The organism is Methylocella silvestris BL2, assembly GCF_000021745.1.
GTDB lineage: Bacteria > Pseudomonadota > Alphaproteobacteria > Rhizobiales > Beijerinckiaceae > Methylocapsa > Methylocapsa silvestris.
The window spans coordinates 3,130,211-3,245,553 of sequence record NC_011666.1 but is presented as its reverse complement, the minus strand read 5'-3'; the positions used below and the strand labels follow the sequence as shown (position 1 = coordinate 3,245,553).

95 protein-coding genes, 5 tRNA genes and 1 pseudogene are annotated in these 115,343 nt (G+C 64.7%); 40 read left to right on the top strand and 61 right to left on the bottom strand.

Annotated elements, in window-relative coordinates:
* The first annotated feature begins 300 nt into the window (after window positions 1-300).
* A complete protein-coding gene (locus MSIL_RS21730) occupies window positions 301-489 on the top strand; it encodes a hypothetical protein (RefSeq protein WP_041368089.1) in 189 nt (62 codons plus the stop codon).
* 143 nt (window positions 490-632) lie between these two features.
* Here MSIL_RS21730 and MSIL_RS22040 read toward each other — a convergent pair whose 3' ends face one another.
* The 3 genes from MSIL_RS22040 to mdlC form a co-directional block, all read right to left on the bottom strand.
* Window positions 633-1,469 carry a CocE/NonD family hydrolase C-terminal non-catalytic domain-containing protein gene (locus MSIL_RS22040; RefSeq protein ID WP_244406143.1) on the bottom strand — a complete coding sequence of 279 codons (837 nt, stop codon included), beginning with the start codon at window positions 1,467-1,469 and terminating at the stop codon, window positions 633-635.
* A complete protein-coding gene (locus MSIL_RS22035; RefSeq protein ID WP_244406142.1) occupies window positions 1,466-2,455 on the bottom strand; it encodes a CocE/NonD family hydrolase in 990 nt (329 codons plus the stop codon). Before MSIL_RS22035 ends, MSIL_RS22040 begins: the two co-directional genes overlap by 4 nt.
* Window positions 2,456-2,666: 211 nt before the next feature.
* Window positions 2,667-4,256, bottom strand: a complete 1,590-nt coding sequence (mdlC, locus tag MSIL_RS14965) for a benzoylformate decarboxylase (RefSeq protein WP_244406141.1) — start codon at window positions 4,254-4,256, stop codon at window positions 2,667-2,669.
* Window positions 4,257-4,499: 243 nt separating this feature from the next.
* Here mdlC and MSIL_RS14960 point away from each other — a divergent pair, with 243 nt between their 5' ends.
* From MSIL_RS14960 to MSIL_RS14950, 4 genes are all read left to right on the top strand, one after another.
* Window positions 4,500-5,081 (top strand): hypothetical protein, encoded by a 582-nt coding sequence (locus MSIL_RS14960; protein ID WP_012591925.1) that lies wholly within the window; start codon window positions 4,500-4,502, stop codon window positions 5,079-5,081.
* Window positions 5,082-5,282: 201 nt separating this feature from the next.
* The gene (locus MSIL_RS14955; protein WP_012591924.1) at window positions 5,283-5,669 is read left to right on the top strand and encodes a helix-turn-helix transcriptional regulator; all 387 of its coding nucleotides are present in this window, start codon (window positions 5,283-5,285) and stop codon (window positions 5,667-5,669) included.
* Window positions 5,670-6,022: 353 nt separating this feature from the next.
* Window positions 6,023-6,172 carry a flavoprotein gene (locus tag MSIL_RS20855; protein WP_012591923.1) on the top strand — a complete coding sequence of 50 codons (150 nt, stop codon included), beginning with the start codon at window positions 6,023-6,025 and terminating at the stop codon, window positions 6,170-6,172.
* Window positions 6,156-6,689 (top strand): phenolic acid decarboxylase, encoded by a 534-nt coding sequence (locus MSIL_RS14950; RefSeq protein ID WP_012591922.1) that lies wholly within the window; start codon window positions 6,156-6,158, stop codon window positions 6,687-6,689. The genes MSIL_RS20855 and MSIL_RS14950 overlap by 17 nt, the downstream gene beginning before the upstream one ends.
* Window positions 6,690-7,071: 382 nt before the next feature.
* Here the strand turns inward: MSIL_RS14950 and MSIL_RS14945 are convergent.
* The 29 genes from MSIL_RS14945 to MSIL_RS14805 all read right to left on the bottom strand — a co-directional run bounded on the left by MSIL_RS14945 (window position 7,072) and on the right by MSIL_RS14805 (window position 39,004).
* A tRNA-Val gene (locus tag MSIL_RS14945) sits at window positions 7,072-7,146 on the bottom strand.
* Window positions 7,147-7,222: 76 nt separating this feature from the next.
* The gene (locus tag MSIL_RS14940; protein ID WP_012591921.1) at window positions 7,223-10,291 is read right to left on the bottom strand and encodes a hypothetical protein; all 3,069 of its coding nucleotides are present in this window, start codon (window positions 10,289-10,291) and stop codon (window positions 7,223-7,225) included.
* A 292-nt stretch (window positions 10,292-10,583) separates the two neighbouring features.
* On the bottom strand, window positions 10,584-10,832 hold the full coding sequence (locus tag MSIL_RS14935; RefSeq protein ID WP_041368086.1) for a hypothetical protein: 249 nt from the start codon (window positions 10,830-10,832) through the stop codon (window positions 10,584-10,586).
* 132 nt (window positions 10,833-10,964) lie between these two features.
* The gene (gene mce, locus MSIL_RS14930; protein ID WP_012591919.1) at window positions 10,965-11,369 is read right to left on the bottom strand and encodes a methylmalonyl-CoA epimerase; all 405 of its coding nucleotides are present in this window, start codon (window positions 11,367-11,369) and stop codon (window positions 10,965-10,967) included.
* Between the two features lie 77 nt (window positions 11,370-11,446).
* Entirely contained in the window at window positions 11,447-13,117 is a 1,671-nt protein-coding gene (locus MSIL_RS14925; protein ID WP_012591918.1) for a ribonuclease J, read from the bottom strand.
* A gap of 37 nt (window positions 13,118-13,154) precedes the next feature.
* Window positions 13,155-13,847 (bottom strand): biotin--[acetyl-CoA-carboxylase] ligase, encoded by a 693-nt coding sequence (locus MSIL_RS14920; RefSeq protein WP_244406289.1) that lies wholly within the window; start codon window positions 13,845-13,847, stop codon window positions 13,155-13,157.
* A gap of 190 nt (window positions 13,848-14,037) precedes the next feature.
* A complete protein-coding gene (nuoN, locus tag MSIL_RS14915; protein WP_012591916.1) occupies window positions 14,038-15,471 on the bottom strand; it encodes an NADH-quinone oxidoreductase subunit NuoN in 1,434 nt (477 codons plus the stop codon).
* A gap of 75 nt (window positions 15,472-15,546) precedes the next feature.
* Window positions 15,547-17,058: an NADH-quinone oxidoreductase subunit M gene (locus MSIL_RS14910; protein WP_012591915.1), complete on the bottom strand. Its 1,512-nt coding sequence runs from the start codon at window positions 17,056-17,058 to the stop codon at window positions 15,547-15,549.
* Window positions 17,058-19,103: an NADH-quinone oxidoreductase subunit L gene (gene nuoL / locus MSIL_RS14905; RefSeq protein ID WP_012591914.1), complete on the bottom strand. Its 2,046-nt coding sequence runs from the start codon at window positions 19,101-19,103 to the stop codon at window positions 17,058-17,060. The genes MSIL_RS14910 and nuoL overlap by 1 nt, the downstream gene beginning before the upstream one ends.
* Before the next feature lie 4 nt (window positions 19,104-19,107).
* Window positions 19,108-19,416 (bottom strand): NADH-quinone oxidoreductase subunit NuoK, encoded by a 309-nt coding sequence (nuoK, locus tag MSIL_RS14900; protein ID WP_012591913.1) that lies wholly within the window; start codon window positions 19,414-19,416, stop codon window positions 19,108-19,110.
* 64 nt (window positions 19,417-19,480) lie between these two features.
* Window positions 19,481-20,086, bottom strand: coding sequence for an NADH-quinone oxidoreductase subunit J (locus tag MSIL_RS14895; protein ID WP_012591912.1), 606 nt, complete (start codon window positions 20,084-20,086; stop codon window positions 19,481-19,483).
* 100 nt (window positions 20,087-20,186) lie between these two features.
* Window positions 20,187-20,675, bottom strand: coding sequence for an NADH-quinone oxidoreductase subunit NuoI (nuoI, locus tag MSIL_RS14890; RefSeq protein WP_012591911.1), 489 nt, complete (start codon window positions 20,673-20,675; stop codon window positions 20,187-20,189).
* A gap of 34 nt (window positions 20,676-20,709) precedes the next feature.
* On the bottom strand, window positions 20,710-21,738 hold the full coding sequence (gene nuoH / locus MSIL_RS14885; RefSeq protein ID WP_012591910.1) for an NADH-quinone oxidoreductase subunit NuoH: 1,029 nt from the start codon (window positions 21,736-21,738) through the stop codon (window positions 20,710-20,712).
* 4 nt (window positions 21,739-21,742) lie between these two features.
* Complete coding sequence (gene nuoG, locus MSIL_RS14880) at window positions 21,743-23,806, bottom strand: NADH-quinone oxidoreductase subunit NuoG (protein WP_012591909.1); 2,064 nt, start codon at window positions 23,804-23,806, stop codon at window positions 21,743-21,745.
* Between the two features lie 63 nt (window positions 23,807-23,869).
* Window positions 23,870-25,180 (bottom strand): NADH-quinone oxidoreductase subunit NuoF, encoded by a 1,311-nt coding sequence (nuoF, locus tag MSIL_RS14875; protein WP_012591908.1) that lies wholly within the window; start codon window positions 25,178-25,180, stop codon window positions 23,870-23,872.
* An 11-nt stretch (window positions 25,181-25,191) separates the two neighbouring features.
* Window positions 25,192-25,986, bottom strand: coding sequence for an NADH-quinone oxidoreductase subunit NuoE (nuoE, locus tag MSIL_RS14870; RefSeq protein ID WP_012591907.1), 795 nt, complete (start codon window positions 25,984-25,986; stop codon window positions 25,192-25,194).
* Window positions 25,987-26,049: 63 nt separating this feature from the next.
* Window positions 26,050-27,234: an NADH-quinone oxidoreductase subunit D gene (locus MSIL_RS14865; RefSeq protein ID WP_012591906.1), complete on the bottom strand. Its 1,185-nt coding sequence runs from the start codon at window positions 27,232-27,234 to the stop codon at window positions 26,050-26,052.
* A 46-nt stretch (window positions 27,235-27,280) separates the two neighbouring features.
* Entirely contained in the window at window positions 27,281-27,895 is a 615-nt protein-coding gene (locus tag MSIL_RS14860; RefSeq protein WP_012591905.1) for an NADH-quinone oxidoreductase subunit C, read from the bottom strand.
* 202 nt (window positions 27,896-28,097) lie between these two features.
* A complete protein-coding gene (locus tag MSIL_RS14855) occupies window positions 28,098-28,661 on the bottom strand; it encodes a NuoB/complex I 20 kDa subunit family protein (protein ID WP_012591904.1) in 564 nt (187 codons plus the stop codon).
* A complete protein-coding gene (locus MSIL_RS14850; protein ID WP_012591903.1) occupies window positions 28,652-29,017 on the bottom strand; it encodes an NADH-quinone oxidoreductase subunit A in 366 nt (121 codons plus the stop codon). The genes MSIL_RS14855 and MSIL_RS14850 overlap by 10 nt, the downstream gene beginning before the upstream one ends.
* Window positions 29,018-29,301: 284 nt before the next feature.
* Window positions 29,302-29,378, bottom strand: a tRNA-Asp gene (locus MSIL_RS14845).
* Between the two features lie 126 nt (window positions 29,379-29,504).
* Window positions 29,505-30,854 (bottom strand): nucleobase:cation symporter-2 family protein, encoded by a 1,350-nt coding sequence (locus tag MSIL_RS14840; RefSeq protein ID WP_012591902.1) that lies wholly within the window; start codon window positions 30,852-30,854, stop codon window positions 29,505-29,507.
* A gap of 200 nt (window positions 30,855-31,054) precedes the next feature.
* Window positions 31,055-31,492, bottom strand: coding sequence for a DUF29 domain-containing protein (locus MSIL_RS14835; RefSeq protein WP_012591901.1), 438 nt, complete (start codon window positions 31,490-31,492; stop codon window positions 31,055-31,057).
* Window positions 31,493-31,846: 354 nt separating this feature from the next.
* A tRNA-Val gene (locus MSIL_RS14830) sits at window positions 31,847-31,922 on the bottom strand.
* Between the two features lie 130 nt (window positions 31,923-32,052).
* Window positions 32,053-34,470, bottom strand: a complete 2,418-nt coding sequence (gene lon, locus MSIL_RS14825; RefSeq protein WP_012591900.1) for an endopeptidase La — start codon at window positions 34,468-34,470, stop codon at window positions 32,053-32,055.
* Window positions 34,471-34,780: 310 nt separating this feature from the next.
* Entirely contained in the window at window positions 34,781-36,046 is a 1,266-nt protein-coding gene (gene clpX / locus MSIL_RS14820; protein WP_012591899.1) for an ATP-dependent Clp protease ATP-binding subunit ClpX, read from the bottom strand.
* Window positions 36,047-36,610: 564 nt separating this feature from the next.
* Window positions 36,611-37,258 carry an ATP-dependent Clp protease proteolytic subunit gene (locus tag MSIL_RS14815; RefSeq protein WP_012591898.1) on the bottom strand — a complete coding sequence of 216 codons (648 nt, stop codon included), beginning with the start codon at window positions 37,256-37,258 and terminating at the stop codon, window positions 36,611-36,613.
* 189 nt (window positions 37,259-37,447) lie between these two features.
* Complete coding sequence (gene tig, locus MSIL_RS14810; protein WP_012591897.1) at window positions 37,448-38,836, bottom strand: trigger factor; 1,389 nt, start codon at window positions 38,834-38,836, stop codon at window positions 37,448-37,450.
* Window positions 38,837-38,919: 83 nt separating this feature from the next.
* Window positions 38,920-39,004 (bottom strand) — tRNA-Leu (locus MSIL_RS14805).
* Window positions 39,005-39,236: 232 nt separating this feature from the next.
* On the opposite strand from MSIL_RS14805, the gene MSIL_RS14800 reads away from it, so the two are divergent.
* The 7 genes from MSIL_RS14800 (at window position 39,237) to MSIL_RS14770 (ending at window position 46,516) form a co-directional block, all read left to right on the top strand.
* Window positions 39,237-40,637, top strand: coding sequence for a multicopper oxidase family protein (locus MSIL_RS14800; protein WP_012591896.1), 1,401 nt, complete (start codon window positions 39,237-39,239; stop codon window positions 40,635-40,637).
* Between the two features lie 23 nt (window positions 40,638-40,660).
* The gene (gene trmFO, locus MSIL_RS14795) at window positions 40,661-42,076 is read left to right on the top strand and encodes a methylenetetrahydrofolate--tRNA-(uracil(54)-C(5))-methyltransferase (FADH(2)-oxidizing) TrmFO (protein ID WP_012591895.1); all 1,416 of its coding nucleotides are present in this window, start codon (window positions 40,661-40,663) and stop codon (window positions 42,074-42,076) included.
* 81 nt (window positions 42,077-42,157) lie between these two features.
* Complete coding sequence (locus MSIL_RS14790) at window positions 42,158-42,976, top strand: biotin/lipoyl attachment domain-containing protein (protein WP_012591894.1); 819 nt, start codon at window positions 42,158-42,160, stop codon at window positions 42,974-42,976.
* 287 nt (window positions 42,977-43,263) lie between these two features.
* Window positions 43,264-43,569, top strand: a complete 306-nt coding sequence (locus MSIL_RS14785; RefSeq protein WP_012591893.1) for a hypothetical protein — start codon at window positions 43,264-43,266, stop codon at window positions 43,567-43,569.
* A gap of 43 nt (window positions 43,570-43,612) precedes the next feature.
* Entirely contained in the window at window positions 43,613-43,951 is a 339-nt protein-coding gene (locus MSIL_RS14780) for a hypothetical protein (protein ID WP_012591892.1), read from the top strand.
* A 30-nt stretch (window positions 43,952-43,981) separates the two neighbouring features.
* Entirely contained in the window at window positions 43,982-44,368 is a 387-nt protein-coding gene (locus tag MSIL_RS20305; RefSeq protein ID WP_012591891.1) for a hypothetical protein, read from the top strand.
* 9 nt (window positions 44,369-44,377) lie between these two features.
* Complete coding sequence (locus MSIL_RS14770; RefSeq protein ID WP_012591890.1) at window positions 44,378-46,516, top strand: heavy metal translocating P-type ATPase; 2,139 nt, start codon at window positions 44,378-44,380, stop codon at window positions 46,514-46,516.
* On the opposite strand, the gene ubiA is transcribed toward MSIL_RS14770, so the two are convergent.
* Together ubiA and MSIL_RS21070 are read right to left on the bottom strand one after the other, a co-directional pair.
* Window positions 46,442-47,431, bottom strand: a complete 990-nt coding sequence (gene ubiA / locus MSIL_RS14765; protein WP_012591889.1) for a 4-hydroxybenzoate octaprenyltransferase — start codon at window positions 47,429-47,431, stop codon at window positions 46,442-46,444. The genes MSIL_RS14770 and ubiA overlap by 75 nt on opposite strands.
* On the bottom strand, window positions 47,428-47,877 hold the full coding sequence (locus MSIL_RS21070) for a hypothetical protein (protein WP_012591888.1): 450 nt from the start codon (window positions 47,875-47,877) through the stop codon (window positions 47,428-47,430). The genes ubiA and MSIL_RS21070 overlap by 4 nt, the downstream gene beginning before the upstream one ends.
* 242 nt (window positions 47,878-48,119) lie before the next feature.
* On the opposite strand from MSIL_RS21070, the gene MSIL_RS14755 reads away from it, so the two are divergent.
* The 13 genes and pseudogenes from MSIL_RS14755 (at window position 48,120) to trmB (ending at window position 60,151) form a co-directional block, all read left to right on the top strand.
* Window positions 48,120-48,881 (top strand): 16S rRNA (uracil(1498)-N(3))-methyltransferase, encoded by a 762-nt coding sequence (locus MSIL_RS14755; protein WP_012591887.1) that lies wholly within the window; start codon window positions 48,120-48,122, stop codon window positions 48,879-48,881.
* A gap of 75 nt (window positions 48,882-48,956) precedes the next feature.
* Entirely contained in the window at window positions 48,957-49,313 is a 357-nt protein-coding gene (locus tag MSIL_RS14750) for a hypothetical protein (protein WP_012591886.1), read from the top strand.
* A gap of 156 nt (window positions 49,314-49,469) precedes the next feature.
* Window positions 49,470-50,033 carry a NifU family protein gene (locus MSIL_RS14745; protein WP_012591885.1) on the top strand — a complete coding sequence of 188 codons (564 nt, stop codon included), beginning with the start codon at window positions 49,470-49,472 and terminating at the stop codon, window positions 50,031-50,033.
* Window positions 50,034-50,072: 39 nt separating this feature from the next.
* Entirely contained in the window at window positions 50,073-50,777 is a 705-nt protein-coding gene (tsaB, locus tag MSIL_RS14740; protein WP_012591884.1) for a tRNA (adenosine(37)-N6)-threonylcarbamoyltransferase complex dimerization subunit type 1 TsaB, read from the top strand.
* The gene (locus tag MSIL_RS14735) at window positions 50,774-51,265 is read left to right on the top strand and encodes a GNAT family N-acetyltransferase (RefSeq protein WP_012591883.1); all 492 of its coding nucleotides are present in this window, start codon (window positions 50,774-50,776) and stop codon (window positions 51,263-51,265) included. Before tsaB ends, MSIL_RS14735 begins: the two co-directional genes overlap by 4 nt.
* Before the next feature lie 122 nt (window positions 51,266-51,387).
* The gene (gene miaB, locus MSIL_RS14730; RefSeq protein ID WP_012591882.1) at window positions 51,388-52,860 is read left to right on the top strand and encodes a tRNA (N6-isopentenyl adenosine(37)-C2)-methylthiotransferase MiaB; all 1,473 of its coding nucleotides are present in this window, start codon (window positions 51,388-51,390) and stop codon (window positions 52,858-52,860) included.
* Window positions 52,861-52,889: 29 nt separating this feature from the next.
* A complete protein-coding gene (locus MSIL_RS14725) occupies window positions 52,890-53,924 on the top strand; it encodes a PhoH family protein (RefSeq protein ID WP_041369269.1) in 1,035 nt (344 codons plus the stop codon).
* Window positions 53,921-54,451: an rRNA maturation RNase YbeY gene (gene ybeY / locus MSIL_RS14720; RefSeq protein WP_012591880.1), complete on the top strand. Its 531-nt coding sequence runs from the start codon at window positions 53,921-53,923 to the stop codon at window positions 54,449-54,451. The genes MSIL_RS14725 and ybeY overlap by 4 nt, the downstream gene beginning before the upstream one ends.
* A 2-nt stretch (window positions 54,452-54,453) precedes the next feature.
* Window positions 54,454-55,527, top strand: a complete 1,074-nt coding sequence (locus tag MSIL_RS14715; RefSeq protein ID WP_012591879.1) for a hemolysin family protein — start codon at window positions 54,454-54,456, stop codon at window positions 55,525-55,527.
* Window positions 55,528-55,596: 69 nt separating this feature from the next.
* Complete coding sequence (gene lnt / locus MSIL_RS14710; RefSeq protein ID WP_012591878.1) at window positions 55,597-57,327, top strand: apolipoprotein N-acyltransferase; 1,731 nt, start codon at window positions 55,597-55,599, stop codon at window positions 57,325-57,327.
* A 106-nt stretch (window positions 57,328-57,433) separates the two neighbouring features.
* Window positions 57,434-57,934 carry a helix-turn-helix domain-containing protein gene (locus tag MSIL_RS14705; protein ID WP_012591877.1) on the top strand — a complete coding sequence of 167 codons (501 nt, stop codon included), beginning with the start codon at window positions 57,434-57,436 and terminating at the stop codon, window positions 57,932-57,934.
* A 138-nt stretch (window positions 57,935-58,072) separates the two neighbouring features.
* Window positions 58,073-59,270 (top strand): annotated as a pseudogene (gene metK, locus MSIL_RS14700) (methionine adenosyltransferase).
* 98 nt (window positions 59,271-59,368) lie between these two features.
* Window positions 59,369-60,151: a tRNA (guanine(46)-N(7))-methyltransferase TrmB gene (trmB, locus tag MSIL_RS14695; protein WP_012591876.1), complete on the top strand. Its 783-nt coding sequence runs from the start codon at window positions 59,369-59,371 to the stop codon at window positions 60,149-60,151.
* Between the two features lie 32 nt (window positions 60,152-60,183).
* Here trmB and MSIL_RS14690 read toward each other — a convergent pair whose 3' ends face one another.
* Window positions 60,184-60,492: a hypothetical protein gene (locus tag MSIL_RS14690; protein WP_012591875.1), complete on the bottom strand. Its 309-nt coding sequence runs from the start codon at window positions 60,490-60,492 to the stop codon at window positions 60,184-60,186.
* Window positions 60,493-60,875: 383 nt separating this feature from the next.
* Here MSIL_RS14690 and MSIL_RS14685 point away from each other — a divergent pair, with 383 nt between their 5' ends.
* Window positions 60,876-62,750, top strand: a complete 1,875-nt coding sequence (locus MSIL_RS14685; RefSeq protein WP_049768185.1) for a glycosyltransferase — start codon at window positions 60,876-60,878, stop codon at window positions 62,748-62,750.
* 24 nt (window positions 62,751-62,774) lie between these two features.
* Here the strand turns inward: MSIL_RS14685 and trmD are convergent, their stop codons facing one another.
* From trmD to MSIL_RS20300, 5 genes are all read right to left on the bottom strand, one after another.
* Window positions 62,775-63,470, bottom strand: a complete 696-nt coding sequence (trmD, locus tag MSIL_RS14680; protein WP_012591873.1) for a tRNA (guanosine(37)-N1)-methyltransferase TrmD — start codon at window positions 63,468-63,470, stop codon at window positions 62,775-62,777.
* Between the two features lie 120 nt (window positions 63,471-63,590).
* Window positions 63,591-64,190 (bottom strand): ribosome maturation factor RimM, encoded by a 600-nt coding sequence (gene rimM / locus MSIL_RS14675; protein ID WP_012591872.1) that lies wholly within the window; start codon window positions 64,188-64,190, stop codon window positions 63,591-63,593.
* Between the two features lie 8 nt (window positions 64,191-64,198).
* Window positions 64,199-65,626 (bottom strand): aspartate aminotransferase family protein, encoded by a 1,428-nt coding sequence (locus tag MSIL_RS14670; RefSeq protein ID WP_049768184.1) that lies wholly within the window; start codon window positions 65,624-65,626, stop codon window positions 64,199-64,201.
* 286 nt (window positions 65,627-65,912) lie between these two features.
* Window positions 65,913-65,987: transfer RNA gene (locus MSIL_RS14665), tRNA-Val, on the bottom strand.
* A gap of 96 nt (window positions 65,988-66,083) precedes the next feature.
* Entirely contained in the window at window positions 66,084-69,551 is a 3,468-nt protein-coding gene (locus MSIL_RS20300; RefSeq protein ID WP_012591870.1) for a caspase family protein, read from the bottom strand.
* 273 nt (window positions 69,552-69,824) lie between these two features.
* Here MSIL_RS20300 and tagH point away from each other — a divergent pair, with 273 nt between their 5' ends.
* The 7 genes from tagH (at window position 69,825) to MSIL_RS14625 (ending at window position 80,544) form a co-directional block, all read left to right on the top strand.
* Window positions 69,825-71,450 (top strand): type VI secretion system-associated FHA domain protein TagH, encoded by a 1,626-nt coding sequence (gene tagH / locus MSIL_RS22030; protein WP_012591869.1) that lies wholly within the window; start codon window positions 69,825-69,827, stop codon window positions 71,448-71,450.
* A 90-nt stretch (window positions 71,451-71,540) separates the two neighbouring features.
* A complete protein-coding gene (tssL, locus tag MSIL_RS22195) occupies window positions 71,541-73,022 on the top strand; it encodes a type VI secretion system protein TssL, long form (RefSeq protein WP_012591868.1) in 1,482 nt (493 codons plus the stop codon).
* A gap of 103 nt (window positions 73,023-73,125) precedes the next feature.
* Entirely contained in the window at window positions 73,126-76,572 is a 3,447-nt protein-coding gene (tssM, locus tag MSIL_RS14645) for a type VI secretion system membrane subunit TssM (protein WP_012591867.1), read from the top strand.
* Between the two features lie 5 nt (window positions 76,573-76,577).
* The gene (tagF, locus tag MSIL_RS20295) at window positions 76,578-77,252 is read left to right on the top strand and encodes a type VI secretion system-associated protein TagF (RefSeq protein ID WP_012591866.1); all 675 of its coding nucleotides are present in this window, start codon (window positions 76,578-76,580) and stop codon (window positions 77,250-77,252) included.
* Between the two features lie 5 nt (window positions 77,253-77,257).
* A complete protein-coding gene (locus MSIL_RS14635) occupies window positions 77,258-78,046 on the top strand; it encodes a PP2C family protein-serine/threonine phosphatase (RefSeq protein ID WP_012591865.1) in 789 nt (262 codons plus the stop codon).
* The gene (locus MSIL_RS14630) at window positions 78,043-79,923 is read left to right on the top strand and encodes a serine/threonine-protein kinase (RefSeq protein WP_012591864.1); all 1,881 of its coding nucleotides are present in this window, start codon (window positions 78,043-78,045) and stop codon (window positions 79,921-79,923) included. Before MSIL_RS14635 ends, MSIL_RS14630 begins: the two co-directional genes overlap by 4 nt.
* A gap of 267 nt (window positions 79,924-80,190) precedes the next feature.
* A complete protein-coding gene (locus MSIL_RS14625) occupies window positions 80,191-80,544 on the top strand; it encodes a (2Fe-2S)-binding protein (RefSeq protein WP_041368083.1) in 354 nt (117 codons plus the stop codon).
* 22 nt (window positions 80,545-80,566) lie between these two features.
* On the opposite strand, the gene MSIL_RS14620 is transcribed toward MSIL_RS14625, so the two are convergent.
* Both MSIL_RS14620 and MSIL_RS14615 read right to left on the bottom strand, forming a co-directional pair.
* Complete coding sequence (locus tag MSIL_RS14620; RefSeq protein ID WP_012591862.1) at window positions 80,567-81,943, bottom strand: FAD-containing oxidoreductase; 1,377 nt, start codon at window positions 81,941-81,943, stop codon at window positions 80,567-80,569.
* Window positions 81,940-82,401, bottom strand: coding sequence for a DUF4126 family protein (locus tag MSIL_RS14615; RefSeq protein ID WP_012591861.1), 462 nt, complete (start codon window positions 82,399-82,401; stop codon window positions 81,940-81,942). Before MSIL_RS14615 ends, MSIL_RS14620 begins: the two co-directional genes overlap by 4 nt.
* Before the next feature lie 196 nt (window positions 82,402-82,597).
* Between MSIL_RS14615 and MSIL_RS14610 the strand changes: the two genes are divergently transcribed.
* Complete coding sequence (locus MSIL_RS14610; RefSeq protein ID WP_012591860.1) at window positions 82,598-84,628, top strand: pseudouridine synthase; 2,031 nt, start codon at window positions 82,598-82,600, stop codon at window positions 84,626-84,628.
* 5 nt (window positions 84,629-84,633) lie between these two features.
* Window positions 84,634-85,209, top strand: coding sequence for a 16S rRNA (guanine(966)-N(2))-methyltransferase RsmD (rsmD, locus tag MSIL_RS14605; RefSeq protein WP_012591859.1), 576 nt, complete (start codon window positions 84,634-84,636; stop codon window positions 85,207-85,209).
* 80 nt (window positions 85,210-85,289) lie between these two features.
* On the opposite strand, the gene MSIL_RS14600 is transcribed toward rsmD, so the two are convergent.
* A complete protein-coding gene (locus tag MSIL_RS14600; RefSeq protein ID WP_012591858.1) occupies window positions 85,290-85,847 on the bottom strand; it encodes a fasciclin domain-containing protein in 558 nt (185 codons plus the stop codon).
* Between the two features lie 41 nt (window positions 85,848-85,888).
* A complete protein-coding gene (purD, locus tag MSIL_RS14595; RefSeq protein ID WP_012591857.1) occupies window positions 85,889-87,238 on the bottom strand; it encodes a phosphoribosylamine--glycine ligase in 1,350 nt (449 codons plus the stop codon).
* A 192-nt stretch (window positions 87,239-87,430) separates the two neighbouring features.
* Here purD and MSIL_RS20290 point away from each other — a divergent pair, with 192 nt between their 5' ends.
* Entirely contained in the window at window positions 87,431-88,432 is a 1,002-nt protein-coding gene (locus MSIL_RS20290; protein WP_012591856.1) for a lysozyme inhibitor LprI family protein, read from the top strand.
* An 8-nt stretch (window positions 88,433-88,440) separates the two neighbouring features.
* Here the strand turns inward: MSIL_RS20290 and mutL are convergent, their stop codons facing one another.
* Window positions 88,441-90,258, bottom strand: a complete 1,818-nt coding sequence (gene mutL / locus MSIL_RS14585) for a DNA mismatch repair endonuclease MutL (RefSeq protein ID WP_012591855.1) — start codon at window positions 90,256-90,258, stop codon at window positions 88,441-88,443.
* Window positions 90,259-90,591: 333 nt separating this feature from the next.
* On the opposite strand from mutL, the gene MSIL_RS14580 reads away from it, so the two are divergent.
* The 3 genes from MSIL_RS14580 to MSIL_RS14570 all read left to right on the top strand — a co-directional run bounded on the left by MSIL_RS14580 (window position 90,592) and on the right by MSIL_RS14570 (window position 93,895).
* Window positions 90,592-91,344, top strand: a complete 753-nt coding sequence (locus MSIL_RS14580) for a hypothetical protein (protein WP_012591854.1) — start codon at window positions 90,592-90,594, stop codon at window positions 91,342-91,344.
* 119 nt (window positions 91,345-91,463) lie between these two features.
* On the top strand, window positions 91,464-93,308 hold the full coding sequence (locus MSIL_RS14575) for a pyrroloquinoline quinone-dependent dehydrogenase (protein WP_012591853.1): 1,845 nt from the start codon (window positions 91,464-91,466) through the stop codon (window positions 93,306-93,308).
* Window positions 93,308-93,895, top strand: a complete 588-nt coding sequence (locus MSIL_RS14570) for a GNAT family N-acetyltransferase (protein ID WP_012591852.1) — start codon at window positions 93,308-93,310, stop codon at window positions 93,893-93,895. Before MSIL_RS14575 ends, MSIL_RS14570 begins: the two co-directional genes overlap by 1 nt.
* Before the next feature lie 19 nt (window positions 93,896-93,914).
* Here the strand turns inward: MSIL_RS14570 and MSIL_RS20285 are convergent, their stop codons facing one another.
* The 13 genes from MSIL_RS20285 to MSIL_RS14505 all read right to left on the bottom strand — a co-directional run bounded on the left by MSIL_RS20285 (window position 93,915) and on the right by MSIL_RS14505 (window position 107,904).
* Window positions 93,915-94,418 carry a hypothetical protein gene (locus MSIL_RS20285; RefSeq protein ID WP_012591851.1) on the bottom strand — a complete coding sequence of 168 codons (504 nt, stop codon included), beginning with the start codon at window positions 94,416-94,418 and terminating at the stop codon, window positions 93,915-93,917.
* Window positions 94,419-94,466: 48 nt separating this feature from the next.
* Complete coding sequence (locus tag MSIL_RS14560; RefSeq protein ID WP_012591850.1) at window positions 94,467-95,774, bottom strand: M16 family metallopeptidase; 1,308 nt, start codon at window positions 95,772-95,774, stop codon at window positions 94,467-94,469.
* A gap of 55 nt (window positions 95,775-95,829) precedes the next feature.
* Window positions 95,830-97,203, bottom strand: coding sequence for a M16 family metallopeptidase (locus MSIL_RS14555; protein WP_012591849.1), 1,374 nt, complete (start codon window positions 97,201-97,203; stop codon window positions 95,830-95,832).
* 287 nt (window positions 97,204-97,490) lie between these two features.
* The gene (locus tag MSIL_RS20280) at window positions 97,491-98,192 is read right to left on the bottom strand and encodes a hypothetical protein (protein ID WP_012591848.1); all 702 of its coding nucleotides are present in this window, start codon (window positions 98,190-98,192) and stop codon (window positions 97,491-97,493) included.
* 90 nt (window positions 98,193-98,282) lie between these two features.
* Window positions 98,283-98,798 (bottom strand): signal peptidase II, encoded by a 516-nt coding sequence (lspA, locus tag MSIL_RS14545; RefSeq protein WP_012591847.1) that lies wholly within the window; start codon window positions 98,796-98,798, stop codon window positions 98,283-98,285.
* On the bottom strand, window positions 98,795-102,010 hold the full coding sequence (locus tag MSIL_RS14540) for an isoleucine--tRNA ligase (protein WP_012591846.1): 3,216 nt from the start codon (window positions 102,008-102,010) through the stop codon (window positions 98,795-98,797). The genes lspA and MSIL_RS14540 overlap by 4 nt, the downstream gene beginning before the upstream one ends.
* Window positions 102,011-102,237: 227 nt before the next feature.
* A complete protein-coding gene (locus MSIL_RS14535; protein ID WP_012591845.1) occupies window positions 102,238-102,498 on the bottom strand; it encodes a hypothetical protein in 261 nt (86 codons plus the stop codon).
* Window positions 102,499-102,626: 128 nt separating this feature from the next.
* Entirely contained in the window at window positions 102,627-103,490 is an 864-nt protein-coding gene (locus MSIL_RS14530) for a phytoene/squalene synthase family protein (RefSeq protein WP_012591844.1), read from the bottom strand.
* The gene (locus tag MSIL_RS14525) at window positions 103,490-103,888 is read right to left on the bottom strand and encodes an Mth938-like domain-containing protein (RefSeq protein ID WP_012591843.1); all 399 of its coding nucleotides are present in this window, start codon (window positions 103,886-103,888) and stop codon (window positions 103,490-103,492) included. Before MSIL_RS14525 ends, MSIL_RS14530 begins: the two co-directional genes overlap by 1 nt.
* 56 nt (window positions 103,889-103,944) lie before the next feature.
* The gene (gene secF, locus MSIL_RS14520) at window positions 103,945-104,901 is read right to left on the bottom strand and encodes a protein translocase subunit SecF (RefSeq protein ID WP_012591842.1); all 957 of its coding nucleotides are present in this window, start codon (window positions 104,899-104,901) and stop codon (window positions 103,945-103,947) included.
* Between the two features lie 35 nt (window positions 104,902-104,936).
* Window positions 104,937-106,535 (bottom strand): protein translocase subunit SecD, encoded by a 1,599-nt coding sequence (secD, locus tag MSIL_RS14515; RefSeq protein WP_012591841.1) that lies wholly within the window; start codon window positions 106,533-106,535, stop codon window positions 104,937-104,939.
* Between the two features lie 62 nt (window positions 106,536-106,597).
* Window positions 106,598-106,942: a preprotein translocase subunit YajC gene (gene yajC / locus MSIL_RS14510; RefSeq protein ID WP_012591840.1), complete on the bottom strand. Its 345-nt coding sequence runs from the start codon at window positions 106,940-106,942 to the stop codon at window positions 106,598-106,600.
* Window positions 106,943-107,148: 206 nt separating this feature from the next.
* Complete coding sequence (locus tag MSIL_RS14505; RefSeq protein WP_041369241.1) at window positions 107,149-107,904, bottom strand: carbonic anhydrase; 756 nt, start codon at window positions 107,902-107,904, stop codon at window positions 107,149-107,151.
* A 175-nt stretch (window positions 107,905-108,079) separates the two neighbouring features.
* Between MSIL_RS14505 and MSIL_RS14500 the strand changes: the two genes are divergently transcribed.
* Window positions 108,080-108,979, top strand: a complete 900-nt coding sequence (locus tag MSIL_RS14500; RefSeq protein ID WP_012591838.1) for an ATP-binding protein — start codon at window positions 108,080-108,082, stop codon at window positions 108,977-108,979.
* A gap of 66 nt (window positions 108,980-109,045) precedes the next feature.
* Here the strand turns inward: MSIL_RS14500 and dusA are convergent, their stop codons facing one another.
* From dusA to MSIL_RS14485, 3 genes are all read right to left on the bottom strand, one after another.
* The gene (gene dusA / locus MSIL_RS14495; RefSeq protein WP_012591837.1) at window positions 109,046-110,053 is read right to left on the bottom strand and encodes a tRNA dihydrouridine(20/20a) synthase DusA; all 1,008 of its coding nucleotides are present in this window, start codon (window positions 110,051-110,053) and stop codon (window positions 109,046-109,048) included.
* A 451-nt stretch (window positions 110,054-110,504) separates the two neighbouring features.
* Window positions 110,505-111,764 (bottom strand): efflux RND transporter periplasmic adaptor subunit, encoded by a 1,260-nt coding sequence (locus MSIL_RS14490; RefSeq protein WP_041369239.1) that lies wholly within the window; start codon window positions 111,762-111,764, stop codon window positions 110,505-110,507.
* 18 nt (window positions 111,765-111,782) lie between these two features.
* Entirely contained in the window at window positions 111,783-114,956 is a 3,174-nt protein-coding gene (locus MSIL_RS14485) for an efflux RND transporter permease subunit (protein ID WP_012591835.1), read from the bottom strand.
* Window positions 114,957-115,343: the final 387 nt, after the last annotated feature.

Below are 115,343 nucleotides of genomic sequence, written 5' to 3'. Positions count from 1 at the left end.
CTTCGGCAAGAGATCAGAGACCGTAATCGCCCCACAGATATGGCACCTCTCGCTTCAGCCTCCGGCGCCGAGTTCGATCGCGTGTATCTCGAGGCACTCCTGAAGCAGCGCCAGGCGGAGCCAGCATCTGACGGCAGTATCCGATTCACGAATCAGATCGCGGCCCGAAACCGGCCGAAGTCGACCAATCTCCCGATACCCCAGACGGCGCCCATAGACCACGGCCTGAAATGATGGCCGGGCAAGCAATATGAGAGCACTTTCGACGAGAACGGAATCTCTTCGCAATGGCGGCTGGAAGTGACCAACCTTGTTTGTGCGGAAGCGCAGTTCCCCGCGGAGGGCGCGCCCCTTGCGGTCGTCCTGACGCTGGAGGATCCAGACGGCAGCCAGCCGATTTTACAGGAAATGCGCCAGTGGTTCCAGGCACGCAGCGCGGTGGCGCAGCATGTTCTAACGGTCGCGAGGCTACCGCACCACGGTCTCTAGCAGAGGGCGCTTTGAAGGACTAAGAAGTCGCCCGACGACGAGTGGTCTGCCGATCGTGTTTGTCACGGAAGTTCGCCGCAGCCATCCACGCCTGTTTCGGATCCCCAGGTGAGATGGTCGGCAGGTCCGGAAGGCAGCCATTCTCAATGGTGTTGGTTCGCTTCCCTCCAACTCAAAAAGGGGGGGGCAACGTCAAACTCGATGAAGCTGCCCGGGCCGTAATGGAGCGTATTGCGTGCGAAGTAGGGTGGCACCTGCATGTCGAACTGTGCGTGCCCGTGACTCACATCGCTGCGCAGAAGATCCGTGCGGCTCGCGATGTCGAGGCGGAGGCGATCGCCCGGCTTCAGCACCACAGGGTGCGGCGTCAGACTGAAGCGGAGCGTCACCGGTACCCCCGGCACCAGGGGCTCGGGCGCGTCGATGTCGATGGCGATCTCCGTGGTGGTGGAGCGCGCGGTATCGATCCTGCGGCAGGCGGGGCGGATCGCGCCCATGGAAAGGATGCAGTAGGCGTCGTTCGCCGAGACGAGGCCCGTGCGGGCCACTACATGGGAATCGATCTCGTTGGAGCTGAACGAGAGGCACAGCGTCACCGCGCCGGTCAGTTCCATCTCCTTCTCGACCGCCATCTCGTAGCTGAGGCACTGGTTGGCCACCTCATCAAAGCCGGCGCATAGGATGGCGCCAAGCGGCACCGCCGCCCATCGGTTCAGCCCGTTCTGCTGCGGATCGGCGGTGAGCCGATGCATCGCCGCGTCCGCGCCGTTCGAGGCGAGATGGAGGCGGAGCGACTTGCTGCCGGGAAGCGGCCAGCTCGATGCTGAACGATACGCGTCGGCACCCTCCACCCAATAGCGCACGCGCGCCTGGCTAGCGTAGCCATTGTCAGCGCCGTAGATGAGATGGTCGAAGAAGGCGAGCGCCTCCAGCTGCCAATGATAGGCGGGCAGGTCATAGGCCGGTGGCCCGATGATCATCCATCTTCGGTGGGGCGCGGTGCCGGCATTTCGAACAGATCGTAGGCGCCGAACTGATGCAGGTTGAGGTAGCCCGAATTCTGCACCACCACGAACGGCACGGTGATGTCCCCCAGCATGCCGGAAGGACCAGCCGGCAGGGGAGAGGTCGCGCGCGTCTTGCCGTCGAGCATGAGGCCTGCGAACAGCTCGCGCGTGGCCATCGTAGGAGTCAGCCGCTCGAACCCCTTCATTATCCTTGACATGCGCTTCTTCAGCTGAGGCCACCACACGCGTTTCAAAGGGGAGTTGATGACGTGGCTCACCAGGGCGCGCAGGAGCGGCGGCACGCGCAGGGCGAACTGCAACGGCGTGAAGTTCGCGCCCATCCAGAGCGCGAAGAAGTCCGGCTGCGGCGCACCACCGAACATGGCGATATGGCGAAAGAAGTCCGTGCACATCTCGATCGAGAAGAAGCCTTTCAATGCCGGCGGCTGAAGGCGCGCCACCTGCGGCTGCGTCAGCCCGTAATAGGAGGTGCCGAACAGCACAACCTGTCCGTCGCACCAAGGCTGCGCTGCAGCCCACTGGATCACCTTGGCGTGATCTACCACGTCCGTGTCGTTGAGATAGACGGCGTCGGCGCCGCCCGAGCGGCCCATGCCGCGCCGGGTCACTATGACATGGGCATAGCCGCGATTTGTGAAGACCGGGGGGCTGCCGGTCTCATTGTTGCCGGTCGGGGCGCCCGCGGCCTGCAATTCCTTGGAATAGGCCGCGAAGGCGACGACCGCAGGATGGCGACCGAGAAACCTGGGGACGTACACATCGGCCGCAAGCGCGACGGCGGGGGCGACCTGGATCATCTGGTCCGCGAGAACGCGACAGCCGAGCCCCGATTTCGCGGCGAGCCCTGGTGTCCAGCCGGCAAGCTGCGCGCCGAACAGCCCGCCTTTCGGCGGGATGAGATTGTCCCAGAAACCCGGCTTCCCAATCTTGGCGCTCATGAACGCTTCCCCTGTCAGCCCGCTCCCATTTCTGATGGGACCAGCTACATATGCGAGATATCGAGGCCGTATTCTTCTGGTCGCCAGCCTCATCTCTCGCACGACCCATTTTTGTGCGTCATACCATATGCTTGAACGTGGCAATGGGAGAGTTTGGGCCGTCCTCCCGCCTAACTCCCTCCCGTCCCCCCCCGGCCGCCCCAGGCCGCGATCAAGTCGCGGGCCACGCGGTGGCGACCTCGATGAGGGACGGCTTGCCGGCCTTAAGCGCGCGGGCGAAGGCGGAGGCGAAGGCCTCGTCGGTGTCGACCCGCACCGCTTCCACCCCGTAGCCCGTGGCGATGGCGACGAAGTCGATGTCCGGCACGTCGAGGGCGGGCACGTGCTCCGCCTTCAGCGCGCGGGCGAACCACCGCAGGGCGCCATAAGTGCCGTTGCGCAGGATGACGAACACGACCGGCACACTATGCTGCGCCGCGGTCCACAAGGCGGTGACGCTGTAGTTGGCCGAGCCGTCGCCGATGAGCGCGATCACCTGGCGGTCTGGCTCGGCGAGCTGGACGCCCACGGCGGCCGGCATGGCGAAGCCGAGACCGCCTGCCGCTCCGAAATAATAGCTCCCCGGATGCTCCCAGCGCATCCGCTCCCACATGGCCTCGATGGTGGAGGTCGATTCATTCACATAGATGGCGTCGGACGGGGCGAGCTCGTCCATGAGGTCGAGGACGCGCTCGGCGGCGAGGGGGACGGAGCCCGGCGCAGACGGCGCAGGCGTCTCCCGCGGCTGCGGCGCCGGCCGCGCCGCCTCGCCGATCTTATCGGCGAGCGCCGCGAGGATGCGACCCACGTCGCCGACCACCGCATCGCCCATGGGGGCGCGCGCGGCCTCGTCGGCATCGCAGGTGATCTGGATCAGCTCGGCCCCGGGGGGCAGCAGGGGGCCGGGCTCGTACTGGTGATAGCGGAACACCGGCGCGCCGGCGACCAGCACCAGATCGTGGCCCTCGAGCTGCCTGGAGATGTCGGCCATGCTGGCGGTCAGGAGGCCGCGGAAATTCGGATGGGTGGTGGGAAAGGGGCAGCGCGGCGCCGAAGGGGCGACCCACACCGGCGCCTTCAGCCGCTCGGCGAGCCGCACCGCGTGCGCGTTCGCCCGCGCCGCATCCACGTCGGGCCCGAGCACTATCACCGGATTGGCGCTGCGATCAAGGCGCGCGGCAAGCGCCGCGAGCGCGCCGGCATCGAGCGCGCCTGCGGCGGAGACGGCGCGCTTCAGCAGCCGCAGGGATTCCGGCTCGGCGGGCTTGTCCCAGTCGTCGTAGGGAATGGACAGGTAGACTGGTCCCGGCGCGGGCAAGGCCGACAGGTGCAGGGCACGGCTGATGGCGAGGGGCACGTCCTCCGCACGGGCCGGCTCGCAGGACCATTTCACCAGCGGCTTTGGCAGCGTGGTCGCGTCGATGTTGGTCAAGAGCGGCTCGATGCCCATCATGGCGCGGACCTGCTGGCCGGCAGTCACCACCAGCGGCGTATGGGCATTCCAGGCGTTGGCGAAGCCGCCCATGGCGTTGCCGGTGCCGGCAGCGGAGTGGAGATTGACGAAGCCGGTGTGGCCCGTGGCCTGGGCGTAGCCGTCGGCCATGCCGATGGCCGCGCCCTCGTGCAAGGCGAGGATGTAACGGAAGTCGGACGGGAAATCTTCAAGGAACAGCAGCTCATTGGAGCCGGGATTGCCGAAGATGGTGGTGACGCCGTGCCGCCGGAGCAGATCGTAGGTCAGGTGGCGGATTGTCGTCATCATTTGCCTCCCAAACGGCACGGCGGTGGCTGATGCGCCGTCCGGCTGTGATCGATGAGGCTCGAACCTATCCCGGCCACATCGGCGGCGCATCGGCAGAAGTGACGATGCGCCGCCCTTTCCCATGCCGCTCGCAGCCATCGCCGCGCCGCGCGCAGAAGCGCACGGGAGCCCGGCCGGGAACGGCCAAGCGTTGAATGCGGAGCGCGTCTCTGGCATCTTATGTTACCTTCGAGGCGGCCGAGCGTGAAAGACACCGAGAGTGATCTCGCCGATTGCGTCGGCGCCATCTATCAGGCCGGCGCCGGGGACGGCAGCTGGCTGGACGTTGGCGAGCGCATTTGCCGGCTTATGGAGGCCCGGCGCGCCCTGCCGAACCTCGGTGGACCGGGCGGTCCGCGCAACCTCCTGATGCCCGCGGACGGCAGCGAGACCGCATATTCGGCCTATTTCCACGCCAGTGACCCCTATGCCGCCAAGGCCCGCTACGACTTTGCGACAGCGCGGGCCTACCACCTCGGACGCGCGAAGCTCGGCGCCGAGCTGGTCGCCGAGAACGACTTCCTGCACAGCGAGTTCTATTACGACTTCGCCCGTCGCCACGAGCGTCGTCATGTGATCGGCGGCATGGCCGGAATCGCCGAGGCGACCCCGGTACTGGTGTTCCGCGGCGACGACGCCGGGGCATTCGACGAAACCCATGTCCGGCTGCTCATGACCCTGATGCCGCACGTCCAGCGCGCCATCGAGCTGCGCGCGCGGCTGGGGAGGGATGACGAGGCGGTCGCCCTGACGCGGCCGCCCTGGACGCGCTTCCCGTGGGCGTGAGCGTCGTCGATGCGGGCCTTAGATTCGCTTCATCAACGATCTTGCCCGCAGGTATCTGGCCGGGCCGGATTCCGGCTTGTTCTCCATGCGCTCGGGCCCTATGCCGGCAGTGGCGTCTATCTGGCGGCCATGTCGCGTGAAGAGGCCGGCGTGCTCCGCAGACTCGTAGCCTCTGCCACGTCGGGGGGCGCCGGAGGCGCAATGCGTGTGACCTCGCGGAACGGTGCAGTCGTGGCGCTGATGGTCGCCCCGGCGCCGCTGGGCCTTGCCGACGAGGTGAGGGGACCGGAAAGCGGCGGCGCCAGGGAGCCGCTTGTCGTCATCGTCCTGCGGCCGCTCAATCGCAAGGCGGCGCCGCAGGCGGACATGCTGTGCGAGATGTTCGGCTTCAGCCGGGCCGAGGCGGAGGTCGCGGTCGCGCTCACCGGCGGCGCAAGCGCCGAGGATGTGGCGCGCGGACGCGGCGTCTCGCTCGTGACCGTCCGCAGCCAGATCCGTTCGATCCTCGGCAAGTCGGAGGCGGAGAACCTAAGAGATTTCGAGCGCACCATGGCGGCGCTCGGGGCGCTTGTGCCGCAGGTCCGCTAGCATCCCTCAGCCAGCCCCACCACTCCTATCGGCCTCGGTCCCTTCGACGCCGCCAATAAAACGACCGCCAACACCGCCGTGTGCGGCTCGCCGGAATTCTGGAGGCGCGCGAACCGCCGGTGCCGCAAGGGCGCTCGCGGCAGAAGGTTCGTTCTCCGGCATCGTAGAAGGAAGCGGGACTGTCGCGATCGTTGGTGCCAGCGGGGCCAACGGAATCGAGAACGGCGTGGCGGCTGGAGGCATAACCATTTCTAACGATGAGGGGCCGGGGCGATTGGCTAAGCTCGGTTCAATCGAACTAGGAACGAATGCTCGCCCTGCAATAGCACGTCATCACTCTGCCACGCCGGCGCATGATCGTCGGGATCAGCGGCGCCATCGGCACCACCTACGGGCTCCGCATCCTGGAGGTGCTCCGGCTCCTCGACATCGAGACGCACCTCGTCATGTCGAAGCCGGCGGCGGCAGATCGCTCAGGAGAAAGTCATGTCCCCTACCTTTGAATCCACACATCCGTCAGAGATTGCCTCCTTCGTCGGCAAGCACATCAACTATACCTATAAGAATGGGTGGCAGTACGAAGTCTATTTCAAGAACGAACGCATGCTCGACTATCGCGTCCGCGGCGGCGGCGTCGGGGGCCGATGGGTTAATATCGTTCGCCTCGCCGAGGGCGTCGTGAAAGTCTCGTGGGCCGAGCCGAGAGGAACCTGCGTGAGCGTCGCCTACAATCTCGTCGAGCATCGCGCTCACGGCGCGACCTTCTTCCCGCACTGGATCGAGCTCGAACCAAAGAAGATCATCGGCTTTCACAACGACAAGATCGATCTGATGCGCCAATATCGGGACGGTGGGCCGACCTATCCCATTCTGGTGGTGGACGAGTTCGCCGATATTACTTTCGTTGAGGATTGCTGCCGCGACGATGAGAGGGGGTTCGCTTACGCGCCGCAGGACCTGCCCGCCGGCTACAGAGCGGCGAAACGTCGGATGAGAACGCGGCGGAACGGACTTCGATGACGAAGACGTGGACGACGCCTTCCCATACGGGTTTCCCGTCAAATGTTTCGCGCACAGGCACCGACTGGGCAAGTATCGCTTTGCCGTCGTGCTGGGATTCGGTAGCGGCCTTTAATGTTCACGATCCATGACGTGGCAGCGCGCGGAATAAATCACACTGTCTCTCGCTATTCAGAATTGAGGCTTTTAGCGCAGCGCGCTTATCTCGATTCTTGGCCAAAAAGGCTAGATAATCGCCATCGTGATTTTGCAAGATGTAGCTGGCCACTCTTTCGAGGGGCAAATCTGCGCCCAGCTTCCCCCACGCTTCCCCGGAAATTAAAATTTGCCAATTGCTGCGAACGGCGATTCAAAAAATTTTTTTATTAATCAAATGCTTGAGTGGTGGGCGCGACAGGGATTGAACCTGTGACCCCTCCCGTGTGAAGGGAGTGCTCTCCCGCTGAGCTACGCGCCCGCTTTGCGCTGACTTTGGCGCACGCTGCGCTGCGTCCACTGCGCCGCCGCTGTTCTTACGGAGCGCGGAAGCGAAGTCAAGGGCGATCCGTTCGCGGCTCGGCCTTCGCCGGCGCGCCGGCCCGCGAATCTTCCGCAATTGTCCGCCTGTCGCCTTCCCGCGCCCCGACATCGCTATAGTCCCACGGCTCGAAGCCGAGCGCACATGCCGGCGAAACGCCCCCACGCCCGCCATGGCAGGGCGCGCCGCGCCCCTCCGCCCGGAAGTTGAAATCGCCATTGGCGAGATCCATGAAGTTCGGGTCCTCGTTGACGATCGAATGGACGTCCTGTCCGTAGAGAGCGCGCCAATCGACAAAGCTCGTCGGAGGCTTGCCCAGGCGCACATAATCGACCAGCGTCTCGCCCGCCTGGTAAAAGAGATTGAAGTCAAATTTGAAGAATTGGCTGAACGGCGGGACCTCGTTTCCGCTTTGCGGCGCGCCCGCCTTTTGCGAATTGACGACTTGCCAGGCAAAGATATTGCGCGTCGCCGTCAGGACCGGATCATAAAGCGCCTTTAGAGCAGTCCAGTTCAGCGCGCCGTCCGAGCATGTCTCGCCTGGCGCGCAGCCTGGCGGCTTATCGCCTGCAATGCATGGTGCGGCCTTGTCACAGACGGCCTTGAGCACATAGAGCACGCCATTGTTGATGACATAGCAGCTCTGTTTTTCGGCAAGCCCGCAACTCTGTTCGCCGGCCCCGCCCCAGGGATGTCCGGCGATCCACCTAAAGTCCCAGGGCGGGACCGTCAGTTGGATCGCATAGTCGGCGCCATAGGCGTAGCCTTCCGGGAAGACGCTGGCAAAGATGTTATTGTAGATCTTGTCGCGCAAATTACCGGTGTGTTGGGCCAGGCGGTTGGCGTAAGGCGTATATCCGTTCACCTTGGCCCGATTGTAGAACAGATTATGATGCAAGGTGAGGCCAAAGGAAATATTGCCGTCATGGTAGTCGAGCACGCCATCGTAGCCATGCGGCCTGACCCTGCCGTTCCACATCACGGTCTGATAGGCGCCTGAACTCACGTCATGGACGCTATTGTAGCTGAAGGTGAGTCCTTGTTGCGATCCATCGCCTGCGCCGTCGACCGGTCCATTGCTGTAGAAACAGCCGAAGTCATTCGCCATAGACGAACCCGGGACCGAAACCCCATCGAGATTGGTCTCATAGCCGCAATAATAGATTTCATTGTGGGAAATATTGGACTCATAGGAATAGGGGTCATACAAGCCGCTGAAATAGGGCGCGCCCCTCTCCCCGTGGCTCTGGGCGTTGGCGAGGCCGAAGCTCGTGCAGTCGTGAATGCTGTTGTAGGTCACCTCATATTTGAGCAGCCCGACGAAGGAGACGCAGCTTGCTCCGGTCGAGACCTCGCCCGCGCCAAAGATGAAGTTGTTATGCAGCGTCTGGCAGCAGCCCGAGAGATCGGCGCGGCTCGATTTGGTCGAGGGGCCGAAGTCGCTGACGCCGTAATAGCCAGCATCGTTATTATGCTGATATTTAAGGTAATACTCGACCGCCGTGCCGGAGCCGACAAGCGTTCCGCCGGCTTCGTGGATTCGGCTATTCTTCAATGTGATATGCGAGGATCCGAACGCCATGTAGAGGCCGGCGCCGCCGGAGTGGGTCACCTCGATCCCATCGAAGACGACCTGTTTCGCCCCGATTGTGACCACCGACGGCGTAAGCGCAAGCACGGTGGCGGATGGCGTGCCCATGAAGCCGCCCGTCGCTCCGGCAAGATCATGTTCGCCCGTAAATACGGTGCTGTTGGTATGCTGGAATGAAACGCCTGTGATATTGAGATTGCCAACCGGCGCGCCCAGCTTGCCGCCCACGCGGGCGATATCGGCCTTCGCGTTGGAAATCCGCAGCAATTGCTTGAGGCGCGGGATCACAACCTTGATCGAAGCGCAATCCTCGCCGCGCCGCGGCGTGTAATAAAGCGCGCCGGTCGTCCGGTCGGTATAAAGCTCGCCGGCGTAGCCGCCCGCGCCAAGATCTTCAAAGCGGTTCCAGACGCGGTAGCCTGTTCCGCCATAGATCTTTCCCCAGGCATGCAGATGGCTGTTCACCGTCACCATGCCGGGCTCTGCGCTCTCGACCGGGACGAGCGAAGATTGCGAGGCTGAACCGGGGAGCTGGATTTTCACATCGGTTTGATTATAGGCGCTGAGCGCGTCATCGCCGTTAACAGGGAACCGGTTGACGCCGCCAAGCCGCGTCCTGTCGCCGGCGTTCGTCGATTGAACCGGATCCTGAACAATCGACGTCCCGCTGTCGGAGGCGATTCGGGGCAGCCCGTTCGGAGCGCTCGCAAGCGTAACCGTCCCGCTTCCCGCGGCGGCGCTCTTGCTCAAGATCCAGTAACGGGTGATCCATTTGAACGAGCCGACGCTGGAATTAAAGCCGATCGTCTCGCCGACCTCGCCGATTTTCGAGAGATCGCTGACGGAAACGTCCGGCTTGCCGGCGCTGAACGTCGCCGTCAGGGTGGAGGGGACGCTCGCCCCCACGGGGCTTCCCGGCGCGCCGGGAATGGTTTTCCATGGATTGCCCTTGCGCGGGCTGATGACCTGCTGCACGCGGCGCCCATCGACCCACATGACGCCGACATAGCGCCAGGACGTTTTATTGGCGTTGGTCAGCGGCGCATAAGGCGCGAGCCAGCGCGAGACACAGGCCGGGGCGCCGTTCGTCGGCAGCGTCGCCGCCTTGAATGATCCCGAAATATCCGTTCCGCCGCTAAAGACCGGCGCCTTGCCCGGAAAGGCGATCAGATTGGCGAAATGGCCGGCCGCAGGCGTGTGCGCCGTCGTGAACAGCAGCGTGTCGTCGAGGTAGAACGGGCCGCCGCGATCGCTGAAGGCGAGCGTATAATCACGATCCGGGTTGCGCGTGACATTGGCTTTCAGAAAATCGAGAGCCTTGCGAACGCTCGAGCAAGGCGCGGATCTTGTGCAATCGGCGCCGATCGCATCGCCGCGCGCATCGCGTCCGTCGGCGGAGAAATAGGCGTCCGCCACTGGCGCCGCCTGCGCGGCCGTCGCGCCGGCAAAAAAGAGCGCGGCAAGGACGCCTGCGACAAGCCTCAATTTCAGCATGCTTGAACCATCCAGATCGCCGGAGGGCATCCGGCTGGCGCCCTTCGCGGCTGACGCCCGTCGTGGCCGCCGCCGCCAGTTTGAGCCTGGATCAGGATAGCGGCGGGACCGCGCCGCCGATCATCACATTTTCTCTATTGAGGAAGGGGACGCCGTCCGCCAATGGCGGGCGCAACGACGCGCGCCGCCACATTTTGTCGCGCCGAATGGCCGCGGCGACGCGGGATCAAGGCTAAACGGGGTTTGAAGACTAGTTGCGAGGGCCAAGCGTATGGTTCAGATCCATCGCGCTCTAGGCGCGAAGATCGGCTCCGGCGAGGCCGATGGCGATATTTTGCCGCCTGGCGATCTCGCGCTTGACGCGGGCCCAATAGCGCGGCGACCCTTCGCCGTCGATGCAACGGCCCCTGGCTCGGTCGCGCGCTTCGAAATAGGCGCGGTCGTTAAAGCGGGCGATCATACGCTCGGCCTCGGCGGCCGCCGCTTTGCGATGCAGCACGGCTGCAAGTCCGTGGAAAATCGTGTTAAAAAAACGAATCACCGCGAATCACTCAACCAAAACGCGCGCTCCCGTTTGCATCAATTTGGGCGCGGCCGCAACTGTTGAGAGATATTTGTTCACAGTTTGTTCGAAACTGCAAGATGTTCGCGAAATGTTTTCAGAATCGGGCGCTCAAGCCTGCTCGAGTTCTATCAAAGTTCCAGAGAAATCGCCGGGATGAAGAAACAGCACCGGCTTGCCATGCGCGCCGATTTTCGGCTCGCCGCCGCCGAGCACGCGCGCGCCGCTTGCGTGCAATCGGTCTCTGGCGGCGACAATATCATCCACCTCATAGCAAATGTGGTGAATGGCGCCCTTGGGGTTTCGGGCGACGAAATCGGCGATTGGCGAGGCTTCCCCGAGCGGCTCGAGCAGCTCGATCTTGGCGTTGTCCAGCGTGATGAAGACCACGGTGACGCCATGGTCGGGCAAGGGCTCGGGTTCGCTCACCTTGGCGCCAAGCGCGTTGCGATATTGCGCCGCCGCCGGGGCGAGCTCCTTCACCGCGATCGCGACATGGTTCAACCGTCCGATCATGCGGGCGCCCCTAGCTCGATTGATGGATCCTGAACGTGATTACCGGCGCCGACGTGCGGCGACAATTGCGTCAAAGGTCATATTTCGACGACGAGCACATGCACCGACGGACGCTTGCCCCAAGCCTGGGCGACCGCGTTGCGCACGGCCTTTTCGATCGCGCTCGAAACGACGTCGGCGTCGCGCCGCTTTTGCCGCGGCAGATGATCGAAGGTCTGGAACATGGCGTCATCGACGATGGCGTCCATTGGGGCGCCGCCATGCCCGCGCGTCGGAATGCCGGCGGTCATCACATCCGGCACGCCGGCGAGATCGCCCTTCGCCGTCACCGCAAGGGCGATGGTGATAATGCCCGAGGCGGCGAGTTTCTGGCGCATCCGCGGCGCCTCGTCGGTCGCGGAGACGAATATATTGCCGTCCTTGAGCAACCGGCCGGACGGCGCCTCGCCGACGATCGCCGCTTGTCCGGGGGCCAGCGCGACGATGTCGCCATTACGCGCCGGAATGACGTGAGGCACGCCCATCGCCCGCGCGAAAATCGCATGTTCGGCGAGATGGAGATCCTCGCCATGCGCCGGGATTGCGATCTGCGGCCGGACCCAGGCGTAAAGCTCCGACACCTCGCCGCGGCGCGGATGGCCGGAGGCGTGCACCAGCGCGTTGCGGTCGGTGACGATCTCAATGCCGGAGCGGATGAAATTATTGATGATGCGCCCGACCTCTCGCTCATTGCCGGGGATCGTCCGCGAGGAAAAAATCACCTTGTCGCCGGCGGTGAGCGAGATCGCCGGATGCTCGCCTTCGGATATGCGGGCGATGGCGGCGCGCGGTTCGCCCTGGCTTCCGGTCGCGATCAGCGCCACCCGGTCGCGCGGCAGATGGGCGAAGGCGTCGATCCCGAAGAAATCGGGCACGCCATCGAGGTAGCCGCAGTCGCGCGCGACCGCGACGACCCGCTCCATGGCGCGCCCGGCGAGGACGACGCTGCGGCCGGCCGCAGCGGCGGCGAGCGCCACGGCGCGGATGCGCGCGACATTGGAAGCGAAGGTGGTCACGACGACGCGGCCGGTTGTGCCCGCGATCACTTCGCGCAAGGTTCTGGCGACCTCGCCTTCCGAGGGGCTGATGCCCTCGCGCAGGATGTTGGTCGAATCGCAGACAAGCGCCAGCACGCCTTCGTCGCCGATCTCCGAGAGCCGCCGTGCGTCCGTCGGCGCGCCAAGGCCCGGCTCGGCGTCGATCTTCCAATCGCCGGAATGAATCACCGTCCCGAGCGGCGTCCGGATCGCCAGCGCGCAGCTTTCCGGGATCGAATGCGCCATGGCGATGAATTCGACGGCGAAGGGGCCGACCTTGATATGTCCGCCCTGGGGCACGATCTCGATCGGCACCTCGGGCGCGCCTGGCTCCGACAGCCGCTTCGTCCGCAGCAATTGGGCGGCGAAGCGCGTCGCATAAAGGGGACAGCCAAGCTTCGGCCAGATGTCGGCGACGGCGCCGATATGGTCCTCATGGGCATGGGTGATGACCAGCCCGACCAGATCCTCGCGCATCTTCTCGATGAAGGAGACGTCCGGAATGATGATGTCGATGCCAGCATGCTCGGGGCCCGCGAAGGCGATGCCGCAGTCGACCATCAGCCATTTCATCCGGCCCTTGGGGCCGAAGCCATAGAGGGCGAGATTCATGCCGATCTCGCCCAACCCTCCAAGCGGCGCGAAGACGAGCTCGTCATTTGCCGCATTCATCAATGAAGACCTTTCTTTTGCTGCGGCTGTGTCGACGTCACGACAGGCGCGCCGGCTGCGCCCCGAGGAAGACGTCGCCGGCTTCAATCAGGATCTCGCCGGCCGCGCCGTCGAGGATGAGCCGTCCGGCGGCGTCGATCCCGCGGAAAACGCCTTCCGTCGCGACCTCGCCGCGAGAAACCTTGATCGGCTCGCCAAGTCCCCCGGCGCGCTTCAGCCATTCGGCGCGAATGAGGACAAATCCGCCCTCCTGCGCCCAGACCGCGAGCCAATGCGCCATGTCCTCGGCCAGCGCCGCGAGCACCGTTTCGGGCGTAAGAGCGCGGCCGGCGATCGCGCCAAGGTCGCTGGCCGGATAAAGCGTGTCGCTCGGGTGCGTGGCGCAATTGACGCCAATTCCGGCGACGCAGCCGACGCCAGCGCCAAGCGTGACGCTTTCGAGCAGGACGCCGGCGATTTTCGCATCCTTGTACAGAATGTCGTTCGGCCATTTGATTTTGAGGGCGGGATCCTCGTCGAGCAGCCGCCGAAGGGCGATGGCGAGCGCGAGGCTCGCGACAAAGCCGAGTTCGGGGGCCCGCGCGAGCGGCGCCGGATCGATCAGCAGAAGGCTCGCGAAAAGATTGCCGGGTTCCGAGGTCCAGCTGCGGCCAAGGCGGCCGCGCCCATTGGTCTGGCGCTCGGCGACGACCCAGAGACGGCCGGGATCGCCAGCACGCGCGCGCGCCAGCGCTTCGTCATTGGTCGATCCGAGTTCGCCATGGACGGATAAGCGGAAACCTGATGCTTCAACCGATCTTGCAAGATGCGACAGAATAAACCCACCAATTCGAGCGTGCGGGCGCTTTTCCGCGCGGCGAAGCGCCGGACGAGTCGCCCCAGCTTTATTGCCGCAAGCGCGGCGTCAAAGCTAAATCGTTCTAGAACAGAGACTTGGCCGCCGTCGCCGTAGCGTCGATGAACAGAGCCGGATAAGCGAACAAGAACAGCACAAACAGGCTCGTTATGGCAAGCACGACGCGCAGGGCCGGCGTCGGCGGGTCGAAGGCCGGGGCCGGCTCGTCGAAATACATGATCTTGACGACGCGAAGATAATAGTAGGCGGCGACCGCGCTCGACAGCACGCCAATGACGGCGAGCGGATAGAGATGCGCCTGAATGGCGGCGTTGAACACATACCATTTGGCGAAGAAGCCCGCGAGCGGCGGAATGCCGGCCAGCGAGAACATCAGCATCGCGAAGAAGAAGGCCATCAGAGGATTGGTCTTGGCGAGCCCGGCAAGATCCGAAATCTGCTCGACCGCATGGCCGGCGACGCGCATCGACAGGATCGCCGCGAAGCTGCCGAGCGTCATGACGAGATAGATCGCCATATAGACCATGACGCCGAACACGCCGTCCTGCGTTCCGGCGGCGAGGCCGACCAGGGCGAAGCCGACATGGCCGATCGCCGAATAGGCCATCAGCCGCTTGATATTGGTCTGGCCGATCGCGGCGAAAGCGCCGAGCGCCATGGAGAGGATCGAAATGAAGACGATGATCTGACGCCATTGCGTCTCAGCGCCGGGGAAGGCGGTCATCAGCACGCGCACCGTGATCGCCACCGCCGCCATCTTCACCGCCGATCCGAAAAAGGCGGTGACCGGAGTGGGCGCGCCTTCATAGACGTCCGGCGTCCACATGTGGAACGGCACGGCCGACATTTTAAAGGCGAGGCCGGTCATGAGAAACACGAGGCCGAAGATGATTCCGATCGAGACATGGCCCTGCGTCGCCGCCGCGACGCCGGCGAAATCGACGGTTCCGGCAAAGCCATAGATCAGCGAGGCGCCATAGAGCAGCATGCCCGACGACAGCGCGCCGAGAACGAAATATTTGAGGCCGGCTTCCGAAGCGCGAAGATTGTCGCGGTTAAAGGCCGCAAGCACGTAAAGCGCGAGCGACATTAATTCGAGGCCAAGATACATCGCGATGAAATTCTGAGCGGAAATCAGCACCATCATGCCGAGGGTGGCGAGCAGCACCAGAATCGGGAATTCAAATTTGTCGATGCGTTCGCGGGCGAGAAAATCCTGGCCCATCACGAGCGCGGTCAGCGAGCCGATCAGCGCCAGAACCTTCATGAAGCGGCCGAAGCCGTCGTCGATCACCGCCCCGTCGAACAGGATCGCCTGTTCCTTGAAGCCGAGCAGAATGATGAGGATCGCCGCGCCGAGGAGGCCGACGGCGATCTCGGTGACCGGACCATCCGACGCCTTGCCGCGCAGCGCGCCATAGAGCACGAGGCCAAGAACGCCGACGGCCAGAATCACTTCCGGCAGGGAATGGGCGAGGGCGAGAGAGAGCGGCGTCATGTGCGGCAGCCTTGAAAAGCGCGATTTTTTTGTCGGATCAGGCGGTATGGCGTTCGAGGCGGCGCGCGCGCCGCCTCATTTTTGCGTCAGTTCGGCGGTCCGCGTCCGGGCGATCGCCGCGTCGTAATTCTGGATGAGCGCGGCGACGGACGCCGCCGAGCTATCGAGGACCGGCTTCGGATGGAAGCCGAAATAAAGCGTCAGCGCCACCAGCGGCGCGAAGATCGCGGCCTCGCGCGGCGAGAGATCGAGAATGTTGCGCAAGGCCGGCTTGTCGAGCACGCCAAAGACGACGCGGCGGTAGAGAAACAGCGCGTAGGCCGCCGACAGGATGACCCCCGTCGTTGCGAAAAGCCCGATCCAGCTGTTGACCCGGAAGCCGCCGAGAAGGGTCAGAAATTCGCCAATGAAGCCGGAGGTGCCGGGCAGCCCGACATTGGCCATGGTGAAGATCATGAAGACGACGGCATAGAGCGGCATGCGGGCGACAAGCCCGCCATAGGCCGCGATATCGCGGGTGTGCATCCGATCATAGACGACGCCGACGCAAAGGAACAAAGCGCCCGACACGAGTCCATGGGAGATCATCTGGAACATGGCGCCCTGCACGCCTTGCTCGGTCATGGTGAACAGGCCCATGGTGACGAAGCCCATATGCGCCACCGACGAATAGGCGATCAGCTTCTTCATATCTTCCTGCACCAGCGCGACGAGCGAGGTGTAGATGATGGCGATGATAGAGAGCGCGTAAATGAGCGGCGCGAAATAGGCCGACGCGTCGGGGAACATCGGCAGCGAGAAGCGGATGAAGCCGTAACCGCCCATCTTGAGCAGGATGCCGGCGAGGATCACCGAGCCCGCCGTCGGCGCCTCGACATGCGCGTCCGGCAGCCAGGTGTGGACCGGCCACATCGGCATCTTGACGGCGAGCGAGGCGAAGAAGGCGAGGAACAGCCATTTCTGCATCGAGGCCGGGAAGCTCGTCGCCAGCAGCTGGACGATGTCGGTCGTGCCGGCGAAGCCATACATCGCCATGATGGCGAGCAGCATCAACAGCGAGCCGACGAGCGTATAGAGGAAGAATTTGAAGCTGGCGTAGACGCGCCGCTTGCCGCCCCAGATGCCGATGATGAGGAACATCGGAATGAGGCCGCCCTCGAAGAACAGATAGAACAGCACGAGATCGAGCGCGCAGAAGACGCCGAGCATCATGGTCTCGAGCACGAGGAAAGCGATCATATAATCCTTGACGCGATAGGTGATCGATTTCCACGAGGCGGCGATGCAGAAGGGCATCAGGAAGCCGGTCAGCAGCACGAAGGGAATCGAGACGCCGTCAACCCCGAGCTTGTAGATGAGCCCCGAACCGAACCAACCTTTCTGCTCGACGAGCTGGAACCCGGACAACGACGTATCGAACTTCGCATAGGCGTAGACGGTGAGCAGGAAGACGATCACCGTCGTCGCGAAGGCGGCCCAGCGGGCGTTGTTCAGCGTCGCCTCGTCCTCGCCGCGCAGGCAGAGGATGAAGGCCGCGCCGACCAGCGGCAGGAAGACGATGCAAGAGAGAATGCCGAAGCCAAACATCAGCGCACGCCCCCGACGATATACCAGGTGATGATGGCGGCGAGCCCGATCAGCATGGCGAAAGCATAATGGTAGATATAGCCGCTCTGCAGCCTCACGACGCGGCCGGTGACGTCGACAACCCGCGCGGCGACGCCGTCGGGGCCGAGACGATCGATGATCGCGCCATCGCCGCCGCGCCAGAACAGATTGCCGAGCCAGAAGGCCGGGCGGACGAAGATCTTGTCGTAGAGTTCGTCGAAATACCATTTGTTGAGCAGGAAGCGGTAGAGCGCTGGCGCCGCCTCGGCGAGCCGTGCAGGGGTCGCCGGCGCCAGAATATACATGTAGAGCGCGATGAGGAACCCGAGGACCATCATGATGGTCGGCATCAGACCGGCGAGATGAGGAATTTCCTCCATCTGGTGCAGGATGTGATTGTCGGGGCCGAGGAACAGCGAGCCCTTCCAGAATTCATTAAAGCCTTCGCCGATGAAGTCGCTGTGGAAAATCAGGCCCGCGAAGAGTGCGCCGACTGCGAGGACCGCGAGCGGGATCAGCATGACGATCGGCGCTTCATGCGGATTGAGTGGACCATGGTGGGCATGGTCGTCATGCGCATCAGCGGCGGCGCGGGCGTCCGGCGCGTCATGCGCGTGGCTGGCGACCGCGGCGGCCCCCACCGAATGGGCCGCGGCGCCATGGCTCTCATCCGCCCATTGCGCCTTGCCGAAGAAGGTCAGGAACACAAGCCGCCAAGAATAGAAGGAGGTCAGCGCGGCGGCGATCACGGTCATGACATAGCCGTAGAAAGCCATCGGACGATGCGAGGCATAGGCCGCCTCGATGATGGCGTCCTTGGAGAAATAGCCGGACGTATAGGGAAAGCCGGTCAGCGCCAGCGTGCCGATCGTCATCATGGCGAAGGTGAACGGGATTTTCCGCCACAGCCCGCCCATGTTGCGCATGTCCTGCTCGTGGTGCATCGCGACGATCACCGAGCCGGCCCCAAGGAACAGCAGCGCCTTGAAGAAGGCGTGAGTGAAGAGGTGGAAAATGCCGATCGAATAGCCGCCGACGCCGAGCGCGACGAACATATAGCCGAGCTGCGAACAGGTCGAATAGGCGATGACCCGCTTGATGTCGTTCTGCACGAGGCCGACCGTCGCGGCGAAAAAGGCGGTAGTTGCGCCGATGAAGATGACGAAGGACAGCGCATGCGGCGCCTGCTCGAACAAGGGCGAGAGGCGCGCCACCATGAAGACGCCGGCGGTGACCATGGTCGCGGCATGGATCAGGGCGGAAACGGGGGTCGGGCCTTCCATGGCGTCCGGCAGCCAGGTGTGCAGCAGGAACTGCGCCGACTTGCCCATGGCGCCCATGAACAGCAGCAGGCAGGTAATCGTCATGGCGTCCCACTCGGCGCCGAAGACATGGATCGTGGTGTTGGCGAGGCCCGGCGCCGCGGCGAAAATCTGCTCGAAGTTGATCGAGCGGGTCAGCACGAACACCATGAAGATGCCGAGCAGGAAGCCGAAGTCGCCGACGCGGTTGACGACGAACGCCTTCATCGCAGCGGCGTTGGCCGAGGGCTTTTGATACCAGAAGCCGATCAAGAGATAGGAGGCGAGGCCGACGCCTTCCCAGCCGAAAAACATCTGCAGAAGATTGTCGGCGGTGACCAGCGCCAGCATGGCGAAGGTGAACAGCGAGAGATAGGAAAAGAAGCGCGGCCGCGAGGGATCGTCGCTCATATAGCCGATCGAATAGAGATGCACGAGCGCCGACACGGTGGTGACGACGACGAGCATCACCGCAGTCAGGCTGTCGACCCGCACCGTCCATTCCGCGCGCAGCGCGCCGGACGAGAACCATTCGCCAAGCAGCGAGACGCTGCCCGGCTCCTCGCCGAGCGCGACATTGGCGAAAGCGATCCAGGACAATACGGCCGCGACGAACAGCAGGCTGGTCGTGACCAGTTCCGAGGGCCGCGCGCCGAGCTGCCGCCCGAACGGACCTGCGATCAGGAATCCGATGAGCGGAAGGAATAGGATTGCCGCATACATCGGCTCAGCCCTTCATCATGTTGATGTCTTCGACCGCGATCGAGCCGCGATTGCGATAATAGGCGACGAGGATCGCGAGGCCGATCGCGGCTTCCGCGGCGGCGACGGTCAGGACGAACAGCGAGAACACCTGGCCGGTGAGGTCGCCGAAGAAGCTCGAGAACGACACGAGATTGATGTTCACCGACAGAAGGATGAGCTCGACCGACATCAGGACGACGATGATGTTCTTGCGGTTGAGGATGATGCCGGCGACGCCGATGGTGAACAGCATCGCCGCGACGATCAGGAAATGGCTGAGGGAGAGGATCATCTTTTTCGTCCGGCCGCGTGCGAATCGTTGCTCATCATGTCGATTTTTATCCTAATCGCCTGGCTCAAACGCCCTGCCGGAAGGACTTCTTGCGAAGCTCCACAGCGTCCTTGGGCGTGCGCGCATTCTGCGCCGCAATATCCTGACGCTTGATGCCGACCTTATGGTGCAGCGTCAGGATGATCGCGCCGATCATGGCGGTCAGCAGCACCATGCCGGCGGCGATGAACAGACAGGCGTATTGCGTATAGAGCACCCGGCCGAGCGCCAACGTGTTGCTCATAGCCGGCGGCGCCGGGGAGGCCACATTGGCGAGCGAGGCGGCGTCGACCCGCCAGCCGCCGACGACCAGCACGAGTTCGAGCAGGACGATCGCGCCGATTGCGCCGCCAACCGGCAGATAGCGCATAAAGCCCTGCTTGAATTCGGCGAAGTCGACGTCGAGCATCATCACGACGAAGAGGAACAGCACCGCAACCGCGCCGACATAGACGACGACGAGCAGCATCGCCAGAAATTCAGCGCCAAGCAGCAGAAACAGCCCCGCCGCGTTGAAGAAGGCGAGGATCAGGAACAGGACTGAATGGACCGGATTGCGCGATGTGATCACCGCGAAGGCCGAGGCGATCAGAACCGCGGAAAACAGATAAAAGAACAGCGCCGCAATCATCGAAGATCCCCATCGGCGCAGCGCGCCCACTGTCGTCCATCGCCGCAAGGCGACGCTGGCAAAAGCGGCAGCGCCTCTTCCCGCAGGGTCACGCGCGGCCTCACCGGTAGGGCGCGTCGAGCGCGATGTTGCGCGCGATCTCGCGCTCCCACCTTGCGCCGTTTTCGAGCAGCCGGTCCTTGTCGTAGTAAAGCTCTTCGCGCGTCTCGACCGAGAATTCCGCGTTCGGCCCCTCGACGATGGCGTCAACCGGGCAGGCTTCCTGGCAGAAGCCGCAATAGATGCATTTCACCATGTCAATATCGTAGCGGGTGGTGCGGCGCGTGCCGTCGTTGCGGCGCGGCCCCGCTTCGATGGTGATCGCCTGCGCCGGGCAGATCGCCTCGCAGAGCTTGCAGGCGATGCAGCGCTCCTCGCCGTTCGGATAGCGGCGCAAAGCGTGCTCGCCGCGATAGCGCGGCGACTGCGGGTTCTTTTCGTGCGGATAATTCAGCGTCGGCTTCGGCTTGAAGAAATAGCGCATCGACAGCAGGAAAGCGCCAACGAACTCCGACAGGAACAAAGCCTTGGCGGCCTGATCGAGCTTCATGTCCGTCCCTTTCTCACGATATTTTCAAGCCGCCTCATTGCGCCATCTCCGCGCCCCAGCCTGTGATCTGCAGGACGACCGCAACGAGCACGACCATCGCCAGTGAGATCGGCAGGAACACCTTCCAGCCAAGCCGCATCAGCTGATCATAGCGGTAGCGCGGCACGAAGGCTTTCACCATGGCGAACATGAAGAAAACCGCGCAGACTTTCAGGACAAACCAGATGACGCCCGGCACCCAGGTGAAGGGCGGGAAGGGAATCGGCGACAGCCAGCCGCCGAGGAACAGAATGGTCATCAGCGCGCACATGGTGATGATCGCCACATATTCGGCGAGCATGAACAGCATGTAGGGCGTTGAGGAATATTCGACCATGAAGCCGGCGACGAGCTCGGATTCAGCCTCGGCGAGATCGAACGGCGGCCGGTTCGTTTCGGCCAGCGCCGAAATGAAGAAGATGACAAACATGGGAAACAGCGGCAGCCAGTACCAGCCCAGCAGGCCCCAGCCATTGTCCTGCGCGCGTACGATGTCGGTGAGGTTCAGCGAGCCGACGCAGAGCAGCACGGTGATGATGACAAAGCCGATCGAGACTTCATAGGAGATCATCTGCGCCGCGGCGCGCAGCGCCGAGAGGAACGGATATTTCGAGTTCGACGCCCAGCCGCCCATGATGACGCCATAGACGCTGAGCGAGGAGATCGCGAGCACGTAAAGAATGCCGACATTGATGTCGGCGATCGCCCAGCCCTCGGCGACGGGGATTACCGCCCAGGCGGCGAGCGACAGCAGGCCCATGACGAAGGGCGCCAGCAGAAACACGCCCTTGTTGGAGCCGTCTGGAATGACCGGCTCCTTGAAGACGAATTTCAGCATGTCCGCGAAGCTCTGGAACAGCCCCCACGGGCCGACCACGTTGGGGCCGCGGCGCAATTGCACCGCCGCCCAAATCTTGCGGTCGGCGTAAAGAATATAGGCGATGAAGATCAGCAGCACGACGAGCAGCACGACGCTCTTGATCACCATCAGCAGCAAGGCCAGGAACCAGCCGGTCTCTTCCATGGCTCTACTCCGCCGCGTGGCGCGCGAGGTCGAGGCGCATGGCGGAGCATTCCGCCATCACCGCCGAGGCTCTTGCGATCGGATTGGTGAGATAGAAATCGGCGATCGGCGAGGCGAATCCCGTCGAGCCCGGCGCGCCGCCGACCTCGAGCAGCCGGTCGACGTCGAATTTGGCGCCCTCCGCGATCGCGTCGATGGCGGCGAAGTGCGGATAGGCCGAAAATAGCCGCTCGCGCAGGCTTTTCAGCGAATCGAAGGCCAGCCGGCGCTGCAGCACGTCGGAGAGCGCGCGCAAAATCGCCCAATCCTCTCTGGCGTCGCCGGGCGGGAAATTGGCGCGGTCGGCCAGCTGCACGCGTCCTTCGGTGTTCACATAGAGCCCCGATTTCTCGGTATAGGCCGCGCCCGGCAGGATGACGTCGGCGCGGGCGGCGCCGCGATCGCCATGCGAGCCCTGATAGATGACGAAGGCGCCCGGCTCGATGTCGATCTCGTCGGCGCCGAGATTATAGAGAACGTCAAGCGCGCCGGCCTGCGCCATCGCCGCGGCGTCAAGCCCGCCCGAACGCGGCACAAAGCCGAGATCGAGGCCGCCGACCCGCGCCGCCGCCGTATGCAGCACGGCAAAACCGTTCCAGCCGTCCTTGATCACGCCGAGCGAATGCGCGGATTTGGCGGCGAGCGCCAGCACCGAGAGCCCGTCCTCGCGCGCGAGCGCGCCCTGGCCGATCAGGACCATCGGCTTTTCCATCCGCGCCGGCGCATGATCGGCGAATGACGCGAGCGTGTCGGGGCCTGCGCCGAGATAGGCGTAATCATAGGTAAGGTCGGCCTTCTCGCCGATCACGCCGATCTTGAAGCCGCCCTTCAGCCAGCGCTTGCGGATCCGCGCATTCAGCACCGGCGCCTCGATGCGCGGGTTCGACCCGATGATCATCAGCCCGTCGGCCGCCTCGATTCCGGCGATGGTCGGATTGAAAATATAGCTGCCGCGGCCGAACGCCGGATCGAGCTTCGCGCCGTCCTGGCGGCAGTCGAGCGAGACGGCGCCGAGGCCGCCCATCAGCGATTGCAGCGCGAACATATCCTCGACCGCGCAAAGGTCGCCGGCGATCGCGCCGATGCGGTGCGGGCTCGCCGCCTTGATCTTTTCGGCGATCAGCGCGAAGGCCTCGCGCCAGCTGGCGGGGCGCAATTTGCCGCCTTCGCGAATATAGGGCCGGTCGAGCCGGCGCGACTTCAGCCCGTCGACGATCTGGCGCGCCTTGTCCGAGATCCATTCCTCGTTCACGCGGTCATTTACGCGCGGCAGGATGCGCATCACCTCACGCCCGCGCGTGTCGATGCGGATGGCCGAGCCGAGCGCGTCCATGACGTCGATCGATTCGGTCTTGACGAGCTCCCAGGAGCGCGCCTTGAAGGAATAGGGCTTTGGCAAAAGCGCGCCGACGGGGCAGAGATCGGCGACATTGCCCTGCAATTCGGAGCCCATCGCGGTTTCGAGATAGGTCGTGATCTCCATATCCTCGCCGCGGCCGATCGCGCCCATGTCGCCGGTGCCGGCGACTTCGGCCGTAAAGCGCACGCAGCGGGTGCAATGGATGCAGCGGTTCATCGAGGTGCGCACCAGCGGCCCGATATATTTATCCTCGACGGCGCGCTTGTTCTCGGCGTAGCGCGACCCCTCGAAGCCGAAGGCCATCGCCTGATCCTGCAAATCGCACTCGCCGCCCTGATCGCAGATCGGGCAATCGAGCGGATGGTTGATCAGGAGAAACTCCATCACGCCCTGCCGCGCCTTTTTCACCATCGGCGATTTGGTGAGGACGACGGGCGGGGCGCCGTCGGGACCGGGACGCAGGTCGCGCACGGCGACGGCGCAGGAGGCCGATGGCTTCGGCGGGCCGCCCTTCACTTCGACGAGGCACATGCGGCAATTGCCGGCGATCGACAGGCGCTCATGGAAGCAGAAGCGCGGAATCTCGGCGCCCGCCTGCTCGCAGGCCTGCAACAAAGTGTATTCGGGCGGGACGTCGATTTCGACGTCGTCGACGATCAGCTTGGTCATGCCTTGTCCTTGATGCGGCGGCTCTGCGGCCAGGCGCTGCGTCCTCTTCGATCGATCACGATGCTACTCCGCCGCCGCATGGTAGCCGCGCGCGGGCTCCGAATGCGGATTTGCGGCATATTGATCGATGCGCTTTTCGATCTCCGGCCGGAAATGCCGGATGAGGCCCTGCACCGGCCAGGCCGCCGCGTCGCCGAGCGCGCAGATGGTGTGGCCCTCGATCTGCGTCGTCACTTCGAGCAGCATGTCGATCTCGCGCTTTTGCGCGCGGCCCTCGGCCATGCGGGTGACGACGCGCCACAGCCAGCCTGTCCCTTCGCGGCAAGGCGTGCACTGGCCGCAGCTCTCATGCTTGTAGAAATAGCTGAGCCTGGCGATGGCGCGGATGATATCGGTCGATTTATCCATGACGATGACGGCCGCCGTGCCAAGGCCCGACTTCAGATCGCGCAGCGTGTCGAAATCCATCGCCGCGTCGATGATCTGCGCCGCCGGCACGCAGGGGACCGAGGACCCGCCAGGAATGACCGCGAGCAGATTGTCCGAGCCGCCGCGAACGCCGCCGCAATGCTTGTCGATCAACTCCCGGAACGGGATCGACATCGCCTCCTCGACGTTGCAGGGCTTGTTGACGTGACCGGAGATGCAGAAAAGCTTGGTGCCGGAATTGTTCTTCGCGCCGAAGCTTGAGAACCAGGCCGCGCCGCGGCGCAAAATGGTCGGCGCGACCGCGATCGATTCGACATTATTGACCGTCGTCGGACAGCCGTAGAGGCCCATATTGGCGGGAAACGGCGGCTTCAGCCGCGGCATCCCCTTCTTGCCTTCAAGCGATTCGAGAAGCGCCGTCTCCTCGCCGCAGATATAGGCGCCGGCGCCGCGATGGACGTAGATGTCGAACGGCCAGCCGTGGATATTGTCCTTGCCGACGAGGCCCGCCTCATAGGCCTGCTGAATCGCCGCCTCCAGCCGGTCCGCCTCGAGGATATATTCGCCGCGAATATAGATGTAACAGGCGTGCGCCTCCATCGCGAAGCTGGCGACGAAGCAGCCCTCGACCAGAAGGTGCGGATCATTGCGCATGATCTCGCGGTCCTTGCAGGTGCCGGGCTCCGACTCGTCGGCGTTGACGACGAGATAAGACGGCCGCGCGGCGTCGGCCTTGGGCATGAAAGACCATTTCAGTCCCGTCGGAAAACCCGCGCCGCCGCGCCCGCGCAGCCCCGAGGCCTTCATTTCGGTCAGGATCCAGTCCTTGCCCTTCTCGATCAGTCCCTTGGTGTTGTCCCATGCGCCGCGCGCCAGCGCGCCCTTCAGGCCCCAATCGCCGAAGCCATAAAGATTGGTGAAGATGCGGTCCTTGTCTTCAAGCATGGGACGCGTCCTCAGTTATAAGTCTGGTCATTGGCGGAGGCGCTCGCCTCGGGCTTGCCCGACGATAAAGCCTCTTCCTGCTTCAGGCGTTCGTGCCCCGGCTCCGCCGGCCCTTTGGGCTGGCCCGCGAGCTCCGCCTGCGCCGCCGCCGGATCGCCGATGCTCGGCGCCTCTTTCGCGCAATAGGGTCCGCTGCGCCCGTTGACGCCGTAGAAGGAGACGAGGGCCGTCAGGCCGCCGGCGGGTTCGGATGACACCCGCCCGGTCTGCGAGCCGGCCGTGACCGGCCTTCCGGCGGCGAGATCGTCGAGCAGTTTGGCGAAATTATCGGGCGTCAGATCTTCGAAATAATCATCGTTGATCTGCACCATCGGCGCATTGCAGCAGGCGCCGAGACATTCGACCTCGTTCCAGGAAAATTTGCCGTCGGCGGTGACCACGCCCGGCTCGCCGATGCGGTTCTTCAACACGGATTTGATGCCGTCCGAGCCCGCGAGCAGGCAAGGCGTCGTGCCGCAGAGCTGCACAAAATGCTCGCCGACCGGCGACAGATTGAACATCGAATAGAAGGTCGCGATTTCAAGCACGCGGATATACGGCATGCCGAGTTTCTCGGCGACCGCCTCGATCGCCGGGCGCGGCAGCCAGTAGCCGTTCTGCTTCTGCGCCCGCCAGAGCAGCGAAATCACCGCCGAGGCCTGCCGTCCCTGCGGATATTTTGCGATGATCGCGTCAACCCAGGCCTCATTCTCCGGGGAGAAGGCGAAGGAATCGGGCTGAACTTCGGCGAGCCTGCGAACGGTCATATCAGCGACACTCAACGATCGGGGCCATTGCGGCCGGAGTTTTGAGACAAAAGCGCATCAGGGTCACCGATCGACCTCGCCGAAGACGATGTCGATCGATCCCAAAATCGCGCTGACGTCGGCCAGCATGGATTTGCGGCAGAGGAAATCCATCGCCGCGAGGTGAGCGAATCCCGGCGCGCGGATCTTGCAGCGATAAGGCTTGTTGGTGCCGTCGGAGACGAGATAAACGCCGAACTCGCCCTTCGGCGCCTCGACCGCAGCATAGACCTCGCCGGCCGGCACGTGGAAGCCTTCGGTATAGAGCTTGAAATGATGGATCAGCGCCTCCATCGAGCGCTTCATTTCGCCGCGTGAGGGCGGCGCGAATTTGCCTTTGGCCAGCACCGGGCCCTGCCCCGCCGGCTCGCGCAGCTTGGCGACGCATTGCTTCATGATGGAGACGGACTGGCGCATCTCCTCCATGCGAATGACCTGACGGTCGTAATTGTCGCCATGGCGGCCGACCGGAATGTCGAACTCCATCTCCTCATAGCATTCATAGGGCTGCGCCTTGCGCAGATCCCATGCCGCGCCCGAGCCGCGGACCATGACGCCGGAAAATCCCCACGCCCAGCAATCCTCGAGGCTGACGATGCCGATATCGACATTACGCTGCTTGAAGATGCGATTGTCGATGAACAGCGCCTGGAGATCGTCGCAGGTTTTCAGGAACGGGTCGCACCAGGCCTCGATGTCGTCGATCAGCTGCGCGGGAATATCCATATGCACGCCGCCGGGACGGAAATAATTGGCGTGCAGACGCGCGCCAGAGGCGCGCTCATAAAACACCATGAGCTTTTCGCGCTCTTCGAAGCCCCATAGCGGCGGGGTCAGCGCGCCGACGTCCATCGCCTGCGTCGTGACATTCAGAAGATGCGAGAGGATGCGGCCGATCTCGCAGAACAGCACGCGCAGCAGCTGCGCGCGGCGCGGCGCTTCAAGGCCGACGAGCTTTTCGATGGCGAGACAGAAGGCGTGCTCCTGATTCATCGGCGCGACATAATCGAGCCGGTCGAAATAGGGCACGTTCTGCAGATAGGTGCGCGCCTCCATCAGCTTTTCGGTGCCGCGATGCAGAAGGCCGATATGCGGATCGACCCGCTCGACCACTTCGCCGTCGAGTTCGAGCACCAGACGCAACACGCCATGCGCCGCCGGATGCTGCGGGCCGAAGTTGATCGTGAAATTGCGGACCTGATCGTTCATGAGTTTCTTTTCGCGGAGCGTTCAGAAGCGAGGGGCTGCGGTCAACTCAACTCGGGTTGTGTTTGGCTTTTTCGTCGCCGGGCAGCACATAGTCGACCGCGCCTTCCCATGGCGACAGGAAATCGAAATTGCGGAACTCCTGCATCAGCGCCACCGGCTCATAGAGCACGCGTTTTTCCTCGTCGTCGTAGCGGACCTCGACATAGCCCGTCATCGGAAAATCCTTGCGCAGCGGATGGCCGTCGAAGCCGTAATCGGTCAGCAGGCGGCGCAAATCGGGATGGCCGGAGAAATAGACGCCAAACAGATCATAGGCTTCGCGCTCGAACCAATTGGCGGCCGGAAAAAGACCGCTGAGCGAGGCGACCGGCGTCTGCTCGTCGGCCTCGACTTTGACGCGGATGCGGCGGTTGTGCTTCGGCGAGAGCAGATGCGTCACGACGTCGAAGCGCTTCTCGCGGGTCGGATAATCGACGGCGGTGAGATCGATGAAGCAGACAAACAGGCAGGACGGGTCGTCGCGCAGGAACGCGACCGTCTCGACGAGGCAGTCCGCCCGCACCGTCAGGGTCAGCTCGCCATAGGCGAGGCTTGCGTCCTCGACCCAGCCGCGCAGCGCGGCCGAGAGCGTCTCCACGAACTGTTTCAGATCCTCGTCCATCTCAACCTTTCGGCGTCACGCGCTGAAGCGGGGCGCGACGGCGCTCCGCCCCCTCAAGCTTTAGCGTCAATGCGCAGCTCATGCATTGACGCGCACATGGGCCGGCGCGGCCAGCCGCTCGATCCAGACTCAAGGAACGCATGCCGCGCGCCCCTATTCGTTCGCCGCGATCCCTCACCGATCGCCCGCTTGCGCGGGGGCGCTACCGTTCGATCGTGCCGGTGCGGCGGATTTTCCTCTGCAAAAGGAGGATGCCGTAGAGCAGCGCTTCCGCCGAGGGCGGGCAGCCAGGAACATAAATGTCCACCGGCACGATGCGGTCGCAGCCGCGCACGACAGAATAGGAATAGTGATAATAGCCGCCGCCATTGGCGCAGGATCCCATCGAGATCACATAGCGCGGCTCGGGCATCTGGTCGTAGACCTTGCGCAGCGCGGGGGCCATCTTGTTGGTCAGCGTGCCGGCGACGATCATCACGTCCGACTGCCGCGGCGAGCCGCGCGGCGCGAAGCCGAAACGCTCGACGTCATAACGCGGCATCGAGGCCTGCATCATTTCGACGGCGCAGCAGGCAAGGCCGAACGTCATCCACATCAGCGAGCCGGTGCGGGCCCAGTTGATGAGCTCATCCGTCGAGGTGACGAGAAAGCCTTTGTCGGCGAGCTTGTCGTTGATCGACAGGAAATAGGGATCATTCGCGGCGAGCGGCCGGTCGGTCGCCGGATTGATCACGAGGCCTTCCTGCGGCGCGGGGGTCAATCCCATTCGAGAGCGCCCTTCTTCCATTCATAGACAAAGCCGACGGTCAGAATGCCGAGAAACAGCATCATCGCCCAGAATCCGAAAAGCCCAACCTGATGGAACGCCACGGCCCAGGGAAACAGAAAAGCGACTTCAAGATCGAAGATGATGAACAGCAGCGCGACCAGATAGAAGCGCACGTCGAACTGCATGCGGGCGTCGTCGAAAGCGTTGAAGCCGCATTCATAGGCGGACAGCTTCTCGCTGTCGGGCGCTTTGAAGGCGACGAGAAACGGGGCGACGAGAAGAGCGCCGGAAATGACGCCGGCGATCGCCATGAAGACGACGAGCGGCAGATATTGATCGAGGAGGCTCGGCATGGGCAAGCTCTGACGATTCAAGGCGGGCCGGGGGAACAGCGCGCCGGTTGGGATCCTGCTGCAACGTTCGAGCGATGCGTAGCCCAGCGCCAATCGCAGCGCAAGATGATGTTTTAAACGCTTCTAAAGCTCGGCCGCGCGCGAATGCCTAAACCGACGTCAGCAGAGGCGAATTTGTCGCAGGAGGCGAAGCCGCGACCAAAGTCGTAAGGCCAATCGCGCGGGCGAAAGGGCACGATCCGATCGTCTGGCGCGGCCCGGAAGCGCGGTCGCGGAAGGTTGAATGGCGAGAGAGACGGGACTTGAACCCGCGACCTCCGGCGTGACAGGCCGGCGCTCTAACCAACTGAGCTACTCCCCCGCAGCCGCAAGCGCGCAGCGCCGCGCGGACCGGAGAGGAGCCGGATAGGATAGGCGGGCCCGCAAGTCAAGCATGATGACGCCGGCGCCGGGCCGCGAGGCCCGCGGCGCGCGGCGAAAAGGAGGCTCAGATGTGGCTTGCGCCCTGCGCCGCCAGCACGGCGTCCTCGGTCGCCTCTTCCCGCGTCGTCCGGTTGAAGATCGCGTTGAGGGAGACCGCGGCAATCGAGGTCAAAATAATGCCGTCGCCGAAGATCGGCCGCAGCTCGGGCGGCATGATATGGAAAAAATTCGGCGATACGATCGGGATCAGGCCGAAGCCGATCGAAATCGCGATGACCAGCGTGCTGCGTGGCGCCGCAACATAATCGATGCTTTTCAGGATCTTCACGCCGGTCGCGGCGACCATGCCGAACATAATGAAGCCGGCGCCGCCGAGCACGCATTGCGGCACCGAGGCGACGATGAACGCCAGCTTGGGGATCAGGCCAAGCGCCAGCATGATGCAGCCGCCAGTGACGCAGACCCAGCGGCTGAAGACGCCGGTCACGGCGACGAGGCCGATATTCTGCGAATAGGACACATAGGGGAACGTGTTGAAGACGCCGCCGATAATGGTGCCGAGGGCGTCGGCGCGCAGGCCGCGCTTGATGTCGTTTGCGCCAACCTCGCGTCCGGTCATGGCGCCAAGGGCCAGAAACATGCCCGTCGCCTCGATGAAGACGATCGTCATGACGAGGCACATGGTCAGGCACGGGATGAGATGGAAGGTCGGCAGGCCGAATTGCAGCGGCAGCACGACCCGGAGCCATGGCTCCTCATGGATGCCGGAAAAATCGGTCCAGCCCAGCGCGATCGTCGTCAGATAGCCGACCGTGACGCCGATCAGCACGGCGGCGTTGGCGAGAAAGCCGCTGGCGAAGCGGATCACGATCAAGATCACGGCGAGCACCAGAGCGGCGACGAGAAGATAGCCCGGCGCGCCGAAATCCGCCGCATTGGCGCCGCCGCCCGCCCAATTGACGCCGACCCGCATCAAGACGACGCCAATCATGGTGATGATCGTGCCGGTGACGACCGCCGGAAAGAAAGGCAGCACATATTTGACGAAAGGCGTGACGGCGAGGCCGAACAACCCGCCGACGATTACTGCGCCATAGATGCCGGTGAGGCCGACGCCGGGCATCGCCGCCATGGCCAGCATGGGCGAAATCGAGACGGCGGTGACGCCCATGATGACCGGCAGCCTGATGCCGAACGGGCCAATGCCAATGGTCTGCACCAGCGTCGCGATGCCGCAAGCGAACAGATCCGCATTGATCAGCATGGCGATCTGATCTTTGGGCAGCTTCAGGGCGCCGCCCAGGATAAGCGGCACGGCGACCGCATTGGCGTACATGACGAGGACATGCTGCAGGCCGAGCGCGAACAGGCGCGGCGCCGGAAGGACTTCGTCGACGGGATGGACCGCGGCCATCGCAAACCCCTCAGTTGCAAGACAGTCCGTTGATATTGCCCGCCGAATTGATTTTTCAGGCGCCGATATTGTGAGCAGGGCCGCACAAATGTTGAGTTCGGGCGAAGTCGGCGGGCAGTCCGGGGGACCAAGTCTCGAAACGGCGGCTAGGGCGGGTTGATCCTTGGGCGACTGCTAAAGGCGTCCTGCGCCGTTCGCTCCTATTCAGGCCAGAAATCCCCGTCCATCATCTGATCGAAGGACCACGGAACTTCGGCAGGAAAGGTCGCGGCATCGAGGCCCGTTTCACGCTCGGCTTCTATCAAAGCCCGTCGATAGCTATAAGCAATCGCTGCAGTCAATCCAGCCTTGAGGCTGGGGTTGTCCTTGAGGTGGGCGTCTATGTCCAATCGCTGGCCCTCGACGCTCAGACGCCAGCTCTTGCCACGGAGCGTCGGCTGGAACCTCCATTTGAGGAGATGCAAAAGCAAGACTGTAAGGCGGCTGATCAGTTCGCGCTTTTCGGTCTTCCCCATGCTTTCGATTTCCTCGGCAATATGCTCGATGTCGGCCTGGGCAAGTTTGCCGGCGCGCAGCAGCGCCGCCTGTTCGTTGGCCCAGGCATAGAAATCACGGTCATAGAGCGCATTTTGGGGCATGTGCCCTCCCAAGAGCATTGGTCGCGAATAGTCGTCCAGGTCCCTCTCGCCCATCAAAGAACAAATTTCGAGGCCGAGGAAGCTCGACGCCCCGTTCCCCTGGAATGAACATCGTCCTCCAATAAAGCATGAACGGTTCATTCCCGTCGACACGAACATGGACGGCGGGGGTGGGCGCCCAACCGCACATGACGTAGCCCCAGACAGCATTGGAGAACCCGCCGGGCGGTCGTCGCCCCCCGTGGGTCCGAGGCCAATCTTGAAGATATATAGCCAGGGGCCGCCAGAGATCAGGAAATGCCTGGTCTCGCTGCAACCGCCGCCGCGAAGGGAGCTCGAATTCCCAAAAGTCAATGGTGGGCGGTGACGGGCTCGAACCGCCGACCCTCTCGGTGTAAACGAGATGCTCTACCAACTGAGCTAACCGCCCGGCCGGCACGCAATCGCACAGCCAGCCATTCCGGTCAACGCGCCACCGGGCGTGCGTTTTCGATGCGGCGGACAAAAGAAAAGGGCCGCGATCGGCTCGCGGCCTTTTCAATCTGTCTTGTCATCCTGGCCTAATGCGCGATGGCGGCCGAGGCGTCGTCGTCGCCCGCCAGCGGCCGGGCCGGCTTCAGATCCTCTTCCCAGACGATCGGCAGCGGCTGGCGCACCAGCGCATGGGCGAGAACTTCATCCATGCGGGCCACGGGCACGATCTCGAGCGCGTTTTTGACCGAATTCGGAATATCGACCAGGTCCTTCGCGTTCTCCTCGGGGATCAGCACCTTCTTGAGGCCGCCGCGCAAGGCGGCGAGGAGCTTCTCCTTGAGACCGCCGATCGGCAGAATCCTGCCGCGCAGCGTGATCTCGCCGGTCATGGCGATGTCGCGCCGGATCGGGATGCCGGTGATGATCGAGACGATCGCGGTCGCCATGGCGACGCCCGCCGACGGCCCGTCCTTCGGGGTCGCGCCCTCGGGAACATGGACGTGGATGTCGCGCCGGTCGAACAGCGGCGGCTCGATGCCGAAATCGACCGCCCGCGAGCGCACATAGGACGCCGCAGCCGAAATCGATTCCTTCATCACGTCGCGCAAATTGCCGGTGACCGTCATGCGGCCCTTACCAGGCATCATCACGCCTTCGATCGTCAGCAATTCGCCGCCGACCTCCGTCCAGGCAAGCCCGGTGACCACGCCGACCTGATCCTCGGTTTCGGCCTCGCCATAGCGGAAGCGCGGCACGCCGAGATAATCGGGCACATTGTCGGCCGTAATCTGCACCGATTTCGCCTCGGTGGTCAGGATCTGCTTGACCGCCTTGCGCGACAGTTTCGACACCTCGCGCTCAAGGTTGCGGACGCCGGCCTCCCGCGTATAGCGGCGGATGAGCAGGATCAGCGCGGAATCGTCGATCGCCAGTTCCTTTTCGGCGAGGCCGTGCTTCTTGAGCGCCGCCGGGATCAGATGGCGCCGGGCGATCTCGACCTTCTCGTCCTCCGTGTAGCCGGCGATCCGGATGATCTCCATGCGGTCCATCAGCGGAGCCGGGATGTTCAGCGTATTCGCCGTCGTCACGAACATCACATTCGACAAGTCGTAATCGACTTCGAGGTAATGATCGTTGAAGGCCTGATTCTGCTCGGGATCCAGCACTTCGAGCAGTGCCGAAGACGGGTCGCCGCGGAAATCCTGCCCCATCTTGTCGATTTCATCGAGCAGGAACAGCGGATTGGAGCTTTTCGCCTTACGCATCGACTGGATGATCTTGCCCGGCATCGAGCCGATATAGGTGCGCCGGTGGCCGCGGATCTCGGCCTCGTCGCGCACGCCGCCGAGCGACATGCGCACGAATTCGCGCCCCGTCGCCTTGGCGATCGACTTGCCGAGCGAGGTCTTGCCCACGCCGGGCGGTCCGACGAGGCAGAGGATCGGCCCGCTGAGCTTGTTGGCGCGAGTCTGCACGGCGAGATATTCGAGAATGCGCTCCTTCACCTTTTCCAGGCCGAAATGTTCGGCGTCGAGCACTTCCTCAGCAATGGTCAGGTCCTTCTTGACCTTCGAGCGCTTGTTCCACGGGATCGACAAGATCCAGTCGAGATAATTGCGCACGACCGTCGCTTCGGCCGACATCGGCGACATCTGGCGCAGCTTCTTCAGCTCGGCGACCGCCTTGTCGCGCGCTTCCTTCGAGAGCTTGGTTGTCTTGATCCGCTCGTCGAGCTCGGCGAGGTCGTCCTTGCCGTCCTCGTCGCCAAGCTCCTTCTGGATCGCCTTCATCTGCTCGTTGAGATAATATTCGCGCTGGGTCTTCTCCATCTGGCGCTTGACGCGCGTGCGGATGCGCTTTTCGACCTGCAGCACCGAGATCTCGCTCTCCATCAGGGCGAGGCACTTTTCGAGCCGCTTCGTGATCGAGGTCGTCTCGAGCACCGTCTGCTTGTCGGCGATCTTGACGGCGAGATGCGAGGCGATGGTGTCGGCAAGCTTCGCATAATCCTCGATCTGGGTGACCGCGGCTGCGACTTCGGGCGAAATCTTCTTGTTGAGCTTCACATAGCCTTCGAACTCCGAAACGACGGAGCGGGCCAGCGCCTCGACCTCAACCTTATCGACGGGCTCGTCGTCGATCACTTCGGCGTCGGCCTCGTAGAAATCGTCGGTGCGCGTATAGCCCTGCACCTTGGCGCGAACCTGACCCTCGACGAGCACCTTCACGGTGCCGTCGGGCAGCTTCAACAGCTGCAGGACCGAGGCGAGCGTGCCGGTGGCGAAAATCGCCTTCGGGGCCGGATCATCGTCGGAGGCGTTCATTTGCGTGGCGAGAAGGATGAGGCTGTCGCCCTTCATGACCTCCTCAAGCGCGCGAATCGATTTCTCGCGGCCGACGAACAGCGGCACGATCATATGCGGGAAAACGACGATGTCGCGAAGGGGAAGGACGGGGTAGCTCTCGACCGCTCCGGGACGTGCGGGCTCTCGCTTCTGTGTCATCATATGTCCTAACTCGAAACGCGATCCGGCTCGCAAGCCCCCGGGTTTGCCGGCGGCGCCTGGGCCCTCTCGGATTCGGCCTATTGGCGTGAAGCAATTATTGTAAAATCAGATGGACATGAGCGCCTGCGGATTCAAGCGCTGGCCCACACCCACGGAAGGCGGCGAGGCCGCCGGCTGGCCGGCGGAGGAACGGTTTGTCAAAGGCGCCTATTCGCCTTTCGTCCCTTACGCCTCCGGCCTGACGCGTCCCGCGCCGAAAAGTCTTGGCTTCTTTTCGGCGGGACGCCCTCGACCCGCAGCCTTGTCGTCAGGCGCTTGTGCCGCTCTTCTCGTTACGTTCGGCGTAGATGTAGAGCGGGCGCGACTTGCCCTCGACCACATCCGGCCCGATGACCACCTGCTCGACGCTGTCGAGGCCCGGGAGATCGAACATCGTGTCGAGCAGAATGCCCTCCATGATGGAGCGCAAGCCGCGCGCGCCGGTGCGCCGTTCGATCGCCTTCTTGGCGACGACGTTCAGCGCCTCGTCCTGGAAGCTGAGTTCGGTGTTCTCCATCTCGAACAGACGCTGATATTGCTTGACCAGAGCGTTCTTCGGCTCGGTCAGGATCTTTTTCAGCGCCTCCTCGTCGAGGTCCTCGAGCGTCGCGATCACCGGCAGACGGCCGACGAACTCGGGGATGAGGCCAAATTTCAGGAGATCCTCGGGCTCGACCTTGCGGAAGATCTCGCCCGTCCGCCTGTCGTCCGGAGCCTGCACGGTCGCTCCAAAGCCGATCGAGGTGCCCTTGCCCCGCGTCGAGATGATCTTTTCGAGGCCGGCGAAGGCGCCGCCGCAGATGAACAGGATGTTGGTCGTATCCACCTGCAGGAATTCCTGCTGCGGATGCTTGCGCCCGCCCTGCGGCGGCACGGAGGCCACCGTGCCTTCCATGATCTTGAGCAGCGCCTGCTGCACGCCCTCGCCCGAGACGTCCCGCGTGATCGAGGGATTGTCGGATTTACGCGAGATCTTGTCGATCTCGTCGATATAGACGATGCCGCGCTGCGCCCGCTCGACATTATAGTCGGAGGCCTGAAGCAGTTTCAGGATGATGTTCTCGACATCCTCGCCGACATAGCCCGCCTCGGTCAGCGTCGTGGCGTCGGCCATGGTGAAGGGCACGTCGAGGATGCGGGCGAGGGTTTGAGCCAGCAGCGTCTTGCCCGAGCCAGTCGGCCCGATCAACAGGATGTTCGACTTCGCCAGTTCGACGTCATTGTGCTTCGTCGCGTGGTTCAGCCGCTTGTAATGATTGTGCACGGCGACCGAGAGGACGCGCTTGGCCTGCGGCTGGCCGATCACATAATCGTCCAGGACCTTGCAGATTTCTTTCGGCGTCGGGATGCCGTCGCGGCTCTTGACGAGAGAGGATTTGTTCTCTTCGCGGATGATATCCATGCAGAGCTCGACGCATTCATCGCAGATGAACACTGTCGGGCCGGCAATCAGTTTGCGGACCTCATGCTGGCTCTTGCCGCAGAACGAGCAGTAGAGCGTGTTTTTCGCGTCGCCGCCGCCAACCTTGGTCATGGATAGTCTCCAGTGCGACCGGGATCATGTGCGATGCCCGATCTTGCTTTGTTTAGGACGCCGGCGCCGCCGGATCATCCCGGCGCTCCTCAGGCGCGGCGGGCGCGCACACGAACCGCCGTCTCTCCTTTTTGGCCTCGTTCTCCCTCAACTGCGACCCGAAACGAAATGCAATCATGTTCCGGTCATAGAAGCAAGGGTTTACGGCCCCTGAGGCTATGGCGATCCTCGTCGCGTCATAACGACGCGCGACGCGAAACACCCGAATTCGCTTTGAGCAAGCCTTTGGCCGGCCGCCGGATAAAATGACGGCCAAAAGCTAAAGTAGCAATAACCGCGCCATCTGCAACCCATAGCAATCTTGAGCTGCGCGTGGGGAATGGCGCTTGCGGCGAGCGAAGGAAGGCGTCGCGGGCCAAAGCCGCCGGAATGCTCCATGACCGGGAGCTGGGCCCGGTCATGGAAGGATCGCTAAAAAATCGCGTTCGATCAGTAAGTTGGATCAAAAATTCGATTCGAAAGAGTCGTTCGGCCTTGGCGAAAACGCTGGCAATCGGACCCGGATCAGGCCGATTTTCTTTCGCTTGCGCTCTCGTCCGGCCGCTGCGAAATGACGCTGTCGACGATGCCAAACTCCCTGGCGTCGTCGGAGGACATGAAATGGTCGCGGTCGAGCGTCTTCTCGATCGTGTCGTAATCACGCCCGGTATGCTTCACGTAGATGTCATTAAGACGCCTTTTGACTTTCATGATGTCTTCGGCGTGACGCAGGATGTCCGAAGCCTGACCCTGGAAGCCGCCGGAGGGCTGATGCACCATGATGCGCGCATTGGGGAGCGCGAATCGCTGCCCGGCTTCGCCCGCGCAAAGCAGCAGCGAACCCATCGAGGCGGCCTGGCCGACGCAGAGCGTCGAGACTTTCGGCCGGATGAACTGCATCGTGTCATAGATCGCAAGACCAGCCGTGACGACGCCGCCCGGCGAATTGATATACATCGAAATTTCTTTTTTCGGGTTTTCCGCCTCGAGGAACAGAAGCTGCGCGATAATGACCGAGGCCATATGATCCTCGACCGGGCCGGTGAGGAAAATGATCCGCTCGCGCAACAGGCGCGAATAGATGTCGAAGCCCCGCTCGCCGCGGCTGGTATTCTCGATAACCTGAGGAATCAAATAGCTATTATAAACTTCGATCGGATCGTGGTCGCGCATTCGGATTGTCCTCTTCGCCAGCGGGCAGATCTGCCCGCCGCTCTCTACCCGCAAGATATCGAGCCCTTTTCTATACGACAGCCAGGCTTGCGCGAAACCTCAATCGCCGGCTGCGGGAGAGTTTCAGCCCATCAATCTCCCGCCGCCCTCACATAAGCAGCCGGCGCCGTTTCGCTAATATGCTTCGGTTCAGACCAGCGCCGCGCTCGACTCGGCCGCTTCCTCCTCGTCCTCCTCATCGGCGGCGAGGAGCTCCTCCTTCGGGACCGCCTTGTCGGTCACCTTGACGAGGGAAAGGATGTGGTCGACGACCTTTTCCTCATAAATCGGCGCCCTCAGCTCGGCGAGCGCCGAAGGGTTCTTCTGATAATAATCCCACACCATCTTTTCCTGGCCGGGGAAGGACCGGGCGCGCTCAAACAGCGCCTGGTTGACCTCTTCGTCGGCCACCTTGACGCCCGCCGCATCGCCGACGTCGGCGAGCAGCAGGCCGAGCCGCACGCGCCGCTCGGCGATCTTGCGATAATCCGCTCGCGCCGCCTCTTCGGTCGTGCCCTCGTCGGCAAAGCTGCGCCCGCTCTGGCTCTGTTCGGCCTCGACCCGGCGCCAGATTGCGTCGAATTCCTGGGCGACGAGGCCCTCGGGAAGATCGAAGGCGTATTTGGCGTCGAGCGCGTCGAGAAGCGCCCGCTTCCATTTGCGGCGCGAGGCGGCGGCGTAATCGCGCTCGATATTGGCCTTGATCGACTCTCTGAGCTTGGTGAGATCCTCGAGGCCGTAGCCCTTGGCGAATGCGTCGTCGATCACGGTTTCGCCAGGCGCGGCCAGCGCCTTGAGCGTGACGTCGAAGACGGCTTCCTTGCCGGCGAGATGCGCGGCGGAATAATCGTCCGGAAAAGTCACGGTCACAGTGCGGCTGTCGCCGAGCTTGAGCCCTTCGAGCTGCTCCTCGAAGCCCGGAATGAAGCTGCCGCTGCCGAGCACGAGATCGACGCCCTCGCCCGAACCGCCCTCGAACGCTTCGCCGTCGATCTTTCCGACGAAATCGATCGTCGCCTTGTCGCCCTTCGTGGCGACGACGCCGTCGCCCTCTTTCGGCGTATAGGGGCGGCTCTGCTCGGCCAGCCGGTTCACCACAAGGTCGATCTCGTCCTCGCTGACCGCGGCGACGAGGCGTTCGATCTCGACGCCCTCAAAGCTGCCGATTTCGATCTTGGGAAGCACTTCGAGGGCGACCGTAAAGGCAAAGTCCGCCTTCGCCTCGAACGCCTTTTCGAGTTCATCCTTTTCGCCGGGAAAATCGATCTTCGGCTGCGAGGCGGGACGCAGCGCATTGTCCTCGATGATCTTGCGATGCGCTTCGTTCACCGCTTCCTGCACGACCTCAGCCATGATCGAGCGGCCATAAAGCCGCTTCAGATGGGCGACCGGCACCTTGCCAGGACGGAACCCGTTGATACGGGCCTTCGCCCGCATTTCGGCAAGCTGGCTGTCGAGGCGAGTTGCGAGGTCGGTCGCGGGAAGCACCACCTGAAACTCGCGCTTGAGGCCCTGCGAAAGGGTTTCCGTGACTTGCATCTTCTGAGTAACCTTTTCCTCTTGCCTGTCTTTGTTCATTCGGTCCGCATCGGCGGCGCGGACGTGATCTCAATCTCATGGTCTGGTGCGGGCGGAGGGACTCGAACCCCCACGATTTTCACCACCGGAACCTAAATCCGGCGCGTCTACCAGTTCCGCCACGCCCGCGCGTTTTTTCGTCGCGCTGCCACGGGCGGAGCCCTTTGCCCCGCCGCGGGTGGCGCTCTATAGCAATCGCGCGCGGCTGGCGCAGCAAAAAAGATAAGTAGGACGGCCAGCCAGATAAGGCAATCTGCGAGCGCGGGGGGCGCTTGCCAAAGCGGCCAACCTCCCGCACAAACCCCTTCCGCTCAATTGGCGCGGCGATGCGGCTCTGCCGCCTTTTCCTCCGGCCCAAGCGATGCCTTCACCCCTCATCACCCGCCGCCGTCTGATCGGGTCGAGCCTCGCCCTCAGCCTCATCGACCTGCCTGCCCGCGCCGAACCCGCAGCGGGCGGGTTTTTCGAGTTGCAGGCCGCGCCCGGGCGGCTGCAGCTGTTGCCCCAGCCCGCCGCCGAAACGCCTGTCTTCGCCTTCAATGGCGCGGTCCCCGGACCGCTTCTTCGCTGCAAAAAGGGCGAGGAGCTGAAACTCCGCCTCGTCAACAAGCTCGAACAGCCGATGAGCCTGATGTGGCCGGGATTGCGCATCGCCAACGCCATGGACGGCGTCGGCGGCCTGACGCAAAAGCCGGTCGAGCCGGGCGAAAGCTTCGACTATCGCTTCACGCCGCCGGACAGCGGGCTGTTCGCCTATCGGCCGGGATATCTCCCCTTCGCCGCCGAGCAGTTTTCGCGGGGTCTCTACGGGGCCTTGATCGTCGAGGAGACCGATCCGCCGCGAGTTGACCGCGACATGCTGGCAATCATCGCCGACTGGCGCCTCGACGATCAGGGCATGATCGCCGAAGACTTTGGCGCGAAGGAAGAGGCGCTCGGCCCCGGCAGCATCGGCGCGCTGGTGACCGTGAACTCGCAACCAACGCCGCTGACGGAAACGACAAAGCCCGGCGCCCGCGTGCGGCTGCGGCTCGTCAGCGCCACGGCCGCGCGGATCATGTCGATCGCCTTCGAGGGCGTGACGCCAATGATCCTCGCGGTCGACGGCCAGCCGGCCGATTCCGCCTTTGAGCCGGTACGGCGCACAATTCCCGTCGGGCCCGGCGCGCGTTTCGACGTGATGTTCGACCTGCCCGCTGAGGCGGGCAAAGAAGCGCGGCTCGTGCTGCGCGGCGACAATGAGCCGGACCGCGACCTTCTTATGTTCAAGACGGAGGCTGCGGCGGAAACCGCGCAAGCCGCTGCCGCTCCCGCGCCGATCGCTTCGCTGCCCGTCAATCCGCTGCTGCCGACGCGGATCAGGCTGGAGACCGCCAAACGGCTCGACATCGTCATCGAGCCGGCGAAACCGGCGCCCACGACGGCGGGCGGGCGAGAACTCGTCTGGAGCCTCAACGGCGGCGCGGTCGCTGATTTTGCCGAGAAGCCTCTGTTTAGCGTCAAGCGCGGGGCGGCGGTCTCGCTCGGCCTCGTCAATCGCTCCAATTTGACGCAGGCGATCCATATTCGCGGCCATCAGGCGCGGCTGCTGCACGATCTCGACGACGGCTGGGAGCCTTATTGGCGCGACAACATTCTCATCGGGCCGGGCAAGACCAAGCGGATCGCCTTCATTGCCGAGACGCCGGGAAAATGGGCGATCCTGTCCTTTATCGCCGGACGCGAGGGCGCCGGCCTCGCCGCATGGTTCCTGGTGACTTGACGCGCTCTCTTTCGGAATAGCCCATGCCGATCTCTTCACAGCCGATCCATGTCATAGGCGCAGGCCTCGCCGGCGCCGAGGCCGCATGGCAGATCGCCCGCGCCGGGGCGCCTGTCGTGCTGCATGAAATGCGCCCCGTGCGGCAGACGCCGGCGCATCGCACCGGCGATTTCGCCGAGCTCGTCTGCTCGAATTCGTTCCGCGCCGACGATCCGCAAACGAGCGCGATCGGCATGCTGCACCGGGAGATGCGCGGCCTCGATTCGCTGATCATGAGCGCAGCTGATCTGCATAAACTTCCGGCCGGCGGCGCGCTCGCCGTGGATCGCGACGGGTTTTCGCGCGCAATCACCGAACGGATCCGCGCGTGCCCGCTGATCGAGGTGGTCTGCGAGGAGATCGCCGGGCTTCCGCCGGCCGACTGGGACAATGTGATCATCGCCACCGGCCCCCTCACCAGCCAGGCGCTCGGCGCCGCGATCGGCGCGCTGACGGGAGAGCGCGACCTTGCTTTCTACGACGCCATCGCGCCGGTGGTTCATCGCGAGTCGGTCGATATGAGCAAGGCCTGGATGCAGTCCCGCTACGACAAGGCGGGGCCGGGCGGCTCGGGCGCGGACTACATCAACTGCCCGCTGAACAAAGAACAATATTACGCCTTCGTCGACGCGCTCAACGAAGCGGAAAAGATCGAATTCAAGACGTTCGAGGAAACGCCCTATTTCGATGGCTGCCTGCCGATCGAGATCATGGCCGAGCGCGGCGCCGAAACCTTGCGGCACGGGCCGATGAAGCCGTTCGGGCTGACAAATCCGCATGAGCCCGACGTCAAGGCCTATGCTGTCGTTCAGCTGCGGCAGGATAATGCGCTCGGCACGCTTTATAATATGGTGGGCTTTCAGACCAAGCTGAAACATGGCGCGCAGATCGCCGTGTTTCGCGCCATACCGGGGCTTGAGCGCGCCGAATTCGCGCGCCTCGGCGGCCTGCACCGCAACACTTTTCTGAATTCGCCGAAAGTGCTCGACAGCGCGTTCCGCCTGCGGGCACAGCCGCGGCTGCGTTTCGCCGGCCAGATCACCGGGTGCGAGGGCTATGTCGAAAGCGCGGCGATCGGCCTCGTCGTCGGGCGGATGGCGGCGGCCGATCGCAGCGGCGAAGCGTTTTTGCCGCCCCCGGCGACGACCGCGCTCGGCGCGCTGATCAATCACATCACCGCAGGGCATATCGAGACGATCGACGCCGGGCCCTCCTCGTTTCAGCCGATGAACGTCAATTTCGGTCTGTTTCCGCCGCTCACGGAGCCGCTTGAAAAGCCGCAGGGCAAGCGTCTGCGCGGGCCGGAAAAGGCGGCGGTCAAGAAGGCGGCGCTCAGCGCGCGCGCCCTGCGCGACTTTGAGGCCTGGATCGCCGCGCTGAAGGTCCCCGCGCCAGCGTGACGCGCGCGAAGGGGCGATCATCTCCTTGCGTTTGTTTCATCAAACTGACAGACTTCGCGAGAATATCTTTGAGATCGGCTGATGAGCGAAGATACCTCTGTTCTTGTGCTCGGCATGGATGAGCTGGCTTCCGCTGTCGCGCGAAAGCTGCACCTTGCTGGCCATGCGGTCGCCATCCACCAGCCGGTTCCGCCGCGCACGATCCGCCGCCGCATGTCGTTTGTCGACGCCTGGACGGACGGGTCCTGCGCTTTCGAAGGCGTCGAGGCGCGGCGCGCCGACAAGACCAAGGATTTCCTCTCCTCTTTGAAGAGCGGCGCATCGATCCCGGTGCTTTGGCATCCCTTCGAGGAGGTCACGACCCGCTGGCCTTGGGATATAATTGTCGACGCCCGCGCCGATTCCAGCGGGCCCGAGCGGCTGCGCCATCTTGCCGCCGTCACGATTGGCCTTGGCCCCGGCTATGTCGCCGGCGCCAATTGCGACGTCTTGATCGATATTGGCGCGCGCGATCCCGGCGGCGTGATCCGGCAGGGCCCGCTCAGCCGTCAGAATGGCGTCGACGAGCGGCGATTCGCCGATGGACGCATGATCACGGCTCCCCATCACGGCCTGTTCCATGGGGTGAAACAGTTCGGCGACACGCTCGCCAAGGGGGACATCGTCGGCGCGATCGGCTCGAGCGAGATTGTCGCGCCCTGCGCCGGACGGGTGCGCGGCCTCGCCCGCGACGGGGCCTCCGTCATGAAAGGCGCCGACGTCGCCGAGATCGTCTCTTCGCCCAAGGCGGAGTTGCTCGGCATCACCACGCGCGACCGGCTGATCGCGCGCAGCGTCGCCTTCGTCATCGAGATGGAGCGCGCCGGCTTCGAACCGATCTCGCTCGAGAATTTTTTCTAGAGCGCGCCAGCCCGCTTTCCAGACGTTCGCTGACGTCTTAAAGCATTCGCGCGAAAACTCGGCTTCAAAGCGAAGCCCTCCCGATATCGTGGAAGTTTAAATTCGCTCTAATCTAAGTTTAGAATCTATCGAAACTACATATTTATTATCGCATTGATTTAGATCACTCTTTTCGAGTATGATTTCTGTCAAGATTTATACGTCTCGCCTTCGGCGGAAGACGCGCGTCTATTCGCGAGGCGGATGCTGCGCTCAAGATACGCTCCAAGAAAGGCAAGACCGGCCGCATGCTTCCTGACCTGGCGCCTATTCTTGACCAACGCCGGTTTCTGACCATCGCACATCATGTCCCGGGACGAATCCGCATCAAGTTCGACATGACCGCGCTGGCGCGCCTGCCGAACATCGATCCGGCGCCTTTCGCCGATCTCATCAAGCGGATTCGCGGCGTCAAGACGATGCGGATCAACGCAGCCGCGCTGACGCTCGTGGTTGATTACGATTGCGCCGAAATTCCCTCTCCGATCTGGGCGCGGCTGCTCGTCGCCGACAAAGCAGAAATAGAAGAGATTTTCGCCCGCCGCCTTTCCTGACGGCTGCAGCTTCAGGCCGCGGCCAATTTTCAAAGGATCACCCATGTCTCATGCTAACTGGGGCCAAGGCCCCTATCCCGGCGACGCCTACGCGAATGATGGCGCAGCGGAAGTCCCCGGCGCCGAGCGGCGGATCGACCTGCTGGACGTGGTCGAGGGCGTCCTGACCGATGGCTTCAGCCTCTCCAACTTCACCCGCATCGCGCGGGCCAGCGGCTCGAACTTCTGGATCGGCGCCGCGATCGGCGCGGGTCTCGTTGTGCTGGCGCATCGGCCGGACGTGCGCGCAGCGGCGGCCGACGCCTTCAACAAGAGCCGCGCGAAGCCGAAGGCGCCCGAGGCCGCAACGGCGAACGCCGCCGCCACGATCCGCGACGCCTGAGCCCAGCATTCGAGGCAGAGGAACCCCACTATGAAAGGCGAGGACAAGGACGTGCAGCACCACTATCATTATTATGGCGTCGATCCCGCGACGCTGGAGGGCGCCAATGGCGCGGCAAATGGCGGCCCCGCTCCGGCCCGGCCAATTTACGGCGCGGCGCGATTCGCCCCTCCGGCCGTCAACCGCCATCGCCATCCCGGGGCCGATTCGCTGGTGAAAGGCCTCATCATCGGGGCCGGCGCCGCCTATCTGGCGACCAATGAAAAGGCGCAGCGCACGATCCTGCGAAGCGCCGTCCAGCTCTGGACTACGCTTCGCGGCAGCGTCGAGGAGTTCAAAGAACGCTTTCACGACGCCGAGGCGGAAGTCGCCTCGCCTCCGGAAGTGCTTCCCGAAACGCCCCCCGCGGAGAGCTGATTTTCCTTCATGGTCCGGATTATTCATGAACTGCCGCAGCGCCTGCGCCTGCGGTTGGCGTCGCGACCTGAAGATCTGGCGCGCGCCTCGACCGCGGTGCGGCGCGCGCCGGGGGTCACTGCGGTTCGGATCAATCCGGGCTGCGCCGCGCTGACCGCCGCTTATGACGGCCTCCCCCAAACGCGCGCAAAGATTCTCGCCCTCGCCGCAAATCCCCCCGCCGGGGCGGCCCCGTGGGAGCAGCCGGAAAGCTCTGACCGGCACACGCTGATCCTGACCGCCGCAAGTCTTTTCGTCTCAATGATGGCGCCAAGGCCCCTGGCCGCGGCCGTCACATTCGTCAATGTGGCGGGAACGATTTTGCGCGGCGCCGCGGCCGCGACCCATGGGCTGAAGGTCGAGGTCCTTGACGCGCTGGCGATCGGCCTGCCGACTCTGCGCGGCGAATATGTCACCGCGAATTTCACCCGCTTCCTTGTCGCCCTCGCCGCCTATATCGAATCGACCACAGTCGAGCGCTCGGACGAACTTTTGCGTTCGCTGCTGCGCCAGCAGCCGGCCGACGTCTGGGTCAAGCGGGAAAGCGGCGAACTCGAACGAATCCCCTTTGCGCAGCTGAGGGGCGGCGAACATGTGGCGGTCGGCGTCGGCGAAACCATTCCCGTCGACGGAGAAATCATCGAAGGCGACGCCTATGTCGACCAGGCGGCCGTCACGGGCGAAAGCCTGCCGATCCCGCGCGCGCCGGGCGATGTCGCCCTCGCGGGCGGAATCATTACGGATGGGCGGCTCGTCATCCGCGCCGACCGGGTCGGCGACAGCACGACGACCGGCCGCATTACCCGCTATATCCAGGAGGCGCTCGAACGGCCGGCGGAAATTCAGTCGGTCTCCGACGCCATGGCCGACCGCCGCGTGGGAATCACGCTGGCGTCGGCGGCGGGCGTTCTCGCGTTGACGCGCGACTGGCGGCGGCTCGAATCCGTGCTCATGGTCGATTATTCCTGCACCGTGAAACTCGGCACGCCAATCGCTCTCAAAAGCGCGATGTATCGCGCCGCGCGGCAGGGATGCCTCGTCAAGAGCGGGCAGGCGATCGAAATTCTCGCCGGCGTCGACACGGTCGTCTTCGACAAAACCGGGACGCTGACGCAGAACACGCTGGACGTCACCGACATTTGCCCGCTGCGCCCGGACGTCGACGAGGACCTCGCGGTCGCGATCGTCGCTTCGCTCGGCGAGCATACGGCCCACCCGATCGCGCGCGCCATCGTCGATCTGGCGCAGCAGCGTCATCTCGCGCATATCCCGCATGAGGAAGTGAATTTCATCGTCGGCCATGGCGTCGAGGGTGCTGTGAACGGCGAGACTGTGTGCTTCGGCAGCCGGCATTTTCTCGAGGACGACGAGCATATCTCCTTCGCGCCGCAACGCGCGCTGGCGGCTAAGCTGCGCGCGGAAGGAAAATCGCTGCTGTTCGCGGCGCAGGAAAACCGTCCGCTCGCGGTGTTCGCCCTGCGCGACAGTCTTCGCGCGGAGGCTCTCTCGACGCTGTCCCGTCTCCGGGCGCTTGGCGTCAAACGCCTCGTGATGATCACCGGCGACCATCGCGCCAAGGCGATCGCTTTCGGCGACGCGCTCGGCATGGACGACGTATTCTATGAGCAGCAGCCGGAAGACAAGGCGCGCATCATCGGCGAATTAATGGCCAAGGGCGCCCGCGTCGCCTATATCGGCGACGGCGTCAACGACGGTCCCGCGCTGATGGCGGCGGATGTCGGCGTCGCCATGCCCCGAGCGGCCGACATCGCCCGCGCCACCGCCGATATCGTACTGATCGAAGACAGGCTCGACTCGCTCGCGACGATGCTCGAGGTTTCCCAGCAGACGATGCGGCTGATCCGCTCCAATTTCCGCGTGGCGGTCGGCGCCAATACGGCCATCCTGATCGGAGCCGTCGCCGGATTACTGCCGGCGCGCGTGACCGCAACGCTGCATAATGGCGCGACCATCGCCGTTCTGATCCGCTCGCTTCTGTCGAACCGCGTCCCGACGGGAAGCGCCCTCATAGCGCTACCCGGCCAGCGCGAGCCGCAACGACTCGGCGATAAGACCGGCGAACAGAATGAAGCCAGCGTCGCGGTTTGAACGGAACAGGCGCAGCGCCTCGGCGCCGGCGAGGCGGGGCCCTCCGCCGGCGCGAAGCTGCGCTAGCTGCCAGAAAAGATGCAGCGCGTAGCCGGCGAGTCCGATAAGCGCCAGCCCGCCAACGCCCGCGGCGAACAGCGCGGCGCCCGCAAAGACCGCCGCCGCAGCGTAGAAACAGGCGACGCCCGCGCCGACATGCTCGCCGAAGAACCGCGCCGTCGAGCCTATGCCGATGATCGCGTCGTCCTTCACATCCTGGAGCGCGTAAATCGTGTCATAGCCGATCGTCCAGGCGATCGCGCCGCAATAGAGCAGCACGGGCGCGAGGCTGAGCGATCCTTCCGCCGCCGCCCAGCCCATCAGGGCGCCCCAGGCGAAGGCCGCGCCGAGCACCGCCTGCGGCCAGGAGGTGACGCGCTTCATGAAAGGATAGATGGCGACGAAGCCGAGCGAGGCGAAGCCGAGCGCGATGGCGAAGCGGTTGAAGCTTAACAGCGCCGCGAGGCCGACAAGGCATTGCGCGGCGAGAAATGCGGCGGCGGCGGCGATGCTGACGCGCCCGGCCGGAATCGGGCGCAGACGCGTCCGCTCCACCTTGGCGTCGATGTCGCGGTCGACGATGTCGTTATAGGTCGAGCCCGCGCCGCGCATCGCGATCGCGCCGATCAGGAACAGAGCGAGATCGCCAAGACGCGGGGCCGCGCCCTGATGCGCGCTGGCGAGCGCGCTCGATTGCCAGCACGGCAGCACAAGCAGCTGCCAGCCGATCGGCCGGTCGATGCGCGCGAGCTGGAGGAAGGGCGCAAAGGATTTTGGCGCGAGCCTCGCGATGAGCGAGTTCCCGACAGCGTCGGGCAGATGCGCCACGCCGCCGGATGGGTCGCCGCCCTGCCCCGCCGGCGGGGCTTTAGTCAAAGCGGGCCGGTTGGAAGCTTCTGGCCCTGCGGCAAGCCGCTTCCGGTCGCCTGCTGTTCCTGCGCCTTTTTCATCTGTTCGGCGATTTTGCAGGCCTGGGTCGCGACGGCGCCAGTCTTCTGCGAACTTGCGGTGATGTTCTCGATCGCGCTGTCGGGAACGTTGCACCATTCCTTGTTCTTGGTGAAATAATCGACGAGCTGACGCTCGGCGCCGACCAGCGCCTTAAGCTTTGGGCAGGAAGCCGCCGGATCGAGCTGGTGGGTTTTCGATCCCTTGGCGAGGCCGTTCAACTGATCGATGATGCCCTGACGCTTCTGGGTCAGCGCAGCGATGTCTTCGTTGCAGTCGGCGGCCCGCGCCGCTCCGGCCGCGGCAAGGGCGATCGAGAGCACAAGAAGCGCCGCCGCATGACGGGCGGGACGGAGGAGACTAGGCGCAAGCATGGTTTTGAGCCTTCTGATTCTGCCCTGGCATAAGGGTTGGCGCAAATTGGCGCGGTGGCCCATCGGTTCGAAAAGGCGGCGCCTTTTCGATTTCGCGTGGTCCCGCCTTTGAGCGGCGCGGCCTTGGCGCTTTGCCCACAGAGTCCATAGCAAAGACAAGCGCATCCTAGCAAGTTCGCGCCGAATTTTGGCGCGCGCGCCGGAGATTGTACAGATCCTTATGTCTTGACCTGGATTTCGTGATGGCGCGCTATGATTTTGCTTCCCCGCGGCTTTATGTCGACGCGCCGCTCGCGCCGCAGGCCCGCGTTTCTCTCGAAGCGCCGCAGGTCAATTACTTGCGAAATGCGCTTCGTCTCAAGGACGGCGCGGAAATCCTCGCCTTCAACGGCCGCGACGGCGAGTGGCGCGCCAGGATCGAGACGGAAGGGCGCCGGTCGACAGTCCTTGCCGCTGATCAGCAGCTTCGCCCGCAGCCGCCGCCCTTCGATCTGCATTATCTCTTCGCGCCGCTGAAACACGCCCGGCTCGACTATATGGTGCAGAAAGCGGTCGAAATGGGCGCCGGACAGCTTCGCCCGGTGCTGACAAGGCGCACGCAAGCCGAGCGGATCAATCTCGACAGGATGAGAGCCAACGCAATCGAGGCGGCGGAGCAATGCGGCGTCTTGTCCGTCGCCGAAATTATCGCTCCCATCCGCCTCGACGCCGCGCTGGCGCAATGGAGCCCGGATCGGCTGCTGGTGTTTTGCGATGAGGATGCGCCGGAACAAGACCCGGTCGCGGCGCTGCGGGCGGCGCGCGAATCAAATCCCGGCGGCGGCCTCGCGGTGCTGATCGGTCCCGAAGGGGGCTTTGACGAAGACGAGCGAAAAGCGCTGCTCGCCGCCCCGCGGACGGTCCGTCTTTCGCTCGGCCCGCGGGTGCTGCGCGCCGACACGGCGGCGGTCGCCGCGCTCGCGTTGGTGCAGGCGAGCATCGGCGATTGGCTAAGCCAACGTTAAGGGATCATCAAATCGCCCCATTATAAAGACACATAAAAGCCGACTCAGCGGCAAATGAAGGCTTTGGGAATCGATATGATTTTGCTGAAAAAAGGCCTCCTGTTCGCTTCGAGCGTCGGCTGCAGCCTGATTGCTCTTGGGGCCTCCGCGCGGGCTGGGGATCTTCCCTCCGGCCAGGCCGAGCGCGTGGCGCAAGCGCGGTGCGAGGCTGAATATGGTCCGGGCTTTTCCGCAGTCGCCAATAGCTCGACCTGCATCTGGGTCGGCGGGCATGTGCGGGTCGGCTTCGGGCCGCGCGGCGGTTCGCCGGATAATGGCTGGGCCAATGGCGGCGGCCCGGTTCGCGTCAACGCCGGCGACGGCGCCTCGCGCCCGATGACCGGGCGGCTGCGCCTCAACGAAGGCGCCTCGGCCGCAACGATCGCCCGCTAGCGGGCTCAGCGTCTCTCCGCCGGAGACCGCGCGAGATCAGGCTCGCTTTCTTTTATCCACATGCTTATTTATTTGGGGCGAGCTTGCGCGCGCGCTTTGACGCGTCGCGCGGCCGCAGGGAGCTCCGGCCTTGAACCGGACGTTCTGGAGAGAGCCATGTTCATCGAGACTGAGACCACCCCGAACCCCAAGACGCTGAAATTCCTGCCGGGCCGCCCGGTGATGAGCGCCGGCACGCTCGACATCAAGGAGCCTGAGGACGCGCGCCAATCGCCGCTGGCCGAGGCGTTGTTTGAGCTCGACGGCGTCAAGGGCGTTTTCTTCGGCTCCGACTTCATCACCGTCACCAACGCAAACGAGGATTGGCAGGAGCTGAAGCCAACGGTGCTTGGCGCGATCATGGAGCATTTCCTGTCCGGCGACCCGCTTCTCAATGAGCATGCGCATGTTTCGCCCGACGCCGGCGAGCGGGAATTTTTCGAAGAAAGCGACGCGGAAACGGTCACGGCGATCAAGCAGCTGATCGAAACCCATGTTCGCCCCGCGGTCGCCAATGATGGCGGCGACATCAAGTTTCGTGGCTACCGCGACGGCATCGTCTATCTGGCGATGAAAGGCTCCTGCTCCGGCTGCCCGTCTTCCACGGCGACGCTGAAGCATGGCATCCAGAATCTTCTCAAGCATTATGTGCCGGATGTGCAGTCGGTCGAATCCATCTGACGAAACTGCGCCGCGCCCCTTTTGGAAGGGCGGGCTATCGTGAAGATTCTCGCGATCGATACGGCGTTGCAGGCGGTTTCCGCCTGCGTGATCGATGACGAGGACCCCGATTTCGAATCGCTCGAAACCATAGCGATGGAGCGCGGCCACGCCGAGGCGCTGCTGCCGCTGGTTGACCGCGTCATGGCGCGGGTCGAGGGCGGATTCTCGGAGCTTGGCCGCGTTTCGGTGACGGTCGGCCCCGGCTCCTTCACCGGATTGCGCGTCGGCCTCGCCGCCGCCCGCGCCATCGGGCTCGCCTGCGAGATCCCGGTCGTCGGCGTTTCGACGCTCGCCGCCCTCGCCGCTCCGCTCATCATTCATCAGACTCCCGGCCCCGTCGCCGTCGCGATCGACGCAAGGCACGGGAATGTCTATTTCGCGGCGTTCGAATCGGACGGCCGCGCGCTGGTCACGCCGCGACTCGCCTCCGCGCGCGAGGCGGCCGAGGCCTTGCGACAGGAGGAGAGGCGGCGCGAGACAACGCAACTCGTCGGATCGGGCGCAGCGCTTGTCGCGATCGAAGCGGAAAAGCTTGGCGTTGCGGTCGAGGTCACAGCGGAAGCCCTCGTTCCAGACATTATCTTCGTCGCCCGTCTCGGCTTGCTCGGCGATCCCGATCTTGCGCCGCCGCGACCGCTCTATCTCAAAGCGGCCGACGCGAAGCCGCAAAGCGGAAGCGTTCTCGCCGAGGCCGCTCCATGACCCGCCAGTCGGTCTTCCGCATGTTCGTCAAGCCGCCGGCCTATCGGCCGATCGGCGCGGAGCGGAGCCTGGAATGCGCGGCGATCCATACCGAGAGCTTCGCCTATCCTTGGACCGAATCCGACTTCGAGCAATTGCTGGTCGCCGCCGAAGTCGTCGCGGACGGCGCGATCGACGCGGACGAGGGGCTTTGCGGCATGATCCTGTCGCGCGCCGCAGCGGATGAAGCCGAAATCCTGACCATCGCAGTCGCGCCTGAGCATCGCCGGTCCGGCGTCGCGGCGACGCTGATCGCCGCCCATCTGCCGCGCCTCAGCGCGCGCGGCGTCGCCCGGCTCTTTCTCGAGGTCGAAACCGGCAACGCCCCGGCGCGCGCCCTCTATGCGTCGAACGGGTTTCATGAGGTCGGCGAACGCAAGGCCTATTACCGCAAAGAGGACGCAAGCCCGGCGAGCGCCCTGCTGATGCGGCTGGACCTCGCGCCGTAACTCTGACAAACACCGCTGTTTCGCAGAACGTCACAACGCTTTAGAGTAAAGATGCGAGAGCATGGACGCGCGAACAAGGCGCAGGCATGAAGCGTGATTAGGCTTTTAAGTTTTAGGGGATGATGTCCGACATCGGCGATCTGAGGATACGGCCAAACGAGGCGCGCGGTGCGCCAGCGGCCGAAGACAGCCCGCCGCAGGAGCGAAAGCTGTTCGTGCAGTCGTTCGGCTGCCAGATGAACGTCTATGATTCGCAGAAGATGACCGATCTGCTCGGCCGCGAGGGCTATGGCGCCGCCGCCGGCCCCGAAGACGCCGATCTGATCATCCTCAACACCTGCCATATCCGCGAACGCGCCTCAGAGAAGATTTTTTCCGAGCTTGGGCGTCTGCGCGAGCTGAAGGCGCTTCGCGCGGTCGAAGGGCGAAAAACGAAGATCGTCGTCGCCGGCTGCGTTGCTCAGGCCGAGGGCGCCGAGATCCATCGCCGCCAGAGCGCCGTCGACGTCGTCGTCGGCCCACAAAGCTATCACCGCCTGCCGGAGCTCTTGCGCCGGGCCGAGCGCGAAAAGCATGTCGTCGATACGGATTTTCCGGTTGAGGACAAATTCGGCTTTCTGGCGCGGCCGACGCCGGCCGAAACGCGCAAGCGCGGCGTCAGCGCCTTTGTCACGGTGCAGGAAGGCTGCGACAAATTCTGCACATTCTGCGTCGTGCCCTATACGCGCGGCGCGGAATTTTCGCGTCCCGTCGCGGCCATTCTCGAAGAAGCGGCCGCGCTCACAGCCGCGGGCGTGCGCGAGCTGACCCTGATCGGCCAGAACGTCAACGCCTATCACGGCGCGGACGGACGCGGCGGCGAGGCCGATCTCGCCGCCCTTTGCGCGGAACTTGCGCGCGCGAGCGGCGTCAAGCGCATCCGTTATACGACGAGCCACCCAAACGATATGGGCGAGGCGCTGATCGAGGCGCATCGCGCGCAGCCGAAGCTGATGCCCTTTCTGCATCTGCCGGTGCAATCGGGATCGGACGCCGTTCTAGCGGCGATGAATCGCAAGCATACGAGCGCCGGCTATATCGCGCTCTGCCGGCGCATCCGGGCGGCTCGGCCGGATATCGCGCTCTCCTCCGATTTCATCGTCGGCTTTCCGGGCGAGACGGACGCGGATTTCGAGGCGACGCTGCAACTGATCGAAGACGTTGGCTACGCCAGCGCCTTTTCTTTCAAATATTCGCCGCGTCCCGGCACGCCGGGCGCCGAGCGGACCGATCAGATCGCCGAGGACGTGAAATCGGAGCGGCTGGCGCGTCTGCAGGCGCTGATCGAGAGCCAGCGACAGGCCTTCAACCGCGCCATGGTCGGGCGCACGGTTGAGGTGCTGATCGAACGTCGCGGGCGCCATCCCGGCCAGATCGCCGGCAAATCCCCCTATCTTCAGGCCGTTCAGCTCGAGGGCGGCGACGAATTGATTGGCGAGAGCGTCGCGGTCGAGATCGTGGCGACCGGCCCGAACTCCCTGTTCGGCAAGCTCGCATCCGAAACGACGGCGCGGCCTCCGGCCGCCGCCGAACAGAGCGCGCGAGGGCTCGTTTGAAACCATCCGATCGTTCAACTCCGCTCGCCATCCCTCCCGCCCGCACCGAGGGCAAGCGCGCCGCGCCCGATGCGGAGGCCGCCGAAGTCAACCTCGCCTTCGAAGACAACAGGCTGGCCTCTCTCGTCTTCGGCCATTACGACCAAAATCTCGCCAAGCTCGAACGAAGGCTCGGGATCGCCGCCATCGCCAATGGCAATCTCGTGACCATCAAGGGCCCGCCTGAGGCCTGCGAGCACGCCCGTCTCGTGCTCGAAAATCTCTATCAGCGCGTGCGGACCGGCCATGCCGTGACGCTCGGCGACGTCGACGGCGCGATCCAGGAAGGAGCGCTGCAGGGCACGCTGTTTCCGAAGGACGCCGACGCCGGGCGCATCGCCTTCGAGCAGATCGGGACTCGCCGCAAAGGGCCCGTACGCGCCCGCAACGCCGCGCAGGACCATTATCTGCGCACCCTGAAACGCCATGAACTCGTCTTCGCGGAAGGGCCGGCCGGCACCGGCAAGACCTGGCTCGCGGTTGGCTATGCGGTGTTGCTGCTCGAACAGGGCGCCGTCGAGCGGCTAATCCTCTCGCGGCCGGCCGTTGAGGCGGGCGAGCGGCTGGGGTTTCTTCCCGGCGACATGCGCGAGAAGGTCGATCCCTATCTGCGGCCGATCTTCGACGCCCTGAATGATTTCATGGACCCGCGCATGCTCGAACGCGGCATGCAAACGGGCATGATTGAAGTCGCCCCGCTCGCCTTCATGCGCGGGCGCACCTTGAGCAACGCCTGCGTGCTGCTCGACGAAGCGCAGAACGCCACTTCGATCCAGATGAAGATGTTTCTGACGCGGCTCGGCGAAGGCTCGCGCATGATCGTCACCGGCGACCCGACGCAGACCGATCTGCCGCCTGGCCAGAAATCCGGCCTCGCCGAGGCGATCCAGCTTCTGGCGGGGGTCGAGGGCGTCGGCCATGTCAAGTTCAAGGAAGGCGACGTGGTGCGGCACGATCTCGTGCGCCGCATCGTCGGCGCCTATGAAAGCGCGCACCGGACGCAGGACGAAAAGGCGCGACGATGAAACCGGTCATCGATATCGCCGTCGAGGCGGAAGCCTGGGAGTCCTTTGAGGATCCGGCGACCCTTGCTGAGACCGTGATCGTACAAACGATCAGCCAAAGCGGCGCAAAGCTCGCCGCCGAGGCCGAAATCAGCATTGTCTTCTGCGACGACGCCTTCATCGCCGACCTCAACCGCAAATGGCGCGGCGTCGACAAGCCGACAAATGTCCTTTCCTTTCCAAGCGGCGGCCCGATCGCCGTAACGCCCGTCCTCGGCGACATCGTGATCGCCTATGAGACCACAGAGCGCGAGGCGCAAGAGGCGGGAAAGCCGTTTCGCGACCATGTCGCCCATCTCATCGCACACGGATTTTTGCATCTGATCGGCTATGATCATCTTGCCGCGGCGGACGCCGAGGCGATGGAGGCGCTGGAACGCTCCGTGCTTGCCCGACTCGGGATCGACGACCCCTATCAGGAGCCGCTTGCGTCAGTCGAGGATGGTCTGGCCCCCGTTAAGGGGCCTCTGACCTCAGTCAAAGAGTGACAATGACGATTATGACCGAACGCGACAGTCCGGCGGCCGACGCCGGAACCGACCGACCCCAACCTAGCAAGCCCAATCTGTTCGACCGGCTGCGCTCCATCTTCGGGGTCGGCGGCCCCTCGATCCGCGACGACATTCAGGACGCTCTTGCCGATTCCTCGACGGCGGTCGACGTCTCCCCGCAGGAGCGCGCCATGCTGAAAAACGTGCTCGGTCTGCATGAAGTGCAGGTCGAGGACGTGATGGTCCCGCGGGCGGATATCGTCGCTGTGCCGCTGGACATGAGCCTCGCCGATGTTCTGTCGACCTTTCGCACCGCCGGTCATTCCCGGCTGCCGGTGCATGGCGACACGCTGGACGATCCGCGCGGCATGATCCATATCCGCGATCTCGTCGCCTATTTCGCCGCCGGCCTTCCCGAACCCGCCCATCGCGGCGAACAGGATTTTGGCGAGGCCGCGCCTGAGACGCCGTCCGGCGCGGCGCAGCCCCGCGAGCTCGCGCCACGATCCGAGCCCGCCGCGGCGAAGCTCTGGGCCTTTCCCGATCTCGACATTCCGCTGTCGCAAGCCAATCTGCTGCGCCCTGTGCTGTTCGTGCCGCCCTCGATGCCGGCGCTCGATCTTCTCGTCCGGATGCAGGCGACGCGGACCCATATGGCCCTCGTCATCGACGAATATGGCGGCACCGACGGCCTCGCCTCGATCGAGGACATTGTCGAAATGATCGTCGGCGACATCGAGGACGAACATGATTTCGACGAGAGCCCGAAGATCGAGGAAGCGCCCGACGGCAGCTTTATCGTCGACGCGAGGGCCGGGCTCGAAGACGTCTCGGAGGCGATCAAGGCTGACCTCACCGCGATCAGCGACGCGGAGGAGGTCGAAACCGTCGGCGGCCTTATTTCGACGCTGGCCGGGCATGTGCCGGTCCGCGGCGAGATCATCACCGAGGGCGACATCGAGTTCGAAATTCTCGACGCCGATCCCAGACGCGTGAAACGGGTGCGGATCCGCGCCGGCGGACCGACGTCGTCGAAGACGGGCGCGATGGACGGCGCCGAAGGACGCTCCTGAGTTTTGGCGGTTTCGAGCAGCGGCGCCGCCGCTTGAAACCACATCTTCCATCTCGCCGGCCGCCCGCTGATGTTGTCCCCCGCCGCCTCGATCGCCGCAGCCCCGCTCTGGCGCCGCCGCCTGATCGCCCTCCTGGCAGGGGCCGTCGGCGCGCTGGCGATGGCGCCCTTCGGCCTTATGCCCGCGCTCGCGATCGCCATGACGGGCGCGGTCTGGCTGATCGACGCCGCCGTCTCTCGACCTGACGCCAAGCCAACCGCCGAACCGCGCGGAGCAGCTCGCGTCTGGCGCAAGATTCCGGCGGCGGCGCGGCGCGCGTTCGCCGCCGGCTGGTGGTGGGGATTTGGCTATTTCCTCGCCAGCCTCTGGTGGCTCGGGGCGGCCTTCCTCGTCGAGGCCGACCAATTCGTCTGGGCAATGCCGCTCGGCGTCATCGGCCTGCCCGCGGCGATGGCCTTTTATCCCGCGCTCGGATTTTTCCTCGCCAGCCTTCTCTGGACGCAGGGCCCCGCGCGCATCCTGACGTTCGCCGCTGCGCTGACGCTGGCCGAATGGCTGCGCGGCCATTTGTTTACGGGCTTTCCCTGGAACGCCTTCGGCATGGCCCTCGGCGGCAATCTTCTGACCGCGCAGGCGGCGTCCCTGACCGGCCTTTACGGCCTGACGCTGCTTGCGATTGCCCTGTTTTCCGCTCCGGCGACGCTTGCAGCGCGGCCGCTGACGCTCCGCTCGCTTGCGCCGACCGGCGGGGCGTTGCTGGCCCTTGCCGCCTTGTTTGGTTTTGGCGCCTGGCGGCTGGCCGCGTCGCCGGCCCCGGCGCCGCAGGTTCCCGGCGTCGCGATCAAGATCATCCAGCCGAACCTCGCGCAGGACGACAAATACAGGCCGGAATATAAGCGCGAGATCGTCGAGCGGTACCTGCAGCTATCGGCGCTCTCGCCCGAGGCGAAGTCAAACGATCTGACGCTGCTCGTTTGGCCGGAATCCGCTTTTCCCTTCATCCTGTCGCGCGATCCCGAGGCGATGGCGCAGATCGGCGAGGCGCTGCCCCCGGGCGTCATTCTCGCCACCGGCGCCGCCCGCGCCGAGGAAGATCCGTCCTATCGCGGCGATGGGTTCGAGCCGGCCTCCGGGCGACTGGAGCATCCGGTGTTTTTCAACGCCATTCAGCTGATCGCCAGCGGCGGGCTCCTGATCGGCGCTTACGACAAGAGCCATCTGGTCCCGTTCGGAGAATATCTTCCGTTCGAGGCGGCTTTCGCCCGGCTTGGCCTGCGGCAGTTCGTCTCGATTCCCGGCGGCTTCGAGGCGGGACCGGGGCGCAGGACCCTCAATGTTCCGGGGCTGCCGCCGGTCGCCCCCCTGATCTGCTATGAGGCGATTTTTCCGGGCGAGGCGCTGCCGCAGGAGCCGGGCGCGCCCCGGCCGGGTCTTATGCTGAACGTCACGGATGACGGCTGGTTCGGCCACACCGCCGGCCCCTATCAGCATTTCGCGCAGGCGCGGCTGCGAACGATCGAAGAGGGCCTGCCCATGCTGCGGGCGGCCAATACCGGAATTTCGGCGATCATCGACCCTTATGGCCGAATCACCGAAAGCCTGCCGCTGGGAGTGGAAGGATTGGTCACAGGCGCGCTGCCGCAAGCGATCGATCCTCCCTTATATGCCCGCCACGGCCTTTTCCTTCCCCTGGCGCTGTGGCTTATCTGCACCACTGCGGGAATTATGGCTTTTTTGAGGAGGACTCATTTGACAAGAGTGCAACAATTGTCATCTAATTATATTCGTCTTTTGTCATAAGCAGCGTTGGGTTTATATCGCCCAGGCTGCAATGCCTCCATTCGGCTACCTATGGTATAAGTAAATGGACGGACATCGTTCTACTATTGTGAACACGGTAGGTTTAATGAGCGACCAGCCAGCGATTATGGAAAAAGCCAAAAAAATCCCAAATCCGATCGATCGTCACGTCGGCAGCCGCGTCCGGATGCGGCGCGTCATTCTCGGCATGAGCCAAGAAAAACTGGGCGAAGCGCTGGGTTTGACCTTCCAGCAGGTGCAAAAATACGAGAAGGGAGCGAATCGGATCGGCGCCAGCCGATTGCAACAGATTTCGCGCACGCTCGACGTGCCGCCGGCCTTTTTCTTCGAAGGCGCGCCATCTTTCGAAGCGTCGGCCACCGGCGGGTCGCCGGCCCTTGGCGGCGTCGCCGAGGAGGCGAATTCGAGCTATGTCGCAGACTTCCTGTCGACCGCCGAGGGCCTCCACCTGAATATGGCTTTCGCGCGCATCCATGATCCGAAGGTGCGCAAGCGGATTATCGATCTCATTTCGGCCCTCGCCGGCGATGACTCCATTCCCGAGGCGCCGCATCAAGACAAGGGAGAGGATAGTTTGCAGAATTAGGCAGGCGGCTCAAAGCCGGCGTTCGCTTTAACGAACGCTACCGGGCAAAACGCTTGACAAAAAGAACGCGGTCATGGATTTTCCGCATTAGGCCAATGAGCGCGACGCGCTGGGCTTTTGTCGTCTGCGGAGAGGTTGATGGCTCGCGAGAATTTTTTATTTACAAGTGAATCGGTCGCCGAAGGTCATCCGGACAAGGTGTGCGATCGGATTTCCGACGAGATCGTCGATCTTTTTTTTCGTGAAGGCGCGCGCGCGGGTATGGACCCGTATCAGATCCGCGTCGCTTGCGAGACCCTTGCGACCACCAATCGCGTCGTCATCGCCGGCGAAGTGCGCGGCCCCGCGATCTCGACGGACGCCATCGAGGCGGCCGCGCGCGGCGCGATCAAGAGCATCGGCTATGAGCAGCCTGGCTTTCATTGGCGCACTGCGAACGTCGAAATCCTTTTGCATGCGCAATCGGCCGACATCGCACAGGGCGTCGACGCCGGCGGCAACAAGGACGAAGGCGCCGGCGATCAGGGAATCATGTTCGGCTACGCCTGCAGCGAAACCCCGGAGCTGATGCCCGCGCCGCTCTATTACGCCCATAAAATTCTGGAAGTGCTGGCGCGCGAGCGCAAATCCGGCCAGGGCGAAGCCGCAAAGCTTGGACCGGACGCCAAGAGCCAGGTCACCGTTTCGCTATGTTCAGGGCAAGCCGGTCGGCGTCACCCAAATCGTTCTATCGACCCAGCATCTCGACGAGACGCTGAGTTCAGACGATGTCCGGCGCATCGTCGAGCCCTATATCCGGTCAACGCTGCCCGAGGGGTGGATCGACGAAGGCACGAGCTGGCACGTGAACCCGACCGGCAAATTCGTCATCGGCGGCCCAGACGGCGACACCGGCCTGACCGGCCGCAAGATCATCGTGGACACTTACGGCGGCGCGGCGCCCCATGGCGGCGGCGCCTTCTCCGGCAAGGATCCGACCAAGGTCGACCGCTCGGCGGCATATGCGGCGCGCTATCTCGCTAAAAATGTCGTCGCCGCCGGACTTGCGACGCGCTGCACGATCCAGCTCGCCTATGCGATCGGCGTCGCCGAGCCCCTGTCGATCTATGTCGACACCCATGGCACCGGAGAGGTCGCCGAAGACAAGATCGAGACCGCGCTCGGCCAAAGCATGCGGCTCTCGCCGCGCGGCATTCGCGAGCATCTCCAATTGAACCGCCCGATCTATGCGCGCACCGCCGCCTATGGCCATTTCGGCCGCGCGCCGGACGCGGAAGGCGGCTTCTCCTGGGAGAACACGGATCTCGGCCCCAAGCTCAAGGCGCATCTGTCCTGATCCGGACGAAAACTCCGGCTAAGCCGCCAATGCGTCGCCTCAACTAAGAGACCAGCGATCGTTTCACATGGAGCCATGTGAAACGATCGCGCGCCGGGATGAAAACCGTCTTGGAGAAAAGCGGGACTGACCGCGCCGCCGCGCCTTTATCCGAGCCCGGCGGCGAACCCGCGGCAGCGGACGGGCCTTCGGGTCTCTACGGCCGCAGGCGAGGCAAGCGGCTGACGGAGCGCCATGCTTTGCTGATGCGGACCGTGCTGCCCGCGGTCGCCGTCGATCCCTCAAATCCGATTGATCCGGCGACGCTGTTTGGCGCGGCGCCCACCTCGCTTTGGCTCGAAATCGGCTTTGGCGGCGGCGAGCACCTCGCCGACTGCGCCGCGCAGGATCCCGGCGCCGGTTTCATCGGCTGCGAGCCGTTTCGCAACGGCGTCGCCAAGGCGGCCGCCCTGATCGAAGAGGGGCAATTGCAAAATGTGCGGCTTTACGAGGGGGACGCGCGCGCGGTCATCGCGGCGCTGCCGGCCCGCGCCCTTGACGGCGTCTATCTGCTCTACCCAGATCCCTGGCCGAAGCGGCGACAGCGCAAACGTCGTTTCCTCGGTGACGCCATGCTGCTACGTCTTGCGCGCGTGATGCGGCCGGGGGCGCAATTGCGATTTGCGACCGATATTGACGACAATGGCGGCTGGACGCTTGCGCGCATCCTGCGGTCGCCGCATTTCGTCTGGGCGCCGGCGAGCGCGCGCGACTGGCGCGAGCCGTGGGCGGGCTGGGGCTCGACCCGCTATGAAGCCAAGGCGCTGAGCGAAGGCCGCGTTCCAGCTTATTTTACCTTTAAGCGCACGGACGCGCTTGTTCCCGCCGGGCCGTCGTCTTGATCGGAGATTGCGTCTCGGCCGGCTTTGGGGACTCAAAGAGGGTGACGATCGGCGCGCCGACCTGACGAGCGGGCGAGGTTCAAGCCGGCAGGGCGCGTCCCGCGCGACTGCAACAGACTTGGAATAGCCGGAGCGATCAGGCCGCCCACATAGCCCAGCTGAAGAAGCGCCAACCGCACCGCTGCGTCGAAGGCCGCCCACGGCAAGGAATGCGCCTCGGAATAAGCGATAAACAGCGAGACGAAAAAGACGACCGCGCATGTTGGGGCGAGAACATAAACCTTAAAGCAACGCCCAAAGATAATGCCAGTTAAAAAGCAAGCCCCCGCAATGAGATACATCTCCTCGGTCCCTTTTTCCGCCCTGGATAATTTTGTTGCTTACCACCTAAGTAATAAAGCTTGCCCGAGCAGATCGCCTGACTTTTCAACCCTTTGGGGAGACAGCAGCACGAGTAAGCTTCATGCCCCAACTATGTCACATTTGTTTTTTTTCGTCTGCTAAAAAACGACTGTTGACTTAGATAATTTGACCTTCCAAGCTAGAGCGTCACAGTAGGCGGCTCACAATGGCGCAGCAGAACGTTTCACGGCAAACAGCTTGGCGTTCAGCTTCGCATTCGCCTCCAAAGGTCTGGCGCCCGCCCTCTTCGCCGTCCGCATTTTCGCACTTAGCGGTTACGGAGAGCCTTCGGGCTGACACGTTACCTGCGGAACTGGTCTTTTTGACGGCGTTCGGAGCGTCATCCGCCTTGCTCAGCGAGGCCGCAGAGCTTGCGCGGGCGCAAAGCGTCGCCCCGGAGGCCGCGCTGCTCGCCGGCGGCTTCATCACGGAATCCTTTTTCTATCGATCGCTGGCCGCGCATCTCGGCGTCGCCTTCATCGAGAAGGACGCCTCCCTCGGAGACGGCGTTCGCTACCCCCATTCCATCTCTGCGGGAATCGCCCCCCTCTCCGGCCCGGGGCCGCGCTGGCTCGTCGCGCCGCGCGGCGCGACGCTGAGCAGCCTGCTGCGGCGCAAGGACCAGGGCGAGGAGATGGCGGGCAGCCTCGCCATCACGACGCCGGCAAATATGTCGCGTCTTGTTCGCGCGCTGGCCGCGCCTTTAATCGCTCGTCACGCCAGCCTCGCGCTTGCGACCCGCTACCCGCAACTGTCGGCGCGGGCCGGAGCGACCGAGCCGCAGTGCTGCGCCGTCATCGCGGCGATCGCGACCTTTGGACTGGCCTGCGCCTTCGCCCCACCCATGACGGCGGCGCTGGCGATCGGCGCCGGGCTTCTTTTTCTGGCGGCGATCAGCTTGCGTCTCTTCGCCGGCGCAGCGAGCGCCGAGCCGGCGCGCGCCGGCCTGGTCTCTCGCGTCTACGACCGTCAGCTGCCGCCCTATTCGATTATCGTCGCTCTGCACAAGGAGGCGCGGATCGTCCGCGAACTCGTCGCCGCGCTCGACGCGATCGACTATCCGCGCGGCAAACTCGATATCAAGTTGGTGATCGAGGAGGATGACGACGCGACGCGGCTCGCGCTGGAGGCGCTGGATCTGCCGCCGATCTACGAGATCGTCGTCGCGCCGCGGGGCTGGCCGCGGACGAAGCCGCGCGCGCTCAATATAGCCCTTTCGCTGGTCGCTGGAGAGTATGTTGCGATCTTCGATGCGGAGGACGTCCCGGCCCCGCAGCAATTGCGCGACGCCGCCGAACGCTTCCTGCGCGCGCCGCCGCAAACGGCCTGCCTGCAGGCCCAGCTCGCAATCGACAATATTGAGGATTCCTGGCTGACCCGGCTGTTTGCGATCGAATATGCCGCGCTATTCGACGTCGTCACCCATGGCCTTGCCGATCTGCGGCTGCCGATTCCGCTCGGCGGCACGTCCAATCATTTTCGGACCGACGTCCTGCGCAAGATCTGCGGCTGGGATCCATGGAATGTCACCGAGGACGCCGATCTCGGGCTGAGGCTCGACCGCTTCGGCTATCGCTCGGAGACGCTCGTCTCGACGACGCGGGAGGAAGCCCCGGCCGAGATCAAGGCGTGGATCACACAGCGGCGGCGCTGGTCGAAAGGCTGGATGCAGACTTTCGTCACGTTGAGCCGGAATCCGGCGGCGCTGCGCAAGGAAGTCGGTTGGTCCGGCGTGATGGTCTATGCCCTGATGATGATCAATCTGGTCATCGGCCCACTGTTCGGACCGTTCCTGACCGGGGTCGTGATCGTCGATCTGGCACGCTTCGGACTGCCGCATCCGGACAACATCATCTCGGCTGTGGCGGCGACGCTCTGGCTTTCCGTCGCCGCTTTCGGCGCGGGCTCGATCGTCTGGATCGCGCTCTTAGGCATGAAGCGGCGCAAGCTGCTGCGGCTATGGCTCTTCCTGCCGCTGCTCCTGCCCTATTACATCCTGATTTCGGCGGCGTCCTGGGCGGCTCTTTACGACCTCATCATGCGGCCGTTCCACTGGCACAAGACGGAGCACGGCCTCGCCAAAAGCTCCTGGAAGAAGTCGCAGGCGCTCGCCGCGGCGGCTGCGCGCCTCGGCGCCCGAAAAAGCGCGGACCTCCCATTCGCCCCGCTCGCGCGCCGTCGCCCGGCGATTTTTTGAGCCGTCCCACAGGAGACAAAGCCTTCAGCGCGTCTTGCGGTCGGCTTCGAGCAGGTCCGGACGCCGCTCGCGCGTCAGGCGCAGGGCCTCGGCGTCGCGCCAGGCCTTGATGCGGGCGTGATCGCCCGAGAGCAGGACGTCCGGAATCTCGCGGCCTTCAAATTCGCGCGGGCGCGTGAAATGCGGATATTCGAGCAGTCCGCTCTCGAAGCTTTCCTCGAGCCCCGACGCCTCCTTGCCCATCACGCCGGGCAGCAGCCTGACGCAAGCGTCGAGCAGGATCATGGCGGCAAGTTCGCCGCCTGAGAGGATATAATCTCCGATTGAGATTTCCTCGAGGCCCCGCGCTGCGATGATCCTTTCGTCGACGCCCTCGAAGCGGCCGCAGATCAGGATCACGCCCTCGCCTTGCGCAAGGCTCCGAACGCGCTGTTGGCGCAAACTCGGCCCGCGCGGGCTAAGCAGCAGCCGCGGGCGGCTGTCGCCGGCTGCGATCCCGGAATCGAGCGCGGCGGCGAGAACATCGGCGCGGATGACCATGCCGGGGCCACCGCCCGCCGGCGTATCGTCGACGGCGCGATGGCGGCCAAGGCCATGGTCGCGGATGTCATGCGTCTCAAGCGCCCAAACGCCGCGCGAAAGCCCCTCGCCGGCGAGCGAGGCGCCGAGCGGGCCCGGAAACATGCCGGGAAATAGCGTGAAGATCGAGGCGCGCCACATCCGCGTTCGCTAGGCCGTAATCATGGACAGAAGCGGTCCATGATCATGAATCGTGATCGATTCCAGGAGTTTAGAGCGGGATTCGCGCGGAAAACCGGAATCCACTTTTCTCATCCCGCGCTATGAGGCCGAAGGCGGCGGCGATGCCGCGGCGTCCGTCTCGTCGTTCTGCAAAAACGCCGGAGCCGCGCGTTCGACCGGCGGATCGATCACGATGAAGCCCGCGGCGAGATCGATTTCCGGCGCGACCTGCCGCGTGAACGGCAGCAGCAGCGTTTCGCCACCGCCCGCAGGTTCGATTTCAAGGATGTCGCCCGCCCCAAAATCGAGGACATTCTTGACGCGTCCAAACGGCGCGCGCGAGGCGTCCAGCGCCTCAAGACCGATCAGATCGGCGAGATAGAACTCATCTTCCGCCGCGGCCGGCAATTTTTCGCGCGCGACAAAAACCTCGACATTGGTCAAGGCCTCGGCGGCGGTCCGGTCGTCGACGCCTTTGAGCTTGACGACAAACAAATCGGGCTTGACGGCTCGCGCGGTCAAAATCGAGAAGGCTTTCGCCCCCAGTCTGTCGGTGAGCGGCCCATAGGATGAAATCGCGGCCGGATTTTCCGTAAAACTCTGCAGCCGCAGCTCGCCCCTGACGCCATGGGGGGCGCCGAACCGGCCGATCAGCACCAGCCGGTCCGCGGTTTTCCGATCCGAAGTCTGCCGATCCATGGTCGGTCCTATTTCGTCGCGCGCGCTTTGAGGGCGTGATCGGCGAGCGTCTTGCCAAGCGTCCAGACCGCGCCCGGCACGCGATGGCTGTCGGCGATGACGGCGTCGAAGGAGCGCTCGATCCACTCACAGTCGGCGGAGTCGATGACGAGGGTGGGAAGCAGCTTGATGGTGTGGCTGGCGTGGCCCGCCACCTGGACCAGAATCTTATGCTGCTCGAACAGGGGCAGCGTGATCAGCTGGCAGAACAGGCCGGGGTTGACCGCTTCGACGACGCCCCACGCCGCCTTCAGTTTCAGGGATTGCGGCTTGCCGAATTCGACGCCGATCATCAGCCCCTTGCCGCGCACGGCTTTCACGAGTTCGTACCGCTGCTCCATCGCCGCGAAGCTTTTGAGGAGCCGGGCGCCAAGCCGCTCGGCATTGGCGATCAGCCGCTCGGATTCGATCACCTCAAGCGTCGCCAAACCCGCCGCCATCGCCATGTCGTTCTTGGCGAAGGTCGATCCGTGGATGACCGCGCGGTCCATCCGGTTGAAAACCTTCTCGAACACGTGCTTGCGCGTCAAAACGGCGCCGACCGGCACATGTCCGCCGGACAGTCCCTTGGCGATCAGCACCATATCGGGCTCAACGCCCCAATGTTCGACGGCGAGGAAACGCCCCGTGCGGCCAAGACCGGTCTGGATCTCGTCGGCGATAAACAGCGCGCCATATTTCCGGCAAAGCGCCGCTGCGTCCCGCAAATACCAATCGTCCGGCATGTTGACGCCCTTGCCCTGGATGGGCTCGACGATGAAGGCCGCCGCTTTGCCGCTAGAGAGCGCCTTTTCGAGCGCTGCAAGATCGTTGAACGGAACCTCGACGCAGTCGGGCAGAAGCGGACCGAAGCCGTCCTTGAAGATGGCGTCGCCGTTCAAGGACAAAGCGCCATAGCTGAGGCCGTGAAAGGCGTGGCCGCAATGGATGATTTCAGTCCGGCCTGTCGCGCGCCGCGCGAATTTGAGCGCCGCCTCGACAGCCTCCGTCCCTGAATTGGCGAAGAAAACCTTGTCGAGATAGGGGACGAAGCCGAGCAGCCGCTCGGCGAGCAGGCCGGCGAGGACCGAGACGTCCATCTGCACCAGATTGGGCAGTTCGGCGGCGAGCACGCTTTCCAGCGCCTCGCGAATGAGCGGATGGTTGCGTCCAACACCGAAGACGCCCCAGCCGCTCAGTAGATCGAGATAGCGCGCGCCGCGACGGTCATAGAGATATTGGCCCTCGCCGCGCTGGAAGCCGACGTCGGTCCCGATCGTCTGGAAGACGCGGACCATCATTTCATTCATGTAGCGGGAATGCAGCGCGTAACGCTCGCCCTCGCGCTCGGCGGCGAGGGCGGCGACGTCGAAGCGCCGCGACGGGGGCAGGGATTTCGTTTCCGGAAACGCTTTCATCGTCACAGTGACAGCTCCGAAGGCTGCGATGCTCGCTAGCGCCCAATGTACGCCGCAAGATCCAGCGCGGGAGAGATAAACGTATCGGCGGGCGGCAGCAATGCCGAGGGCTCGGCTTTAAGGAAACGGTCTAGCTTTAAGTCCGTTCCATGTTGCGACAAAGTTCGATTCGGCGGCGGTTTGGCGGCCGCATGGTCCGAGGGTCGAGCGTTCCTCGGACAATGTCCTCAGGGCGCGCGGCAGTCGCATCGCGGACAGGAAGCAGCTGCATACGTCTATGGCCGAATGGTGGGCGCGACAGGGATCGAACCTGTGACCCCTACGATGTCAACGTAGTGCTCTCCCGCTGAGCTACGCGCCCCGCCGCCCGCAAGGGCCAGCTTCGGCGACGGTATATCGGCTTGAACCTATGGGCGCAAGCCGCAAAAATCGGCTCGCCGCAACGAAAGAGGACGCCCTAAAATCCGACGCCAAGCGGCGAGGCGGAATGTCCCCCGACCTTGTTCGCCGTCGCCTGGGCTGGCGGAGCGGCAGGCGCCGGACGCGGCCGCTGCTCGGGCTGCGGCTTTGCGACGCGCACCGGCCGCTCTGCCGGGGCGGGCCGCGCCGCCTTCTCGCGCGCCGGCCTTGACGCGGCCTTCTGGCTCGGCTCCTCGGCCGGCGGGACGCGCGCGAGGTCTTTCTTGGAGCGCCGCACGGGCTGGATCGGCTCGGCGACATCGGCCGGCGGGCAAAGGCCGGCTTTATCGCCTTCGAGCTTCGTCAAGATCTCGTCAGTCACCTTGAGCTCGGACGCCGACGGGGCGTTCTCTCCCTTCGCCTCGAAATAGCGGGCAAAGCCCGCTCTCGTCTTGCCGTCGAGCGCACCGGTCTCAATCGGACCAAGGCAGCCGAGCCGCTGTAGCTCCGTCTGCGCCGCGCGGATCTGCGGCTTGGTGTTGACGGGCGGCGGTTCGGGAAGCTGGCTGAGCGCCGCCTCGATGTCGGGGCGCAGCCGCGCGCAGGTCAGGCGTCCCTTCAGTGCGTCGAGCTGGCCGCGCGCGGCGGCGCCTTGCGTTTTCAGGGCCGTCAGTTCGACGTCCTCGCGCCGGCACGCCTCTTCCGCCTTGGCCTCATTGGCCTCGATTCGCGCAAGTTTGGCGCGCGCGGCGGTTTTGACGTCCCCGCAGACAGCGCTTTCGAGGAAGGATTTTGTCGCAGCGCCGTCGCCGACGCCAATGGCGCTGAGCGCGTCCTGCTCGCGTTGGCAGGCCTGCTTCAGATCGGCAAGCGTGCGATCGAGCGCGGCGAGGACGCTTGGACACTCGGCCCGCTGGCGCAGCGCCGTGAAAGCTTCCCTGTCGGCGCTCGAAACATCCTTCATGAGGGCTTCGTCGCGCTGGCAGATTTGCGCGTCGCGCGCCAGAACGGTTTCGAGCCGGGCGAGCCGCTGTTTGGCGTCGGTTTTCACCTCGTCGCATTGCGCCTTGCCGATGAAGCCGGAGAGGCCGGCTGCGTCGCGCGCGCCGAGCGCGGCGAGGGACGCCGCGTCGGATTTGCAGATCGCGCCCAGTTCGGCCAGCCGGCGTTCGGCGGCGCTTTTTACGGCGGCGCATTCGGCGCCCTTCACGAAGGCTTCGACATCGGCGCGATTGGCCGACCCCGCTCGCTCCGCCCATTGCGCGCCGTCGCGCCGACAGATTTCGGCCTCGCGCTGCGCCGCGGCCTCAAGGGCCGCGAGGCGCTTGGCCGCCTCGGCCTTGGCGTCGTCGCATTGCGCCTTGCCGAGGAAGCTGCGCAACCCGTCGGCGTCGCGCGCATTGAGCGCCGCGAGCGCCGCGTCGTCGGCGCGGCAAATCGTTTTCAGCTCGGCGATGCGGCGCTCGATCGCCGGCGCAAGGCGGCCGCAGTCGACCCGCTTGCGGAACGCCTCGATAGCCACCTTGTCGCCGGAGCCGGAAAGATCCTTCCATTGCGCTTCATCCCGCCCGCAGGCTTCCGCCTCCTGCCGCAGCGCCGCCTCCGCGACCTCGAGACGCTGCGCCGCCGCCGTCTTGACGGCGCCGCAGCTCGAGCGATCGGAAAGCGCGCGCAACGCCGCAACATCGCGGGGGGCCAGCGCGTTCAGCGCCGCATTATCGCGCGCGCAGGCGGCGTCGGCCGCAGCGGCAATCTCGCGCGAGGCCGTCTCTGCGGCGGCGATCGCCGCCGGGCACCGCGCCCGGCTACGAAATTCCCCGACGCCGGCGCTGTCGCCGCGCGCAATAAGATCCTTCAGCGCGGACTGCTCGCTGCGGCATTGCGCCTCTTCGCGCGCCAGAACGGATTCGAGCTCGCGCAGCCGCGTTTGAGCCGTCGCCTTGACGGGATCGCAGGCGCCATGGGCGACAAAGGCGCGCAGCGAGGCCGCGTCGCGCTCCGGGATCGCCTGCAACGCCGATGCGTCGCGCTCGCAGGCCGCCTTCGCCGCCGCTGTAATCGTTCGCAGGCCTTGCGCGATGGCCGGCAGGGTCGCTGGGCAGGCCGACCGGCTGCGCAGTCCTTCAAGACCCGCCCCATCGCCGCGCTCGACCAAGCCCTTCAGCTCGGACTCCTCGCGCTGGCAGATCTCGGCGGCTTTGGCGAGATCTGCCTCGACGGCCCCGATCCGCGCCGCGGCCGATGTCTTGACCGCGACGCAAGGCGTTTCGCGCATCAGCGCGTGCAGGGCGTCGACGTCGCGCCCGCTGCTGAGGCCAGCGAGGGCTTCAGCATCGCGGCGGCAGGCCTCGGCCTCGGCGGCGAAGGTCGCCTCAAGGTCGGCGAGCCGTTTTTGCGCGGCGCCTTTGACCTCCTCGCAGGCGCTCGCCGAGAGGCGGCGCAAAGCCTCAGCGTCGCGCGGAGACGCCGCCGCCAGCGCGGCGCGCTCGGTCCGGCAAGCCTCGTCGGCTTTGAGCCGGGCGGCGGCCTCCTGCGCCGCGACCTCCTTCTCACGGCGGGCGAGCTCCGCCTCCTTTAGCGCTCGCGCCTTCTGCTCGGCGATCGCCCGTTCCAGCGCCTTCAGGCGATAGCGCGCCTCGATGGCGTAGAAGGAAGACGGAAAGCGCTCGACGAAATCATGCAGCGCGGCGGGATCGTCGGTTTCCTTCACCTTCTCCCAGGCGACCCTGTCAGTCTGGTTGAGGTAATATTCATTGACGAGAGAGACATAGGTTTCGGGCCGCTGGCGTCCGCTCGTCGCCTCGCGGACGTCATTGGCGATGCGGCGGAACATCATTTCGACTTCAAGGCCGGGCTCGTTCAGCCGCTTCAGGAAGGCCTTGGTGAAGGGGCTGTTGCGCTCCTGACCATCCAGCGCGACGTCGCCGGGAGAGGTCGCGAAAGCGACGATGATTCCTTCCGATTTATCGATCCGTTCGAGCCCGCGGGTGCGCTCGCTGGGGTCGATTGCGGGCGCGGCGCTCGCCATTTTCGCCAGGCGGTCGGCGATCGGATTGTTGCGGCAGGCGTCGAGCACCATGATTTTCACGCCGTTCGACCGATCGAGCACGGCGCGGATATTGTCGACGGCGATGGTCTCGAACGGCAGGCTGATCTCGTCCTTCACCTCGGCGTCGACAGGAAGCAGATAATTGTGGCCCTGATACTGCACGGCATGGCCGGCGAAATAGAACAGGGTCGAATCGGCGCCGACCGACATCCGCGCGAATTGTTGGATGGCCTTGCTTGCGGCGGCGAGATCGACGTCGGTTTCAAGCAGAACGTCGAATCCCAGCGCCTTCAGCGCCGCCGCCACATCCTCGGCGTCGTTGCGCGCGTTCGGAATGTCCAGCGCAGAATTCTTGTAGACGGAATTGCCGATGACGAGGGCGACCCGGCGCTCCGCCGCCGCAGCGCCCGGGAGCGCCGCAGCAAGGGCAAGAAGCCCGCAGACGACGACAATCAGGGCGTTTAGCGAGCTTCGCATCTTCAACCAACTCGCGCGCAAGCGGCTGTCGCCGCCCCGAATGCCGCGCTGCCGCGCCGGTAAAAAGTCGACGCTAACATAGGTTCAGTCTAGAGTTTAGACAATGACGTGCGCGGGCGCCGCGTGCGCCCGCGCACGGATGCCAGCGGGATAATGGCGATGCTGTGGCGCAAATCGCTCATTTGGGCTATGCCGAATGAAGCGTTTTCATACTGTCCGGGCAACTGAAAACAAGAGGCGTTCCCAAGGTATTGCGCGTGCGTGGAGGCTGAAATGACGTTGACCCTGACGATCGAAAACGAACAGAGCCTGCCGAACGGGGCTCCGGTGAGCGTCAGGCTGACCGACGGGCGGGGCGTCGACATCGGCCGCTCCGCGAACGCCGAATGGTCGCTGCCCGACCCGACGCGATTCATCTCGGGCCGCCATTGCGAGGTGCGCTTTCGCGACGGCGCCTATTGGCTGAACGATCTTTCCACCAACGGCACCTTCCTCAACGACTCCACGCGGCGGATCCAGGCGCCGCACCGGCTCCGCCACGGCGACCGGCTGGCGATCGGCTCCTATATCATCGCGGTGTCGCTCGACCAGGCGTCTGAACCGGAAGCGCCGGCGCCCCATGCCGTCGCGGCCTTTGCGCCGTCCGAGTTCGGCGCGGAGGCGGACATCAAGGCCCAGATCGCGCATGCGATCGCCGTTGAGACGGCGTCCGGGATTGCGCCGCCGCCCGAACCGGCGCCCTTTGCGCTGGAGCCCGAGCGGCCGAGCCCCGACCCGCTCGAAGAAGGCGTCGCGCGGGAAGATATCAACAGCGCCGCCCGCGACGCCGCGGCGGCGGCCGGCAAACCCTTCACGATGGTTCGGGCGCGCGGCTTTTTCTCCCCGCCCGCGCCGGGCCGCGACACATCGAGCCCCGCGGCGCCGCAGTTCGGCAGCGCGTCTCAGGGACGGCAGGCCGTGGATGCGGAATCGCCATGGTTTGAGCAGCTCCCCTCCCCAGCTTTCGCTGACGAAGCCCAGAAGGGGAGCGTGTCCGAGGCGGAACCGCTTGATCTCCGCGAACAGGAGGCCCTCGCCTGGGGCGCCGGCGACCGCGCGGCGGCTCCCCTGATCGACGCTCTGGTGCCCGAGGCGCCGGCGCAAACCGCCCTCACCGAATCAGAGCCCAGTCCCCTCCTCGATTTTGCGCCCTCTGGCCCGTCGCAGACAATCGAACCCCAGATCCTCGAGGCCGCAGCCTCTCACGCGCCTGTCGCCGCGCCTGTCGCCGCGCCCGCAGCAGCGCCCGCGACGGCTCCCGCCGCCGCCGTCCCGACCGCCGAAGATTTCCTGCGCTGCTTCGCCAAGGGCGCCGGCATTCCGGACCATATTTTCGCGCGCCAGAACAGCCTCAAAGTGGCTGAGGAGCTCGGCGCATTGATGCGCCTTTCGGTCGAGGATCTGACCCAATTGCTCAGCGCGCGCTTCAAGGCCAAGCGCTTCGCCCGCACGTCGAGCCAGACGATGATCCAGGCGCTCGACAATAATCCTTTGAAATTCGCGCCGACGCCCGAAGACGCGCTGAAGATCATGTTCGGTCCGCGCACCAGCGGCTATCTCGACGCGAGGCGCGCCTTCGAGGGCGCCTTCACCGATCTCAAAACGCATCAGGTCAACACTTTTGCGGCGATGCAGCAGGCTGTCCGCATGCTCGTCGAAGACCTCGACCCCAAAGCGATCGAGGACGTCGCTGGCAAGGAATCCGGCCTTGCGGCGCTGCTCGGCGGCCACAAGGCGCGGCTGTGGGATCTCTACCTCGCCCGCTGGCAGGCGAAAACCCTGCGCCATGAAGACGGACTCGTCGACGCTTTCATGCTCTATTTCGCGCAATGCTACGATCAGGCAAAAGACACAAAATGATTTGGGAGGCGCTTTGGCGAATGTCGGCGCAAGGGCCATGCGGCGGCCCGCGGCCTTCCCACCGGGCGAGAAAAGGGCAGCGACAGCGCGATGAGCGATAAGGACCAGGCGCCGCCTGAACCAGAAGAGCGCGACGACCGGACGATTTTCCGGCCGATGCCGCCGCGCGCGGGGCCGTCGCAAAACCCGGCCGCCGGCGCGTCGCCATCCGCGCCGCAGGCGCCTGCCGATATGACCGTCGTTTCCTTCGCAGACGAACGCACCGTGTTCCGGCCGAACCCGGGCGGCCGCCGCGCGCCCGGCCAGCCGGCGCCGGCGCCAAACGCCGCGCCGCCGCCGCGCAAGGCCTCGACGCAGGGGCGCGATCTCGTGGCGCCCAACGCCAATCCGATCCTGCAGGCGGCCGGGCCGCTCCTGCTGCTGCTTGGCCGTCTGCGCACCGCGCTGGTGCGCACGCCGGGACATAATCTGACGGCGCAGATCGCCGCCGCGATCGAAAAATGCGACCGGGACATGATCGGGGCCGGCGTCGCTCCGGATGAGGCGAACACGGCCAAATATGTGCTTTGCGCCACCGCCGACGAGGTGCTCGCCAATCTGCCGGCCGACGAGCGCGGCGGCGCGGCGCAATCCGGGCTGACGACGCGATTCTTCGGCGAGACCAGCGCCGGGCGACGCCTTTATGACGAGCTTGCTCGGGTCGAAGAGGATCCGCGCGACCATTATTTTCTGCTTGAGCTGTTTCACGCCTGCCTGGCGCTCGCCTTCCCGAGCGGCCGTCAGGCCGGCGCGGGGCCGGCGACGGCCGCAGGCGCCATCGATACGGTCCGCGCCAACCTCCGCGATCTTCTGCAGCAGAACGGGCCGGCAGCGCCCGCCGCTTTGTCGCCCCGCTGGCAGGGTCAGCCGCTCGCCGGACATGCGGTGCGGCTGCGCGTTCCGTTCTGGGCCGCCGCCGGCCTCATTGGCCTCGTGCTGTTTGGCGCGTTCATTTGGTTTCGCGTCTCGCTCGGCGCAGAGGCCGAGACGGCGGCGCAGCGCGTCGGCGCGTTGAACCCGCTGACGCCGGTCGCGATCGGCCGCAAGGTCGCCGTCGCGCCGCCGCCGGCCCCGCCGCCGACGCCGGCGCAAGCCTCGCAGCTCGACCATGTCCGCAATGTGCTCGCGCCGAATATCCAGTCCGGCGCCTTGAGCGTCGACGCCACCGCCAACCAGATCGTCATCCGCATCATTGACCGGGCGCTGTTTCAGCCCGGCAAATCGACGATGCTCGACGATGTGAAGCCCTTGATGATGTATATCGCGATGGCGCTCGACGATGATCGCGGAGCGGTCAAGGTCATTGGCCATTCCGACAATACGCCGATCTCCAACGCGCGCTTCGCCTCCAATTTCGAACTCTCGCTCGAACGCGCCAATGTCGTCGGCGCGCTCTTGAAGCAATCTTTGTCCCATCCCGAACGGGTGGAGACCGAGGGCAAGGGCGCCGACGCGCCGATCGCGCCGAACGATACGCCGGAGGGACGGGCCAAGAACCGAAGGGTCGAGATTGTCGTCCCGCGCAGCGACTGAGCGGGCGGCGGCGGTCCCGCGGGCGGGGATTCTCAATCCAGTTTCAACACATCGTTTTCGCTACCTTTAAAGACGACGCGATCGAGCCGGCAGGCGGGGTTTGATGAATAGGAAATTCTGGCTCCGACTCTCGATCAGCGTCATCGGCGCCCTGGCGCTCGGGGCGCTGATCTGGCTCGCGGCCCCGCTTATCCCGCTGCGCGGCGCCTATCCGCTCGAGGAGCCGCTTCCGCGCGCAGCGCTGATCGCCGTGATCTTCGCGCTGATCGGCGGCGCCGGCCTTTACCGCTTCAATCGCCGCCGCAAGGGCGCGGCGCGGATCGCGCAGAGCCTCACTGCCGAGGGACATCCCGGCGACGACAGCGACGCGCCCGTCCTCGCCGAGCGCATGAAGGAGGCGCTTTCGGTTTTGCGCGGCCGCGGCGGACGGGCGAACTATCTCTATGACCTGCCTTGGTATGTGCTGATCGGGCCGCCCGGCTCCGGCAAGACGACGGCGCTTATCAATTCCGGGCTCGAATTCCCGCTTGCGGGCGGCGTCAAGCCGGGCGCCGTCAAGGGGGTCGGCGGCACGCGCTATTGCGACTGGTGGTTTACCGAGGACGCCGTTTTGATCGATACGGCCGGGCGCTACACGACGCAGGATTCCGACGCGCGGGCGGACCAGAAAAGCTGGCTCGCCTTTCTCGACCTGTTAAAGAAGAACCGCCCGCGCCAGCCGATCAATGGCGTTCTCGTCGCGATCAGCCTCGAAGATATTTTGACGCTGCCCGCCGAAGAGGTCGCCGCCCATGCGGCGGCGATCCGGGCCCGGCTGATCGAACTGCATCAGCGGCTCAAGGTCGACTTCCCGGTCTACGCCGTCTTCACCAAGGCCGACCTCCTGATCGGCTTCATGGAGTTTTTCGGCGATCTTGACGAGGCCGGCCGGCGCCAGGTCTGGGGCGCGACCTTTGCGACGATGGACAAGAGCAAATCCATGCTCGCCGAGGCGCCATTCGAGTTCAAGGCCCTGCTCGACCCGTTGAGCCGCATCGCGCAGAACCGGCTCGACGAGGAGAAGGACCCCGCGACCCGCGTGCTGGCTTTCGGCTTTCCGGCCCAAATGGCTGCGCTGCAGGCGCCGGTCATCGGCTTCCTCGACGCCATCTTCGATCCCGCCCGCTACAAGATCCGGGCGGCCCTGCGCGGCTTTTACTTCACCTCCGGCACGCAGCAGGGCACGCCCATCGACCAGCTGCTCGGCGCGCTCGCCAAGGGATTCGGCGCCGAGGCGGTGGGGACGCCCGTCTATTCGGGCCAGGGTAAGAGCTTTTTCCTGACCGACCTCATCAAGAAAGTCGTCATCGGCGAAGCCGGCTGGGTCTCGACCGGCCGCGGCAACCGGATCGTCAAGATGGCCGCCTTCGCGAGCCTCATCGTCGCCGCGCCGCTGCTGATCGGCGCCTGGTGGGTCAGCTACGCCCGCAATGTCGATCGCATCGGCCAGACCGTGGAGGCGGCGCAAAAATACCCGGCGGCGTCGCGCGGGGTGGGCGACGCGGACGTCGTCAGCGACCGCGATCTCGCCAAGGCCCTGCCGGCGCTGCACGCGCTGCGCTACCTGCCGGGCGGCTATGCCGATTCCGACGCCGAGCAAATTTCCGGCGGCCTCGGGCTCAATCAGACGGCGCGGCTGCGCTCGGCGGCGGCGAGCGCTTATGGCGTCGGTCTCGAACGCATGCTGCGCCCTCGCCTCGTCTATCGGCTGGAGGAGCAGCTCGAGGCCAGCGCCAATGATCCGGCCAATCTGTTCGACGCATTAAAAGTCTATCTCATGCTCGGCGGCCTCGAGACCGTGGACCGCCAGCTATTGGTCAATTGGATGCAGCGCGACTGGTCGGAAACGCTCTATCCCGGCCCCAAGAACAGCGAAGGGCGCAAGGAGCTGGAGCAGCATCTTCTCGCCATGCTCGATCTTGAGACCGGCCATGGCGCTTTCGTGCAGCTGAACGGGCCGCTCGTCGAGAAGGCGCAGGCGGCGCTGGCGCGCGAGACCGTCGCCGACCGGGCGTTGCGCATCATGGCGGCGCGGGCCAAAGCCTCGCTGCGCCCGGACTGGTCTGCGGCCAAGGTCGGCGGCGCCGGCGCCCTCGTCGTCTTCGAACCGTCGATTGAGGCGATCAGCGTTCCCTATTTCCTGACCCGGACCGGCTATGAGGGTTTCGTCAAGGCGCTGCCGTCCGTGGTCGAGGAGATGGCGCGCGACCGCTGGGTGCTCGGCGCGGCGGGCGAGACGCCGGAGATCTCCGCCCAGTATGACCATCTGCGCGAAACGCTCGTCGACGCTTATGCGAAAAGCTTCATCGACGCCTGGCGCGAGGCGATCGGCAAGCTCAAGATCCGCAAACTGACGGCGGAGCGTCCGTCCTATCCGCTGCTGACCGCAGCGTCCTCTGTCACATCGCCCTTCATCCGCCTTCTGGAATCGATCCGCGACGAGACGCAATTGTCGACGAGCGACGGCGACGCGCCGACCAAATCGGCAAGCGTCGAGGGCGAGGCCATGGCTGTTGTCGGAGGCGACGGCAAAACGCCCGCGCAGATGATCGAGGCGGCGCTGGCGCCCTATCACAAGCTTGTCGAGGGCGATCCCGGCCAGCGTCCGATCGACCGGACGCTGTCGGAGCTTAATGAGATCCGCGTCAATCTCAGCCGCCTCGCGACCAATAATGCCCCGACAGGCGAAATCGCCGAACGGATCGAGAGCGGCGTCGGCCGGCTCAAGGCTGCCGCCGCGGCGCTGCCGCCGCCCTTCGCGGGGATGATGGAGCAAACTGGCTCCGACATTCTGCGCGAAGTCACCGAGTCCGCCGTCGCGCGCACGGTGGCGAAGCTGCGCGAACAGGTGACTTTCACCTGCCAGGAAAAGATCGGCGGCCGCTATCCCTTCACGAAAGACGCCGAGCGCGACGTCGAACTCGACGATTTCGCCCGCATGTTCGGGCCGAAAGGGCTGATCGACCAATTTTTCGGGACCTATGTGCTCGCCTTCGCCGACACCAGCGGGCCGCAGTGGAAATGGCGCGACGATAGCCCCCTGGCCAAGGAGTTCGCGCCCTCTGCCCTCGCCGACTTCAAGATCGCCGCCGATATCCGCGCCGCCTTTTTCGGTGCGGACCGTTCGGACCCCTCGGCGCCGGCGTTCTCCTACGCCGTCACGCCGCCCCCGGTCAGCGGCGTCCGGCTCGAAATCGACGCGACGCTGATCACCGGCGGCCAGGGCGCGACCACCGTGCAATGGCCGGGGACCGCCGAAAATCACCGCACGCTGTTGACCATGCGCTCGAATGCGGCGCGCCCGCCGATGCTGCTGCAGTCCGGCGTCTGGTCGGTCTACCGCCTGCTCGATACGGCGAAGCTGAATGCGGACGGGACGCAGGCGACCTTCAGCCTCGGCGGCCGCGATCTCGCCTTCCGCTTTGTCTCAACGCCGGCCAATGGCGACGCCGGGATGCGGCCGCTGAACATCGCCCAATTGCGCGCCTTCCACTGTCCGGGCGGGAGCTGATCGCCATGCGCTGCGGCCTTTATGGCAAACTGCCGTCGAAGCGCGATTTCATCGCCGTTTCGGCCCCGCGCGCTTTCCTGCGCCTGTGGGAGCCCTGGATCGAACAGGGCCTCGCCTTCGGCCGCGCGCGCGGCTCCGAGGAAGAATGGGCCGAGGCCTTCAATTCCGCGCCGATCTGGCGGTTCTGGCTCGGCCCGGCGCTTTGCGGCGAGGCCTTCATCGGCGCTTTGATGCCGTCTGTCGACGCGATCGGCCGCATGTATCCGCTGACGCTGATCGGCGTCGCCTCCGACAAGGAGGAGAAGGTTGATCCCCCCGACGTCGATCCTCGCGAGCTCTGGTTTGCGAGCGTCGAGCAATTGTTGCTCGACGCGCTGGATCCCGAGGCGCCTTTTCCAACGCTTTTGGCGCGTCTCAAAACCCTTTGCGCCTCTCCCGCGCTCGATGAAAACGCAGCCGCGCTCGCCGGCGCCTTCGCGCAGATGCGCGCGGAATTGCAGGATTGCGCGCCGGGCGAAGCGAGTTTCTGGTGGACGATCGGCGGCCCGGCCTTCCCGCCGCTCGTCCTGGCGCAGATCGGGATGCCCCCCGAGTCCGCCTTCGCCGATATGCTGAGCCGCCGCCCGCCAGACGAGGCCGCACAGGACGCCCCGCTCCAAACGGTTACGCAACCCGGATAAGCGCCATGAAAGAGATTTCGCCGAAATTCGAATGCGGCGCCGCCTCAGATGTCGGCAAGGTGCGGCTCGAAAATGAAGACGCATTTTTGCTGCTGCCGGAGCGCGGCGTATTCGCCGTGGCGGACGGCATGGGCGGACACGAGGCCGGGCGGCTCGCAAGCTCGATCGTAGTCGAGCAGCTCGCCAATGTGGCTGAGCCCGCTTCGGTCGCAGATCTGTTGCAGCGCTGCCGCGACAGGCTGGCGCGCGCCAACGCCAGGCTGCTCGAAATTGCGGATGAGCGCGGCGGCATCGTCATCGGCGCGACCATCGCCGCCGTACTCGCCTGGGAGGGCTACTATGCCTGCGTCTGGTCTGGCGACAGCCGCATTTATCTCGTGCGCCAGGGCAAGATTCAGCAGCTTTCGCGCGACCACACCGAGGTCGCCGAACTGATCGCCGAGGGCGTGCTGACCGCGGAGGAGGCGCAGACCTGGCCGCGCCGCAACGTCATTACGCGCGCCGTCGGCGTCTATCACGAGCTCGACCTTGAAATCGCTCAAGGGGTGCTCGAGAAAGACGATCGCTTCGTCATCTGCAGCGACGGGCTGACGACCCATGTGAGCGATGTGGAAATCCTTGATCTGGTGCGGCTCAATCCGCCGCAGACGGCCTGCGACAGGCTGGTCGCGCTGACGCTCGAGCGCGGCGCCTCCGATAATGTCACCGTCGTTATCGCCCGCTATGCGCCGATGGGATCGACCATCGTCTTCGCGCAGGATGGGGCGCCGAAGGCGCGCTGGACGCCGCGATGAATCATGCCGCGACCTTCGGGTCGACCCGGCCAATCATTCCGGCCGGGACGCAGCTCAACGGCATATATGAAATCGACGAGCCGATCGCCGCCGGCGGCATGGGTGAAATCTACAAAGGCCACGCGATCCAGACCGGCGACATCGTCGCGATCAAGCTGATCCGTTCGGATCTCGCCGAAGCCGAAGCGGCGTTCGCGCTGTTTCGCCGGGAGGCCTCGGCGCTGCACAACCTCTATCACGAGGCCATCGTCCGCTATTATGTGTTTACGGTCGACCCGGTGCTGGAGCGGCCCTATCTGGCGATGGAATATGTCGACGGGCAGTCGCTTTCGGCGATGCTGCGCGGCGGCCCGCTCGCCTTCGAGGCAGTCTATCGGCTGATGCAGCGCATCGCCGCCGGGCTCAACGCGGCGCATGAGCGCGGCATCGTTCATCGCGACGTCTCGCCGGACAATATCATCATTCCCGGCGGCGACATGAGCCGCGCCAAGATCATCGATTTCGGCATCGCCCGTTCGACCCGGCTCGACGATGAGGGGACGGTGATCGGCGCCGGCTTCGCCGGAAAATATAATTACGTCTCGCCCGAGCAGCTTGGCCTCTACGGCGGCGAGATCACGCCGAAATCCGACATCTACAGTCTGGGGCTCGTGCTGGCGGAGGCGTTGCGCAACGGCCCGATCGACATGGGCGGCAATCATGTCGACGTCATCGAGAAGCGCCGCGCTGTGCCGGAACTCGGCCCGATCGACGAACGGCTGCGGCCGTTGATCGAGCACATGCTGCAGCCGAACCCGGACGATCGGCCGGCCTCGATGGCTGAGGTCGCCGCCTGGAAGGTGGGGACGGTCATGCCGCAGCGCGCGCGGATCCGCGCCGCGCCCGCGCTCCCGCTGCCGAAACAGGGGATGAAAGTCACGTTCGGCCGGGTTACGGCGGTCGTCGGCGGACTCGCCCTGATCGCGGTCGCCGCGGCGATTCCGACCCTTTACGAAACGCTGCGTCCGCCCCAGACCGTCGACCGTCCGGCGCCGGTGCTGCAAAGCGACAGCGCGCCGCCGGCCCGCGCGCCAAAGCCGTCGCCGCCCGCCGACGACAATCCGGCGGCCCTGGGGCGCCCGCAGGCCGCCGCCGCGCCTGCGGATGTAAGCCCGGTCAGGCCGGGCCTTGCGCCGCTGAATCTCGCCACGGTCGAGCCCGACCGCGTCGCCCCGGCGCCCGCCTCGGACGCCGCCACAGAGGTGGCCCGCCGCACATCCCTCGCGGCGCTGACCAAGGCGCTCGGCCAATATGACGGCGGCGACTGCTTCTTCGCGAAACCCGTCGTTCTCGCCGACAATGCGCCGGCGATCGAAGGTTTTGGGCTATCCTCCGCGCCCTTCCGCAGCCTGGACGAGACGTTGCGGCAGACGGCCGGCCGCGAGGCGGACATCGGCGTCAGGCAGATTGCGCCCGGCCAATGCCCGGCCATCTCCTTCCTGAATGAACTGCGCAATACGCCGGCCGCGCCGATCAAGCTTGATATTGCGACCGCGTCTCTGCGCGCGGGCCAGCAAATCTCCGGCTCCGTCGCCGGAAGCGACGGACGCGAGGCGAGCGTTCTCATCGTCGGCGACGACGGCGTCGCACGCCCGGCGGCGATGCTTCGCGCGGCGCGCGACGATCCACCCTCGTTCACCGCGCGGCCGGGCGCCGAGCTCGGCGGCGGGAAATTGCAGCTCGTGATCGCGATCGCCGCCGCCAAGCCGCTGCCCGCCCTGAAGCTGACGCCCGCGGGCGCGCCGGCGGCGAAGCTGTTTCCGCAGATCCTGGCGGAAGCCGAGCGCAGCGGATTGACGCTCGCGGCGACGGTGCGCTCGTTCCGGATCGACAGATAAGCAACGCGGCGAGTGTAAGGAATCGCACACATTGGCCACAAGATTTGGGTTAGCTTGCGACCCTAGTATTTTGAACCATTTTAAACTAACAGGCTGCGAATATCACTTTATAGAGTCAGTCTAAACTTTGCTTACGCGTTGCAAATAGGGGGCTTTTGCGGTATTGCTCTCGCGTCGCTCGCGGAGTTGGGCAAGCGTTAAATGGGCTTGGCTCGCAATTTGCCTAGCTCTGAATTGGGCCTAGCTGGCGTCAGCCTTGGTGTGTCGATGATTGTGTGTTCCTGCAACGTTTTGAGCGACATGACGATCAAATCTGCGGTCGACGCGATGGGCGGCGCAGTGTCGCCGCGGACGCCGACAGCGGTCTACAAATGCCTCGGTTGCAGCCCCAATTGCGGACGCTGCTTCAGGACCGTTCGCAAGATCATCAATGAAGCGCTCGACGCGCGCCGCTTAGGCGGCCATGGCCATGGCTCCAGCGCCGCACATGAGCATGATCACGCCGAGTGCGACCCCAATTGCCCCGGGCCGTGCCGGGCGGACAATGATTTCTCCCTCGACATCGCCATAGGCGCGCCCGCCCTGCCTGGCGACGCGATCGCCCTGATCGCCGCCGAATAGCGTCCGCAAAGGCGGGATCTGATCAGGCAAGCGGCTTCAGCTCTCCAAGCAGAGTCGGCAACAATTCAGACACCGTCGGGTGAATATGGACGGCGCGTTGCAGCGTCGAATAGGGCGCCTTTGCGTACATGAGGTCCAGAACGCAATGGATCGCCTCGTCGCCGCCGGTTCCAAAAATGGCGGCGCCAAGTATTTCCCGGCTGTCGGCGTCGACCAGGATCCGCATGAAGCCGGTGGTTTCGCCTTTCTCGACGGCGCGGCCAACCCGCGTCATCGGCCGCTCGCCCACCAGCACCCGCCGCCCCGAGGCTTTGGCCGCGGCGACGCTCATTCCAATCTTGGCATAGGGCGGATCGACATAGAGCGCATAGGCTTCGATCCGCTCGCTGACCCGGCGCGGATCATGGTCGAGCAGGTTCGCCGCGACGATCTCGAAATCATTGTAGGCGGTATGGGTAAAGGCGCCGCGCCCGTTGCATTCGCCAAGCGCCCAGACGCCGGGGACGCTGGCCCGCAATTGATCGTCGACGATAATATGGCCCCGCGCGTCCATCGCGACCCCCGTCGCGTCGAGCCCGAGATCGTCCGTGTTCGGCCGCCGTCCGATCGCCAGAAGCACATGGGAGCAGGCGATTTCCGGCTCGCCTGCAAGGCAGTTGACGCCGACCAGAATATCTTCGCCCCGCCGCGCGAAGCGAATGCACTCGGCGTCCACGCGAAAATCGACGCCCTCGCTTTCGAGCATCGATTTGATGGCGGCGGAGACGTCGGAGTCCTCGCGCGAGACAAGGCGCGGCGCCATTTCAACCACCGTCACCTTGGCCCCGAAGCGGCGATAGATCTGCGCGAATTCAAGGCCGATGTAGCTGCCGCCGATGATCGCCAGATGGCTCGGCAGAACATCGAGCCGCACCATGGAGGAATTGGTCAGATAGGAAATCTGGTCGATGCCCGGCATATGCGGCGTCGCCGCCCTTGCGCCGACATTGATGAAGATGCGGTCGGCTTCCAGCAGATCCGCGCCGACACGGACTTTCCCCGGCGATTCAAAGCGCGCCGAGCCCTGGTAGACCACGCAATTGTCCATGCGCCGCAGCCAGGATTCGACCCCGGCGCTCGCCCTCGCGGAAATCGCGCCGGCGCGGGCCGCCACGGCCTTCATGTCGACGCGGACCTCGCCGGCGGCGAAACCGAAATCGGCGCCGCGCCCGGCAAGATGCGCGGCATAGGCGCTGGCGACGAGGGCCTTGGTCGGCATGCAGCCGGTGTTGACGCAGGTGCCGCCAAAACGGCTCCGCTCGATGACAGCGACCTTCATTCCAGCTTTCGTCATGCGCTCCGCGAGCGGCGGCCCAGCCTGCCCCGCGCCGATGACGATGGCGTCGAACCGCGCGCTCATGCCGATTTCACCACCAGCACGGCGATGAGGATCGCGACCGCGTCCTCAAGCAGCGCCGCCGGCCAATCCCTGCCGAAGGCGTCCGCCAGCCGGGCCCTCACTGCGGCGCCGCCCAAAGTGCCGGCAACGGCGCCGAGCGCGCCGGCGATGAGGCCGCCGACCAGCGCGCCGCCCTGCGCCCCGATCGCCGCTCCGCAAACGGAGCCAGAAACGATCCGGAATACGAATGGCCCCGGCGTCTTCCGGTTCGGGATCTGCGGCAGCTTGTCGGCGACGAGTTCGGCCAGCGCGAGACCCGCCAGAATATAGGCGACGACGGCATTGCCAAGAAAAGCGAGGGGGCCGCCCTGCAGCGACAGCAGTCCCGCATGCGCCGCAAGGCCCGTCGCCGCCAGCGGCAGAAACGAGCGCAATCCGGCGACAACGCCAATCAGGAAGGCGAGGAGATAAAGGCTCATGATCGTTTCGCTCGCATTTTTTGGCCGCGCTCCTTCGGACGATATCTCTTTGGCGGGCGCAAGCTCAAGTTCGTCGCGCCAAAGCTTTTACGCGCCTATTGCTCCCCTTTGGAGACGGAGTCTGCTATTGGAGCGCATGCGCGATGCTTCAAACAAAGACCGCCCCTCTCAGGGCGCCCGTCGGCCACGGACAAGATTGGCTCCCCTTGTCGAAAAACCGCGGCCCGCGAAGGCGCAGGCCGACGCGGCAGCCCCGGACGCCGCGCCGGAGCGGATCGCCAAAGTCATCGCCCGCGCCGGCGCCTGTTCGCGCCGCGACGCGGAGACCTTGATCAGCGAAGGCCGGGTCGCCCTGAACGGCGCGATTCTGATTTCCCCGGCGATCAATGTCGGTCCGGACGATGTTATTCTGATCGACGGAGCGCCGCTCGCCGAACGCGCCCGCACCCGCCTGTTCCTGTTCCACAAGCCGCGCGGCCTCGTCACCACCGAGCACGATCCGGAAGGGCGCCCGACCGTGTTCGATTATGTGCGGGAGCATTCGCCCGAAGCGCCTCGCCTCGTCAGCATTGGCCGGCTCGACATCAACACCGAAGGGCTGCTGCTGCTCACCAATGACGGCGGCCTCGCGCGCGTGCTCGAACTGCCCGCGACCGGCTGGGCGCGGCGATACCGCGTGCGCGCCAAGGGGAGCATCGATCAGCCGACGCTCGACCGGCTGCGCCAGGGCGTTACGGTCGAGGGGGTCGATTACGCGCAGATCGAGGCGACGCTCGACCGCATCCAGGGCGCCAATTGCTGGCTCACCATGAGCCTTCGCGAAGGCAAGAATCGCGAAATCAAGCGCGTGCTCGAACATCTCGGCCTTGAGGTCAACCGGCTGATCCGGCTCTCTTATGGTCCCTTCCAGCTCGCCGACCTTGAAGAGGGCAAAGTCGAAGAGGTGCGCACCCGCGTGCTGCGCGACCAGCTCGGCGCCGCGCTCGCTGAGGCGGCCGCGGTGGATTTTGTCGGGCCGGCCGGAGACGCGCTGACGCCGCCGCCCGAAGAGCCGGCGCCGCGCCCGCCGCGCCAGAAATCCCTGCGCAATCAAAAGGCCTTTCGCGACGAGGAAAGGCCGCGCAGAGACAGCGGCCCGTTTCGCAAGGCCGAAGGCGGCGGCCGCCCGGCAGGCGCCGGTCTGCTTGCGCGCCGGCGCGGCCCCGACCCCGCCGCCTTCGACCCGGCTCAGCCGCGGAAAAACAAGCCCGCGCCCGGCCCGCGCAAACATATTTCGTCGCTCCGCGCGGAAGCGTCCGAACCCGGCGCCGGCCGCACGCGAATTGAACGCAGCGAAACGGCCGATCGCAGCGGCCGGGCGGTGGCCGTCGAGCGCCGCGTCGCCGCAAAGGTGAATTTTCGCGAGGAGGCCGCGCCACGGCCAAAAACGGCGGGCCCGCGTCCAGCCAGAGAAAGCGCCGAGCGCGATCGCCGCGCAGGGCGCAGCCAAGCGCGGGAGGAGGCGCCTCCGCGCCTGCGTGACCGCGCTGCCGCCGATGGCGGCGGGAGACGGCGCGGCCCCGATCGCGCCGGCGGAGCCGAAGACGACCGCAAGAAGCGCGAGAGCGCCGGCGCGGGAACGGAGCCTCGCGGCAAAAGGGCGACGCCCGCGCGCGCCGACCGGCCGCCCGGCGGCAAAGCCGCTCCCGCAAAAGCTTTTGGGGTAGGACGGCGCGACGACGATCGCCCGCGCGACCGTTCTCCGCGCGCAGACAGCGGCGAAGGAGCGCGCGCGTCGGCGCCGCGTTCGACGAAGGATCGTTCGCATCCGAGAGGCGCGCCCCACCGCGCAGGCGGGCGATCTGGCGCGGCGGCGAACGCAGACGAGCGCGAAAGCTCCGTCTCCGCGCGCGGCCCGAAGCGCTTTGAGGCGCGGGCCGCAAAGCGGCGCGACGAAAAATCAGCCGCGCCCCGCAACAAGGCGGCGCGAAGCGAGAGGGCCGGCGAAACGGCGCGAGATTTCCGCAAGGGAGCCGAACGCGCGGCCGGCGCGCGCGGCGGCAAATCGGCCGAGCGCAGCCCGCGCGCGGGCGCAAAACCGTCCGGGCCTCCTCGCGGAAAAGGTGGCCCCGGCAAGGGGGGCCCCGGCAGGAACGCACCTGGCAGAGGCGGGCCTGGCGGCAAAGGCGGTCCCAGTAAAGGCGCCCCTGGCAATTCGCGCCCGCGCGGCCCGAGCAAAAGGCCGTAACAGCCATGCGAATCGTTGGCGGCCAGCTCAAGGGCCGTCCGCTGAAGGGCCCCGGCCCGTCCCGCGCGATCCGGCCGACGGCGGACCGGCTGCGTGAAAGCCTGTTCGATATTTTGGGTCACGCCTACGGGCGCCCACAGGAGGGCAGCCGCGTCATCGACGTCTTTTCTGGCACCGGCGCGCTGGCGATCGAGGCGCTCTCGCGCGGCGCCGGCTTTGCGCTGCTCGTCGATCAGGGCGCGGAGGCCCTGTCCGTCATGCGCGCCAATATCGAGGCGCTTCAGCTTGCCGATCGGGCCCGCGTTCTGCGCCGCGATGCGCGCAAGCTCGGACCCGCGCCAGACGGCGAGCGCTACGATCTCGCCTTTCTCGATCCGCCTTATGGGAACGCCCTCGCGCCGCCGGCGCTCGCCTCGCTTCTGTCAGGCGGCTGGCTCGCGCCGGATGCGCTGGTTGTCATCGAGGAGGCGGCGGGAGCGGAGGTCGCATTGCCGCCGGGCCTCAACAGGGTTGATGCCCGGCAATATGGCGATACGCAGATCGTTTTTGCGCAATGCGCCCCGATACAACAGCGGGATTGAGCGCGCTGTAGCGCGTTGTCACAATAGAACGAATACAACAACGCGCTACAGGGACCTATCGTTTTGCATGGATCTTCAGGTCAGGGCAGCAACACCTCGTCGATCACATGGATCACGCCATTCGACTGCATGACATCCGCGATAATAATGCGCGCCATGCGTCCCTTGGAATCGGTGATCTCGAAGGCTTTGCCCTTTTCCGAAAAGACCAGCGGTTCGCCCTGCACCGATTTGAACGTCGCCTCGCCGCCGCCCTGCTTGATCGCGCTCGCAAGATCCTGTCCGGTGATGCGGCCCGGCAGCACGTGATAGGTCAGAACGCCGGTCAGCTGCCCCTTGTTTTCGGGTTTCAGCAGGGTTTCGACCGTGCCGGCCGGAAGCTTGTTGAACGCCTTGTTGGTCGGCGCGAAAACCGTGAAGGGGCCGGGGCCCTCCAGCGTGTCGACAAGGCCGGCCGCCTTGACCGCGGCGACAAGAGTGGTGTTGTCCTTCGAATTGACGGCGTTTTGAATGATGTTCTTGCTTGGATACATCGCCGCGCCGCCAACCATCTTGGTCATTTCGGCGGAAGCTGTGGCGGAGAAGCCAAGGGCGGCGGCGAGGCATGTAGCGGCCAGAGCCGAACGGTTGAATTTCATGGCGGATCCCTTTCTGAACCAACGGCGTCTTCGCCGTCATGTCAGGCTTTACGGGAGCCTCCGCTGAAAAGTTTCAAGGCGCGCCAGCCAATGTCGCGGCGCCAGAATCCGCCCGGCCAGTCGATCACGGCGACGGCGGCGTAGGCGCGGCTTTGCGCCTCGCGGATATCCTCGCCCACTCCCGTGACGTTCAGCACGCGGCCGCCATCGGCGACAAGGCGGCCGTCGACAATTTTTGTTCCGGCATGGGTGATGGTGACAAAGGGCGTGGCCGCAGCCTCGTCGACCCCCCTGATCTCGCTTCCCTTTGCTGGCGCGTCGGGATAGCCCTTCGCCGCCAGCACGACGGTCAGCGCGCTCTGCGGCGACAGGGGAAGCGCGGCTTGCGGCAAGCGCTCTTCGACGCATGCGATGATCAGCGTCAGCAAATCATCCTCAAGCCGCGGCAGAATGACCTGCGTCTCCGGATCGCCGAAGCGCACATTATATTCGATGAGCTTTGGTCCATCGGCGCCGATCATCAGCCCGGCGAACAACACGCCTCGGAATGGCGCGCCGAGTTCGGCCATGCCCTTCATGGTCGGATCGATGATCTCCGCCATCACCCGCGCGCTCATCGCCGCGTCCATGATCGGCGCCGGCGAATAGGCGCCCATGCCGCCGGTGTTGGGGCCGGTATCCCCTTCGCCGACGCGCTTGTGGTCCTGCGCCGAGCCGAAGGCGACCGCATGTGTCCCGTCGCAGAGCGCGAAGAAGGAGGCTTCTTCGCCGGACAGGAATTCCTCGATGACGACGGTTTGTCCGGCCGCGCCAAAGGCGCCCTCGAACATCATGTCGATCGCCGCCTCGGCCTCGCTGAGGCTCATCGCCACGATGACGCCCTTGCCGGCGGCGAGGCCATCGGCCTTGACGACGATCGGCGCGCCTTTTTCCCTTGCATAGGCTTTGGCCGGCGCCGGCGCCTCGAAGCGGCCAAAGGCGGCGGTTGGAATGGAGAAGCGCGCGCAGAATTCCTTGGCAAAAGCCTTCGAGCCTTCGAGCCGCGCGGCCGCCGCGCTCGGGCCGAACGCTCTGACGCCGCCGGCCTCCAAAGCATCGACGAGGCCGGCGACCAGCGGCCCCTCCGGGCCGACGATCACGAGATCGACGCCTTTCGCCTTGCAGAAGGCGAGGATCGCGTCAAAATCGGCGATGTCCAGCGGGGCAAGCTCGGCGAGCGCGCCGATCCCCGGATTGCCGGGCGCGGCGAACAGGCGGCCGAGCAGCGGACTTTTCGAGAGCGCCAGCGCGATCGCATGTTCGCGTCCGCCCGAGCCCAGAAGAAGAACAGTTTTCGCCACGCAAGATCCTCTGCGCGCCGGCGAAACCTGCGGCGCGGCGCCTTTATCCATGCTGGCGGCGCCGAGTTCAAGTTTCAGGCAAGCAAGCGCCGGCAGACTCTTGCGCGGCGTGTGAGATGACGTCACGCTGGCCTCGGCATGATGTCGAAAGATCGGCGTCACGCGCCAACTCTTCGGACTCGATCACGCTTCATGATTTTGCGCCGGCTCGTCCAAAATCATCGCCATCCAAAGGAAACGCCTGTGCGCATTGGGCTGACAATCTCGGTCCTCACCGCCGCCTGGCTTGTCGCCGCGCCCGCTCGCGCCTTAGACTGCGCCAAGGCGAACACGCCGATCGAGACGGCGATCTGCGCCAATCCGGCCGCCCTCGCCGCGGACGAGGCCATGACAAAGACCTATGACGGTCTGGCGGCGAGCCTCAAGCCGGAGCATCGGCAGGCGCTTTTGATTTCGCAGCGCCGCTGGCTGGAGCAACGCGCCAATCTTTGCGTCAGTGAGGAAGGCAAAGCCGTCGACAGCTGTCTTGTCGAAAAGACGGATGACCGCCGCTCCTTTCTTGCCGGAGAGCCGCAAAGCGGGCCGGGAGCGCCGCCGGGCTTTGCGCCGCTGTTCATCCAGCATGTCGGCAAGCCCCGGGAATATGACATCAATGTCGAGGCGCTGAAATTCGTTGACCCGAAGCGGCCTGGCGAAATCCTCTTCAATCAAAAGGTCCAGGCGCTGCTCGATGAGGTTCCGCCCGTCCGCGACAAGGATATTCGCGACGGCCAGACCTATTCCTATTGGCTGGAGGTCTCGGCGCCCTTCGCCTCGGAAAAGTTCGTCTCCGGCCATACCGAGCTCTATGATTATTCGGGCGGCGCGCATGGCAATACGGAAACATCGAATTTCGCCATCGATCTGGCTTCAGGCCGTGAACTCGCCTTCGCCGACATCTTCGAGGAGGCGGCCAAACAGCCGCTCGAGGACTCCTGCCTCGCGCAGATCAAGGATCAAAAGCACGAAAAACTCCCGGATGTGACGCTTTCCGCGGAGGATATCGCGGCGCTGGAAAAAGCCATCGCGGTCAGCGTCGCCGAGTTGAAGGAATGGAGTTTCATGGCGTCGAAGGCGACGATCGGCTTCGACGCCTATGCGCTCGGAGCCTATGTCGAGGGCTCTTATTCCTGCTCGTTTCCGGCGGCGTTTTTTAAGAAGTTTCTGAAGTACGATTATCTGCCGCCCGCGCCGGACGCGCAGTAGCGGCGCCGTCATCTTCGCCCGAACAGCTTCTCGACGTCGGCGAGTTTGAGTTCGACATAGGTCGGGCGGCCGTGGTTGCATTGACCTGAGCCCGGCGTGCGCTCCATGTCGCGCAGAAGGGCGTTCATTTCTTCGGGCCGCATGCGCCGGCCGGCGCGCACGCTGTTATGGCAGGCCATGGTCGCGAGCACGAGATTGAAGCGGCGCTCCAGCGCCGCCGCGCCATCATCCTCGACGAGCGCCGCGGCCAGATCGCGCGCGAGCCGCGTCGGGTCCGGGTCCTGCAGCAAGGCAGGGGTCTCGGTGACGGCGACGGCGCCGGGGCCGAAGGGCTCGATGATGAGGCCGAATTCGGCGAGCAGCACCGCGGCGTCGAGAATCGCCTCGACCTCCGCCCGCGCCAGTTCAACGATCGCCGGAATGAGCAGCGCCTGCCGCGGCGCTTTGCTCCCCGCCCGGGCCGCCTTCAGCCGCTCATAGACCAGCCGCTCATGGGCGGCGTGCTGATCGACGATGACGATCCCGTCGCGGGTCTGCGACACAATATAGGTCTCATGGATCTGCGCCCGCGCGGCGCCGAGCGGCGCCTCCAGATCTTCGAGCGATGGGGCCGCCGCGTTCGCGCGCGTATCGGCGGCGAGGCTTTCGACCGCCGCAAAGGCGGCCGCCGGAGCCTCTGCGAAGCCAGCCAAAGCCGCCGCATCAAACCCAGGATTTGCCGGGGATCGGCGCCAGTCCCAATTTGCCGGGCCGCCGGCGCCGGAAAATCCAGGGCCGCGCCGCGCCAAAACATCGAGCGCGCTGGCGCCATTGACCGGACTGGCCCGATGCTGCGCGTCGGCAAGCGTCTGTTTCAGCGCGCCGACGATCAGACCGCGAGTGAGGCCCGGATCGCGAAAGCGCACTTCGGCCTTGGCTGGATGCACATTGACGTCGACTTCGCGCGGATCGCAGGTCAGGAACAGAACGAGAGCGGCATGGCGGCCGGACGGGAGAAAATCCATATAGGCCGCGCGCGCCGCCCCGAGCAGCAGCCTGTCGCGCACCGGCCGGCCGTTGACGAAAACATGCTGCGCGGCGGCGCTGGCGCGATGCCAGGTCGGCAGGCCGGCGAAGCCCTGCAGGCGCACGCCTTCGCGCTCCGCTTCGACAAAAAGCGCATTGTCGCGGAAATCCTTGCCAAGAACGGCGGAAAAGCGCGTGAGCCGCCCCTCGGGCGAATCGGCGCAGGCGGCAAGATCGAAGCCGCGCACATCGCTTGAGGCGAAGCCGAACCGCACCTGCGGATGCGCCATCGCCAGCCGCTCGACGATTTCGGCGCTGGCCCGCGCCTCGGCGCGGTCGGTGCGCAGGAATTTGAGCCGCGCCGGCGTTCCCGCGAAGAGATCGCGGATTTCGACCCGCGTGCCCTGCGGCTGCGCCGCCGGCGCCGGCCCTTCCTTGACGCCGCAATCGACTTTGACGCGCGCGCCGACGGCGGAGCCCATCGCGCGCGAAAAAATCTCCAGCGCCGCGACCGAGCCGATCGAAGGCAAAGCTTCGCCGCGAAATCCGAGCGTTTCGATCGAAGAGAGATCGCCTTCCGGCAGCTTCGAGGTGGCGTGGCGCTCGACCGCGAGGTCGAGATCCTCCGGCGCCATGCCGCAGCCGTCGTCGACGACGCGGATCAGCTTGCGGCCGCCCGCCTCGATTGCGACGTCGATGCGGCGCGCCCCGGCGTCGAGCGCATTCTCGATCAGCTCCTTCAGCGCGGACGCGGGACGCTCAATCACCTCGCCCGCGGCGATGCGGTCGATCAAGACGGGATCGAGACGGCGGACGGGCATCGTAAATCTCTGAGATCGCTTCGGGCTGGAGCGAATCGGACAAGGATTATCGCACGCCAAGCCTCGATTGGGGCAAGTCTTGTTTGGGGCGAGCCTCATTGGCCCGCGCGCCCGGCCGTTTACCCACAATAAGGCGCAGCGGCGGCCGCGCTTTGCGGCCCGCGCCGGTCTGGCTCCATTTTCGCTTTGTCCCCGATCAGCGCGCACGGCCGACCCCGGCCTCGCGCCAGCGGGGCGCAAGGCCCGCGGCTTCGCACGGGAACGCCTTCGTCCCGGCGGAGCGGCGTCGGCCCCCGCCGCAAACGATTAGAGCACCTATTCGAGGATCGATTCATGACGGACATGGCGGAACTGAAAAAGCGCAAGGAGCCGCTCAATCTGGCGATTGTGCATGTGGATCCCGACGCTTTCATCGCAAATTTCATGGGTTGGCTGGAAATCACCGCCTTTATCACCGCGCAACGGGCGGGCCTTGCGCAAATTCCGGCGGACGGGAAAACGCCGACGCTGTCGGCCGAAGAGCTGCAATCGGCCGGGGTGCAGAAGGTCGGCAATGACGCCATCTTCGCGTTCTGCATGACGGCGGCCCTGAAAGGGGATCAAGCCGCGGTGGATAAGGTCGAGGCCGCGCTCATCGAGAGCATGGGGGCGGAGTTCCCCGGCGCGTCCGCTTTGTGGCATTTTCGTTCGAAAATCGACAATCCGGAGACGCTGGAAGATTTCACCGGCCAGGCCGGCAAGAAGCTGCTCGCCGCCGATCTGCCGCCGCCGCCGCTCCGCTCCAAGGAAAACTGGAGCACGGGGCTGCGCTTCTTCGAGAAGGCGCGAAACTCGAATTTTATCCATGAGATCATGTATCCGCTCGCCAAATGGACGCGGGAGCGCTGGACAGAGACGCTGGAAAAGGGCGTCGCCTTCCTGCAGCACATCGAGGATAATGTTCCCGTCCTGCGCGAAGCGCTCGGAGACACCCGCAACGATCAGGCGTTCACCGCCAATATGCTGTTGAAAATGGCCCCCGCCGTCGACATGGAGCTGAACGAGGAATATGAGGGCTTTCTGCGCTCCCTCGCTCGCCGGAATTAAATTTCTGCGCTCCGTCCGATCCCGCTCCGCTCGCCGGTCTGCGCTCGCGTGCCTTCATCAATGAGTTGGCGCGCGAGCGATGCGCCCTTAGACTAACGGCTCTTGAGAGGGAGGAGCCGTTGCGCCATCGCCTGTTTCGCGCCGCCGCCTTGGTCTTGGCCGGCTTTGGCCTGTCCGTTTCCTGGACCGCGCGTTCCGATTGCGTCCTCGCCGCCGAGGTCACATCCGCCGATCTCCTGGCGGCGGAGGCCAATCAAGACGAGTGGCTCACCAATGGGCGCAGCTTCTCCAATCTGCGCTTTTCGCCGCTGAGCGAGATCAATACGGCGAACGTCCAGACTCTCGTTCCGAAATGGATCTACCAGACCGGTAAGGCGGCGACCTTTCAGGCGACCCCGCTCGTGTCGGACGGGGTGATCTATCTCTCCGAACCCTTTTCCAGCGTTTCGGCGATCGACGCCCGCACGGGCGAAAAAATCTGGCGCTATGAGCACAAGCTGCCGGCGCAGAAACTTTGCTGCGGCCCGGCCAATCGCGGCGTCGCGCTGGGCGAGGGAAAGGTTTTCGTCGCAACCGTCGACGCCCGCCTGATCGCGCTCGACGCGAAATCGGGCGAGATCGTCTGGAATGTTCTGCTCGCCGCGCCGGACGCCGGCACGGCCGAGGATAAGGCCGCGCTCGCCAACATCGCCGGCGCCGGCTCGCGCGCCGCCACCGGCCAGAGCGGCGTCGGAGCCAATTCCGCGCCGCTTTATTACGACGGCAAGGTGTTCATCGGCGTCACCGGCGTCGGCTATGGGCTGCATCTGGAAAGCGAGCGCCCCGGCGCGCCGCTCGGCACCGTCGTCGGCCTCGCCGGCAAATATGGGAGCTCCGGCTTTCTCGCCGCCTTCGACGCGGCGACGGGAGACAGGATCTGGCAATTCGATTCGACGCAAGCGGGCTGGGAAGGCGATTTCGTCGAAAAAACCGCCTATGGCGTCCCGCTGCCGCGCGATATTTCGCGCGAAAAAGCCGATATGGCGCAATTTCCCGACGCCTGGCGCACCGGCGGCGGCACGGTCTGGCATACGCCAGCGCTCGATCCGGCCCTCGGCCTTCTCTATTTTGGCATCGGCAATCCCTCGCCGCAGGCGACCGGCGACGGCAGGCCGGGCGATAATCTCTACACCGTCTCGCTCGTCGCGGTGGATGTCGAGACCGGCAAGCTGCGCTGGCATTTCCAGCAAGTGCCGCATGATCTTTGGGGCTATGACGTCGCGAGCCCGCCTTCGCTGTTCGACGTCGAGATCGGCGGAAAGATCATTCCCGCCGTCGGTCAGGCGAGCAAGCTCGGCTGGTATTTCGTCAATGACCGGCGCGACGGCAAATTTCTGTTCAAATCGGACGCCTTCGTCCCGCAGGACAATCTATTCACGGCGCCGACGCCCGAAGGGGTGACGATCGCCCCCGGCGTCGGCGGCGGGGTCAATTGGTCGCCGGCCGCCGTCGATGCGGCCAAAGGGATCGCCTATGTCGCGGCGATGCATCTGCCGACGACATTCAAGACCGCCGTTCTTCCGGCGCATGACGGCAAGCCGCCCGTCGCCTATACCACCGCCGAGCCGGCCATTGCTCCGAATTGGGGCGTCCTGGCCGCGCTCGATCTCAAGCAAAACGGCAAGATTCTCTGGAGCCATCAAACGCCGCAGCCCTTGGTCGGCGGCGCGCTGGCGACGGCGGGCGGACTTGTCTTTACCGGCGAGGGAAATGGATTTTTCGACGCCTTCGACGCCGCCTCCGGCGCGCTGCTCTGGCGTTTCAACTGCGGCGCGGGCGTCAATGCGCCGCCGATTTCCTATGCGATCGGCGGCCGGCAATATATCGCCGTCGCCGCCGGCGGCAGCGCGATCTGGGGCTATCCGCAGGGCGATGCTCTGCTCGTCTTCGCGCTGCCCCAGGGGCTGCCCGTCAAAGGCGAATGATGGAGAGATCCACCTTCGCGCCGGGTCAGCCGCCGGGTTGCGGGCTCATCATCCGCGACGCGGATGAGAAGGATATGGCGCCGGCCTTGGCGATCTACGCCCATCACGTCCTGCATGGCCTCGCGACGTTTGAGGAAACGCCTCCCACAATCGGCGAATTCGCCGCGCGCCGCGCCGCCGCGCTGGAACAAGGCCTGCCCTTTCTTATTGCGGCGCTCGACGGGACAATCGTCGGCTACAGCTACGCTGCGGAATATCGGGCGCGAACCGCTTATCGGCATACGATCGAGGATTCGGTCTATGTCGCTGTCGGCCTTGGCGGACGCGGCGTTGGAACGATGCTGCTCGCAGCGCTCATTGAACGCTGCGAGGCGGGCCCATGGCGGCAGATGATCGCCGTGATCGGCGACAGCGGCAATGCAGGATCGATCGCCCTGCACAAGAACCTCGGCTTCGCGCATAGAGGGACGCTGCGCTCGGTCGGGCGAAAACTTGGCCAATGGATCGATACGGTGCTGATGCAACGCCCGCTCGGCGCGGGCGACGCTTCGATTCCCGGCGAAGGCGAGGGCGCAAAGCAGATGTGAAGGCGTGGCCTTGAGCTTTTCAGTCTCTCGGTCGAGTCGGCGCTGGCGAAGGCGGATCGATCCCGGCGCGTTCGAGCCGGGCTCTGGCGGCGGCGACGGCTTTGTCCGAAAATCGATCCGGATATCGCAGCAGCAGAAATTCGCCGGTCAGCTCCGCCCGGCCGGTTCGGATCAGCATCTCGAACCCCTCGGTCGGCGCAGGCGCCAGAGCCCAATCCTCGAGGCAGCCGACGATTCCCTTGTTTCTGATTTTTTGCCGGGTCCGGCTGGCGCGCGTCGTGCGCCCATTTTTCTCGGTCAGCGCCTGTTCATAAGCGCCGAGCGTTTCATAAAAACTGCAATGCAGCGGATCGCTAAGGTCTATTCCATCAAGCGCGCAAAGCTTTCGGAGCGCCTCGCGCCACAGATCGTCGCGGCCGCAACGCCGCGCTTCTTCCATCGCTTTCCGCAGCGCCGCCCGGCTCTCCGGTTCGAACGCCGGCGTCGGGAAAGGCGATTCGAACGCAATTTTCTTGCGCGCCATGGGATTGCTAACGTTCCACCAGGCCGAGACGCCTCGCGGCCGGCCGCTCTACATCCCCACAGGGCGTCCCGCCACGGCCACCAGCAGGCTGGCGTCGCCGAACAGGCGCTTGGCGGCGCGCTTGGCGTCCTCCATGGTCGCCGCCGCGATCCGGCGATTGCGCTCGTCCAATTGATCGACGTCGAAACCGTCCGTCTGCAGATGAAGCAGCTGCGAGGCGATCTTGGTCGACGTGTCGAAGCGCAGCGCATAAGAGCCGATCAGATATTTCTTCGCCTTGTCGAGTTCTTCCTCAGTCGGGCCGACCTCGGACAGATTGCGGATTTCGGCCTCGATCACCGCCATCGACTCGGCGGCGCGCTCATTCTTGGTCGAAGTGCCGCCATAGAGCATCGCGCCATGGTCGTAGTTCAGAAGCTGCGAATAGACTGAATAGGCAAGGCCGCGCTTTTCGCGCACCTCGCGGAACAGGCGCGCCGAGAAGACGCCGCCGCCGAGCACATGGTTGACCACCATGCCCGCGAAGAAATCGGGATCCCTTTGGGCGAGGCCCGGCCGGCCGAAGCGGATTGTCGATTGCGGAACGTCCACGTCGACGACAAAGCGCTGTCCCAGGCTGCTGAACTCCGCCTCGGGCGTTGCGATCAGCCCCGCCGCCTGCGGCAGGGCGCCGAACACATCGTCGAGATGGCGCTTCAGCGCCTCAGCGTCGATCGCGCCGACGACGGCGATTTTCAGCGTCTCGCGCGCAAAAACCGCCGTCCGGAGATCGACAAGATCGTCGCGGGTCAAGGTCGGCAGCACGTCGAGGTCGCCGCGCACGGGCCGTCCATAGGGATGGCCAAGGTAGGCCTTTTCGCGGAAGGCGCGGCTCGCGACATGGTCGGGATCATTGACTTCCCGCTTGAGGCTGGCGGCGATCTGCGACGACACGCGCTTGAACGGCTCGTCGTCAAGCCGCGCCTCATTGACCGCGAGCCGCATCAGCGAGAAGGCCGGCGCGACATTGCGCGAGAGAGTCTGCAGCCGGCCGTGAAAATTATCGCGATCGGCGGAGAAGGAGAGTTCGATCGCGTCCTCGTCCAGCGCGCGATGAAAGCCTTCGGCGTCATAGGGACCCGCGCCTTCGTCGAGCAGCCCCGACAGAAGATTGGCCGTACCCGGCTTGCCCGCAGGATCTTGCGACGCGCCGCCCTTGAAGGCGAATTCAACGGCGACGAGCGGAACGGCGTAATCCTCAACGAGCCAGGCTTCGACTCCGCCACTGGAGACAATTTTTTGCACCTGCGCGGCGCGTGAACGGGATTCGGCTGGCTTGAGCGGGGCAGGCGTTTCAAGGGCTGCGGTCGGTGTCATTTACAAGATTCCAGCGGCCGCGCCCGACGGGCTTCGGCCGAAAAGAGGATAGGTTTCAGGCGGTCAGCGCCGCTTCGAGCCCGTCGCGCGGAGCTTCGTCTCCGGCCGGCGCCGACAGAAGGAAGCCGGTCACGCTGCGCTTCTTGTCGAGCAGCCGCGCCGCCTGGCGCACGTCCTCGCGCGCCACGGCGTCGATGCGCTGCGGCCATTGCGTCACATCTTCGATGGAAAGGCCTGTCGCCAGCGACGCGCCATACCAGCGCGCGAGAGAGGCCTGATTGTCCTGCGCATAGACGGCGTCGGCGATCAGGCGGGTCTTTGCGCGCTTGAAATCGGCTTCATCGACGCCTTCGGCCGCGACGCGCGCGATGATCTCGTCGATCGCAGCGTCAAGCCGCTCGAGCGAGACCCCTTCCGCCGGCACGGCGTAGACATAAAAGCGCGTATCGTCGACGGCCGAGCCAAGATAATGCGCGCCCGCGCCGACCGCGATCTTCTGATCGATCACGAGATTCTTGAACAGAAGGCTGGTGTGGCCGGCGCCAAGCAGATGGCCAAGCACTTCCAGCGCCTCGGCGACGCCGGGCGCCGCCGTATGATAGGACGGCACCAGATAGACGCCATGATGCGCGGGCTGCTCAACTTTCTCGTCGGCCAGCGTGACAAGGCGATGGGCGCGCTGCTCCGGCTCGCGCGGACGCTCCCGTTTCGGCGGCTCGCCGCGCGCCGGGATCGGCCCGTAAATTTTTTCGGCGAGTTCGACGACTTCCTCCGTCGAAACATCCCCGGCGACGACGAGAATGGCGTTCTCCGGCGTATAGAAACGGTCGTAATAGGCGAGCGCATCGGAGCGGTCGAGGCTCTCGATCTCATGGTTCCAGCCGATGATCGGCCGCCCATAGGGGTGCTGCGTGAAAAGGGCCGCCTGCACCGCCTCGTTGAGCTGATCGGAGGGGTCTGAATCGGTGCGCATGCGGCGCTCTTCGAGAACGACTTCGCGCTCAGGGGCGACGATTTCGTCGGTCAGCACCAGATTCTTCATGCGGTCGGCTTCATATTCCATGCAGACGGCGAGCTGGTCGCGCGCGACGCGCTGGAAATAAGCGGTGTAATCATTGGAGGTGAAGGCGTTTTCCTGGCCGCCGGAATCGGCGACGAGCTGGGAAAATTCGCCCTGGGGATGCGTGCTGGTTCCCTTGAACATCAGATGTTCAAGGAAATGGGCGATGCCCGACTTGCCGAGCGGATCATCCGCCGAGCCGTTGCGGTACCAGACCATATGCGTCACCACCGGCGAGCGGTGATCGGGGATCACGACGATCTCGAGGCCATTGGCGAGTTTCGCCTGGCCGATCACGGGTCCGCTAGGCTTCGCCGGCGCCTCCGCCGATGGCGTGAGGGAAGATGCTTGGGGAGGGGCGAAGGACATCGGGACACCGCTTTCTGAAATTCGGCCGCGCGCCCCTTGCCCCCAAATCGACGGAAGGGGAGCGGCGGAGGCAAAGCAAACTTAGAAAGGGCGCCGTCCTTTAGCAAGGCCGCCGCGCGGTTTGGCCTGCGTCGAGGGGCTGAGGCGGGGCGACATCAAGGCTCGCTTGGGAGCGCCGCGATCGCAAAAAGGCGGCGCAGGGCAGGCGCGTGAAGCGCCAGCCGCCGATTTCGGCGGTCGTCGCGATTGGCTTCCATAGCGTCGGCGTCGCCGACGCTAGCAGAATCTCATTCGTCGACTGAACTCTTGTGCCGTTGCGAGCGGTTATAAGCCTGCGCGTCGCTGGAGTCCGGCTGATCCTTCGGCGCGTCGATGGTCGCCGCGGCGGCGGCGGTCGCCTTGCGATAGCCAATTGGCGGTTCGGTCAGATAGCGGCGATCCGGCTCGACGCCGGGATCGACCTTGTCGGGCGACGATCCGCCGCCGAGACCGACCATGCTTTGCAGCGCTTTCCAAGGCGTGTAGAGGCAGATCGGCGTGCCGGCGCCCGGCTGACAATCGTCCTCCGCCGCGCGCGGCGCGTCGGTCGCGTGGCCGCCGACGCCGCCAGCGAGTTCCGCCGGAGACAATTCGACGCGCGCCTGCGGCGTCAGCTGCGGCGCGGGCCTTTGCGCTTCGGCGGCGGCATGGCGGCGCTCGCCGATATCGGGATCGCTCGGCCAGGACGCATCGCGCGAGGCGACTTTGGGCTTCGGCAGATCGGTGCGGGGCGGCACGACGATCGGCGCCCGCGCCCGATAATCGATCGATTCGCGGTCCTTGTCGAACTGCATGCCGATGAAGCCGAGAACCGAGTTCAGCGGATTGGTGTCTTCCTGCGGCGCCTGCGCGCGGGCCGGGCTGAAGCCGGCGAGGCCGGAGAAGGCGAGACTGACGGCGAGAAGCCGAAGGAGCCGCACACGGTCGGCGCTCATCCTGTTCGATGCCATAAACTTAAATCCTCAGCGACAGACTGCTCGCTCGCCACGGACCATCGGGCGCCATAAGGGCAATTTAGGGGCAGAAAACCGTTAAAATTTCTATAGCGCCGAAGCGCCCTCGCCCCGGCTTTTGCCGCCTGTCCCCGCGCCGCGGGCGCTGAACAGGGAATCATAAAGGAGCAAAGCGACGCCGGCGACGATCGCCGCATCGGCGAGGTTGAACACATACCAGGAGAAGGAGCCGACGTGGAAATGATAGAAATCGGCCACGAAGCCGTAGGCCGCGCGATCATAGGCGTTGCCAAGCGCGCCGCCGATAATCAAACCGAGCGCGCAGGCGATCAGCTTTGAGGTCGAACGCCACAGCCAGAGGATCATGAAGATCGTGGCGGCGAGGGTGAGGCCCAGCAAAGCGTAGCGCTGAAAATCGGTCCGGGCGCTGAGCAGCGAATAGGAAATGCCCGGATTTTTGGCGTAGACGACATCGAGGAAGGGGGCCAGCGCGATCGGCTGGCGCTGTTCGATGCCATAGACGAAGATCAGCCAGAGCTTGTTAGCCTGATCGGCCGCGAGGGTCAGGGCGGCGACGAGCGCCCCAAGAACGCGTGGGCTCACGGCCAAAGTCCCGCCGCCTGGAGTTCGCGCAGCGCCCGCGCGTCGCGCGGCGTCACGTCGGGATAGTCGGGATCGGAGCCGACCAGCGGCGAGATGCGCCAGGATCTGGCGCATTTGCGCCCCTCGGCGCGGCGCGGAACGACGGCGACGCCCGGAACCTCATCGAGCCGGAACGCGTCAATAGGCCCCTCGCCGTCCGCGATGGAAATATCGGACGCAATGCAGATTTCGGCGAAATCGACGCCTTCGAGCGCGCTCTTCAGGTCGGGATCGGCGATGAACACCTGCGGCGCGGCTTCCAGGGAGGAGCCGATGCGCTTTTGCGCGCGCTCGATCTCCAGCGCAGCGGTGACGACGCTGCGGATGCGGCGGATCTTTCCCCATTTGACGACCAGCGCCTCGTCGCGCCACTCGTCCGGAAGATCGGGCAGCGTTTCGAGATGGATGGAGATTTTTTCACGGTAGCGCGACAACCACGCCTCCTCGCTGGTGAAGACGAGGATGGGCGCCAGCCACAGCGTGACGGCGCGAAAAATCTGCTCGATCGCGGTCAGCGCCGCCAGCCGCTTCAGGCTGGAGGGCGGCTCGCAATAAAGCGCATCCTTGCGGATATCGAAATAAAACGCCGACAGATCCGAATTGAGGAAGGACGACAGCCGCGCCACGACGCGCTTCAGATCGAAGCGCTGGTAGGCGTCCCGGATATCCTCGTCGAGCTCTTTCAGCCGGTGCAGCATCAGCCGCTCCAGCTCCTCCATCTGCTCGACGGCGACGGCGCGCTCCGGCTCGTAATGGGCGAGCGTGCCGAGCATCCAGCGGATGGTGTTGCGCAGCTTGCGATAGGTCTCAATGAAGGTCTTGAGGATCTCGGGACCGATGCGCAGATCGTCGGAATAGTCGGAGGCGGCGACCCAGAGGCGCAGAATATCGGCGCCGGCGTCCTTGATGATCGTCTGCGGCGCGGTGACGTTGCCCTGGCTCTTCGACATTTTCTGACCCTTCTCGTCGAGGACGAAGCCATGGGTCAGGACGAGATCGAAGGGCGCGCGGCCGCGCGTGCCGCAGGATTCGAGCAGGGAGGAATGGAACCAGCCGCGATGCTGGTCGGAGCCTTCGAGATACATGATCTCGTCATCGCCGCCGTCGCGCTTGCGCCGGATGCCGGCAAGGCCCGGAAAGTTTTGCGGATCGTCGAGCGTAAAGGCGTGCGTCGAGCCGGAATCGAACCAGACGTCCAGCACGTCGTCGATTTTTTCAAAAGCTTCGGGGTTGTGAGCGTTGCCGAGGAAGCGCGCCTTGGCGCCCTCCGCGAACCAGGCGTCGGCCCCCTCAGCGGCAAAAGCCTCCGTGATGCGGGCGTTGACCTGACGATCCTTCAGGATGTCGCCGCTCTCCTTGTTGACAAAGATCGCAATCGGCACGCCCCATGCGCGCTGGCGCGAGACGACCCAATCGGGGCGATTGGCGATCATGCCGGTGATGCGGTTTTCGCCGGCGGCAGGGACCCATTTGGTCTTGGCAATCTCGGCAAGCGCGATCGCGCGCAGGGTCGGCGCAAAGCCCTCATCCTGAGGAGACGCCGTAGTAGGCGGCGTCTCGAAGGACGAGGGCGCCCGGGTCGCCAAGCTAGCGCCATCCCCTCGCCCTTCGAGACGCGGGCTTTGCCCGCTCCTCAGGGTGAGGGGATTTTGTGGGGAAGTAAGGGGATATTGCGGAAGCTCGAAATCCTTGTCGAGCGCGATGAACCATTGCGGCGTGTTGCGGAAGATCAGCGGCTTTTTCGAGCGCCAGCTATGCGGATATTGGTGCTTCAGCCTGCCCCGCGCGAGAAGATTGCCGGCCTCGATCAGCGCCTTGATGACCGCCTCATTGGCGTCGCCCTTGTTGCCCTTGTCGTCGATGACGCGATGGCGGGCAAAACCCGGCGCCTCCCTCGTCAAAAAGCCGTCCGCGTCGACGGTAAACGGGATGCGCGTGTCGATGCCGCGCTCTTCCAGAAAGCGCTTATGTGACGTCCAGATATCATAATCGTCGCGGCCGTGGCCAGGCGCGGTATGGACGAAGCCTGTGCCGGTGTCGGCGGTAACGTGATCGCCATCAAAAAGCGGAACCGCGAATTCGTAGCCGGGAATAGTCGCAGCGAATGGGTGAGCGGCCGTCAAAGCCCGAAGGTAGTCCGGCGGAACGTCGCAGACCTTTTCATAGCTCTCAACTTTTGCAGATTTGAATACACCATCAGCGAGGGCGTCCGCGAGCAAATACGTTGCCCCGATTGGAGCCCAGTTTCCTTCGGGCGCCAGCGTCATGCGATACAGCCCATAGGGAATTTTTGCTGAAAAGCTGATCGCTCGATTAGCCGGTACTGTCCAGGGCGTCGTAGTCCAGATGACTATAGATGCCTTTTCAAGAGCATCGTTGTTGGGATGGGCAGACACGACGCCCGGCACAATGTCTTCCGGCAGACCGACCGCGCCAACGCGCTTCACCGGAAACGCCACAAACACCCAATCGCTGACGTGGTCCTCGTACTCCACCTCGGCTTCGGCCAGAGCGGTTTTTTCGACGACGCTCCACATCACCGGCTTCGAGCCGCGATAGAGCAGCCCGTTCTCGGCGAATTTCATGATCTCGCGGGCGATCGTCGCCTCGGCGGGATAGGTCATGGTCAGATAGGGATGATCCCAATCGCCATTGACTCCTAACCGCTTGAACTGTTCGCGCTGGATTTCGACCCAATGCTCGGCGAAGGCGCGGCATTCGCGGCGAAATTCATTGACCGGCACCTCGTCCTTGCTGCGGCCCTTGGCGCGATATTGCTCCTCGATCTTCCATTCGATCGGCAGGCCGTGGCAGTCCCAGCCCGGCACATAATTGGCGTCGGCCCCAAGCATCTGCTGCGAGCGGGCGATGAGATCCTTGAGGATCTTGTTCAGCGCATGGCCGATATGGATGTCGCCATTGGCGTAGGGGGGGCCGTCATGCAGGACGAATTTCGGCCGCCCGCGCGCCGCCTCGCGCATGCGCTCGTAAAGGCCGATCTCCCGCCAGCGGGCGAGCAGCTCCGGCTCCTTCTTCGGCAGGCCGGCCCGCATCGGAAAGTCGGTCTGCGGCAGATAGAGGCTCTTGGAATAATCCGGGCCGGACTTGGCCTCGCCCCCGCCCTTGCCTTCGGCCGTGCGCAAAACGCCGCGCGCCGTCTCGATCTCATTCATGGTTGCGTCTGCTGGTTTGATGGCGCTCGTTGCGAGCGCGGCGCGGACTGGCCGCCGGAACAGCGATAAGGGTCCCGGCCCCGCGCGAAATAATCAGCCGCGGGCCGGGCGCGTAATTCGCAGCGCGGAATTTTTTCGGACGGTTCCGATCATGGATCTGTTCTAGCAATGAAAGCGAAAAGAAAGCAATTGCGGGACGGGGCGCATGCGCCTCCCGCCCCTGCGCCTCAGGGCGCTGGCGGCTCGCCGGCGATCACATAGCGCATTTCCGCGCTTTCCCCTGCGCCGTCATGAGCGAGGAGTTTTAGCGTGAATTTTCCGGTTTGCGACGGGATCGCGAGCGTTTGCTGAAGGTCCCCGGAAAAGCTGATGTCCAGCACCGTCTTATATTCGATATAGGCCTTCAGGGTCTTGGCTCCGGCGCCGCCCGAAACGGAAAAATGAAAATCCTCGCCAGCATGCGGCTGGCCTTCGCTCTGGATGCGCATGACGTCGGGCTCCTTTCAAGAACAGATGCGTTCAAGCTGCGCACTGCCCCAGCAAAGCCGGCGCCGCCATGATCCTGGCTAAACCGTCGCCGTTTTTGCGCAAAAAGCCCCCGCGACGATGCGGATTTTTACTGCCAGTGCTTAGCGGCCCGCCAGAGCGCCCATTGCCGGCGCCATTGCGGCAGGACGACATTGGTCTTGAAAGGATCGTAGCACTTCCCCTCCATGAGCCTCAGATAGGGCTCGCAGAGGCAGATCGGCAGGAAGGCTGGGCGCGCCAAATCGGGCAGCCCTTCGATCCGGGTCAGGAAAATCTCAAGATGCGACCGGGCGAGAGCGCGGAACTCCTCAAGGGCGGCCAAAAGGGCCGGCGACGCCCGCCCCGAGACAGCATCCGCGCGCTCCAGCCCGTGGCGGCGCAGAATGTCGAGCGGAACGTAACATTGGCCGCGCGCGGCGTGCCACGGAAAGGCGCGCAAGAGGCCAGTCAGCGCATAAGCGGTCCCGCCATGGCTGGCGGCGCCGAATCCGGACGAGGGGGTCTCGGGCTCAAGGATCATCGGCGTCAGGCAGAACAGATTGGACGAGGTCGCCCTGGCGTAGGCCTCAAGCTCGTCCACGCTCTGCATCGGATCGTCGAACAGATCGAACTGCCGCGCATCGATCAATTGAAGCAAATGTTCGCTCGGCAAATCAAAGCGGACCAGGACGTCGGTCACGGCGGCGGCGACAGGGTTTGCGCGCACATCCTCGCGATCCGGCTGCTCCAGCGCCTCGCGCCACCATTGAAAGCGAATTTCGCCCAGCATCGGCTCGGAGACGACCTCGCGCACCCGCGCGATTTCGAGGCTGAACGCATAGAGCGCATGCGCGTAACGGCGCTTGCCTTCGGGGAGAAACAGGCTCGCCAGCCAGCGGTCCGGGTCGTCGCGGCGGACGATCGTCTCGCAATAGGCGTAATCGGCGTCGAGGGCGCTCAAAGCTTCGCTCATCAGGGAACCGCCAAAAGCGCGGCGGCGACCCGCCGCTTCTCGCCGAGCAGAATATTATAGGTGCGCGCCGCGGCGCCCGTCTGCATCGGCTCGGCGCGGATGCCGGCAGCGTTAAGCCGGCGTTTCAGCTCGGCGTCGAGCGAACCCATCGCGACGCCGACGCCGATCAGAACATGCTCGATCAGGCCGCGCTCCTCGGCGAACAGCTGGCCGAGCGAGGCGGCGGTGATGTCGGCCGGTTCAAGCGCGCTCCAGGCATAGACGCCGGACGGCAGCGCCAGGATCGAACCGCGATGCGACATGCCGCCGAAGCGGAAACCGCCGGAGCCATAGCCGTCGATGGCGTGCGCGCCGGGCAGGAAACCGGGGCATTTCGGCTCGTGCGCGTCAGTCGGCATCGCAGGCCCTTCGGCAGCGCAGTGGCGTGTCCCGGCGGTTGCGCGGCGGCGTCAGATCAGGCCGGATTCTTGGCGAGCTTGCCGCCGGGGGTCGGCTCGGGCCCGACAGTCTCATTGCGCAGGCCAAGGTAGATCAGCATCGGCGAGCAGATGAAGACCGATGAATAGGTGGCGACGAAAATTCCCCAGATCATCGCGATCGAGAAGGAACGGATGACCTGGCCGCCGAACACCACCAGGGACAAAAGCGCGAGAAACACGGTCGTCGCAGTCATGATGGTTCGCGGCAGCACGGCGTTGACCGAGAGATCGATCAGCTCGTCGGTCGGCATCTTGCGGTATTTGCGCATCATTTCGCGGATGCGGTCGAGCACGACGACAGTCTCGTTCAGCGAATAGCCGACGATGGTCAGGATCGCCGCGATCGACGTCGTGTTGAATTCGAGCCTTGTCAGCGAGAAGAAGCCAACCGTCAGCAACAAATCATGCATGGTGGCGATGATCGCGCCGACGGCGAATTGCCACTCGAAGCGGAACCAAAGATAGCAGAGCACGGCGACGATCGCGACAACGACGCCAAGCGTGCCGGATTGCACAAGTTCGCCCGACACGCGCGGCCCGACGACCTCGACGCGGCGGAACTCGTAGTCATTTCCGACCGCGTCCTTCACGCGCGCGATCGCCGCCTCCTGCGCCGCGGCGTCGCCCTGTTCGCTATGCTGGACGCCAAAACGCAGCGTGACGTCCGAGGGTTGGCCGAAGCCCTGCACCTCGACCTCGCCGACATGCATGTTTTCGGCGATCGCGCGCAGCTGGGCGATGTCCGCGGCTCCCGATTTGGCGCGCAATTCGACCAGCGTGCCGCCGGAAAAATCGATGCCGAAATTCATGCCGAGCGTCAGGAACAGCACGACCGAAATGATCGACATCACCGCCGAGAACGGATAGCTGATGCGCCGGAAGCGCATGAACGGGAATTTGGTGTTCTCTGGCGCGAGGCGCAGAAGTTTCATCTCGAAGAGCCCTTTGCCTGAGCGGCCGCGCCGATTCAAATCGGCAGCTTGACCGGCCGCTTGTAGCGATACCACAGCGTGATCATCATGCGCGTCATGGTCACCGCCGTCACGATGGTCGTTAAAATGCCGAGCGCGAGCGACACGGCGAAGCCGCGCACCGGGCCAGATCCCAGAAAATACAGGATCGCGGCGGCGACGAACATGGTGACGTTGGAATCGACGATGGTCGCGAAGGCGCGCTTGAAGCCGGCGTCGAGCGAGGAGACGATCGAGCGGCCGGCATGCGATTCCTCGCGGATGCGCTCATAGATCAGCACATTGGAATCGACCGCCATGCCGATGGTGAGAACGATGCCGGCGATGCCGGGAAGCGTCAGCGTCGCGCCAAGCAACACGAGACCCGCAAAAATGAAAGCGATGTGAACGAACAGCGCGATGTTGGCGAAGACGCCGAAAATCCCGTAGGTGATCAGCATATAGCAAGCGACCAGCGCCGCGCCGACATAGGCCGCGCGCTTGCCGGCGTCGATTGAATCCTGGCCAAGGCCCGGCCCGACCGTGCGCTCCTCGACGATGGTGAGCTTGGCCGGAAGCGCGCCGGCGCGCAGCAGGATCGCGAGATTATTGGCGGATTCCACGGTGAAGTGGCCCGAGATCTGCCCGGAGCCGCCGGTAATCGGCCCGAGAATGCGCGGCGCCGAAATCACCTTGCCATCGAGCACGATGGCGAAGGGGCGCCCGACATTTTCGGAAGTGACCTCGCCGAAGCGCTGGCCGCCGCGAATATTGAAGCGGAAATTGACGACGGGCTCCTGCGTGCGCTGGTCGAAGCCGGGCTGGGCGTCGGTCAGATCCTCGCCCTGCACCATCACGCGCTTCTGCACGGGAAGCTTCGAGCCCGGCCGTTCGACCTCTTCGAGCATTTCCGTCTCGGCGGGGTCGGCGCCGGTGTCGGAAACGAGACGAAACTCAAGCTTCGCAGTCGTGCCGAGGATTTCCTTGAGTTTTCCAGTATCCTGCAGGCCCGGCACTTCGACCAGCACGCGGTCGTCGCCCTGGCGCTGGATATTCGGTTCGGTGGTGCCAAGGGCGTCGACGCGCCGGCGCAAAACCTCGATCGACTGTTCGACCGCCCGGCGCATCTTGGCCTTGATCCCCGCCTCGGTCACTGTGAACTGGATGAGGCCGTCGGCCGTCTCCGTGACGTCGAAGACCGACGCGCCGCCGACGCCGGAAATGCCGGCGCTCGCCGGAGCCGTAAGCAGGCGCAGCTTCGGCATGATCCGCTCGCGCTCGGCGGCGTCCGGAATGCGCAGCTGCACGCCGCGCGGCAGCACGCCAATGCCGCCGGAGATCGAGGCCTTCTCTTCGCGCAGGGTGCGGCGGACGCTGTCGCGCAGATTGTCGATCAGCGTCTTGACGACCGACTGGCCGTCGACTTCGAGCAAGACATGCGAGCCGCCCTGCAGGTCGAGGCCGAGGACGATCGGCCGGATCGGCAGGAAGCTCGGCGCATGCGCCATCAGCGCCGCGCGGCTCTGCGGCCCGAGCAAGCTCGGCACGATGAGGAGCAGCGCGATGACGGTCATCATCACGATCGAGACAATTTTCCAGGTCGCGAAACGCAGCATAGATTTGAGATCGTCCGGAGGATCAGGCGGGAGCGCGCGCTGCGCCCGGCGGAAGGTTAAGTTTAAGAGTTCGCCGCGTCCTTGACGGGCTCGCCCTTCGACCGGACGTCCGTGACGAGGCCGCGCGCCACCCGGACCCGCACATTCGGGGCGATTTCGAGCTCGACCTCGGCGTCGTCGATGACTTTCGTCACCTTGCCGATCAGGCCGCCGGAGGTGACGACGCTATCGCCGCGACGCAAATTCTTGATGAGGTCGGCATGTTCGCGGGCGCGCTTCTGCTGCGGCCGCATGATGAGGAAATACATGATCGCGAGGATCAGCGCGAAGGGGATCAGCTGCACGATCAGATCCGTCGCTCCGCCGCCCGCGCCGCCGGCCGCCTGGGCGAAAGCTGGGGTAAACAATTCTCTGCCTCCTCTTTGCACATGCGTTCCAGGTCCCCCCGGAGCGGCCGGACTATAGCGGGCGCGGCCGTGAAAGCAATGGCGATGGCGGCTGCCGGCGCGAGCCCCGGAACGGCGGTCGGGACGGCGCGCGATAACTCAACATGGCGCGTGGAGCGACGCGCTCTTCCAGCTGAGGCGGCGCTGGCTCCTCCTCGCAAAAACGCCTAGACAGATCGCAGCACGAAGCGCCGATCGATCTGCTGCGCCGGCCGCGCGTTCATCGGGTAAAGCTCTGCGAAAGCGTCGATATCTGCGCTCAAAACCTCGACTGGGTGGCGCAGCACCAGCCAATCGACCGTTTCGCTGCAGGGCGGCGTCGTCAGCGAGCCGGAATAACGAAAATAGCCGCGCGCTTTCGGCAGAAGCCCGCGCGGATTTAAGCCCGCCGGCGCCTTCTGCGCCGGACCTTCAGCGCCCGGCATGGCGGCGACGATCTTTCGAAACGTCGGATTTGATTTTCCGGGCTTGACCAGCGCCCCGACCACGGCGAGGCCTTTTTCGTTGCGATGGACGAAATGGATCTCCATCGCCGAGGCCTTGTCGTCGATCAGATGTTCGCATGGATGGTGGAAATGCAGTTGCGCGAGCCGCCAGACGTCCGGCCCGACCTTCAGCGCGGCGCCCTCGTCGAAGTTGAGCTGGATCGTGTGACCGTTATTGACAATCTCGGCGGCGTCGACGGGCCAGTCGAAGCGGAGCGGAGGCAGCTCCGCCGCGATGGAGCTGTCGATGGCGATCGGCGATTGCTGACTGCCGATCGCGCAGATCTTGTCGGCGGCGTCGAGATCGCCCCAATGCGCCGGGCCGTGATCCCCTTCATAGCTCCAATGCGCCGCCGCTTCTCCCGCCAGGCTCGCCTTGGCGCAAGCAGCGCAAAAGCCAAACGCGGCCAAGGCTTTTAGCGCTTCGCGGCGCCCCAGGCTCGACTTCGTCATTTCGACCCCCGATCGACCCCGTCGTTCATTGGCGACGGTTAAGGTTGCGAGGATTAGCCAAATCGCCGCGACCGTCAATCAGCGGCCAGATCGCCATCTGGCCAAGCGCCTTCGATCATGCTCTAAAACGCGCCTTTCCCGATCGGGCCGATCCGCGCAAATGACCAGTTCCGAACCCTATGACGCCCCGTCCCTGTCCCGCGCTGCCGAGGCCCTCGAGCGGATCGCGGCGGCGCTGGAGCGGCTGGTCCCCGCGGCGCCTGAAAGACAGGATTTCTCCGCCGCCGACGCCTTTATCTTCTCGGCCCATGCGCCGCATCTGTCCGCCGTCGCACGGGTCAATCGCGTCGACATGGCGCTGCTGCGCGGCATCGACCGGCTGCGCGACATATTGACCGACAATACCGAGCGCTTCGCGCGCGGATTTCCGGCCAATAACGCGCTTTTGTGGGGCGCGCGCGGAATGGGCAAATCCTCGCTGGTCAAGGCGGCGCACGCCGACGTCAACACGCGCCTCAGCGGCGTCGGCGGGCTCGCGCCCCTGAAACTGATTGAGATCCATCGCGAAGACATCGACAGCCTGCCGCTGCTGATGGGGGTGTTGCGCGAGGCGTCCTATCGCTTCGTCGTGTTTTGCGACGATCTTTCCTTCGACGCCGCCGACACGAATTATAAATCGCTGAAGGCGGTGCTCGAGGGCGGCATCGAGGGGCGCCCGCAAAACGTCCTGTTCTACGCGACCTCCAACCGGCGCCATATCCTCTCGCGCGAGATGGTCGACAATGAGCGCGGCACGGCGATCAATCCGGGCGAAGCCGTCGAGGAGAAAGTCTCGTTGTCCGATCGCTTCGGTCTCTGGCTTGGCTTCCACGCCTGTTCACAGGCCGAATATCTCGACATGGTGTTCGGTTACGCCGAACATTTTGGCCTCGCGCAGGACCGCCCCGCGATCGAGCGCGAGGCGCTGGAATGGGCGATCACCCGCGGCGCTCGCTCGGGGCGCACCGCCTTCCAATATATTCAGGATCTCGCGGGGCGGCTCGGCAAGCGGCTCGATTGAGACCGTTTGCGGCGGAGAACCGCCGATCGGCGCCTTCGTCACGCCGAACGTATGAAGTGGCCGCAGCTATTCCGCCGCCTCTGCCTGATCCTCGCCCGCTCTCGAGCCAATCAGCGCCAGCGCCGCGCGCAGGACCTCAAGCCCGGCGCCGGGCTTGACGGATTCCGTCGCCAGATGCCGGCGGAAGGCGCGCGCCCCCGGCCGGCCATTAAAAGCGCCGAGCAGATGCCGGACCATGGCGTTGAGCGGAACTCCTTCCGTCAGCCGCGCCGCGATATAGGGCGTAAAAGCCTCGATCGCCTGCGCCATCTCTGAGAAGGGGGCGTCCTCGCCGAAGAAGACCGGATCGACCTCAAGCAGCAGCGCGGGATCCTGATAGGCGGCGCGCCCGATCATCACGCCGTCGACATGATCCAGTTGGGCGCGCATGGCGTCGATCGTATCGAGCCCGCCATTGATGGCGATCGGCGTATCGGGGAAACGCCGCTTCAGCTCATGGACCAGCGCATAATCGAGCGGCGGGATATGACGGTTGTCTTTCGGCGAGAGGCCTTCCAGCCAGGCTTTGCGCGCATGGACGATCAGGGCGTCGGCGCCGGCTCCGAGCACCGTTTCCGCGAAGGCGAACAGCGCCTCGCGCGGCTCCTGCTCGTCGACGCCGATGCGGCATTTGACCGTGACGGGCGCGGACACGGCCGCCTTCATCGCGGCGACGCAGTCGCCAACGAGCTCCGGCTCGCGCATGAGGCAGGCCCCGAAGGCGCCGTTCTGCACGCGCTTCGACGGGCAGCCCGCATTGAGGTTTATTTCGTCATAGCCGAAATCGGCGCAGATGCGCGCGGCGGCCGCAAGATCGGCGGGATCCGACCCGCCAAGCTGCGCAGCGAGGGGATGCTCCGCCGCGTCGAACCCAAGCAGCCGGTCGCGCTGGCCGTGCAGGACCGCGCCCGTCGTCACCATTTCCGTATACAGCCGCGCACGACGGGTCAGAAGACGATGGAAAGACCGGCAATGCCGGTCCGTCCAGTCCATCATAGGCGCCACGGAAAATCTATATGCTTGATATTGCTTCATTTTTTCAGTACTATCAGATCGTTAGGCCGCGCCGTGCGCACTCTCCATTACGCCGCAAATCGACCCGTTTCGACGCCGGAGCGCCCACGGGATCGCACACGAAAATGGCTGCCGTCACCAAACTACCTTCCGGTTCCCGGCGAGTCCAAATTCGTCGCAAGGGACGCTATGCAAGCGACACGTTTCTGCGGCGTGAGGACGCCCGGCGCTGGGCCCTGGAGGGGGAGGTCCAAAGCGACCGCGGCGAGCCGCCCTCAAGCTCCCGCGTCGTCAGGATCAAAACCTTCGGGAACTGATCGGCCTCCATATGGAGGATATGGCGGCGGTGGGCAAGACGCCCCTCAGGTCCAAGGCCGCAACGCTCGATTTGCGGAACGGAAACTTGGCAAATGCAAGGTTTCCTCGCCGGTCTAGCGTCCGGTCTTTTCGTCGCCCCCCTTCGGCTAAGACCTCAGTTCATGCGCTCGCTGCGCGCCGCCGTTGCCCGCGCCTCGGCCCGCGCCTCGCGAGCGGTCGCGACGGCGGCGTCCGCGCCGGCGAGCCGGACGACATCGCCGGACGCGATCATCTCCAGCGGATTGTCGATGATCTTGTCCGACAGCGACACTCCCGAGCGGATCTCGACGCTGGCGCCGAGATTGCGCCCAAGACCCACCTTTTTCAGTTCGACGCGACCGTCGGCGCCGACGGCGGCGACATTCATTCCATCCGACCCAAAAATCAGCGCGGTGGCTGGCACGTGCAGCGTGTTCTGGTCCGAGGGAATGTGGAAATGGACCTCCGCAAAGGCGCCCGGCCATAATTTGCCCTCGGGATTGGCCGCCTGAAGCTGCGCCAAAGACGTGCGCGAGTCTTCGCTGAGGGCGTTCGACGTCGAGACCAAAGTGGCCTCGAACGACTGTTCCTGGCCGGGGAGATCGAGCGACGCCCGGAGGCCCGGCGTCATCTGGCCAAGAAACGCCTGCGGGACGTTCACATAGATGCGCATTTCGTGGATGTCGGAGACCTGAAACAGGGCCTTGCCCGATTTGCCGTCGGCGTTGACGAGATCGCCGACGTCCACGTTGCGAGCTGTCACGACGCCATCGAAGGGCGCAACGATCTGCTTGAATCGCGTCAGCTCCTCAAGACGGCCGACGGCGGCCTGCTGCGCCTCGACATTCGCTTTCGCGACGTCGAGCGCCGCAAGGCGCGAGGCTGCGGTCAGCCGGTCGGTATCGCCCTGCTGCGCGCTGGACCAGCCCTTGGCGACAAGCCGCGACGTCCTTTGATCGGTAAGCTGGCCGAGATCGGCGTTCGCCCGCGCCTGTTCGACTTGAGCCTTCAATTGAACGAGCTGGGCTTTCGCCTGAACAAGCTGTTGATCGAGATCGGGCGCCGCGATCTCCGCGAGCACTTCGCCTTTTTTCACCCGCGCGCCGATGTCCTTGCGCCAGGCGGTGACGTAGCCGCTCGCCCGCGCGTAGAGCGAGCCGGTATAATAGGCTTTCACATTGCCCGGAAGCGACAGCTGCTCCTCGCTCGGACCGCGCTGCGGCTGCACGGTCCGCACCGTCGGAATCGCCTGATCTTCGGTCCAGGCGGCAAGCTCCTGTTTGCTCTTCGCCCTCTCCACGAGGCCCGATGCGGCGAGCCCAAGGACGGCGAGCAGAGCCGTGCAGAAGATCAATCGGAAGCGGCGCGGCTTCTCGGCCGGGGCGTCGGATTTCATGGACATTATCGCTCGGCCTCATGCATGGAAGGGCTCTCCGGAAAGAGGCTCGGTCGACGCCGATCTTGCTTTATGTCCATGGACGATTGCAAAGACCGCCGGCACGAAGAGAAGGGTCGCGCATGTCGCGAACAAGAGCCCGCCGATAACGGCGCGTCCAAGCGGCGCGTTCTGGCCGGGTTCGATCGCCATAGGCAGCATGCCGATGATCATGGCGAGCGCGGTCATGATGACCGGCCGGAAACGGGTTGCGCCCGCGGCCATGGCGGCCGTCACGGCGTCCTTGCCGGCTGCGAATTGCTCGCGCGCGAAGCTGACGACGAGAATGCTGTTGGCTGTCGCGACGCCCATGCACATGATCGCGCCAGTCAGGGCTGGCACAGAGACGGGCGTATAGGTGAGAAAGAGCATCCAGACGATGCCGGCGAGCGCAGCCGGCAGGGCGGAGATGATCACGAAGGGGTCGAGCCACGACTGAAAATTGACGACGATCAGAAGGTAGATCAGGACGATGGAGAAGCCGAGCCCGAAAAAGAGCTGCTCATAGGCGCTCGTCATGGTCGCGGCCTGGCCGCGGATGACGACGCTCGATCCCTTCGGCAGCTCGCCGCGCATGTCCGCGATGATCTTTTCGATGTCCGCGGCGACGCCGCCGAGGTCGCGTCCCTGGGTCGCCGCATAGATGTTGATCGCCGGCTGGATGTTGTAGTGGGATACGATCGCGGAGGCGGGCTCCGTCGTGATGTTGGCGACGGCCCCGAGCAGCTGCGTCGATTGCTCGTTCGACAACGGTAAATTCTTGAGGCCGGCCAGAGTGTCGATGTCATATTGCGGCGTCTGGATCGAAACGGGGTAAGACACGCCGTTCGCGGGATTGAGCCAATAAGTCGGCGCGACCTGGGCGCTCCCGGACAGCGTGCTCTGGAGATTTGTCGAAGCGTCGCGCTCGGTAAGCCCGACAAGGCCCGCGAGCTCGCGATTGAATTCGACCTTGAGCGCCGGCGCCTGAAAGACCTCGTGAACGCGCGCGTCCGCAATGCCGGGGACGCGGCGCATCCGCGTAAGCAACAGGCGGGCGAATTCGCGATTGGCGTTGATGTTCTGACCGGCGATCTGCACATCGAGCGGCGACGGCGATCCGAAATTCAGAATCTGGCTGACGATATCCGCCGGCAGAAACGCGAAGGTCACGCCGGGAAACGCCCTCGGCAATTTCTCGCGCAGGATCTTTTCATAGTCCGCGCTGGAAACCCGCCCTTCCTTGAGCGTAATGAGAATGTCGGCGTCGCTCACGCCGATCGTCCCGGAATTGCCATAGGTCAAATTGATGCCGCTATTGGGCAGGCCGATATTGTCGACGATGCTCTCGATGCGATCCGGCGGAATGATGTCGCGGACGGCTGCGTCGATCTGTTGACAAAGGACAGTCGTTCCTTCGACGCGGACGCCGTTCGGCGCGCGAATGTGAATCTTGATCGCGCCCCCTTCCACCGCTGGAAAGAAATCCTGTCCGAGCGCAGGGAAGAGAGCGAGCGACAACACGGCGAACGAAAGAGTCCCTCCCGCAAAGCGCAGACGGTTCGCGAGCGCGAGTTGCAAGGAGGCCACATAGAATTTGCGCAGCTGCTCGAAGCGACGCTCAAACGCGCGCTGGAGGCGAACGAAGGGATTGGCGCTCTCGGGCGCGCCTGCGCCATGCGGCTGAGGCCGATGATTGCGCAGAAGGAACTGCGCCATCGTCGGCACGAGCGTGTAGGTCAGGGCGTAAGACGCCGCCATCGCGAAGACAACCGCCTCGGCGAGCGGGCGAAATAGATAGCCCGCGACGCCGCCAAGCGAAAGCAAGGGGACGAAGGCGACGCAGATGCAAAGCAGAGCGATGGTTGCGGGCGGCATGATTTCATGCGCGCCGTTCAGGACGGCGCTCTTGATGTCCTCGCCATGTTCGAGATGGCGGTTGACGTTTTCGATGGTCACGGTCGCATCGTCGACGAGGATGCCAATTGCGAGCGCGAGGCCGCCAAGGGTCATGACATTGATCGACTCCCCGAGCAGGGACAAAACGATCAGAGAGGTCAAGATCGCCAGGGGAATGGAGATCGTGATGATCAGGGTGGAGCGCCAGCTTCCAAGGAATACGAGAATCATGAATCCGGTGAGGGCGGCGGCGATGACGCCCTCCCTCACAACATTCGAAACGGAGGATTTCACGAAGGTCGACTGGTCGTTGACGAGCTCGACGTCAACGCCCGCCGGCAGCCCCTGCTGAATCGCCGGGAGAATTCTTTTCACCGCTGCGATGATGTCGAGCGTCGACGCCGAACCGTTCTTTACAATCGATATCAAGATGGCTTTTTTGCCATTCGTCTGGACCACATTGATCTGCGGCGGCGATCCGTCATGCACAAAAGCCACATCGCGCATGAAGACGACGGCGCCATTGACCGTCCTGATTGGCACATTGTTCAGATCCTCGAGCCGTCTTGGGGAATCATTGAGATTCACCACATATTCGAACGGGCCGATTTTCTGCGTGCCGACCGGGGTGATCAGGTTCTGGGCGGCGAGCGCGTTTGCGACGTCTTGCGCATCGAGGCCATGGGCGTGCAGCGCCCTCTGATCGAGATCGATCTGAATCTGCCGCGTCGCGCCGCCGTACGGACTTGGCATCTGCGCGCCAGGGATGGTTGCGAGCTGGGGCCGGATGAAGTTCGACGCCAGATCGTAAAGTTTCGTTTGCGAGAGAGAGTCGCTCGACAGCGCCAATTGGAGAATCGGGACGCTGGCGGCGTTGTAGACGACGAGCTGCGGCGGGGTGACGCCCGGCGGCAGGCTCTTGAGCACCGTCTGCGACATTGCGGCGACCTGCGCCTGTGCGGCGCTGATGTCGACCTTCGGCTGAAAGTAGAATTTGACGATGCCGTAAGTCGACAATGATTGCGATTCGATATGCTCGATGTCGTTGACGGTTACGGAGGCCATTCGTTCATAGATTGAGACGATGCGCCCGGCCATGTCGTCCGGCGGCAGACCGGTGTAGACCCACACGGCGCTGATGACCGGAATGCCGATGTTCGGGAAGATGTCGGTCGGCGTGCGCAGGATCGCCAATCCGCCATAAATGACGATCAGCAGGGCCATCACAACGAAGGTATAGGGGCGCAGCAGCGCGGTGCGGACGATGCCTAACATGAAGCCTGCTTCAATCCGGTCCACGCCTTTCGAACGCATCGCGTCCGCCGCTGCCCTGGCCGCGCGCGACTCCGCCCTAGCCGCGGCGCCGATCGAGCGGCGAGCATCAGAGACAACCTAAGCGTCGTTATTTCCTACAACGGTTTTCGTGGCGGGGAAATTGGCAATCGTCACGACCGTTACTCCGCTCTCCACAATAAAAAGTTACGATCGAATCGAATTGAACGGGCCGATGTGGCGCCAAAGCAACTCCGAGACCCGCGTCCCGTCCGATAGTCTTCGGATCAGACGGAAATATTTGTCGTCCGGCTCATTCGATAGAAGAATTATCGCGCCAGAAAGAAACAACCCGAAAGATTCCGCTTCGGCGCGGCCGTTAAACGATGC

Bases quoted from the DNA above. Each gene is read 5' to 3' on its own strand.
- MSIL_RS22040 (WP_244406143.1), bottom strand. From the start codon at position 1,469: ATGATCATCGGGCCACCGGCCTATGACCTGCCCGCCTATCATTGGCAG.
- MSIL_RS22035 (WP_244406142.1), bottom strand. From the start codon at position 2,455: ATGAGCGCCAAGATTGGGAAGCCGGGTTTCTGGGACAATCTCATCCCG.
- mdlC (WP_244406141.1), bottom strand. From the start codon at position 4,256: ATGATGACGACAATCCGCCACCTGACCTACGATCTGCTCCGGCGGCAC.
- MSIL_RS14955 (WP_012591924.1), top strand. From the start codon at position 5,283: ATGCGTGTGACCTCGCGGAACGGTGCAGTCGTGGCGCTGATGGTCGCC.
- MSIL_RS20855 (WP_012591923.1), top strand. From the start codon at position 6,023: ATGATCGTCGGGATCAGCGGCGCCATCGGCACCACCTACGGGCTCCGC.
- MSIL_RS14950 (WP_012591922.1), top strand. From the start codon at position 6,156: ATGTCCCCTACCTTTGAATCCACACATCCGTCAGAGATTGCCTCCTTC.
- MSIL_RS14940 (WP_012591921.1), bottom strand. From the start codon at position 10,291: ATGCTGAAATTGAGGCTTGTCGCAGGCGTCCTTGCCGCGCTCTTTTTT.
- mce (WP_012591919.1), bottom strand. From the start codon at position 11,369: ATGATCGGACGGTTGAACCATGTCGCGATCGCGGTGAAGGAGCTCGCC.
- MSIL_RS14925 (WP_012591918.1), bottom strand. From the start codon at position 13,117: ATGAATGCGGCAAATGACGAGCTCGTCTTCGCGCCGCTTGGAGGGTTG.
- nuoN (WP_012591916.1), bottom strand. From the start codon at position 15,471: ATGACGCCGCTCTCTCTCGCCCTCGCCCATTCCCTGCCGGAAGTGATT.
- MSIL_RS14910 (WP_012591915.1), bottom strand. From the start codon at position 17,058: ATGTTTGGCTTCGGCATTCTCTCTTGCATCGTCTTCCTGCCGCTGGTC.
- nuoL (WP_012591914.1), bottom strand. From the start codon at position 19,103: ATGTATGCGGCAATCCTATTCCTTCCGCTCATCGGATTCCTGATCGCA.
- nuoK (WP_012591913.1), bottom strand. From the start codon at position 19,416: ATGATCCTCTCCCTCAGCCATTTCCTGATCGTCGCGGCGATGCTGTTC.
- MSIL_RS14895 (WP_012591912.1), bottom strand. From the start codon at position 20,086: ATGATTGCGGCGCTGTTCTTTTATCTGTTTTCCGCGGTTCTGATCGCC.
- nuoI (WP_012591911.1), bottom strand. From the start codon at position 20,675: ATGAAGCTCGATCAGGCCGCCAAGGCTTTGTTCCTGTCGGAGTTCGTT.
- nuoH (WP_012591910.1), bottom strand. From the start codon at position 21,738: ATGGAAGAGACCGGCTGGTTCCTGGCCTTGCTGCTGATGGTGATCAAG.
- nuoG (WP_012591909.1), bottom strand. From the start codon at position 23,806: ATGACCAAGCTGATCGTCGACGACGTCGAAATCGACGTCCCGCCCGAA.
- nuoF (WP_012591908.1), bottom strand. From the start codon at position 25,180: ATGCTTGAAGACAAGGACCGCATCTTCACCAATCTTTATGGCTTCGGC.
- nuoE (WP_012591907.1), bottom strand. From the start codon at position 25,986: ATGACCGTTCGCAGGCTCGCCGAAGTTCAGCCCGATTCCTTCGCCTTC.
- MSIL_RS14865 (WP_012591906.1), bottom strand. From the start codon at position 27,234: ATGAACGATCAGGTCCGCAATTTCACGATCAACTTCGGCCCGCAGCAT.
- MSIL_RS14860 (WP_012591905.1), bottom strand. From the start codon at position 27,895: ATGGACGAGGATCTGAAACAGTTCGTGGAGACGCTCTCGGCCGCGCTG.
- MSIL_RS14855 (WP_012591904.1), bottom strand. From the start codon at position 28,661: ATGGGATTGACCCCCGCGCCGCAGGAAGGCCTCGTGATCAATCCGGCG.
- MSIL_RS14850 (WP_012591903.1), bottom strand. From the start codon at position 29,017: ATGCCGAGCCTCCTCGATCAATATCTGCCGCTCGTCGTCTTCATGGCG.
- MSIL_RS14840 (WP_012591902.1), bottom strand. From the start codon at position 30,854: ATGGCCGCGGTCCATCCCGTCGACGAAGTCCTTCCGGCGCCGCGCCTG.
- MSIL_RS14835 (WP_012591901.1), bottom strand. From the start codon at position 31,492: ATGCCCCAAAATGCGCTCTATGACCGTGATTTCTATGCCTGGGCCAAC.
- lon (WP_012591900.1), bottom strand. From the start codon at position 34,470: ATGACACAGAAGCGAGAGCCCGCACGTCCCGGAGCGGTCGAGAGCTAC.
- clpX (WP_012591899.1), bottom strand. From the start codon at position 36,046: ATGACCAAGGTTGGCGGCGGCGACGCGAAAAACACGCTCTACTGCTCG.
- MSIL_RS14815 (WP_012591898.1), bottom strand. From the start codon at position 37,258: ATGCGCGACCACGATCCGATCGAAGTTTATAATAGCTATTTGATTCCT.
- tig (WP_012591897.1), bottom strand. From the start codon at position 38,836: ATGCAAGTCACGGAAACCCTTTCGCAGGGCCTCAAGCGCGAGTTTCAG.
- MSIL_RS14800 (WP_012591896.1), top strand. From the start codon at position 39,237: ATGCCTTCACCCCTCATCACCCGCCGCCGTCTGATCGGGTCGAGCCTC.
- trmFO (WP_012591895.1), top strand. From the start codon at position 40,661: ATGCCGATCTCTTCACAGCCGATCCATGTCATAGGCGCAGGCCTCGCC.
- MSIL_RS14790 (WP_012591894.1), top strand. From the start codon at position 42,158: ATGAGCGAAGATACCTCTGTTCTTGTGCTCGGCATGGATGAGCTGGCT.
- MSIL_RS14785 (WP_012591893.1), top strand. From the start codon at position 43,264: ATGCTTCCTGACCTGGCGCCTATTCTTGACCAACGCCGGTTTCTGACC.
- MSIL_RS14780 (WP_012591892.1), top strand. From the start codon at position 43,613: ATGTCTCATGCTAACTGGGGCCAAGGCCCCTATCCCGGCGACGCCTAC.
- MSIL_RS20305 (WP_012591891.1), top strand. From the start codon at position 43,982: ATGAAAGGCGAGGACAAGGACGTGCAGCACCACTATCATTATTATGGC.
- MSIL_RS14770 (WP_012591890.1), top strand. From the start codon at position 44,378: ATGGTCCGGATTATTCATGAACTGCCGCAGCGCCTGCGCCTGCGGTTG.
- MSIL_RS21070 (WP_012591888.1), bottom strand. From the start codon at position 47,877: ATGCTTGCGCCTAGTCTCCTCCGTCCCGCCCGTCATGCGGCGGCGCTT.
- MSIL_RS14755 (WP_012591887.1), top strand. From the start codon at position 48,120: ATGGCGCGCTATGATTTTGCTTCCCCGCGGCTTTATGTCGACGCGCCG.
- MSIL_RS14750 (WP_012591886.1), top strand. From the start codon at position 48,957: ATGATTTTGCTGAAAAAAGGCCTCCTGTTCGCTTCGAGCGTCGGCTGC.
- MSIL_RS14745 (WP_012591885.1), top strand. From the start codon at position 49,470: ATGTTCATCGAGACTGAGACCACCCCGAACCCCAAGACGCTGAAATTC.
- MSIL_RS14735 (WP_012591883.1), top strand. From the start codon at position 50,774: ATGACCCGCCAGTCGGTCTTCCGCATGTTCGTCAAGCCGCCGGCCTAT.
- miaB (WP_012591882.1), top strand. From the start codon at position 51,388: ATGTCCGACATCGGCGATCTGAGGATACGGCCAAACGAGGCGCGCGGT.
- ybeY (WP_012591880.1), top strand. From the start codon at position 53,921: ATGAAACCGGTCATCGATATCGCCGTCGAGGCGGAAGCCTGGGAGTCC.
- MSIL_RS14715 (WP_012591879.1), top strand. From the start codon at position 54,454: ATGACGATTATGACCGAACGCGACAGTCCGGCGGCCGACGCCGGAACC.
- lnt (WP_012591878.1), top strand. From the start codon at position 55,597: ATGTTGTCCCCCGCCGCCTCGATCGCCGCAGCCCCGCTCTGGCGCCGC.
- MSIL_RS14705 (WP_012591877.1), top strand. From the start codon at position 57,434: ATGAGCGACCAGCCAGCGATTATGGAAAAAGCCAAAAAAATCCCAAAT.
- trmB (WP_012591876.1), top strand. From the start codon at position 59,369: ATGAAAACCGTCTTGGAGAAAAGCGGGACTGACCGCGCCGCCGCGCCT.
- MSIL_RS14690 (WP_012591875.1), bottom strand. From the start codon at position 60,492: ATGTATCTCATTGCGGGGGCTTGCTTTTTAACTGGCATTATCTTTGGG.
- trmD (WP_012591873.1), bottom strand. From the start codon at position 63,470: ATGTGGCGCGCCTCGATCTTCACGCTATTTCCCGGCATGTTTCCGGGC.
- rimM (WP_012591872.1), bottom strand. From the start codon at position 64,190: ATGGATCGGCAGACTTCGGATCGGAAAACCGCGGACCGGCTGGTGCTG.
- MSIL_RS14670 (WP_049768184.1), bottom strand. From the start codon at position 65,626: ATGAAAGCGTTTCCGGAAACGAAATCCCTGCCCCCGTCGCGGCGCTTC.
- MSIL_RS20300 (WP_012591870.1), bottom strand. From the start codon at position 69,551: ATGCGAAGCTCGCTAAACGCCCTGATTGTCGTCGTCTGCGGGCTTCTT.
- tagH (WP_012591869.1), top strand. From the start codon at position 69,825: ATGACGTTGACCCTGACGATCGAAAACGAACAGAGCCTGCCGAACGGG.
- tssL (WP_012591868.1), top strand. From the start codon at position 71,541: ATGAGCGATAAGGACCAGGCGCCGCCTGAACCAGAAGAGCGCGACGAC.
- tssM (WP_012591867.1), top strand. From the start codon at position 73,126: ATGAATAGGAAATTCTGGCTCCGACTCTCGATCAGCGTCATCGGCGCC.
- tagF (WP_012591866.1), top strand. From the start codon at position 76,578: ATGCGCTGCGGCCTTTATGGCAAACTGCCGTCGAAGCGCGATTTCATC.
- MSIL_RS14635 (WP_012591865.1), top strand. From the start codon at position 77,258: ATGAAAGAGATTTCGCCGAAATTCGAATGCGGCGCCGCCTCAGATGTC.
- MSIL_RS14630 (WP_012591864.1), top strand. From the start codon at position 78,043: ATGAATCATGCCGCGACCTTCGGGTCGACCCGGCCAATCATTCCGGCC.
- MSIL_RS14625 (WP_041368083.1), top strand. From the start codon at position 80,191: ATGATTGTGTGTTCCTGCAACGTTTTGAGCGACATGACGATCAAATCT.
- MSIL_RS14620 (WP_012591862.1), bottom strand. From the start codon at position 81,943: ATGAGCGCGCGGTTCGACGCCATCGTCATCGGCGCGGGGCAGGCTGGG.
- MSIL_RS14615 (WP_012591861.1), bottom strand. From the start codon at position 82,401: ATGAGCCTTTATCTCCTCGCCTTCCTGATTGGCGTTGTCGCCGGATTG.
- rsmD (WP_012591859.1), top strand. From the start codon at position 84,634: ATGCGAATCGTTGGCGGCCAGCTCAAGGGCCGTCCGCTGAAGGGCCCC.
- MSIL_RS14600 (WP_012591858.1), bottom strand. From the start codon at position 85,847: ATGAAATTCAACCGTTCGGCTCTGGCCGCTACATGCCTCGCCGCCGCC.
- purD (WP_012591857.1), bottom strand. From the start codon at position 87,238: ATGGATAAAGGCGCCGCGCCGCAGGTTTCGCCGGCGCGCAGAGGATCT.
- mutL (WP_012591855.1), bottom strand. From the start codon at position 90,258: ATGCCCGTCCGCCGTCTCGATCCCGTCTTGATCGACCGCATCGCCGCG.
- MSIL_RS14580 (WP_012591854.1), top strand. From the start codon at position 90,592: ATGACGGACATGGCGGAACTGAAAAAGCGCAAGGAGCCGCTCAATCTG.
- MSIL_RS14570 (WP_012591852.1), top strand. From the start codon at position 93,308: ATGGAGAGATCCACCTTCGCGCCGGGTCAGCCGCCGGGTTGCGGGCTC.
- MSIL_RS20285 (WP_012591851.1), bottom strand. From the start codon at position 94,418: ATGGCGCGCAAGAAAATTGCGTTCGAATCGCCTTTCCCGACGCCGGCG.
- MSIL_RS14560 (WP_012591850.1), bottom strand. From the start codon at position 95,774: ATGACACCGACCGCAGCCCTTGAAACGCCTGCCCCGCTCAAGCCAGCC.
- MSIL_RS14555 (WP_012591849.1), bottom strand. From the start codon at position 97,203: ATGTCCTTCGCCCCTCCCCAAGCATCTTCCCTCACGCCATCGGCGGAG.
- MSIL_RS20280 (WP_012591848.1), bottom strand. From the start codon at position 98,192: ATGGCATCGAACAGGATGAGCGCCGACCGTGTGCGGCTCCTTCGGCTT.
- MSIL_RS14540 (WP_012591846.1), bottom strand. From the start codon at position 102,010: ATGAATGAGATCGAGACGGCGCGCGGCGTTTTGCGCACGGCCGAAGGC.
- MSIL_RS14535 (WP_012591845.1), bottom strand. From the start codon at position 102,498: ATGCGCATCCAGAGCGAAGGCCAGCCGCATGCTGGCGAGGATTTTCAT.
- MSIL_RS14530 (WP_012591844.1), bottom strand. From the start codon at position 103,490: ATGAGCGAAGCTTTGAGCGCCCTCGACGCCGATTACGCCTATTGCGAG.
- MSIL_RS14525 (WP_012591843.1), bottom strand. From the start codon at position 103,888: ATGCCGACTGACGCGCACGAGCCGAAATGCCCCGGTTTCCTGCCCGGC.
- secF (WP_012591842.1), bottom strand. From the start codon at position 104,901: ATGAAACTTCTGCGCCTCGCGCCAGAGAACACCAAATTCCCGTTCATG.
- secD (WP_012591841.1), bottom strand. From the start codon at position 106,535: ATGCTGCGTTTCGCGACCTGGAAAATTGTCTCGATCGTGATGATGACC.
- MSIL_RS14500 (WP_012591838.1), top strand. From the start codon at position 108,080: ATGACCAGTTCCGAACCCTATGACGCCCCGTCCCTGTCCCGCGCTGCC.
- dusA (WP_012591837.1), bottom strand. From the start codon at position 110,053: ATGAAGCAATATCAAGCATATAGATTTTCCGTGGCGCCTATGATGGAC.
- MSIL_RS14490 (WP_041369239.1), bottom strand. From the start codon at position 111,764: ATGAAATCCGACGCCCCGGCCGAGAAGCCGCGCCGCTTCCGATTGATC.
- MSIL_RS14485 (WP_012591835.1), bottom strand. From the start codon at position 114,956: ATGTTAGGCATCGTCCGCACCGCGCTGCTGCGCCCCTATACCTTCGTT.